General features: G+C 44.2%; 91 protein-coding genes (2 of these 91 running past the window's edge). 19 read left to right on the top strand and 72 right to left on the bottom strand.

All coding sequences use genetic code 11. The features are described 5' to 3' along the window. The 6 genes from QVE09_RS22460 to QVE09_RS22435 form a co-directional block, all read right to left on the bottom strand. A protein-coding gene (locus tag QVE09_RS22460) for a non-ribosomal peptide synthetase (protein ID WP_315938583.1) crosses the window boundary here: on the bottom strand, positions 1 to 3,159 show its beginning. It extends 11,874 nt beyond the left edge of the window; only the first 3,159 of its 15,033 coding nucleotides appear in the window; its start codon is at positions 3,157 to 3,159; its stop codon lies off the left edge, out of view. A gap of 17 nt (positions 3,160 to 3,176) precedes the next feature. Beyond that, on the bottom strand, positions 3,177 to 4,367 hold the full coding sequence (gene fabD, locus QVE09_RS22455; protein WP_315938582.1) for an ACP S-malonyltransferase: 1,191 nt from the start codon (positions 4,365 to 4,367) through the stop codon (positions 3,177 to 3,179). Beyond that, the gene (locus tag QVE09_RS22450; RefSeq protein ID WP_315938581.1) at positions 4,364 to 5,089 is read right to left on the bottom strand and encodes a thioesterase II family protein; all 726 of its coding nucleotides are present in this window, start codon (positions 5,087 to 5,089) and stop codon (positions 4,364 to 4,366) included. Before QVE09_RS22450 ends, fabD begins: the two co-directional genes overlap by 4 nt. A 158-nt stretch (positions 5,090 to 5,247) precedes the next feature. Then, positions 5,248 to 5,802, bottom strand: coding sequence for an antiterminator LoaP (gene loaP, locus QVE09_RS22445; protein WP_315938580.1), 555 nt, complete (start codon positions 5,800 to 5,802; stop codon positions 5,248 to 5,250). A gap of 25 nt (positions 5,803 to 5,827) precedes the next feature. Further along, positions 5,828 to 6,814, bottom strand: a complete 987-nt coding sequence (locus QVE09_RS22440) for a TauD/TfdA family dioxygenase (protein WP_090955135.1) — start codon at positions 6,812 to 6,814, stop codon at positions 5,828 to 5,830. Between the two features lie 39 nt (positions 6,815 to 6,853). Beyond that, positions 6,854 to 7,402: a histidine phosphatase family protein gene (locus tag QVE09_RS22435; protein ID WP_090955133.1), complete on the bottom strand. Its 549-nt coding sequence runs from the start codon at positions 7,400 to 7,402 to the stop codon at positions 6,854 to 6,856. Between the two features lie 476 nt (positions 7,403 to 7,878). Here QVE09_RS22435 and QVE09_RS22430 point away from each other — a divergent pair, with 476 nt between their 5' ends. From QVE09_RS22430 to QVE09_RS22400, 7 genes are all read left to right on the top strand, one after another. Then, the gene (locus QVE09_RS22430) at positions 7,879 to 9,888 is read left to right on the top strand and encodes a DUF5693 family protein (RefSeq protein ID WP_315938579.1); all 2,010 of its coding nucleotides are present in this window, start codon (positions 7,879 to 7,881) and stop codon (positions 9,886 to 9,888) included. A 1,116-nt stretch (positions 9,889 to 11,004) separates the two neighbouring features. Beyond that, complete coding sequence (locus QVE09_RS22425) at positions 11,005 to 12,684, top strand: PucR family transcriptional regulator (RefSeq protein WP_315938578.1); 1,680 nt, start codon at positions 11,005 to 11,007, stop codon at positions 12,682 to 12,684. Between the two features lie 230 nt (positions 12,685 to 12,914). Next, the gene (locus QVE09_RS22420) at positions 12,915 to 13,709 is read left to right on the top strand and encodes an ABC transporter ATP-binding protein (RefSeq protein ID WP_315938577.1); all 795 of its coding nucleotides are present in this window, start codon (positions 12,915 to 12,917) and stop codon (positions 13,707 to 13,709) included. Continuing rightward, positions 13,690 to 14,562 carry an ABC transporter permease gene (locus tag QVE09_RS22415; RefSeq protein ID WP_315938576.1) on the top strand — a complete coding sequence of 291 codons (873 nt, stop codon included), beginning with the start codon at positions 13,690 to 13,692 and terminating at the stop codon, positions 14,560 to 14,562. Before QVE09_RS22420 ends, QVE09_RS22415 begins: the two co-directional genes overlap by 20 nt. Before the next feature lie 34 nt (positions 14,563 to 14,596). Continuing rightward, positions 14,597 to 15,628, top strand: coding sequence for an ABC transporter substrate-binding protein (locus tag QVE09_RS22410; RefSeq protein WP_315938575.1), 1,032 nt, complete (start codon positions 14,597 to 14,599; stop codon positions 15,626 to 15,628). Positions 15,629 to 15,821: 193 nt separating this feature from the next. Beyond that, complete coding sequence (locus tag QVE09_RS22405) at positions 15,822 to 17,198, top strand: amidase (RefSeq protein WP_315938574.1); 1,377 nt, start codon at positions 15,822 to 15,824, stop codon at positions 17,196 to 17,198. Between the two features lie 19 nt (positions 17,199 to 17,217). Continuing rightward, positions 17,218 to 17,604 (top strand): RidA family protein, encoded by a 387-nt coding sequence (locus QVE09_RS22400; RefSeq protein WP_315938573.1) that lies wholly within the window; start codon positions 17,218 to 17,220, stop codon positions 17,602 to 17,604. A 100-nt stretch (positions 17,605 to 17,704) separates the two neighbouring features. Here the strand turns inward: QVE09_RS22400 and QVE09_RS22395 are convergent, their stop codons facing one another. Then, complete coding sequence (locus QVE09_RS22395) at positions 17,705 to 19,762, bottom strand: methyl-accepting chemotaxis protein (RefSeq protein WP_315938572.1); 2,058 nt, start codon at positions 19,760 to 19,762, stop codon at positions 17,705 to 17,707. 276 nt (positions 19,763 to 20,038) lie between these two features. Between QVE09_RS22395 and QVE09_RS22390 the strand changes: the two genes are divergently transcribed. After that, complete coding sequence (locus QVE09_RS22390) at positions 20,039 to 20,464, top strand: hypothetical protein (RefSeq protein WP_315938571.1); 426 nt, start codon at positions 20,039 to 20,041, stop codon at positions 20,462 to 20,464. A 153-nt stretch (positions 20,465 to 20,617) separates the two neighbouring features. On the opposite strand, the gene QVE09_RS22385 is transcribed toward QVE09_RS22390, so the two are convergent. Further along, complete coding sequence (locus tag QVE09_RS22385) at positions 20,618 to 21,781, bottom strand: iron-containing alcohol dehydrogenase (RefSeq protein ID WP_315938570.1); 1,164 nt, start codon at positions 21,779 to 21,781, stop codon at positions 20,618 to 20,620. Between the two features lie 103 nt (positions 21,782 to 21,884). Here QVE09_RS22385 and QVE09_RS22380 point away from each other — a divergent pair, with 103 nt between their 5' ends. Then, the gene (locus QVE09_RS22380; protein ID WP_315938569.1) at positions 21,885 to 22,835 is read left to right on the top strand and encodes a phosphotransferase; all 951 of its coding nucleotides are present in this window, start codon (positions 21,885 to 21,887) and stop codon (positions 22,833 to 22,835) included. Positions 22,836 to 23,004: 169 nt separating this feature from the next. Here the strand turns inward: QVE09_RS22380 and QVE09_RS22375 are convergent, their stop codons facing one another. The 5 genes from QVE09_RS22375 to QVE09_RS22355 form a co-directional block, all read right to left on the bottom strand. Continuing rightward, positions 23,005 to 23,883, bottom strand: a complete 879-nt coding sequence (locus QVE09_RS22375) for an amidohydrolase family protein (RefSeq protein ID WP_315938568.1) — start codon at positions 23,881 to 23,883, stop codon at positions 23,005 to 23,007. Further along, complete coding sequence (locus tag QVE09_RS22370) at positions 23,870 to 27,037, bottom strand: GNAT family N-acetyltransferase (RefSeq protein ID WP_315938567.1); 3,168 nt, start codon at positions 27,035 to 27,037, stop codon at positions 23,870 to 23,872. The genes QVE09_RS22375 and QVE09_RS22370 overlap by 14 nt, the downstream gene beginning before the upstream one ends. Before the next feature lie 238 nt (positions 27,038 to 27,275). After that, positions 27,276 to 27,611, bottom strand: coding sequence for a type II toxin-antitoxin system PemK/MazF family toxin (locus QVE09_RS22365; protein ID WP_315938566.1), 336 nt, complete (start codon positions 27,609 to 27,611; stop codon positions 27,276 to 27,278). Beyond that, positions 27,608 to 27,910, bottom strand: a complete 303-nt coding sequence (locus QVE09_RS22360; protein WP_017687001.1) for an AbrB/MazE/SpoVT family DNA-binding domain-containing protein — start codon at positions 27,908 to 27,910, stop codon at positions 27,608 to 27,610. The genes QVE09_RS22365 and QVE09_RS22360 overlap by 4 nt, the downstream gene beginning before the upstream one ends. Positions 27,911 to 28,163: 253 nt before the next feature. Beyond that, positions 28,164 to 28,487 (bottom strand): hypothetical protein, encoded by a 324-nt coding sequence (locus tag QVE09_RS22355; RefSeq protein ID WP_315938565.1) that lies wholly within the window; start codon positions 28,485 to 28,487, stop codon positions 28,164 to 28,166. 325 nt (positions 28,488 to 28,812) lie between these two features. Between QVE09_RS22355 and QVE09_RS22350 the strand changes: the two genes are divergently transcribed. The 3 genes from QVE09_RS22350 to QVE09_RS22340 all read left to right on the top strand — a co-directional run bounded on the left by QVE09_RS22350 (position 28,813) and on the right by QVE09_RS22340 (position 31,270). Continuing rightward, positions 28,813 to 29,418, top strand: a complete 606-nt coding sequence (locus tag QVE09_RS22350; protein ID WP_315938564.1) for a DedA family protein — start codon at positions 28,813 to 28,815, stop codon at positions 29,416 to 29,418. Positions 29,419 to 29,955: 537 nt separating this feature from the next. Further along, positions 29,956 to 30,963: a hypothetical protein gene (locus QVE09_RS22345; protein ID WP_315938563.1), complete on the top strand. Its 1,008-nt coding sequence runs from the start codon at positions 29,956 to 29,958 to the stop codon at positions 30,961 to 30,963. Positions 30,964 to 31,069: 106 nt separating this feature from the next. Further along, a complete protein-coding gene (locus QVE09_RS22340) occupies positions 31,070 to 31,270 on the top strand; it encodes a DUF6199 family natural product biosynthesis protein (protein WP_315938562.1) in 201 nt (66 codons plus the stop codon). Between the two features lie 104 nt (positions 31,271 to 31,374). On the opposite strand, the gene QVE09_RS22335 is transcribed toward QVE09_RS22340, so the two are convergent. The 3 genes from QVE09_RS22335 to QVE09_RS22325 form a co-directional block, all read right to left on the bottom strand. Beyond that, positions 31,375 to 32,574 carry an MFS transporter gene (locus QVE09_RS22335; RefSeq protein WP_315938593.1) on the bottom strand — a complete coding sequence of 400 codons (1,200 nt, stop codon included), beginning with the start codon at positions 32,572 to 32,574 and terminating at the stop codon, positions 31,375 to 31,377. A 336-nt stretch (positions 32,575 to 32,910) separates the two neighbouring features. Beyond that, on the bottom strand, positions 32,911 to 33,948 hold the full coding sequence (locus tag QVE09_RS22330) for an ROK family protein (protein ID WP_315938561.1): 1,038 nt from the start codon (positions 33,946 to 33,948) through the stop codon (positions 32,911 to 32,913). Positions 33,949 to 34,147: 199 nt separating this feature from the next. Next, complete coding sequence (locus tag QVE09_RS22325) at positions 34,148 to 34,417, bottom strand: hypothetical protein (RefSeq protein ID WP_315938560.1); 270 nt, start codon at positions 34,415 to 34,417, stop codon at positions 34,148 to 34,150. A 109-nt stretch (positions 34,418 to 34,526) separates the two neighbouring features. Here QVE09_RS22325 and QVE09_RS22320 point away from each other — a divergent pair, with 109 nt between their 5' ends. Further along, the gene (locus tag QVE09_RS22320; RefSeq protein ID WP_074096084.1) at positions 34,527 to 34,742 is read left to right on the top strand and encodes a helix-turn-helix domain-containing protein; all 216 of its coding nucleotides are present in this window, start codon (positions 34,527 to 34,529) and stop codon (positions 34,740 to 34,742) included. Between the two features lie 27 nt (positions 34,743 to 34,769). Here the strand turns inward: QVE09_RS22320 and QVE09_RS22315 are convergent, their stop codons facing one another. From QVE09_RS22315 to QVE09_RS22305, 3 genes are all read right to left on the bottom strand, one after another. Beyond that, positions 34,770 to 35,672: a DUF6615 family protein gene (locus QVE09_RS22315; protein WP_315938559.1), complete on the bottom strand. Its 903-nt coding sequence runs from the start codon at positions 35,670 to 35,672 to the stop codon at positions 34,770 to 34,772. A 28-nt stretch (positions 35,673 to 35,700) separates the two neighbouring features. Next, on the bottom strand, positions 35,701 to 36,708 hold the full coding sequence (locus QVE09_RS22310; RefSeq protein WP_315938558.1) for a M48 family metallopeptidase: 1,008 nt from the start codon (positions 36,706 to 36,708) through the stop codon (positions 35,701 to 35,703). A gap of 338 nt (positions 36,709 to 37,046) precedes the next feature. Further along, entirely contained in the window at positions 37,047 to 37,931 is an 885-nt protein-coding gene (locus QVE09_RS22305) for a hypothetical protein (protein ID WP_315938557.1), read from the bottom strand. Positions 37,932 to 38,109: 178 nt separating this feature from the next. Between QVE09_RS22305 and QVE09_RS22300 the strand changes: the two genes are divergently transcribed. After that, positions 38,110 to 38,721: a TetR/AcrR family transcriptional regulator gene (locus QVE09_RS22300; RefSeq protein ID WP_315938556.1), complete on the top strand. Its 612-nt coding sequence runs from the start codon at positions 38,110 to 38,112 to the stop codon at positions 38,719 to 38,721. Between the two features lie 106 nt (positions 38,722 to 38,827). Here the strand turns inward: QVE09_RS22300 and QVE09_RS22295 are convergent, their stop codons facing one another. The 13 genes from QVE09_RS22295 to QVE09_RS22235 all read right to left on the bottom strand — a co-directional run bounded on the left by QVE09_RS22295 (position 38,828) and on the right by QVE09_RS22235 (position 53,423). Then, entirely contained in the window at positions 38,828 to 41,125 is a 2,298-nt protein-coding gene (locus tag QVE09_RS22295) for a glycoside hydrolase family 66 protein (RefSeq protein WP_315938555.1), read from the bottom strand. Positions 41,126 to 41,233: 108 nt separating this feature from the next. Beyond that, positions 41,234 to 42,112 (bottom strand): carbohydrate ABC transporter permease, encoded by an 879-nt coding sequence (locus QVE09_RS22290; RefSeq protein WP_017686990.1) that lies wholly within the window; start codon positions 42,110 to 42,112, stop codon positions 41,234 to 41,236. Positions 42,113 to 42,127: 15 nt separating this feature from the next. Further along, the gene (locus tag QVE09_RS22285; RefSeq protein ID WP_090996769.1) at positions 42,128 to 43,027 is read right to left on the bottom strand and encodes an ABC transporter permease; all 900 of its coding nucleotides are present in this window, start codon (positions 43,025 to 43,027) and stop codon (positions 42,128 to 42,130) included. 73 nt (positions 43,028 to 43,100) lie between these two features. Continuing rightward, positions 43,101 to 44,747: a type 2 periplasmic-binding domain-containing protein gene (locus QVE09_RS22280; protein WP_315938554.1), complete on the bottom strand. Its 1,647-nt coding sequence runs from the start codon at positions 44,745 to 44,747 to the stop codon at positions 43,101 to 43,103. A gap of 53 nt (positions 44,748 to 44,800) precedes the next feature. Beyond that, on the bottom strand, positions 44,801 to 46,423 hold the full coding sequence (locus QVE09_RS22275; protein ID WP_315938553.1) for a glycoside hydrolase family 13 protein: 1,623 nt from the start codon (positions 46,421 to 46,423) through the stop codon (positions 44,801 to 44,803). A 283-nt stretch (positions 46,424 to 46,706) separates the two neighbouring features. After that, entirely contained in the window at positions 46,707 to 47,939 is a 1,233-nt protein-coding gene (locus tag QVE09_RS22270) for a LacI family DNA-binding transcriptional regulator (RefSeq protein ID WP_315938552.1), read from the bottom strand. Positions 47,940 to 48,068: 129 nt separating this feature from the next. After that, positions 48,069 to 48,311 (bottom strand): ATP-binding cassette domain-containing protein, encoded by a 243-nt coding sequence (locus QVE09_RS22265; RefSeq protein WP_315938551.1) that lies wholly within the window; start codon positions 48,309 to 48,311, stop codon positions 48,069 to 48,071. A 188-nt stretch (positions 48,312 to 48,499) separates the two neighbouring features. After that, a complete protein-coding gene (locus tag QVE09_RS22260; RefSeq protein ID WP_315938550.1) occupies positions 48,500 to 49,093 on the bottom strand; it encodes a YdeI/OmpD-associated family protein in 594 nt (197 codons plus the stop codon). A gap of 496 nt (positions 49,094 to 49,589) precedes the next feature. Continuing rightward, positions 49,590 to 50,330 carry a hypothetical protein gene (locus QVE09_RS22255; protein WP_315938549.1) on the bottom strand — a complete coding sequence of 247 codons (741 nt, stop codon included), beginning with the start codon at positions 50,328 to 50,330 and terminating at the stop codon, positions 49,590 to 49,592. A gap of 388 nt (positions 50,331 to 50,718) precedes the next feature. Beyond that, the gene (locus QVE09_RS22250; protein WP_315938548.1) at positions 50,719 to 50,991 is read right to left on the bottom strand and encodes an SH3 domain-containing protein; all 273 of its coding nucleotides are present in this window, start codon (positions 50,989 to 50,991) and stop codon (positions 50,719 to 50,721) included. Between the two features lie 392 nt (positions 50,992 to 51,383). Beyond that, positions 51,384 to 51,845, bottom strand: a complete 462-nt coding sequence (locus tag QVE09_RS22245; protein ID WP_315938547.1) for an EVE domain-containing protein — start codon at positions 51,843 to 51,845, stop codon at positions 51,384 to 51,386. A 26-nt stretch (positions 51,846 to 51,871) separates the two neighbouring features. Beyond that, complete coding sequence (locus tag QVE09_RS22240; RefSeq protein ID WP_315938546.1) at positions 51,872 to 52,408, bottom strand: DinB family protein; 537 nt, start codon at positions 52,406 to 52,408, stop codon at positions 51,872 to 51,874. Between the two features lie 67 nt (positions 52,409 to 52,475). Beyond that, entirely contained in the window at positions 52,476 to 53,423 is a 948-nt protein-coding gene (locus QVE09_RS22235) for a helix-turn-helix transcriptional regulator (protein WP_315938545.1), read from the bottom strand. Between the two features lie 218 nt (positions 53,424 to 53,641). On the opposite strand from QVE09_RS22235, the gene QVE09_RS22230 reads away from it, so the two are divergent. Continuing rightward, positions 53,642 to 58,978, top strand: coding sequence for a DUF7507 domain-containing protein (locus tag QVE09_RS22230; protein ID WP_315938544.1), 5,337 nt, complete (start codon positions 53,642 to 53,644; stop codon positions 58,976 to 58,978). 98 nt (positions 58,979 to 59,076) lie between these two features. On the opposite strand, the gene QVE09_RS22225 is transcribed toward QVE09_RS22230, so the two are convergent. The 20 genes from QVE09_RS22225 to QVE09_RS22130 form a co-directional block, all read right to left on the bottom strand. Further along, positions 59,077 to 62,616, bottom strand: a complete 3,540-nt coding sequence (locus QVE09_RS22225) for an S-layer homology domain-containing protein (RefSeq protein WP_315938543.1) — start codon at positions 62,614 to 62,616, stop codon at positions 59,077 to 59,079. A 597-nt stretch (positions 62,617 to 63,213) separates the two neighbouring features. Then, a complete protein-coding gene (locus QVE09_RS22220) occupies positions 63,214 to 64,869 on the bottom strand; it encodes a leucine-rich repeat domain-containing protein (protein WP_315938542.1) in 1,656 nt (551 codons plus the stop codon). Positions 64,870 to 65,027: 158 nt separating this feature from the next. Continuing rightward, positions 65,028 to 65,783, bottom strand: coding sequence for a phosphate ABC transporter ATP-binding protein PstB (gene pstB, locus QVE09_RS22215; protein ID WP_315938541.1), 756 nt, complete (start codon positions 65,781 to 65,783; stop codon positions 65,028 to 65,030). 96 nt (positions 65,784 to 65,879) lie between these two features. Beyond that, positions 65,880 to 66,791, bottom strand: a complete 912-nt coding sequence (gene pstA, locus QVE09_RS22210) for a phosphate ABC transporter permease PstA (protein WP_315938540.1) — start codon at positions 66,789 to 66,791, stop codon at positions 65,880 to 65,882. Further along, the gene (pstC, locus tag QVE09_RS22205; RefSeq protein ID WP_315938539.1) at positions 66,788 to 67,756 is read right to left on the bottom strand and encodes a phosphate ABC transporter permease subunit PstC; all 969 of its coding nucleotides are present in this window, start codon (positions 67,754 to 67,756) and stop codon (positions 66,788 to 66,790) included. Before pstC ends, pstA begins: the two co-directional genes overlap by 4 nt. A 105-nt stretch (positions 67,757 to 67,861) precedes the next feature. After that, positions 67,862 to 68,725 (bottom strand): phosphate ABC transporter substrate-binding protein, encoded by an 864-nt coding sequence (locus QVE09_RS22200; RefSeq protein ID WP_315938538.1) that lies wholly within the window; start codon positions 68,723 to 68,725, stop codon positions 67,862 to 67,864. A 55-nt stretch (positions 68,726 to 68,780) separates the two neighbouring features. Continuing rightward, complete coding sequence (locus tag QVE09_RS22195; RefSeq protein WP_315938537.1) at positions 68,781 to 70,181, bottom strand: stalk domain-containing protein; 1,401 nt, start codon at positions 70,179 to 70,181, stop codon at positions 68,781 to 68,783. A gap of 320 nt (positions 70,182 to 70,501) precedes the next feature. Next, on the bottom strand, positions 70,502 to 71,656 hold the full coding sequence (locus QVE09_RS22190) for a response regulator (protein WP_315938536.1): 1,155 nt from the start codon (positions 71,654 to 71,656) through the stop codon (positions 70,502 to 70,504). A 20-nt stretch (positions 71,657 to 71,676) separates the two neighbouring features. Beyond that, entirely contained in the window at positions 71,677 to 74,709 is a 3,033-nt protein-coding gene (locus QVE09_RS22185; RefSeq protein WP_315938535.1) for a histidine kinase, read from the bottom strand. A gap of 192 nt (positions 74,710 to 74,901) precedes the next feature. Next, positions 74,902 to 75,177 carry an S-layer homology domain-containing protein gene (locus tag QVE09_RS22180; RefSeq protein ID WP_315938534.1) on the bottom strand — a complete coding sequence of 92 codons (276 nt, stop codon included), beginning with the start codon at positions 75,175 to 75,177 and terminating at the stop codon, positions 74,902 to 74,904. A 5-nt stretch (positions 75,178 to 75,182) separates the two neighbouring features. Continuing rightward, the gene (locus QVE09_RS22175) at positions 75,183 to 75,611 is read right to left on the bottom strand and encodes a hypothetical protein (protein WP_315938533.1); all 429 of its coding nucleotides are present in this window, start codon (positions 75,609 to 75,611) and stop codon (positions 75,183 to 75,185) included. Between the two features lie 417 nt (positions 75,612 to 76,028). After that, positions 76,029 to 76,898 carry an aldo/keto reductase gene (locus QVE09_RS22170; protein ID WP_315938532.1) on the bottom strand — a complete coding sequence of 290 codons (870 nt, stop codon included), beginning with the start codon at positions 76,896 to 76,898 and terminating at the stop codon, positions 76,029 to 76,031. Between the two features lie 72 nt (positions 76,899 to 76,970). After that, the gene (locus tag QVE09_RS22165; RefSeq protein ID WP_315938531.1) at positions 76,971 to 77,402 is read right to left on the bottom strand and encodes an RrF2 family transcriptional regulator; all 432 of its coding nucleotides are present in this window, start codon (positions 77,400 to 77,402) and stop codon (positions 76,971 to 76,973) included. Between the two features lie 369 nt (positions 77,403 to 77,771). Continuing rightward, complete coding sequence (locus QVE09_RS22160; protein ID WP_315938530.1) at positions 77,772 to 78,599, bottom strand: sugar phosphate isomerase/epimerase family protein; 828 nt, start codon at positions 78,597 to 78,599, stop codon at positions 77,772 to 77,774. Between the two features lie 613 nt (positions 78,600 to 79,212). Then, positions 79,213 to 81,870 (bottom strand): endo-beta-N-acetylglucosaminidase, encoded by a 2,658-nt coding sequence (locus QVE09_RS22155; RefSeq protein WP_315938529.1) that lies wholly within the window; start codon positions 81,868 to 81,870, stop codon positions 79,213 to 79,215. A 96-nt stretch (positions 81,871 to 81,966) separates the two neighbouring features. After that, positions 81,967 to 83,466, bottom strand: a complete 1,500-nt coding sequence (locus tag QVE09_RS22150; protein ID WP_315938528.1) for an ABC transporter substrate-binding protein — start codon at positions 83,464 to 83,466, stop codon at positions 81,967 to 81,969. Between the two features lie 58 nt (positions 83,467 to 83,524). After that, entirely contained in the window at positions 83,525 to 84,481 is a 957-nt protein-coding gene (locus tag QVE09_RS22145) for a carbohydrate ABC transporter permease (RefSeq protein WP_315938527.1), read from the bottom strand. Positions 84,482 to 84,505: 24 nt separating this feature from the next. Continuing rightward, complete coding sequence (locus QVE09_RS22140; protein ID WP_205524889.1) at positions 84,506 to 85,411, bottom strand: ABC transporter permease; 906 nt, start codon at positions 85,409 to 85,411, stop codon at positions 84,506 to 84,508. A 285-nt stretch (positions 85,412 to 85,696) separates the two neighbouring features. Continuing rightward, positions 85,697 to 87,256, bottom strand: coding sequence for a response regulator transcription factor (locus QVE09_RS22135; RefSeq protein ID WP_315938525.1), 1,560 nt, complete (start codon positions 87,254 to 87,256; stop codon positions 85,697 to 85,699). Next, positions 87,253 to 89,085: a cache domain-containing sensor histidine kinase gene (locus tag QVE09_RS22130; RefSeq protein ID WP_315938524.1), complete on the bottom strand. Its 1,833-nt coding sequence runs from the start codon at positions 89,083 to 89,085 to the stop codon at positions 87,253 to 87,255. The genes QVE09_RS22135 and QVE09_RS22130 overlap by 4 nt, the downstream gene beginning before the upstream one ends. Positions 89,086 to 89,316: 231 nt before the next feature. Here QVE09_RS22130 and QVE09_RS22125 point away from each other — a divergent pair, with 231 nt between their 5' ends. Then, positions 89,317 to 92,466, top strand: coding sequence for an alpha-mannosidase (locus QVE09_RS22125; RefSeq protein ID WP_315938523.1), 3,150 nt, complete (start codon positions 89,317 to 89,319; stop codon positions 92,464 to 92,466). Between the two features lie 161 nt (positions 92,467 to 92,627). Here QVE09_RS22125 and QVE09_RS22120 read toward each other — a convergent pair whose 3' ends face one another. Beyond that, on the bottom strand, positions 92,628 to 93,950 hold the full coding sequence (locus tag QVE09_RS22120; RefSeq protein ID WP_315938522.1) for an LLM class flavin-dependent oxidoreductase: 1,323 nt from the start codon (positions 93,948 to 93,950) through the stop codon (positions 92,628 to 92,630). After that, the gene (locus tag QVE09_RS22115; RefSeq protein WP_315938521.1) at positions 93,932 to 95,128 is read right to left on the bottom strand and encodes an MFS transporter; all 1,197 of its coding nucleotides are present in this window, start codon (positions 95,126 to 95,128) and stop codon (positions 93,932 to 93,934) included. The genes QVE09_RS22120 and QVE09_RS22115 overlap by 19 nt, the downstream gene beginning before the upstream one ends. Before the next feature lie 356 nt (positions 95,129 to 95,484). Between QVE09_RS22115 and QVE09_RS22110 the strand changes: the two genes are divergently transcribed. Then, positions 95,485 to 96,390: an ArsR/SmtB family transcription factor gene (locus QVE09_RS22110; RefSeq protein ID WP_315938520.1), complete on the top strand. Its 906-nt coding sequence runs from the start codon at positions 95,485 to 95,487 to the stop codon at positions 96,388 to 96,390. Between the two features lie 56 nt (positions 96,391 to 96,446). After that, positions 96,447 to 97,697, top strand: a complete 1,251-nt coding sequence (locus tag QVE09_RS22105; protein WP_315938519.1) for an MFS transporter — start codon at positions 96,447 to 96,449, stop codon at positions 97,695 to 97,697. 239 nt (positions 97,698 to 97,936) lie between these two features. On the opposite strand, the gene QVE09_RS22100 is transcribed toward QVE09_RS22105, so the two are convergent. The 6 genes from QVE09_RS22100 to QVE09_RS22075 form a co-directional block, all read right to left on the bottom strand. After that, positions 97,937 to 98,380: a GNAT family N-acetyltransferase gene (locus QVE09_RS22100; protein ID WP_315938518.1), complete on the bottom strand. Its 444-nt coding sequence runs from the start codon at positions 98,378 to 98,380 to the stop codon at positions 97,937 to 97,939. Between the two features lie 247 nt (positions 98,381 to 98,627). After that, a complete protein-coding gene (locus QVE09_RS22095) occupies positions 98,628 to 99,527 on the bottom strand; it encodes an ROK family protein (RefSeq protein ID WP_315938517.1) in 900 nt (299 codons plus the stop codon). A 28-nt stretch (positions 99,528 to 99,555) separates the two neighbouring features. After that, complete coding sequence (locus QVE09_RS22090) at positions 99,556 to 101,028, bottom strand: glycoside hydrolase family 32 protein (protein ID WP_315938516.1); 1,473 nt, start codon at positions 101,026 to 101,028, stop codon at positions 99,556 to 99,558. A gap of 25 nt (positions 101,029 to 101,053) precedes the next feature. After that, positions 101,054 to 102,661, bottom strand: coding sequence for an ABC transporter substrate-binding protein (locus QVE09_RS22085; protein ID WP_315938515.1), 1,608 nt, complete (start codon positions 102,659 to 102,661; stop codon positions 101,054 to 101,056). 55 nt (positions 102,662 to 102,716) lie between these two features. After that, positions 102,717 to 103,598, bottom strand: coding sequence for a carbohydrate ABC transporter permease (locus QVE09_RS22080; RefSeq protein ID WP_036617174.1), 882 nt, complete (start codon positions 103,596 to 103,598; stop codon positions 102,717 to 102,719). Positions 103,599 to 103,614: 16 nt separating this feature from the next. Next, entirely contained in the window at positions 103,615 to 104,475 is an 861-nt protein-coding gene (locus tag QVE09_RS22075) for an ABC transporter permease (protein WP_223200008.1), read from the bottom strand. 541 nt (positions 104,476 to 105,016) lie between these two features. On the opposite strand from QVE09_RS22075, the gene QVE09_RS22070 reads away from it, so the two are divergent. Continuing rightward, on the top strand, positions 105,017 to 106,093 hold the full coding sequence (locus QVE09_RS22070) for a LacI family DNA-binding transcriptional regulator (protein WP_315938514.1): 1,077 nt from the start codon (positions 105,017 to 105,019) through the stop codon (positions 106,091 to 106,093). A gap of 117 nt (positions 106,094 to 106,210) precedes the next feature. On the opposite strand, the gene QVE09_RS22065 is transcribed toward QVE09_RS22070, so the two are convergent. The 12 genes from QVE09_RS22065 to QVE09_RS22010 form a co-directional block, all read right to left on the bottom strand. Next, a complete protein-coding gene (locus QVE09_RS22065; protein WP_036617166.1) occupies positions 106,211 to 107,029 on the bottom strand; it encodes a purine-nucleoside phosphorylase in 819 nt (272 codons plus the stop codon). 166 nt (positions 107,030 to 107,195) lie between these two features. Beyond that, the gene (locus tag QVE09_RS22060; RefSeq protein ID WP_315938513.1) at positions 107,196 to 107,366 is read right to left on the bottom strand and encodes a hypothetical protein; all 171 of its coding nucleotides are present in this window, start codon (positions 107,364 to 107,366) and stop codon (positions 107,196 to 107,198) included. A 202-nt stretch (positions 107,367 to 107,568) separates the two neighbouring features. Next, positions 107,569 to 108,570 carry an endo-1,4-beta-xylanase gene (locus QVE09_RS22055; RefSeq protein WP_315938512.1) on the bottom strand — a complete coding sequence of 334 codons (1,002 nt, stop codon included), beginning with the start codon at positions 108,568 to 108,570 and terminating at the stop codon, positions 107,569 to 107,571. A gap of 239 nt (positions 108,571 to 108,809) precedes the next feature. Further along, positions 108,810 to 109,157, bottom strand: a complete 348-nt coding sequence (locus QVE09_RS22050) for a hypothetical protein (RefSeq protein ID WP_315938511.1) — start codon at positions 109,155 to 109,157, stop codon at positions 108,810 to 108,812. Positions 109,158 to 109,292: 135 nt separating this feature from the next. After that, positions 109,293 to 110,165, bottom strand: coding sequence for an aminoglycoside phosphotransferase family protein (locus QVE09_RS22045; RefSeq protein WP_315938510.1), 873 nt, complete (start codon positions 110,163 to 110,165; stop codon positions 109,293 to 109,295). A 37-nt stretch (positions 110,166 to 110,202) separates the two neighbouring features. Continuing rightward, positions 110,203 to 110,682, bottom strand: a complete 480-nt coding sequence (locus tag QVE09_RS22040; RefSeq protein ID WP_315938509.1) for a DinB family protein — start codon at positions 110,680 to 110,682, stop codon at positions 110,203 to 110,205. Between the two features lie 27 nt (positions 110,683 to 110,709). Beyond that, entirely contained in the window at positions 110,710 to 111,246 is a 537-nt protein-coding gene (locus tag QVE09_RS22035) for a GNAT family N-acetyltransferase (RefSeq protein WP_315938508.1), read from the bottom strand. Positions 111,247 to 111,744: 498 nt separating this feature from the next. Further along, complete coding sequence (locus QVE09_RS22030; RefSeq protein WP_315938507.1) at positions 111,745 to 112,179, bottom strand: hypothetical protein; 435 nt, start codon at positions 112,177 to 112,179, stop codon at positions 111,745 to 111,747. A gap of 47 nt (positions 112,180 to 112,226) precedes the next feature. Continuing rightward, positions 112,227 to 112,748 (bottom strand): cysteine hydrolase family protein, encoded by a 522-nt coding sequence (locus tag QVE09_RS22025; protein ID WP_315938506.1) that lies wholly within the window; start codon positions 112,746 to 112,748, stop codon positions 112,227 to 112,229. A 30-nt stretch (positions 112,749 to 112,778) separates the two neighbouring features. Then, positions 112,779 to 113,180, bottom strand: a complete 402-nt coding sequence (locus QVE09_RS22020) for a hypothetical protein (RefSeq protein WP_315938505.1) — start codon at positions 113,178 to 113,180, stop codon at positions 112,779 to 112,781. A gap of 62 nt (positions 113,181 to 113,242) precedes the next feature. Next, positions 113,243 to 113,788, bottom strand: a complete 546-nt coding sequence (locus QVE09_RS22015; RefSeq protein WP_315938504.1) for a GrpB family protein — start codon at positions 113,786 to 113,788, stop codon at positions 113,243 to 113,245. 282 nt (positions 113,789 to 114,070) lie between these two features. Next, positions 114,071 to 115,343 carry the 3' portion of a glycoside hydrolase family 43 protein gene (locus QVE09_RS22010; protein WP_315938503.1) on the bottom strand. 218 nt of this gene lie beyond the right edge of the window, so only the last 1,273 of its 1,491 coding nucleotides appear in the window; the start codon falls outside the window, past its right edge — the gene reads right to left on this strand; it ends in the stop codon at positions 114,071 to 114,073.

Genomic DNA, 115,343 nt, shown 5'->3' with positions numbered 1-115,343 from the left:
AGAAGACTCTAATTTTAAATGCGGATTAGGGCTTTCAAAATGTACAAGGGGAGGCACCTTCTTGTTTTTCAACATTAATACTGATTTAATGAAACTCACTATACCAGCCGCCTCAAATAAATGACCGATATTGCTCTTAACAGATCCTAAAGCACAAAATTGTTTTTGATCCGTAAATTGGTTAAACGCATTGCATAATGCTTTAAATTCTACGGGATCACCTAATTTGGTGCCTGTACCGTGTGCTTCAATAAAATCAATTTTTTCAGGGTCTATCCCAGCCTGATTCCATGCACTTACAATAACTTCGGTTTGAGATAACGGATTGGGCGCCGTAATTCCAATCGTTTTACCATCCTGGTTGACTGCACTTCCTTTTAATACCGCATAAATATGATCTCCATCCTTAACCGCTTGGTCATAAGGCTTTAAAAGAACTGCCCCAACCCCTTCACTTATTCCGGTACCATCAGACTGAGCATCAAAAGTTTTAGTTAATCCATCAGCGGATTCAATATCTAATCCAGTCGCAACAGGTAATAAACTAATTCGAACTCCACCTGCAATTGCCATTTCACAATCGCCATTCATAATTGCTTGGCTAGCCAGATGCACCGCTACTAGTGAAGAAGAACAAGCGGTATCGATAGTAACTGCTGGTCCTTTTAAATCCAGAAAATATGCTATTCTACTAGCTAAAACGGATGGTAAGTTTCCTACAATTCCCGCTGAGAGTTCATTATAGTCATTCAAAGTAATTAGCCGTTCATAATCAAATCCTACTTTAGAATATCCAACATAAATACCAGTTTTCCCTGCTTTAATCTTGTTACCTGCATACCCAGCATTTTCAAGAGTATGCCACACAGTCTGGAGAAATAACCTCTGACTTGGATCCATCAATCGAGCTGTGTTTGGAGTAATTCCGAAAAATCCATAATCAAACTTATCAATTGAATGTAGATACCCTCCTCTTTTTAATGGAGTCTCTTCTAGATTAAGATCAATCAAATTGGCACAGTACCTAGCATCCTCAATTCGATTACTCGGAAAGTCAGTTAATTGGTGTTCTCCTTTTTGAATCATTTCCCAAAATACATCTAAATCTGTTGCACCCGGTACATTCAAAGCCATACCTATTATTGCAATATCCTTTTTATCTTTTGCCTCTGCATTGCTGTGTCCTTCTATCGAATCCTCTTGCTTACTCTCATAGATATGTTGAGCAAGTTTCGTTATTGAGGGGTATGAGAAAAGTTCCGAAATCTCCAAACTCGTTTTAAACTCATTTTCGATAATCTCTAGGATTTGAACGAGTTTTAGGGAATTTACACCTAAATCAAAAAAGCTTTCTTCCATATTCACGGATTTTCTCCCTGAAACCTCAATTAACAGCTTTGATAATTTCTCTTTAATATGATGAAGAGAAGAATTTGATTTTAGTATTTCATTACTTACCTGTAGCTCATTCAATTTTTGAATATATGCTAGAAACTCACCTGCTGAATATCGTTCTGATAATTGATATCTTTGAATTTTTCCACTCGTTGTTTTAGGCAATTTTCGAATTGGAACTACCTCGACATTCCATCCACCTTTTTGAAATAGATGCCTCTTTAACGTTTTTGACAAGGATAAGAATTCATCGGTCTTTCTTTTGAAAACAACAAATACAATTATTTCTTCCGAACATTCTGTTTTATTATAAACACCAACAGCAGCTATCCTACCAAGCTCTATACCTTCTAGCTCAACAGCAACTCGCTCAATATCCTGAGGGTATATATTTTTTCCATTAATGAATATAATGTCTTTCGATCTGCCAGTTACCACAAGATTACCCTCATTTATAAAACCTAAATCTCCTGTGTTTAGCCAACCATCTCTGGTTATAATATCGTTATAAGCTTCTGGATGATTATAATAGCCACTAGTCACATTTAACCCTGTAATTTGAATATTACCAATCATCTTCTCAGCTATTTCCTCGTTGTCATTGCCACAAACTCTATATTCGCAATAATCAATGGCTTTGCCTACTTCAACAAAAGAAACTGCACGAGCATCTGTTACTTCCACTTCTTTTACAAAATCGCCTGTATTTAAATGGTTTCTGTCTACATATATCGTTTTTATCGGTTTTGACAATTCCGGAAAAGAAACCGCTACGGAAGCTTCAGCCATCCCATACACTGTAAACATGCTTTCTCTTTTTAAGCCATATACGGATAATGTCTTTAAAAATTGACCGCATACTTCAGTTGAGATAGGTTCAGCACCATTATATATAATCCTCACACATGATAGATCCCATTTATAGTCTTTTTCTGGGTTATAGAATTTAAGAAAATATCCGTAACCGAAATTTGGAGATGAAATCATGGTTGCTCGATGTTCATCCACTTTTTTTAGCCAGAGGATTGGCTTTCGGATAAATACTTCTGTAGGGATAATGTATTGATTAATTCCTACTACCAGAGGAACTAAATGAAAGCCAATCAGACCCATATCATGTGTTAGAGGCATCCATGAAAGAAAAGAATCTTTCTCATTAATTTGGGTGTGATTGACAACCCCACTGATATTATAAATTAAGTTTTTATGTGTTAATGTTACCCCTTTCGGGACCCCAGTTGATCCTGATGAAAATTGTATAAAGGCTATATCGTCTTGAGAAGGAGTGTTAAGAGTATATAAGCCATCGGGATAAGATGTATCGTTGATAGAACTCGTACGTTCCAACATCTCATCAATATTTAAAGAAGAATGCTTTTGCACAAATTTTTTAACACTGTTTAAGGCTTTCTCAGTAGTAATCAAATGAGGACGGCTCATGATATCCCAAATTTTAAACAGTTTTAATTTATGTTCATCATCTTCTCCAATGCTTATTGGAACGGGGATCATTCCCCCTAATAAACATGCCCAGAAAGCAATAACGAATAATTTATTATTTTGAATTTGAAAAATGACTTCTTGGCCTGGTTGAAGGCCTTCTTTTTGCAAATAAGCGAGATATCTGCATGATTCAATGTATAATTGTCGATATGGTAAAAAACTCTCTGATTTATCACTATCAATAAAGAGAATTCCTTCATCTGCTGAGTTACTCCGGTCTTGAATTACTTCAATCAGTGTATTGAATTTTTTGGTGAACATGACTACCTCCCGCGATTCTACAAATGTTCCATTATTTCTTTCGCTTCCTGGTTTGTAGTGTATTTTAGTTTCAATATTTCTTGTAAAAGCTTTTTAGCGTTTTCCTCTGAATTAAATAAAGGCTCTGTAGGTGTATTCTCTACTAACCCCTTTAACTCACTTAACAATGAATTTAGCTTTGTTAAATAAGTGGATTCCATATTCCGATTTCTACTAATTAATGCCGCTGTTAAGTAGTTCTTAAGCTTGGCCAACTCTCTCCCTTTGGGTAATTCAGAGTAGAGTTGCTTAACTCTCATTAAATCTGTGGAATCACTAATAGATAATGATCTAGAAGTATTTGGTATCGATTTCATGAAATCGGTTAAAACTTTTCGAGGACCTAGTTCAATAAAAGTAGTAACACCTTGCGTTATCATATAGTTGATGGACTCTAACCATCTAACGGGTAGTACGAATTGTTGTTTGAGCTTTTCTTTATAGGAATCGTTTTCCAAGTATGCTTGACCACTAACATTAGAAATAAGCGAACATTTAGGTGTATTGAATGTACATTTTTGCAGCTCTGAATAGAATAAGTCAGAAGCAGTAGTCATTAATGGACTATGAAATGGAGCACTGACATTCAAAAGCGTATATGTGCCTCTTTCTTTTTCAACGCTTTTTAAAACGCTCTCTATTGCAATATAATGGCCTGATATTACAATTTGTTTATTTGAATTCACACAAGCTATGGTCACGGGGTAGTCTTCATTCGCCGTTTCTCTACAAATGCCACTTAAGAGTTCCGCACTTATGCCAGAAATAGCAGCCATTCTTCCGACTCTCGCAGGATCAGCTTCTTGCATAAGAATGCCTCTTTTTCTAACTAACTGAATTGCATCTGAGAACGACAATACGCCACTACATACCATAGCTGTATATTCACCAAGACTATGCCCAGCCATAAAAGAAGGTTTAAAGTCCAACTCTTCTTTAAACGCATGATAAATACTCACACATACGGTTAGGATGGTAGGTTGAGCGTTCATCGTTTGAGCAAGTACTTTGCCTTCACCTTCGAAACATAGTTTTTTAATATCCATTTGTATTGCATCGCTTGCTTCTTCGAAAATTCGTTGGCTTCCTTCATACCTATTCCAAATTTCTCGGCCCATTCCAACATATTGTGAACCTTGTCCAGGGAATAATAGGGCTACTTTATTCATACATATTCTCCTGTGTATACATTCATCAGAGTGTTATTTATCATTGCTATCAAATTTTGCTTTTGACTGTTCAAGTAAAAATGACCGCCAGGAAAGGTATGTAGGGATGTCTCTCCTTGTGTGTACCTTTCCCATTCACGGATCTCTTCGCTTAAAATGCTTTCATCCTCACCCATTAAAACCGTTATATTGCAACCCAATAATGGCTTCTCTTCCCCCCCATTATTCGACTCTAAATTGGTTATATCTGATTTCAAAATGGGTAAGAAATAGGATAAGAAACTTTCGTCAGAAACTAAAATTTCGCTTATACCACCTAACTTTTGAAGTGCATTCAAAAACTGATCGTCAGGCAAGGTATGAAGCAAGGCGTCTCTAGTATGATGCGGTGGTCGTCTTGAAGAAATGAACAGATGTACAGGTGGCTTGTATCCTTCTTGTATTAATTTGTGAGTTAATTCAAATATGATACTCGCTCCCATACTATGGCCAAATAGTGCGTAAGGTTCTCCTTGATTTTCGAGATATGGTTGGATACGTTCAAACATATCATTGATCAGCTCATCAAAAGAGCTATAAAGAGATTCATTTGTACGATAACCACGTCCAGCGAGTTCCATAGAAACTATACTTATATGGGGTAGTAAGTGTGATTTCCAATCAGAATACATGCTAGACATTCCACCAGCACATGGAAAACAGAATAAATTTAGATTCTCCAATTTCACATGCCTCCATTAAAAAGAGCCACCCGCTCATGTGAGCAAATGACTCTTTTAGTTAAATTTGTAAAAAAAATATTTATACCTTCGGCACTTCATCCAAAATCATTTTGCATTCTTCTGTAATCATATGTCCCTCTGATATGAGAGTAATGTGCCTAAGCATCTATTACTTCAACCAAAGTTGCTGATCGAATCACATTAATAGGTACGTAAATGGTTCGTTCTAAATAGGATAGATTCAATTTTATTTTCGCTTTGCTGTTTCGTATGTCTATTTTTTGGATATTATCTTTATAGTTTAACAGTGGCCCTGAAATCACTTCCATTTTCCCGTCCGTTATTCTGATATCTGAATAATCTACGGTGTCTTCTTGATTGAGGAGCTTTAATATAAAAGTCATTTCCTCTTCACTGATTGATTTCAGGTAAGAATTACGATCCATATTCATATCCTTTGATGAATTTTTTAAGATGTAGTACGTATTTGGGATTTTCAATAAGTCATTGTGATCCATTAACTTCATATCTGCCTGTATGAACAGATAGCTTGGAAATAACGGGATGATTCTTTCATAGAACCATCCACTTTTTTTCTCCCTTACCCGTTTCAAAGGTAGAAGACACTTTACTTTGTCTGAAAAATGCTCTCGAATCATTTCACGAACAAAAGCCTCTTTCCCTGTTTCGACAAATAAAACATACCAATACATACAACCACCCTATTGCGCAATATTTTCAAATTCCGTAGTTAGAAGTTAAGTCTCCCATGGTTACGACTATTTTCCGTGCGCCTTTATATGGTCTTCTTCCATGCGCCATCAACATATTGTCTAACATAAGTACATCTCCCTTTTCCCATGGGAACGCGAGAGAATGTTCATCGTACACATTTCTTATTTCTTGCAGATCTTCATCACTTATGGTATCTCCGTCTCCGTAGTATGTATTTCTTGGTAGGTTACTTTCACCTACTGTTTGAACTAAATACTCACGAATTGCAGGGGATAGATTAGTTACGTGAAATAGATGTGCCTGGTTAAACCAAACCATTTCCTCTGTTTGAGGATGTTTTGCTACTGCAGGCCGAATGGCTTTTGTTCTTAATCTGCCGTCCGAAAACCACTCAATATTTATCCCCGCATTTGAACAATATTCTTCAACTTCTTGCTTAGAATTCGTTTGGAATACTTCCTCCCAAGGTAAATCTAAGTTTCCACCAATATTTCTTTGGTATAATACCTGCTTTGTAGCAAATTTATCCTTAAGGTCTGGATTCAGTTGGTTCAAGATTGCCCGACTGTCAGCTATTGGTGTTTCACCACCAACCTCAGAAGGCTGCACACAATGGAAAAATATTTTTTGTGCCCATACGTGAGCATATGAATTTTCATTATGCATCGCAATATGTTGATCCTCTGGATACTCCGTAGAAGTATAGACGTTCCCTTTCACTTCACTTCTTGGGGTAGAACGTTCTTTATACTTCTCTAATTCAGGGGTAAAGATAGTCGAGAATTTTTCAAAGAGGTCGATGGAGCTGACATTAAAATTTCTAAATAGAACGCCACCATATTGTAAAACCAGCTTCTCAATTTCACTTTTGTTATGTAACGCCCAACCGTAAAAATCGTCTACATTTCCTTTACTATCCAGTACAGTAATTTTTGTTTCACCTTTTTGTAGATAATCCATTGTTATGTTTTCCATTGTTACGTTCATCATATTTGCGTTTACCCCCTGTTTTATGAAGTATATACTCAACTATTTTTCGTACACATAGATCTTCCCATTGATTGGATAAGGTTTAAAGCCCGGGCCTTTATATCCTCGTCTAAGTATTTCTTTCCTTAGTCTCATCATAAAAGTTGCATGGCTTACAATGAGGATATCTACACCAGCAGCCGCTGCCTCAATATCATTCATGACTAAAACGGCTCTATTATCCGTTTCTTTTGTACTTTCCACAACCGACTTATGTTTAGAATTAAGGATAAACTTCGTGATAATTCCCCATATGATGATTGGTAACTTCCCCTTCCAAACTTGAGCGTACCGAGGTAGAGGTATTTTTTTGAGTTTCTCATTGATAATGAGATCCCCATTATATATTTCATTAGCAGTCTCAATAGCTCGTTCCATATCACTGCAAAAACATTTTTGCCACTTGGTAGTTCCCATATCCACTTCGCTAATTTCAATTTCAGCTTGGTCATATTGCTCAAGCCACTCTGTCAGCTCTGCACCTGTTAACATGTAACTCGAAGGTTTTTCTTTTGCTACCTTAAAATGTCTTATCAATCCAATTTTCATAGTGCACTCCTTAATTAAGTTTGAGTTTCATCTTTTTTTCCTTTATAGTAATTAAAAGATTATGACATAACTTTTTCCATTTTCCGTTGGATAGCTACAATATACAACTAATTTCTTCTTTCATCAACAAAATTCTAATTTTGCATGATATTATTTTTAAATACATATTTTATCTATATTTCAAAATAACGATTGATCTATCTCAGAAGATCATATCTAATCAGAAAAAAATGAGTACGTTTTCTTCGACGCGTACGTCAAAGAATATATACTTTCTTTCCAATCTTCTTTCATCAATACCTGCCATTCACAATATTATGTACAGCTAGTACATACTTCACCTTTTAATTAAATAGTCTCGTGATCTTCCAAGAGCTCTCTGAAAAATAACCAATTGCTCTAGAATTACAATCACGATTGATATATATTTTTGATGTATTGTTATTTTTTGTCTAAATGGAGGCGGAAGTTTTTCTATGGATAATCGATTTAGTAATTTGAACGAACGATTCAAATTGGTATTATATGTATTAGTTGTAATCAGTTTAGTGGCTACTATACCGTATCTTGCAAACCGTACAAAACTTGAATCTTCTGCAAAACAAGTAGAATTTATATTTGATTACAGGGGTTTAACCGAAATTGCAAACTATCAAAGCAAACCAGAAAAATATTTAGATGAGCAGTTAGCTACATTAAAAACAGCCGGTGTTAAGTCAATGGCGATATATGAAAGCACATTGAAAGATTTACAGCTTTTAAAACGGATCAACTATTACAGCACAGAAGAGCTTGAAAAAGCACAAAAACTTGATTCTACTTCTTCTGAAAATTTCACATATATCATTTATTCAGATGATGATGCCAGAATTGAGATGGATCCATTTATACGCGAAGCTTTCTCCAATGTTTCCATAAGAGAATGGACTTTCAATGGAAAGCAGGGGATTGTAATAGAGGCTGCTTTAGCAGAGGCTATTATGAAACCGATTGGTTTTGATCCTATTACGCTTAATAAATTGAGCTCTGATGGATTTGAAATTATTCCCCGTTTTTCAGACAGATCCCTCCCATATGATCATGAGAAAGTTAAGCAACAAATGGAAGTTTTTGAACAACTGGGAGTAACACATATTCTATTTGATGGTGATAGTGTAAAAGGATTTACAGACCAAGAAGATCTAAAAAGTCTTGACTTGTTTGGAAACTTGTTGAATCAACATCATATAGGTATTATTTCAATTGAAAACCTATTGCCACAGTCCCAATATGGGTTTAATTACTTGGCAAAAATCACAAATTTTAATGTTGTACGATTATATTCCTTATCAGGTATAGATGCGACCCGACTAACGGCAGATACAATAGTGGATCGTTTTTTACTTGCAGCAAAAGATCGAAATATCAGAATGTTTTATCTGAATGCAGCTATCTTTAACAACCCAGGAAAAGCTGGCCTTGTAAGTTCTTTAGATAATTTATTCATCGCTTTTGATGATCAAGTGGGGATTATTCCAACTCTTGAAAAACAAGGATTCCCTACCGAGGAAGCTGAAGCTTTTCAAGTTAACAAAAACTCATGGGAGAATCCCTTAAAAGTTCTGATAATTCTAGGAGCATTATCACTTATAACCCTATGTATATCAAGTTTTTTCATGTTATTGACTATACCTTCTTTCATAATTGGAATTATAAGCAGCATCGGGTTATTCTTCTATAACAGTGACATCCTTATGCAGGCTTTAGCTTTAGGAGTAGGTGTTAGTACACCAACTTTAGCTATAATAACCGTTTTAAAAATGATCCTAAGGAAACAAACTACTCCTGTTAATCATAAAAAAAACTTATTAACTGCCCTTAAACTACTCGTAATCACTACTGTAATCACTTTAACTAGTGTTCCTTTTATAGTAAGTCTTTTGAATAATGTAAGTTACATGCTTTCCATTAATCAATTTCGTGGGGTTAGCGTCTTACATTTGGCACCTATCGCATTAGTCACACTATATATACTTTTGTTTATTGACAAATCTCCAATAAAGCGTTTACGATACATCCTGATTCAATCCATTAAAGTTTGGTGGGTTATAGCTGTTGTTGTGATAGGAATCGTTGGTTTTTATTATATATCTCGAACTGGCAATTCTGGGGAAGCCCCTGCAATTGAGATATTCATTAGAAAAATATTGGAAAACTCGATTGGAGTTAGGCCTAGGTTTAAAGAGTTTATGTTCGCTCACCCCTTATACCTTTTTGGATTATTTTTAGTTTTACGTTATCGCCTAGCTATTCCTTTTCTAATTATTGGTTCGGTAGGTCAGCTTTCTTTAGTAGATACTTTTGCTCATATTCATACTCCACTTTATATCTCAACTATCCGTATATTTTTAGGACTTGGACTTGGTGTTCTAATAGGTCTTATTTTAATATTAGTATATGTATTCATTGAAAATCTGTTTAGAAAATATATTATGAATAGAGTTTAGTTTTTCTACAAAGAAAATTAACAAATAGAGTATTCTTGGAGCAGCTTCGCTACCATGAATACTCTATTTGTTATCTTGGTTATAAAGTGTTACTTGTAGGTGTGTATAAGACTCGTGAGTACAGTAGTTTTTTCAACCCACATACTATATGTGAGCATAATTCGTCTCCACCTTGTCTAGGCCTATCAGCTAACGTATATACAGACATATTTCTGAAATAAAGTTGGTGAGCCCATATTCTTTTCTTTAGTTTAATTGAACAAAATCAAATTGAAGCAATTCGTTTCTAAACTTAAAAATTGCAAGACGAGAACAGAGAATAAATAATGAGGAAAAAACATTTAAAGCACATGAAGTAGAACACCATATGTAAATTCTGCATCGACCAAGGAAATTACGTATATGTACGAGTTCAAACAACTCTTTATTGCATCGATAAAACAAGGTAAGCAACTTTGAGGCTTGTGGATTTGACGATCAGACCATCGGTATGACCCGGATTAAAGCCGCAGCGGACCGATGAAGAGCAAGTTATAAAGAGTATGGAGAGACACGCTTACAGGATGGACGAGGCAAATATTCAGGAGACCCTTTAAAACGAGAACTTACCTTGGAAGAGAAGAACGCGAGACTCAAAGCGCAAATTCACTTGCTCCAAGCAGAGAATGCACAAAGAATCATATTGCCGAACGGGGGTGAAAATACAAGTAGAACTAGCGCCTATTCTTCGATACAGATTGATCCGAACAAAGATTGAGTAATACCAACTTCAGCGAATAGGGAGTGCTTTGTGTGAGACCACAAGGTCTCCAATATGGGATAGTACCGACACTGGAGTGCCTCTGCCATTCACAGACGCAAGCAGAAGGAACAGGTATATCAGGAAACAGGAGTACATATTCTTCAGACCTTGCAATTTAAAAACGTAACAAATGCGCTCGTTACATAAAAATGACGCTAAAAGGTCAATTTCATATCGTTTTGAATCTCAAACGAAACCGAAGAATTATGAAAAATACGATATCTTTCAGCCTCTTTATCCAAACTCTTCTTTACGCCCACCTCACTTAATGTTAGATTTTATAACATATCATTATGAAAGCGAGTGGGTTGAAGATGGATCTGCAACAGTTATTGACTATCCCCATTCTCTCCAAAGCAAAGGTTATTGCCGGGCATCGTGGCCTTGATCGCTTGGTGCAATCGATTAATATTATGGACGCGCCAGATATTGTACAATTCCTGAAGCCGGGAGATATGCTGCTGACGAACGGTTATATCCTGAAAGACCGCCCAGATGCTCATCTTGGATTCATTACAGACATGCATACGATTGGTTGTGCGGCGCTTGCTGTCAAGACACAGCGTTTCTCTCTTGAATTATCCCCGCAACTGCTTGAAACAGCCGACATGCTGGGCTTCCCGATCATCGAGCTGTCTGAGATAGACAATACACTCGGTGAATTATTTCAACATTCGATCAGTGCCATCCTTCAGAATAAAACCCATGAGCTACATTATGCCTTGTCTATTCACAAGCAATTTTCCACGATGGTGATGCAGGGAAAAGGCATACCATCCATCGTAGATACGTTGTCTCAACTGCTATCCTCACCTGTACTACTGCTTGGTTCGAAGAAGCAGATTACGGCAAGCTCCCATTATGCACAACAGATGGATGACCAGTCTCTCGCCGCGCCATTACTGACATTTATTGATGAGCACCCTTCCTTTCATACCGCAATCTCGATCTGCCTGCTTACTGCTGATAAATACCGACATTCCGAGCTTCATCCCATCTTCACAGATCGGCACGAGGGTTATTTGATCGCACTATATGACAGTTCCGCAAGCTCTAGGCTCTCCACTCTGGCACTGGAACAAGCCGTCAATGTGATCGGCCTGGAGTTAACCAAGAAGCAAGCCGTCAAAGAGCGTTCCCGCCGTTACAAAAATGAATATTTCTCCGATCTCATTCAGGGCTTCATTCGTTCGGAACAAGAAGCGCTGCATCGCGGCAAGAAATATGGGCTACAAGCCAAAGGAAGTTCCGTTCTGATCATTGCCAAAACGGATGAATCCTTAGCGGGCATACCTAAGCAGAACTCTACTCCCTCTGGGGAAGAGCGATTCATCTCGGAACGAGACGCTAATTATGAGCTGATTAAACAGGAATTCGCCAGAATGGATCTCTCCTTTGTCATGTTCACTAAGAACGACCAGTTTGGCATACTCGTCTTTTTGGCCGAATCGTTTTGGGACGAACACACCGTTGTTCAGCAGCTTGAACGGATGGCGAGCAATCTGTATACAGAGTCGCAGCTCAGCCTATCCTTCGGAATAGGTAATCCCTATACGAATGTATTGGATATTGGGCTCTCCTATAAAGAAGCAGTCAAGGCGCTTCAATCCGGCTATCAGATGCGTAAGACACGCTTCGCTCATTCCTATCAAACCATGGATATAAGCCGTCTGCTGCGCATGATCCCCCACGATGAGATGCTGCAGTTCCATCACGAAACCTTTAAGCCCTTCAACGACCGAGATCCAAACGAGCGTAACGAGCTTATGAAAACTTTGTCCTCCTTCTATGAGAATCATTGCCAGATCGTCGATACAGCGAAAGAGTTATTCGTACATCGCAATACAGTGATCTACAGATTGGAGAAATGCGAGAAGCTAACCGGCAGGAACATCAAGGATCCGAGTGAAAGTCTTCGCTTCCGAGTTGCCTTCGCACTTGAGTCCCTTTTGAATGTTAATCCAGCCCCTAGTGAAGCTAATCATACGTCTTAAATAGAGAACGTGTCATGTATAATGACACGTTCTTTTCATATTCAATTCATGTTCAATCTTCATTTGTGCATTTTAACTGATTTAATTCTATTTTTATGTTCATAGTAACTAATGACAATTATGCAAACAGTCTATATGATTAGGAATATATTCATTAATGTCATGTTAATTAACATCGATTCACATCAAGGAATGAACACCATCAGGCTGTAGGAAAGGGGCTACCTATCATGGCTATACAGATACAAGGCGTATCCAAATCATTTGTCAGTGCAACCGGAGAAGATATTCAGGTCCTGGCTGAGGTTTCGATGCAAATCAAGAAGCAGGAGTTCTTCAGTATCGTGGGACCGAGCGGTTGTGGCAAAAGTACGATTTTCAATATTATCGCAGGTCTGCTTAAGCCAACAAATGGCAAGGTTATCGTCTGTGGCGAAGAGATCGATCAGACCACCGGGCATGTCGGTTATATGATGCAGAAGGACCTGTTACTTCCTTGGAGAAGCATCCTGGACAATGTCACGCTAGGCTTGGAAGTGAAGGGCATGTCCAAAAAGGATCGCGGCGATATTGCCATGGATTATCTGGATCGTTATGGCCTGGCTTCATTCGCAGGAGCCTATCCCTCCACACTATCAGGCGGTATGCGCCAACGTGTAGCCCTCATTCGTACCCTCGTTACCCAGCCCGATATTATATTACTGGACGAACCCTTCTCCGCACTTGATTATCAGACCAGACTCATTCTGGAAGATGAAATCTTATCCATTCTCAAATCCGAGGGCAAGACAGGCGTCCTGATCACGCATGACATCGAGGAAGCGATCGCCATCTCCGACCGTATTGCCGTTATGAGTAAAAGACCAACAACCGTGAAGCAGGTGTATGACATTGGTCTCGCCTCGCAATACGGTTCAGCACTGAAAGCCCGCTCCGACCAGAAGTTCAAGCAGTATTTTGAATCGATCTGGTCAGAGCTTGATATCCAAATGGGAGGATCAGCTAATGAAAAGCACATCACCTGAAGTTACCCTTGCCCGAAAGCCTGCTGGAGTTACGAAGAGCAAGAGCAAACGTAGACAGTCCACCTTCTCCAAAGAATGGCTGGTAACAATGCTGTGGCGGTTCATTATTGTAGCGGTCATCCTGGTGATCTGGGAATCTGCCGTTCGTTTGAAGCTGGTTAATGGATTCCTCATGGGATCACCAAGCGCCATTCTTGATGCCGCCATCATGATGGCCAGCTCAGGGCAAATGCTTACAGACGCATTTGCAACGGTGAATGCCACCGTTATCGGATTCGTAGCCGGAAGCTTAATCGGATCATTGGCAGGACTGCTCATGTGGTATTCCAAGTCCGTTGCCCGTGTGCTCGATCCATTCATTGTAGCGATGAACGGTATTCCGAAGATCGCACTTGCTCCCATGATTATCATCTGGTTTGGTTCAGGCATCTTCTCCAAGATTGCTCTGGCCTCCGTAGCAACGTTTATCGTAGCACTGTTATCCGCCTACCAAGCGACGCATCAAATCGACGAATCCCAGATTAATCTGATGAAATCCTTCGGTGCGAAGAAATCACAAATTTTCCGCAAAATTATCGTTCCTTCCTCTCTGCCATGGATCATCTCGGCCTTCCGGATCAATATCGGTTTGGCATTGGTGTCTGTCGTAGGTGGAGAATTCATCTCTTCTGACAAAGGACTTGGACATATGGTATTCGTCGAAGGTAACCTGTTCAACCTTCCGGCCGTATGGGTTGGCGTGTTCATGCTTATGCTGGTCGCCATACTCCTCTACACCTGTGTCGGTTATATCGAATCCCGTCTCCTTCCATGGAATGACAACAAGACCAGCAGCAAATCCACATCTGTATAGCTGACCTACAATGATTAAAGGGGACTGATGACTAATGCGTACATTCAAAAAGATAGCAATTCTAACAGCGATGACGGTTATTTTGACTACACTGCTCAGTGCATGCGGAAGCAATGCCACAACACCCGCGAGTGGTGCAGGTGCATCTAATAGCGGGGGGCAAGCAAATACGCAGGTGGACAAAATTATGGTGTCCGAGGTGTATCACAACCTGCTCTACCTTCCCTTGTATGTAGCGAACAACCAAGGTTTTCTAAAGGAGAATCGCATTGAGCTATCTTCCATCCGTGCTGCCGGAAGCGGTCCAACAGCATTGTCTTCGGTGATTTCAGGCGAGTCGGCGTTCTCCTTCCACGGTCCTGAGCATGTCGCATTTGCTAATGCAAAGGGCGGAGATGCTCGCTCACTGGTCCTTCTATCCGGCAGTGCTCCAGTATGGGCAGTTGCGCGAGAAGGAGTAACCGTGAACTCGACAGCGGATTTCAAAGGTAAAACCATCGTTGTGGGCTTGGCACCTACAAGCTCGAACAGCTTACTGCGGAAACTATTCGCTGACAACAACATTGATATCGACAAAGATGTGACGATCACCGAGGTTCAGAATGGCTCCGAGCTTGGTGCTGTATTAGCCGGCAAAGCCGACATTGCTATCGTTTACGAACCGCAACTGGATCAAGGCATTGCAGAGGGACTTCATATTGTCCATGATTTCACCAAGGATTACCCTGACTTTGCCTTTGCAACGATGAATACAACTGCAAGCTTCATTGAGAAAAATCCTGATCTCACCCAGCGCTTCGTCACCTCTATTGAGCAAGCCCTGGAGTATATTCAATCGAACCCTGAAGGCGCGAAAGCAGTTGCCGTGAAGGAATTCCCGAATCTGGACAAAAACGTCGTGGAGCAAGCGGTACAACGCATGATCGACAGCAAAGTATATCCTGCGGAGGGACTCATCAATGAATCAGCTTTTAACACCGCAATCGATATGCAGCGCTTCATCGGCAATCTGAAGGAAGACCTCGCTTACGAGGACATTATCGATTCAAGCTTCACCACCAAATAGAGAGAGAAAGGGTGATTACTCTGAACCAGGACGACTATCTCACACACCGCCGTACAGAAAGCGCCAAATATGAGGACGGATTTATTACGAGCGAGGAACTTGCCCTATTTACAGCAGACTTGGAGCTGATTCGAAGCTTCAAGTTGCCAGAAGAAGTAGGGCCCAATCCCCCGCATAGGAGCGTGCCTCTTCGATGATTACCAAACCACTTAACGAGCTGACGATTGCTGAAGCCGCAACACTGATTAAAAACAAGTTGATATCTCCTGTAGAGCTTACGAGATCCTATTTGAACCGCATTGAGAAAGTAGAGCCTTCTGTGCAAGCCTTCGTTACGGTCACCGCCGAACAGGCTTTGCAGGCCGCAAGAGTATCTGAACAGAAACTGATGAATGGCGAATATCTCGGTCCTCTGCACGGCATTCCCTATGGAGCCAAAGACATTGTCCATACCGCTGGCATACGCACCTCGGCCGGATCAAGTACCTTTCCAGACTTCGTACCCGGAACGAATGCAACTGTGATTAATAAGTTGCAAGCTGCAGGCGCTATCCTGCTCGGCAAGACAACAACGACGGAATACGCCTTTCAGGGAGGAGAACCGCCAACCCGCAACCCATGGAATTTAGAACATACCCCGGGCGGTTCCAGCTCCGGCTCTGCCGCTGCAGTAGCGGCTGGCATGGCTTCCTTTACACTCGGAACGCAGACCTTTGGATCTCTGCTCAGACCCGCAGCTTATAACGGATTAACCTGCATGAAGCCGACTTACGGCAGAGTTAGCCGTAATGGTGTCATCACAGCCAGTTGGAGCCTGGATCATATTGGCGCCTTCACTCGATCTGCACAAGATAACGCAATCGTTCTGGAAGCGATGGCCGGGCAAGATGAGCTGGACTCCTTCACGCTTCCTTATGGCAAGCCAGACTTAACAAATGCTCTTGAGCGTCCTATATCAGGAATGATGGTCGGGCTGCCGAGCAGCTTCTTCCAGACTGATGAACCGGCGATCTTGTTAGCGGTAGAGTCGGCAATCGCTGTGCTTGAGAAGCTGGGCATGCAATGGAAGAAAGTTGACCTGCCTTCTTATATGGAAGAGACAATTGCTGCTCATCGTACGGTTATGCGGGCAGAAGCTGCCGCCTTCCATCAGGAACGCTTTGCGGAAGCCTCTGATCGTTACGGCCACACGATGCGGGAGCAGCTTGAACTCGGTTACCAGACGAGTGCCGTTGATTATTTGCAGGCACAACGCATCCGAACGATATTTCGGAGCGAGATGATGTTGTTGTTCGATGAAGTGGATGTGTTATTGACCCCATCAACACCCTATGTGGCCCCACATGGCTACAAGACAGGTAGCCCGATTTTCAACGGACCGTTCACCAATACAGGACTACCGTCCATCACCGTACCCATCGGGTTTGATACCACCTTAGGGAAGCCATTACCTATCGGCATGCAACTTGCCGGTCCACTCATGAGAGAAGACCGCTTGTTGTCCATCGCTCATCATTATCAGCAGACTACGAACTGGCATCAGTTAACACCAAATATACACACTCATTAGGAAAGGAATGACAGCTACAATGTCTACCATCATACATGCAAGTGCAGCACCCAAGTTCCCGCTTCCTTTCTCCCATGCTGTACGCGCAGGAGATTTGGTCTACGTCGCAGGTCAAGTAGGTGTCGATCCAGAGACGCTTGAGCCTATCGGCGGCATCAAGGAGCAGACTGAGCAGTGCATTCGTAATATTGAGGTGATCCTTCAAGAAGCCGGACTTACACTTGATCATATTGTGAAGGTAACCACTCATCTGGCCCGAGTCGAGGATCAGCCCGAATACAACGAAGTGTATGCGCGAATGATTAAACAACCCTATCCCGCCCGTATTACCGTATTCAGCGGGTTAGGTCCTTATTTAATTGAAATGGAAGTGCTGGCGTATGCGCCTTCCATTCGAAGAGAGTAACACATCACCAAAGAGCACCTGTAGCCATAGATGGGTACAGGTGCTCTTTTTGTTCTAGAAACCCGGTTCTCTTTTGAAAAACGGGTTTCTTTTCGTATTCCTATTTTGTTTTAAAGCGAGATGCTTCTTCGGCAAGTTGTTTGGTCAGTTCATCGATTCTCTGCACCATATCTGTCAAATGTTCCGTCATGCCGGACTGCTCCTGCATTGTTGCTGTGACTTCCTCAACAGAAGCCGACACCTCTTCACCGGAAGCGGACAGATTCTGTGCAGCTCCAATGACGTCATCCTTATCTCGTTCAATGGATTCGATCTCAGTGGCAATAGCCTGAACCTGGCTCATCATCTCATTCATATTCTCAGTGACAAAATTGAATGTCTCCTTCGTCTGGCTAACGCTGCTCTTATGCTGTTCCGCAATCGCTTCAATAGCCTGAACACTTCGGTTATTCTGCTCCACGTGATCAATGGTCTGCATCACGATTCGGTTGATATCCTCCGATTGAGCTGTCGTCTGCTCTGCCAGCTTGCGGATCTCAGAAGCAACGACTGCGAAGCCACGCCCTTGATCACCTGCTCTTGCGGCCTCAATCGAAGCATTCAACGCAAGTAATTTCGTCTGATTTGCGATTTCAGCAATCGTACCTGTAATCTGGTGAATGCCCGAGGAGCTTTCGGCGAGTTGCACTGTAATTTTGGAGATATTGCCCACTTCAATCTCATTCTGCCCGTTCACCGCAATGAGTGCATCAATGACTACATGATTATTTTTGAATGCATCCGTAATTTCATCTGCCTTGAACTTCACTGCCTGCGACATTCCATTCACGTTTGCAATCTTGTTACCAACATTCATGAATTTGTCCACAATGGCTCCCGTATCGTTCGCCTGGGACTCCATCGCTCGTGAAATCTCAAATGCTGTTGTCGTTGTTTCGGCAATCGTGGTTGAAGTTTGCTGTGTGGACTGTTCCAGCTCGGATGTACTTGTTTTCAGGATGCCGATGGAATGGTTCATGCTGGAGATCAGCTGTTTATTGCCTGCTGCCATGGTATTGAAGCTGTCCACCAATTGTTTGAATTCTCCGCTATATTTACCTTGAGCCTGCACCGTCAAGTCGCCGCCCGCAAGCTGTCTGAACAACACAGTTAGTCTTGTAATTGGTCTGGTTACCAGCAAAGAGATCAGAATACCCGATACGACGGAAACCGCAATAGCACTAAACAGAACAATATACATCTGTTTTGCCATCGCACGCAAAGGCTTCTGCACATCGCTCAGTTTATCTTCAACAACGACGGTCCAGTCGGATTTTGGGATTTTGGAGTAATACGCCACTTTCTCATCTGTGCTAATATCCCCTTGTTGTAGTTCAGCGCCAGGAGCAAGATCTATCAATGATTGGTATTCGCCGGACTCCATCTTCTGGCCTGCCAACTTCTCATCCGCTGAATCGTAGATGACCGTACCTACACGGTCCAGAATGATCACTTTTCCCTCATCATTAATATTGATATTTTGTAGCTGATTAACGAAGAACGAGGTGGATGCTGCAGATACAAGCACTCCCTGTACTTCTTGATTCTCATTGTAGATTGGCATGGCAAAAGCCGTACCCAATTGTCCTGAGGACTTGGCTACAATCCCTTCACTAATCACGTTTTTACCCTGAATCGCTTCTTGGAAATATGCCCGATCTCCGCGTTCTACCTTGATAACTGCCGGATCATTCGCTGCAATAATAATGCCATTCCGATCCAACAAAATCAGACTGTTGTTGCCTTCCATACCTGCCAGACTGTCCGCGAGAATACCACTCGCCTTATCCAGCAGCTCATTGTTTTCCGAGAAAAAGTTCTCACCTTCCTGCCCATTCGTATTCCGAATCTCCAGCAGATCCTGGAAGGTCCGATGTGTTGTGATCAAAAAGGTGGATTGTTCCTCCAAACTTAGTGAAGCATACAAACCTGCCCCCACCCGGTCCGAGGTTGCTTTAATCTCATCTTTGCTTTTGTCGAGTGTGATGACAGCCGCTACAGTGTAGGATACTACTGCAGTTACCGCCAGTACGATACACACCAGCAGACTGATCATAAGTGGCAGTTTCACTCTGAACGACATGTTGCGCATGCGTTCTCTTGCCTTGCTAAATACCATGATTACATTCACCATCCATTTTCATTTTCGTCATTATGAAGCCCAAATTCTATGTATCTACTTTATATCGGTCGATATCAAATAATCTGTAAGCTGTTTCGCCAGTTATACTAGGTCAAAGGCCACTGCAAACGATCGGAAAATGAAGACTTTGGGTTAATACAAAATATGACATCAACATCGTATAATATATGAAATACATATCGTGCAGGAAGAGGGACAACGCATTGAATCCGAAAATGCCCACTTTATTAAATGTCGAATAGGAGAAGTGATATGGCAAAAACAGCATTACCTACGCTATTAAATGTCGTGCGCATTTTATTGAGTGTGAAACTGATCTACGTGATTGTGTCCTTCATCGTGTTCCTCATTGACTTCAACCAGAACATGGAGGCCTATCTGGGTTTCTTACGCAAAGGAGATGATCTGGCTTACGCCTCTGGCGTAATCTTAGCCAGAATGTTGTTTATCATCGGTCCCAGCCTGCTCGCTGTTATATTCATCACGAAGAGAAAGTTCAAGCTCACTGTGACGTTTCTGAGTCTGGCACTATTCGTTGCCATTCCGAATGAGAGTAACCTGTTCACCCTGATTCATCTCTTTGCCCTGCTCATCGTACTCTTGCATCGTCCAAGCAAGATGTATCTGAAACGAAAGGATACCCCTGTCAATGAAGCCGTAGTTGAACCGAAAGATTAGTTCCAAAAGGGGATCACATGACATTGAAGTCCAGAAAAAACGATGGAGCGCACAAGATATGATGTCATAATAAAAAAAAGAACGTTCCTAAGTAATACAGGAAGGTCCTTGTTTAATGAGAATCACTATACAAAGTGATTGTGAGATTTACAATTACAGTGCAGCTTGATAAATTTGTACTACATCTTCACGCTGCAAGTTTTTGAAGAATCCGAACGGACCGAATCGCATCGCTTTATCAGCCATCACATCAATCTGACTGTCGTCGATGTCATAGTCAGCCAGACGGCTAGGAGCACCAATTGAAGTCCAGAAGTTGCGCAGCGCTTCAATGCCTTCTTCAGCCACTTGTTTGTCCGACTTTCCAGTAGGATTGATATCAAATACATTAACGGCCATACGTTTGAATCGATCTACATCCACATCCAGATTATGCTTCATCCAGTGTGGGAAGAGGATCGCAAGGCCTCCCCCATGAGGAATGTCATACACGGCCGAAACGGCATGTTCAATATTGTGAGAAGCCCAATCTCCGGCAAGACCCATATTCAGGACATCGTTAAGCGCCATTGTTCCACAGTAGAGAATGGTTTCGCGCAGTTCATAATTTTCCGGATCTTTGATCAGACGAGGGGCCGTATCAATAACGGTACGAAGAATCGTCTCACAGAATCCAAGCTGAACCGGTGTATTGGTATCCAGATGAAAATAATGTTCAAACACATGAGACATCATGTCCACCATGCCGTATACCGTCTGATCCAGAGGTACCGTGTATGTGTTCACCGGATCAAGAATGGAGAACGCTGGGAAAGAATACTCGCTGAACCATGCCCATTTCTCCTGTGTGTCCTGATTGGTAATCACTGAACCGTTGTTCATCTCGGAGCCTGTCGCTGCCATCGTTAGAATTGTACCCAGTGGAAGTCCGCCTTCCGGGGTTGCTTCACGCACAACAACATCCCACATGTCTCCATCGTATTTGGCTCCTACCGCGATGGCTTTCCCGCAGTCAAGTACACTGCCGCCGCCAACCGCAAGAACCAGATCAATGTTATGTGTTCTGCATAGTTCTACACCCTTATGAACCGTAGACAGACGAGGGTTCGGTTCCACACCAGCCAGTTCCGTAACCTCTGCTCCGATTTCATTCAACTGGCTGATTACCTGATCGTACAGCTCGCTGCGTTTGATGCTTCCACCACCATATACAAGCAAAATACGTTTTCCGTATTTTGGAACTTCGGTTTGTAGTGCTTGAAGTTGCCCTTTGCCAAAAATCAGCCGGGTCGGATTGTAAAACTGAAAAGATCTCATAACGTATGTTCCTCCAAAGAAGTCTGAAATTTTGTGCATCCATCATTATAGTTCTCTTTATTCGTAAAAACAAATACAGGCAAGAAGGAGGTAAGAGATCAGTATGGAGTCTGTCACATTACAACATTTAATAAAACAAACCATTAATCAATATGTATCCTCGGATATTCACATTCTAAGTATCAAAAGTAACCCTATCGGTGCGGGATCTCAAGCCGTTGAATTGCTTCGACATCATATTGAATTCCTTATAAATGGAGTAAAAAGGGATATTTCTTTCGTAACAAAGAAGGCCACGTTCATTGAACGCTCTGCCTTGTCCAAATTATTTTTACAGGGAGCCAATGTACCTTATAGTCTATCAAATGAAGTTCATACTCAAGATCGCAGTCTGATCTGCATTCAGGATGTGGACTACCAAACCAATTATAGTCATCTGGATATGGATCTGCTTCAGAATAAAGAATTACGAGCACTGGCTTACATACATGGAACGAATATGGGGGTGAAAAAAGAACTGCCATGGATACCTATCGTGGATCGATCTCATATCATCGAAATGATGGAAAAACGCTGGAGGCCTTTGTGGAACACCGCCATAAAAAGTCCATCATTCCTTGAGGAATTTGGATCACCGCTCATTTCGGAAATTGAAGCTGTAGCAAGTAGTATTGTAGATGATCTTGAAATTCTCATCGAGGATGAACATACACATACGATGATTCATAATGATCTGAATCCTGGCAATGTATTGGTACACAACAATGAGGATGTTTATTTTATCGATTGGGAGGAAGCAAGGTATGGCTCCCTTTTCTTCGATATCCCTCTGCGCCGTACACATCTGAAACAAGTTGAGATCTATCGGGAGTCCCTAAGTTCTCACGGATTCGATATTCCACAACATCAATTCGAAAAGTACTTCTCTCTGGCATCCCGATATCTCGGGATCCGTTATATGAGTTGGAACCTTGGGGTTTGGGAACAATACCCACATGCAAAAGACGACTTAAAAAAGTATATGAAAATGGTGACTCAACCTTTGTTCTCCTGATCCCTCAATTCCACATTAGTAAAACGAATTCACTTTTTTCCTGAACCAAAAAGCTCCTGCCAGCAAAGTGGCAGGAGCTTACATCACAGGGATTCAATATAACCATCCATGCTTCCATAACATGCATAGTCTACATCCCCTCAGATATTAAGAATTCGGTACTTAGGTTCTAACCCAGATCGGCAATCCGCTGTCCAATACGTGGAAACAGCCCAAAGGCATTCTCGTAGAAGACTTTATCATGATGCTGCTCCGGTACAAGTCGGCTGACAAATTCGGCATACAGATCGATGGGCGCAAGCGGCCAGTCGGTGCCAAACAGCATTTTCTCGTAATGATCCGAATAGACCAAGGCCCGGCGGAAATGATCCATGAATAAAGGTTCGTTCATGAACCGTTCAAAATGGGGCCGATCCCCCACCACAAGACCAGACAAATCCGCATACACGTTAGGATTCTTCGCCACTACTTCAGCTGCATCCATCACCCAGGGATCACCCAGATGACAGATCATGAAGTTCACACCGCGCTGCTGCAAGGCTAATTCATCCACCGTCAGTGGATGCGAATACTTGAGCAATCCATTCATGGAGTACGTGTCTCCTGTATGAATCACCACAGGCAAGTTGTACTTGGCTGCGAGTTCATAGACCGGGGTATAGATTTTGTCATACACATAATGATGATAGTATCCGGCATAGAGTTTGATTCCGGCTACCTCCGGGGATTGCAGTCTAGCTTCAATTCGGTCCAGCTCGTCCTGCGCGCTTTTACCGTCTAGCGCATTGGGATTGATGCCCACGCATTCCATGAGGAATGACGGAACCTTCTCTTCCAAATCAAGCCCCATCGGGTTAGGGGAACTGGAATCCGGGAACGCACCCTTCGTCTGCTCCGTAACCCCCATTCCGATACCCAGAATGACGTCGTTCTTATCGAACTCCGCTTTAAGACCAGCGGCAGAGTAATCCACTTTGGACAGATCAATCGCTGTTCGGTGAAAGCTGTCGATGTCCGACAGATGAATGTGAATATCAATGATCGGCATGTGAAGCCTCCTTTTCATCGGTAAAAGTTGCAAAATTCAGTTTGAGAAGGTCATGCACATCCGCTGAACTCAGCGGAATCTGTCCCAGAACCAGATATGTCGGCTCCGTCCAGACCGTTTCCCCTTGATGGATTGTCAGATGATGATTCACTTGCAGACCCGTCACCTGATTATTGGCCACACCCCATGCACTCTGATTCGGGTAACGATGGACTGCATGCAGCATGTTCTCACGCGAAACTGATCCAACTCGCAAAAGGTCTTCAAGTGGCAGGCTCACATCCACCTTGCCTAGCGGGAATCGATCTTTACCCGGTTGCTCTATCCAACCTTCCGCAAATACAGATGAAAGCTGGAGGAAACGTTCCTCCGCAAGCGAGTAATCCGTCAGCGTCAGGCCGCTCTCGTTTGTCACGGCAAGCAGCGTGCATAGCACAGGAACACCCGGGAGCATCAGATAATGCTGGTTGATCGTGATTCCACGATTCGCTTCATGCTTTTCGATCCAGGTGGTCAGCTTTATACCCTTCCAGACGTTTCCGAATTGGTCCTTGTGCTCTGTCCAGGAAGCGGCTCTCTGTTCCAACTGGCGGCTGAAACCATTCATGCCCGGAATCCCCACACCCAACCCGCCGTACCACGGATTCCACCAGGAGCGTGGAGCCGGTTCAGGGTACGAGCTGTCCAGCCATTCTTCTCCTGCATATTTCAGGGAGTGTACTACACTCCCGAATTCAGGAGCAACAGCGATCGACAATACGCCATTGTCTACAGTGTACAAAGGTCCAGCAGAACCTTCTTCAATCTTCTGCTTCACCTCTGTTCCGCTCTGCGGGAACCAAAGGGCAGTTCGCTCCTGAATCCGATCTTCACCCCGATATAGCCCACGAACTTTCCAACCACTCACGTGTTGGTCTCGGTCCGCTTCGTCTGGTGAAAATGTCAGCTTGGCGGAGTTTAGGTTCTGCTCCGGACTGAATTCCTTCGCATTTGCCATAACCTCCGGTTCGCCACCTTGCTGTACATACAGCTCCAGCTTGCCCGCAAGCGAAACCAGTTTGTGTTCAGTCAACGTTGCTTGTAGCACGTCCGGGGCAAATGGATTCCCCTCACTCAGTGTCAGATCCAGATGACTGTGCAGCAACGGAATGATCGGGTTACGCTGTTTCCGGGCAAACGCACGGAAATCGTGCCACTTGGCAAACGTGTTCAAAGCATATACGGTTGCCTTGGTCCGCATAACGGTCCCTGCGGGAATACGGCCAAGCTCATGCTGAAACCCCAGCGTGTATTCCGGGCGAAGCAACTTCAGAGAAGGGTCCCAATAGATACCGCTGGCACCATACTCCTCCTTACAGAACAGCCAGTTCTCCGTGATTTGGGCGCTGTCCCAATGGCTCGGATCGCCAGCGTAAGAATCTCCCATATCCACAAAACGATCTTGGTACGGGAGAATTAACCTGCTACCATAGAACCCAAAGTTATTCATCAGAAACAGGTCTTCTTCCCAGGCGGTATCTCGTGTATTTTCAACCTCCTGGTGGAATTCGGCGATTCCATTCGCAGACAGCTTGACCACGGACTTGATCTGCAAGCCAGGGAAATCCTCCGAGTCATACAGCGCTTCAAGAACCTGACGTTCCCCTTCGGGATAAATATTCACTTCTTTTGCTTGTTTCTTGGATAACTCTTCGGCAAACGGCTTACCCAACTTCGGATAAGTCCACCAGAATGAATGACGGGAACCGGGATATTCAATCCACATGACATTATCATGCTTGTTCATATGGAGCGAGAATGCGCCATTCACAGCCACCCATTGATCCTCAATCTGCCCGCCATATTTCCCTTCGATTCCCTTCATCAGTACAGAAATTTTGCTTGTAAAAGAGATCACATGGTTCCCCGTTGGGACTGCCGTCACTTCTACTTCCTGGGAATAGAGACCATACGAACGCAAGGTGAAAGGTACTGGCACAGACACTTTGCCTTTGGCAGGCACCGTAAAGCGCAGCGAACGCTCCGCCCATTCCAGGAATTCATCCTCAGGCAGGTTCAAGCTGAACTCCGTTTCGGCATCCACATTATTTTCCACGTTCAGAACCAACTCAGCCGGGATACCTGGATAGAGTTCCTTCACAGGCAAGATGGTCTTGATCTTGGCCGGGAATTTCGGGGCAATACCTAACCTGAACTCCGCTTTCTTACCGCCGATCAACCATGTGCTGGCAACCACGGGATGAGTCTTATTGTTATTCTGTTCCTCTGTAATTGGATCAAGGTGAAACTCACCTTCCACGATGATGGTTTCTCCCGGAGCGACTGCTCGTGCAACGTCCAGCGCAAATCGAATGTTTTTGTTATCCTCACCATTGATCTCAACTGCCAATTCGGACGCAGAAGTGTTCTTAATGCGATAGCGAACCTTATAGCTGGAACCGAATACCAGATCATGATCATCGACCTCTGTTGAGATTTCGTAATCCGGTGTTTCGAGGGCAGTCAGCCCGCGACCCGACTTTTCAAACTCAGCCCGCAGGGAGACATTTCCCTTTTTCCACGTGTAGTCAAAGAAATCAAAACCACGCTCCCGTCGGCCATCCGGCTCGACCACGAGTTCACGCGTGCTGTCTGCATACCAATCCAACTTCTCAAAATAAGGAGCAAGTGCTTCGGTCTGCAAGATGGTGGGGATGAAATTCATCAGATGCACATTATCATCTTTTTTCTCCCAGAAGAATCCACATTTCTTGTACATCGGTACAGCCTTTGTATTCCCTGCCCATGTGAACAGATCCAGGCGGGGCCATTCGGCCTCCACGGTCTTGAGCACAGCATTCAAGATCAGATTACGTCCAACCTTATAACCGTGATAGTCAGGGCGTACGTTAAGCAGCGGTACATATAACGCTCTCTCGTCATAGCGGTAATGAGCAAAACTGCAGAAGCCAACAACCTCTTTCTCATGAACAGCTAGAAAAGCATAAAGATTGGATGAACTCTCCATCTCCCGGCGAACTGTTTCCTCTGTTCTAAGATTGGTACCACCTCCCCAGCTTTCGTTACTGCGGTTCCACATATCCGCGAGAGCGGCAGCGTAAGAGGGATCGTATTCAATAATATGGATCTGATCGATAATCGAAGTTACGGTCATGTTCTGATCTCCTTCTCTTTATGTACAGGATGGTGAAGAAGCTAGTGATAGTCTTATCATACTATAAATGGAAGCATTTTCAGAGAATTAAAAATCTTTCTTTCCAACTTATATATGCCTTTCGGAAGCTCTTATTCGAAGCGTCAAGGATGGACGAATCTATTTAGGTATGAAAGAAAAAATCCACGTCTTTTAGTTAGACGTGGATTTAGGAATATGATCAGCTACTAATTTTCAATTATGCCAATATAGAACGGACATTGCGTAGAACTGATTTCATAAATTCAGAGGTTGGTTCGGCATGCCCCGCAATTTGGATACGTCGTTGCCGCACATCAAGACTCTTCAACTGATCCGTCAAAACAACACCTGAAAATGGCAGGTCTTCTGGTAGTGTAACTTCAAAAGGATAATCCTTGGCTTGGCTCGTTATGGGACATACAACGGCATAACCCGTTATTTCATTGAATTCAAGTTCCGATAGAACAATAGCCGGTCGTCTCCCGGCTTGCTCATGACCCGCTTGAGGATCAAAGTCAAGCCATATCAGATCGCCTCGCTTGGGAATAATCAAAGTAACTCGTTCCCTTCAGTGCCAAAGTCTATTTCTTCATGTCTTGTATCCTGTTTCACTTTAGAGAGCAAAGTCTTTAGATGGTTACGTAGTTCCTCATTGGACTCTACAGGCTTGGTTTTTGGACGCAACAACAATTCATTATCTTCTGTCACCAAAATCTCAATTTCCGAGCCTTCTTCCAGATTAAGACGCTTAAGCAATTGGTTAGGAATGCGAATTGCACTGCTATTTCCCCATTTGCTAAGTGTGGCTGTAGTCATGGCAATCCCACGCCTTTCGTTTGATTGATGCTCCAATTATACCTCACCTCCCTACAGTTGTATATCTATATGATATACATGAAACAATAAAAGGATACATTGTATTCAACCATAAAATAATGATTGTACAGCCTATGATTATGAATAGATATACCATTGGTATGAAGCAAAATAAGCATATAAAAACCCTCGTTTGGTCGAAACGAGGGTTCCCAGTCAGATCATCCCCAACAATGAAAAACAGCTGTAAGCCTTAGACGAAAAAGATGAAGTCCAGACTGCCCCTGTTTTATGGAGCTATAGTCCCTCGGTAGCTTACCCTTGTATAATGTGCCTTGATCTCGACTGCCAGTTCGGACGCAGAAGTGTTCTTAATGCGATAGCGAACCTTATAGCTGGAACCGAAAACCAGATCATGATCATCGACCTCTGTAGAGATTTCGTAATCCGGTGTTTCGAGGGCAGTCAGCCCGCGACCCGACTTTTCAAATTCAGCCCGCAGGGAGACATCTCCCTTTTTCCACGTGTAGTCAAAGAAATCAAAACCACACTCCCGTCGGCCATCCGGCCTCCACGGTCTTGCGCACAGCAGCGTAAGAGGGGTCGTATTCAATAATATGGATCTGGTCGATAATCGAAGTTTCGGTCATGTTCTGATCTCCTTCTCTTTATGTGCAGGATGGTGAAGAAGCTAGTGATAGTTTTATCACACTATATTTGGAAGCATTTTCAGAGGATTATATCATTGCTTCGGTATTCAGTTCTATATGAAGTGTCAATGAATCCATATCTACCTTATGTACGGGTAAACATATTGCCGCAGTGTGACCTGAAAAGGCCTTTCCTCTGAACTTTGACAAGCTCTATTCGCTATTGTTACTCTTTGTACAGGAGTGTTTCTTTTATATATAAAAAAGATAGATTCATGGAGGGAAAGCATGACAGAATGGATCACGCAATTTATACTCTTTTTTAAAGATTTGTCATACGCAGGTCTCGTTATTGCCTTGTCGTTTGAATTCGTACCGGCTGAACTCGTACTGCCCATGGCGGGATATTGGGTGTATCTTGGGGATATGAAGCTTTGGCTGGCTATACTCGCTGGTACCGTAGGCGGAACGTTTGGACCTCTGACGTTGTATGCCCTGGGACGATATGGCGGCAGGCCGATGGTCGAAAAATACGGCAAGTATTTCTTGATTCGCCCCCACCATCTGGACGCTTCCGATAAGTTCTTCGAGAAATATGGCAGCGGGGTAGCATTCTATGGACGTTTTGTACCCGGTATTCGGACCGTGATCTCGATCCCATGTGGAATGGCGAAGATGAATGTGTTTAAATTCAGTATCTTTACATTCTTGGCCATGCTTCCGATCACCTCATTGTACATCTACTTAGGCTTCAAATTAGGCTCTCAATGGGAGCACGTGGACGAGATTGTTAAACCTTATATCGTTCCGGCAGCGGTGGTTTTCTTAGGTGCTTTTGGATTGTACGTGCTGTTGAAACGTTGGAAAAGAAGAGCGGCTTTAAACAAGTCATAGGAGCGAGTTGAAGTACGGATATAATAAAGATGGATAGTTTGAAACTACGTTTGTTAATCATAAACTTGTGAGCATAGATGTAAAGCCCCGCCGATCGTAAGGATCAATGGGGCTTTACAACGATTACTGTTTGAATTTGAAATAATCAAATAAAATTTAACAAAGTTCGTTTCAAGATTTTAGATTCCCATATACTTTTTATTATTGACATTATTTCACAAATATTATAATATCCCCTTGTAAGATGTGAAATAATTGATTCTACATGGAATCTACATTCAATTAACTACCAGAGCATTTTATTGTTCGTAAAACAACATGTTGATGCACGTTTAATCCAGTTAATAGTTACAAAGTGCATGATGGTTTACTCTGAAATAATTGAATGTATGATATTTCCAGGAGGGAGCGTGCTATCAAGAAAGTTTAGTTACATATACGTAAAAAAATTAAGAAGATTTCTAAATCTTCAAAAACTGAAACCAATTTATGCAAGTAAATTAATCTGATTCATACAACGGGAGGACTGAATTAAATATGAAAAAAAGAATTGCAAGCGTTCTACTAAGTTTGATTCTAACGGTTTCCTTTTCATCCGTCTCATTTGCTGCTGAGAATACATCGCTTACTGATGAACAGAACAATGCACAAGTTGAATTAACAAAACAAAAAATCATTGAAATAATGGGAAAATTAAATGAGCATCGTGCCAATAAACTTTTAAATGAAGCTGAAGGACAACAAACTGAAAATGTATTAAATAGTTTTAATCTAATTGGTTCTCAAGATCCAATCGAGTTGAAACTTGAGCGGGAACTTAGAGATCTAGGAGTAAGCACCTTAACCAATGAAGAAGTTAACCAACGCTTTAGTGACCCAAATTCGGTTTCACCACAAGTGTCTGTACCACCTACAACAAGCGCTATCAAGTGGTATGAAATTAATTATTCAATCACACGAAGTGGAACAACCTACAGCCTACAAGATCTTTATGCACAGGGTCTTAACGGTAACAGTAACCTAGCTGTAGGAGCAAATGGAAGCACACTATATACAAACAAACAAATTTTAGTAAAAAATATTAGCAATATTGCTTCTATGTATGCTCAAAAAGCAGTCGGTGCTATCCCCATAGTTCAGTGGCTACCATATGAACTTCTGTTTAGTAGCAATGACAATGTTACAAATAATAGCTATGTTGTCACTCACAGAAGCTTGTCTACCGTATGTTTTACTTATGTAAAAAAATCAGGTCAAAGTGATTCATATCAAAGCTTAGGGTGGATCAGTAATATGTTTACCGTTGCATCCAGTCACACGCTTGCTGGTTATAACAATGGTACTCCTTATTCAAAAACAACTGACAAGACCAATACAACTTATGCAGACAGTTACGCAAGTGGCTCAAAAGCAGTTGATTTCCTAACTGGTGTAAGTTCACAAACAAGATCTTTTGTTTCTTCATATACCTTCTATAATCACGACAAATCTGCAAAATTGACATACTATGTTGTGAACCCAAGTTTCCCAGCTCATATTCAATAACAGGCTAAAGAAAGAGGGTATTCCCTCTTCCTTTTTTTGTGTGGTACAATAAAAAGTGTATATCCACTCATTTATTGTTATCAAGAACGACGAGAGGAGTTTGCAAATGATTGTAACCATTGCCATTATTTTCGGTCTTGTTGGCTTACTGATGTTGAGTGCACCATCTATTTTGTGGATGATAACTGAGAAGTGGAAATCCTCGGATACATCCGAACCCTCTGCACTATACAAACTTTCTGTTCGCGTTGGTGGAGTGGCTTGTCTTGGAATTGCAGTATACGCAACTTATGGATTATTTTTATAAATTTCAAACTGCGCTGTTAGCAAAAAAAAAAATGGTGATTCATCCAAAGTCAAGAAATAGGTATGGATCACCAGTATAATAATATGAAATTGAGAAAGAAAAATCTAAATCAGTTCCTGCCTTCTTTTCAAATAAACATACAACACTACGCCAGATGCCGCACAGATCACCGCACATAGACCGATGAATCCATATCCCGCTTGAAGCCCGCGCAACAGCCCCAACTGAGTCGTTGAACCGTACAGATTCTTCACGCCCTCAATCACCCAGCCAATCACATAGTTACCAATGACACTACCAACCCCCATCAAGGTAACCGTGAATGTAATCGCGGTGTCACTGCCGTTTGGATATCTGCGTGCGATAAACGCCATAACGGTCGGATAGATCATCGCTATTCCCGCGCCAGATATTGCAAAGAAAACCGCAAGACGCTCTCCCCCTGCAAGCGCCACGAACGTACATACTCCCGAGAAAGCCGAGAATAGAATCAGTGACAATACAAATCCGATCCGGTCCGTCAATGGTCCAAGCAGCAGGCGTCCCAGCGAGAACGTGAGGAAGAACGCAGATAATAACCCGGAGGCTTTGACCGTGTCCCACGTATAGGCTTTTTCCAGGAAATTAACCAGCCAACCCCCAACCGCCAGCTCCGATACCACGCCAAAAGAAAGAATGAGCACCATCAGCCAAAGAGCAGGATCACGTGTTAACGTCTTCAGTGAAGTCCGATCTTCATGTGGAAGATCGTCCCCCGGGAATTTGCTGCGCAGCGCCGCAATGATTGGCAGCAGACAGAGCGACAACATCACCAGGTACATGCCGCGCCAATCCAGTACGTGTCCGAACACGCTCAACGACATCACCCCTGTCGCCAGCAAAGGCGCCACCGTGGAACTTAACCCATAAAAGAAATGGGACAGGTTCATCATCGTCCCTGTGTTTTTCACAAAGATCCGCGCACCCAGAATCGCCAAGGCAATCTCCAGCATGCCATTACCGATGTACATGAAGAAGTACGATGAAGCAAAGAGCGGATAGTTATGAGACATGTAAATGAACACACCTGACAGAATCATCGAGGCAAACGAAATAATGCTAACCGCCTTGATGCCCCATTTGCGAACCAGAATAGCCGTAAAGGAGCAGGCGATCAGGTACCCCAGTGCGTTCAGGGACAATAAAGTCCCGAGCTGTTTCTCATCCAGATTGAAGTCGAATTGAATGCGCGGGATGGCTGGTCCCTTAATATTTTCCGAGATGCCAAATACGATAAATCCCAGAAAGATCGTTGCCAGTTGCATGGCGTACAGCTTGTTGAACTTTCGTTTGTTGCCTTGCGTGCCTGCTTGCTGATTCAAAATAAGTTCCTCCATTGTGTCTATATAAGTTGAAACAAGGGTCATAAACTGGACACTCCAATGACAGAATAACCTTCCAATCGCTGTTATCCCCAGATTTTTTTGAATTCCCTTCTCCAAAGGGAAAATCCGGTGATAAAGGCGACCGCTTCGCTTTTTCAGGTTTTTTCTGTCCTCTCCGTTACCTGTTTAATGAAATAGTTCATCTTATATAAAAGGATTACTACAATTTTATTCGATCAGATGAAAGATCATCCTTCTGATCAACGTTCAGTTCCTTTACCATTGCTTCTCAACCACCTGAATGCGGTAGATCAGGCTCTCCAGCGTCACCGCGACCAGCCCCGTGACATATTCGCGACGAGTGTCTCTTTGGATGATCAACTCCGGCATGTGCTCCAGTGGAATCATACGATCCAGACAACCTTGCGTCAGGCCATCCCGCATAGCCGGGTCCATCGTATCCCCTGTAACCACAATCGTAGCCGGGTTAATGATCGCGATGATGGATACAAGCGTCTGTACGACCAGTTCCTGCAACCCTTCCACCGTTTTCAACATTCCCAACTGCTCTTCCCGTGACACGCCAAAGGGTAAAAAGGACACCTCGCCCCCAAATTGCGTATTCCCGGTCAGCGGACGACCATCAATGATAAATCCTGCACCCGGAAAATGGTTTTCCGGAAACGTCACCACAGCGAAGTTCTTCTCTTCCTCAAACTGCTGCTGGTTGTAAAGTCCGTAGACCGTCAGGTTCATGTCGTTGCCAATGACCACTTCCACATCTTCATATTGTTCCTTAAGCCTTGGCCCAAGCGGCTGATACATCAGCTCCGGTACATCGCAAATCCCTATAACACCGTTGTGTGCCACACCAGGTATCCCGATACCAATCGCCTGCACATTGTGGTGTTGTTCGATCAGATTTGCAATCAGATCCTCTACCACCGTGACATTAATCTCATCCAAAAAGAGTGTCTGTTCGTCCGCCATCTCGCCGTTCAAATTGGCATATGTATGTGTGATCGAGTGAATGCCGCCCTCTGTTCGAATAATCAGGCACAGTACACTTGCGTAGTCCGCATTAAACTGATACCGACTCGCCGGTCTTCCACCGCTCGATTCATCCACACCAAGATCGATAATCTCACCAGTTTGGAGTAATTCGTTAAGGATCGTGCCGCATGTCGCCACACTGAGTTTAGTCAGGTTCGCGATGGAAGCCTTCGTACCTACGCCCATGGATCGAAGCGTGTTCTTCACCAATTCAACGTTAATGCGCTTCACCTGTTGGGTATTGTGTGATGTAGGTAGCATAGTTAGTTGTATGCCTCCTTTCGTTCATTTCGAACCATTCAATGAATGTTTTTAAAAGTATTTTAATAATTGAAGTGTAGGGGGAATTGCAGGGAAAGTCAATGCTTAATTGGAAGGGGAAAACGTTTGGACGGGAAGGCAAAAAGACAGTTCAAGATCATCTTGTGTGATCCTGTACTGTCCTTTAATTAAGGTGATTTTATGTAGACTGGCTCATTTGATTTGCCAAGATGCTCTTCTCCAGTCGGACTTTAAATAACTTTCGATTCAGATCCTGCTCCATGGCATGTAAGTGATATGCTGCCTGTTTCACCGTGTCCATATGCAGCACCCCTGCTCGCTTGGCGATAATGTCCATGGCGTCCAATATGAGTTTGTTGCATGTAACGAGTTGATCAACGTAATCGTCTTCCTGTTGGACCAGTTGTGTGTACTGCGAAGCAAGATCTTCGCTGTTGGTACTTGTCATGTCACCACTCCTAAAATTGGTACGCATAAGAGTACCAGATATACAAAAAGTATATGGTACGCTCATGCGTAACGTCAAGACCATATGGAATATTTAGGAGTGATTTAGCATGGCAAAGAAAGTCGTTGTTAATATTCATAAACTCACAGAAAAACATAATATCTCACTGCGCGAACTGGCAAGATTGTCTGATATCCGACACGCTGCGTTAAGTGAGTTGCAGTCTGGGAAACGTGAAAATATCAACTTTGCTCATATTGAGCGGATTGCAGAAGCGTTGGATATTGATGATATACGTGAGATTATTGAGATCAGGGATATTTGAAACTGTATTTAAGAAAAAACAATTCATTTAGTCAATCTCAGTATAAACTAACAAATTTACATTTGGGGAAAGATTATAAGGAAATTCAACTACTTTTACTGTGTTTCTACTATAATAATTTTTGTTTAGATAAGATAAGGTTTTAGATTTAATTTCCTTTGCTCTTTCTGTTAATCTCTTAATAAAAGAATCATCATTGTTTATAGTATAAGAGGGTACGCCGACTTGCCCTTTTCGCAATTTGAATTTTTTCATTAAATTTAAATCCCTGGAATTAATCATAGTTTCAATATAAGGAGGTAGGGACGTTTTATATACATCGTTGATATCTAAGTTGGGATTCACATTTATATAACCTTTAACAACACTGTCAACTGGATTATAATCTTTAGAAAATAAGGCTCTCATAGGACTAAGATAATCTTTTATTACCGCTCTTTTAGTAATTTTCTTTAAACCTTCTGCCTCCTTCACTTCAAATATATTATGAGCAAAAGCATACTCCCAGCCATTATTCTGTTGAATCTCATCACTATCTATATAATTATAAAAACAATACAACGGAACTACTTTATCTAATTCTGAAGATTTTAGTAATAAATCAATTTGAGGAATATTGTTAACTTTATGATCTAAACAAGGGTAAGACTTTCCTTTTGTATCAATTTTCTTTGCCTGGATTCTTAGGGCTATCCCTCGTTTCATAGAATTATCCCATATCCACCATTCTAAATCTGCTCCAGTTTTATCTTCCCCTTTATCTGTACGTTGAGCTGCAATAGAGTTCTCAATATTTTTAAGTAATTTTTCCCATATAAAATCTGTGATTGATGTTTCATTTCTTGGTTGTTTAGTTTTGTATCCATCATGAAGTTTTTTCCATATATCACAAGATATTTCATCAACTAATTTAATCAATTTTTTATTCATTAGCCTTCAACAACTCCTATAATGTCTTTCACATACCATTCCAACCTTTTCCCGTAAAGAACCACTTGGTTATAATCCATAGATGACTTATATAATCTTTTAAACCCCATTTTTGACGTTTTTCAACTAAATGAATTCTTCTGTCAACACAAGGATGATCTGTTAAGATAAAGTACCTATAATACATTTTTTCTGACCAGTAATATTCATCAAACTTCTTCTGTTCTTGTTTTTTTAATTTTCTTAATAAACTTAAAACAGAATCCCTCTTAACATTCTCAATTTCGCAAGAGAATCTGTCAGCGTACAACTCATCAATCTGATACCAAAAACGTCTATTATCAATATTAACAAATATAAACAATGAAACTCCATAAAATAGAATTAACGGGATAATTAGAAGTAAGTATACACTTATAGAAGGAAAATATTTATATAAAATTTCGTATATTAGAAGGATCATCAAAAATACCAATACCATTATTATATTCAAGGTTATTCTTCTAAATTTCGCTTTTTGTGTTGCATCCCTTCTCTTTATATGAATGAATTCATGTGCAACTAATGCTCTGAACTCTTCATTATCTAATTCTAGACTTCCCATAGTGAAAGTGATTGAATGAGACCCACCTTCTGAAGATACCCACGCATTAATATCTTTTTCCTTTTCGTCTACTAAATAAATAATTTCCTCATTTTCAATTAAACAGACTTCTTTTATTATGTTTTTCTTCTGACTATCAATAAATTTGTTAGAATCGAATGGAAGTGATTCCTTAACAAAATTTGACCTTCGACCTGTCACTAATGAATTCAAACGCCATGAAAAATCAGTCAGTTTTAAATTCACACCTATAACAATAATACTTACCCATATTAATTTCACTAAATTAGTATTACCTTCCAATGGATAAATACTCAAAACGAGTGTAGGAGCAAATATAGGGATTAACAACTGAATAAAAATCATAGGAACTTCGTAAAATCTTTTTTCCGTAATTAAAAATTTAATTGAATGCTTAATGTTAGAAATCATAATTAAAGAGCTCAATATGGATATAATCAACAAAAAAGTCATAGTCAAATATTATCACTACCTCTATATAAGATTTCTCTTAGGAATTGAACTACTTTGGAATAGGGGGATTTCCACTTGTCAAAGTAGTTGTCTAGGGAGGCTACCTACTTTTTCTTTTTCATAATGGTACACGGATCTGAAGCCTTTACAACTCTCTGCTCGATCCGTCACACGTACTTGATAGGCGATATTCGGAGTTAAATGTAACAAGTAAGGTGTTTGGTAACTAGAGCTTGAACTAAATCTTTTGTAAAATGATTCACAAGGAAAACCTCTCTCTCACTTCTCCATAAACCCTAAAAATAGTCATCAATATTACTCAAGCTATAATATTCTTTTGTTAACCTTGATCTTATTGTTGAGGCTGGTAAATTATTTTGTATGATTTCCCTTTCAAAGGATTCAAGCCACCCTATTTTCATTCTCTTTGAGAATATTACGAATAAAAATTGAATCATAAAAGTAATCAACACTAAAATAAATCCATACAAATTCAGCTTAAGATCAAGATCTGTAAGATTATCCGTTAAGAACCTGTACATAAAAGGAACTATTGCTAAAATCAATAATAGAATTTTTTTTAAATTTTCTTTTGTTTTGACTTTTACTGATTGTGAATTTTCACGATCGACTCTCATAAGTTCTGCTTCTTCCTCTGTAATAGAAGCTTTCTCACGAAAATATTTTACCAACCTATTTATAGCTTTAGGCAACCATTCATATGAAGTGTACATTATCCCGAATAAATTCCAAAAATATCTATGTATAAATGGTATTATTACAAATAAATAAATTGGATACCAAAATAAAACAACAAAATTTAATACGAAACTAATTACTACTAAAATAAGCTCAAAATCTCTGAGAATTATTTGGCTATTGACTATAGTTCTTTTTTCAGACAACTTCCTATAAACCCCAATCTTATTTTGTCTAAACCGACCATTGAAAATATCGAATATAGCAACAGCTAAATTCAAGAAAAGAACATAACTAAGTATAGTATACGAAAGATTCGCCCTTATTAAATTAATTCCAGGAAACAAAAAATAACCAAGAGTTCCGATTGTTACAAAAAGCACCCAATTGCTTAATCCCATTGAAGTTATTTTTTGCCTTTCTCTGTCTTGAAGTTTACCTACATGGTCCAACATATCCTTTTGGGTAAAGTTCTCTTTCATTCTTTTCACCTCCAATAAATTGAGTAGGAAAACCTTATCACGCCATATCATAACATATGCTCGGCATAGAGAACGCTCTAAATAGTGCACTTAATATTCCTCTCCCCCTTTGACAAATCCCCAAAACAAATCCACCCTAATAACGAATCATTCATTCACTATTAAGGAGTCGTTTCCGATGGTGCAAGCCAAGAAAGACGAAGTCAGGAAAGAGATTGAATACGCGGCACTCAAGGTCTTTTTTGATAAGGGCTATGTGGATGCCAAAATGAGCGATATCGCGGATGAGATCAATATTTCTGTGGGCAATATCTATACTTATTTCAAGAACAAGAAAGAACTATTCTACGCCGTCGTGCCGCCGGATCTGGTGGATTATTTAAAGAATGTGTTGGTGGAGACGATTCACTTTGATAACCAGACCTTGTTAGAGGAAAAGGATAACGAGCGAAAGTCGGCGTTGTTGCAGGAACAGGTGGACGTATTACGTAAATACCGGAATCAGATCGTCATTATCTTCGAAAAAAATAAAGGCACCATCTACACCAACGCCAAGAATGAGCTTGTTGAGCTGATGATCGAAACCAAGAAGGCCTATCTCAAGAACCAATATAAACGGTATGAGATTGGTACCGAGGAGAATTTAATCTTACTGAACATTCTCGCGCACAATGTGATCGATATGAATTTGGATCTATTGAAGCGGGATATGAGTGAGGACAGCCGGAAGAAAATATTCGAAGCGTTGTATGTATACAGACTGTACGGTATGAAGAGTCTCAACGAATAACACTCCATCTCATCATTTATATAATAAAAAGTTGGGCGGATGAACGTAATGTTCTCCTCCCAACTTTAAGTATTTGTTTGTCTGCAATCTCTTCGTTCAAAGAATACTATTGGTCTTTCAATTCTACTACCACGCTGTCAATTTGCAAATTTGTATCCCCTGACGCTGTTTGGGAGAATGTAATCTTCAGGCTGCCATTCGTCACTTTTACGGTTTTAGAAATGGTTGTATATTCCTCTCCATGAGGGATAGATACATAAACTGGCTTTCCCCCATAACCCGTTAATTGCATGCGACTGCTTGAGGGGTTACCGGTATTCTGCTTTACCTTGGCGCTAACGGTGTAGGTGCCCGGGTTCAGACCAGAGACCGTTTGCAATACGCTGGCAGTATACGGCTCAGAACCATAAATCCAATACTTACTTCCTTCATAGGCATCATTAGAATCTACGCCATGATCAGCTGTTCCAGTATATGTCCATCCCTGTTGTCCATTCTCAAAATTACCGTTAACCACGTACTCCTTCATTGACGGATCTGTCTCACAGCCCGAATCTTCAACACTCATATAAATCATATTCCAATACTCCAAGGAAGGGACAGTAACTTTTAAATATTTTCCATTTCTATCTTTCCCCTTCGTAAAGGCCAACGGTTTCGATCGTCCATCATTGGCATCCGGCGAAGCCAGCCATACGCTGTTTACTTCATTCGAGTAGTAATACTTCATTTCGAAGTTGGAGATGTGCTGCGGTGTTTCCTTTTGTCCGTCATTGGCTCTCCAATCCTTCTTGCTTACTCCGAGCAAATTGATCATTTGAACGATCTCATATTGGCTATCTTTCTTGCCATAAGCCCAAATTTTGTTGGCATCTCCATAAGCACTGCTGGCATATGCCGGAAACTCAATGCGATTCGTTGTCTCTGTTTGACCATCGCGAAGCAGGTTTTCGTAAGCTACAATGAAGTCATACAACTTGCTTATGCGATGCTGCAATTCTTCTGTCATGTACAAGTTCTGATCGGGAAAATATTCGTTGCTTAGCATATTGCCGTTATCACCAAGCTCCATCCGTGCACCGCCAGCAGCATACACACTGGCACCTGTCAACATGACGGCCGCTGTATTAAACGGACTGCCTGGGTTCTGCTCACCGTAGTCGTAGCTCATATAAGCGGGAACAACAAGTGATTTCCCTCCACTCTCTCTACGAGACTGTTCAATTTCTTTTTTTAGAGAGTAATAGGTGTCATACAGCATGCCGTCACTATCTCGGTCCCATGGCCAAATCTCAGCATAAAGTGCATCCACATTGGATTTGTTAACGTTTTCAATTCCTTGTGCGCCGACCGGGTTAAAGACAAGTTTCTTGTCACCTATCGCTTGTTTGGCATTGTTTAAAAATTCCGTGTACGTGTCTTTTACATATAGGGTCTGGTTGTCAGCGGTTCTCATTTTCCCCCATTCACCCACAGTATCACCATGCCATCCGTCAAAATCAAAGGTCTGAAACACCTTATTCATTTCGCCAAAAATATAGTTCTGCCACCCTGGATCTCTCGGATTAAAAAAATAGAGATCTGTTATACCCGTCGATGTGGAATCCGACATTTTAAAACTGAAATTCCCCTTCCCATTCGGGTTATCATCTGCATAATAGAGGGCCCAATCCCGCTCAACTCCATCTAGGTCATAACCAGATGTCGCAGCATAGATCATATTGTAAGCCATATTCGACATCCCCATTGCTTTTGCCTGCGAGATGTAACTTCTAACTGTATCTCCGTAAATCACCCGACCTGACCAGTCGTCCCACTGAACCATGTTCGGTGAAACAGGCTTGTGATGTCGGTACTTCCAATCATAATATTGTAAAACATTGATATGATAGTTTTTAAGCTTGTCGATTCTTTCCGTGGTATTGGTATTTGGATTGAAGTCCCAAACATACCCGTAACGAGGGAATTTAGTCCACGTAGAAGATACGTCAACGCCGACCGTGTCCGAGTCAACAATCACTCCGGCAGCGTCTTTCACGTGCACTTCAATCAGATATCCTTTAAAATCGGACTCCGGGGCAATCCAGTTGGCCATCATCATCAGATCTGTATTGTTATTCAAATTTAATGCCTTCGTTATGGTTTCACCGACCTGCTCCTGTAAATACTTTGCTTTAATCTCTACCGAACCTCCAACAATATTCCGTCCTAATTTGTTTTTCAGATCAATGCGGAGCTCGACCTTCGATCCAGGATCATACATTGCCTTATCTGTCGTTACATCATACAACAGCTTCCCCGTACTTGCTGCTTCACTTACATTCGGATGTAAAGCAATCTGGCTAAAAAGTATAACTCCTATTAATAAAATCATTCGAGGGACTTTAAGTCGATTTTTTCTCAAGAAAATCATCCTTCCTGAATTCGTATGTCAAAAAAATGGAAGCGCATTCATAATTTCATAATTAGAAGAAGGAGGCCGATTAAACCTGCCCTCTTCGGATTTCGTTCCTTATTCTTTCACTGATCCGATAACCAATCCAGAAACAAAGTATCTCTGCAAGAATGGATAGATTAACAACACAGGGATAATGGAAACTACAATTTTAGCTGCATTCAGCGTTTTATTCGAAACGGACGCTAGCGATTTTAATTGTGAAGGGTCCGTAACCTTCGTCACATCAACAGTCAATTGCTGAATATAGGTTTGAAGTGGATAGTTAGACGAGCTATTCATATACAGCAAACCGCTAAAGTAATCATTCCAATGACCAACCATTGAGAATAAACCGATCGTGGCCAATGCAGGCAATGAAATGGGAAGGAATATACCAAACAAAATTCTGAGTTTGGATGCACCGTCCATAACGGCAGCTTCTTCAAGTGCATCCGGAATACTTTTGAAAAAATTCATCAATAAGATGACGTTAAAGATCGGTACCGCCCCCGGCAATATAAGCGCCCATATCGAATCGATTAGTCCTAAACTTTTAATAACCATGAAGATTGGAATCATTCCGCCAGAAAAAAGCATGGCAAATATCATACTATTCATATACATATTACGTGCATGAAAACTATGCTTATTTTTGGACAATGGATAGGCCATCAGGACAGATAACAATAAATTCAAAGCAGTACCAAGGACTACCCTCTCCACAGAAATAACAAACGAACGCCAAAACTGTGTATCATCGAGTAAAAGCTTATAGGCATTCAGATTAAAATTAACAGGCCATAGACCAACCAGATTGGCTTGGGCAGCTGATTTATCACTGAAGGAGATCGACACCATATTAAGCAGAGGTAAAAAGCATAGTGCGGTCAATAATAATAAAACAATCCATATACACGCATCCGCAAAGCGGCTTCCGAATGTTTTTGATCTCATTGGGCTCTCCCTTCCTTAAAAAATCCGCATTTTCACAAGTTTAATGGATAATTGATTTGCGGCTATAAGCAAGGTAAAAGACACCACTGATTTAAGCAAACCAACTGCAGTTGCAAAGCTATATTGTTGTCCAAGCAGACCAACACGATAGACATAGGTATCAATAACATCCCCGGTTTCATAGACAATCGGATTATACAGGGCAAAAATTTGATCAAAACCGGCGTTAAGGATATTTCCTAAGTTTAAAGCTGAAATAAGCATGATCGTAGGCAAGATTCCTGGAAGTGTAATGTGGAGCAGTTGTTTGAATCTGCTGGCCCCATCAATTGACGAAGCTTCATAAAGCCCCGGATCAATGCCCGTTAGAGCGGCGAGATACACAATAGCCCCATATCCGAATCCTTTCCATACATCCGTACCAATGATAATTTCTCTAAACCAATCATTGCTTGCCAAGAAAAGAACAGGGTCTAATCCGAATAATTGTACGATTTGATTGACGGGTCCGTTGTAGTCGAATACGTTAATGACAACAGCAGCCACAACCGCCCAGGATAGAAAGTTAGGTAGATACACGATGGTTTGCATCGTTTTTTTCGCCCATTTTAGTCGGATCTCGTTTAATAATAAGGCAAACACGATAGGTACAATGGTTCCAAAAATGATTTTCCCAAGAGCGATTACCACTGTGTTTCTTAGAATCTTCATGCTATCGGGAATCTCGAACATATATTTGAAATTTTCCAAGCCCACCCAAGCTGATCTGAAAAGCCCTTTCGCCGGAGTATAATCTTGAAACGCCATCAGGATGCCAAACATCGGGACAAAGCTAAAGATGATCAAAAAGATAAAACCTGGCGCCATCATCAAATGATACCCAAGCTGTCCCACCACTTTTTTCCCTTTTCTCATACTTTCCCATAACCTTCTTTCAAAAATGTTAGAAGTGGGCACAAAGCTTGACTTGTCCCCACTTCAACCCTATTTATTTATTCATGATGGCCTGTGTAACTTCGTTGGTTATGTCACTTCCCCCGGTTCTGTTCCAAGTATCGACGAAAGTATCAAAATAACTCAATGGCTCCTCCCCCATCACAATCTTAAGAAAGGCTTCATCCTCCAATTTAACCAGGTTCGTCCATTTCAGCTTCATGCTCTTGGTTTGACCAAAGAATACAGGGTGTACATCATTCACCTTTGTTTCCGCCATTAATTTAGCTCCTACCATTCTGGACATGTATCCACTCCATTGATTGGCATCGGCTTTCTCCGGGTCTTTCATGTAACCTACGATTTTATCGTACGATGTTCGGTCATCCAGCGTTAACGTTTCATATTCTTTCTCCCCATCAACGGTCGCCTTCAAATCCTTGTACATTTGTGCGGTTGCATCGTTATAGTTCACCATAATTCCCAGCGGTTTGCCGCCATCGAATCCACCTTTAATAAATTCGACAACCGGTTCATAGTTCAGATCTTCATTTACCAGCTTGTCATTCAGTGCGCTGGTGAGTTTCGGAAGCAGTTCTGGATGCTCGAACCCTTTTCTGACCACATAAAATTCAGCGGCTGGATTTTGGGTGTATGCCGTTACTTCTCCGCTGCCATCTTTAGAAATAATATAGGGTCTCCAATCCGCATCATTATTTTGGCGTTTGGCATCATTTAGTGGATAATCTGCCGACCACCAAGGACCGAAGAAAGCGCCTGCTTCGCCGCTGATGATTACGGATTCAATGCTATCGCGCACAGCCATTTGCCGATCAATCAAGCCTTTTTTGTACCAGTCGGCAAGCAATCCTAAGCTCTGTTTGGTTTCCTCCGTAGTAGACCCGTATACAACTTCCCCATCTTTATCCAGCCATTGGCGAGGGAAGGATTGATAGGTGGCAAAAATATTATCAGCCTGGAATAGTGAGCCGTATAAACCACCGATAGATTTTGCAAGCACTAATCCTACGGTTTTCCCTTTTCCGTTGCCGCCAGGATCTTGTTGTACAAACTCGGTGAGGATCTTCTCCATATCTCCAACCGTCTTAGGTTCGGACAAACCCAGCTTATCAAGCCAATCTTTTCTTACCCATAACATCGTCGGAATATTGGCATTAGAGGTTGATGGCATAGCCATCAGCTTCCCATCAAACGTGGCTGCTTCCAGTACTCTTCCCCCATAGGAAGCATATTTCTCTTTCACGATATCCGAAGTGCTCGACTCATATACTTCTGTTAGGTCAGCGATCATATCATTATCAACCAATTGGCGTAATGTTTGCTCGTCTACTGCCATGATGTCGGGTAAATCGTCTGAGGCTACAGCCATTGCTACTTTCTGATCATAGTTATCTCCGGACTGAGCCTCGAATTTATTTTCATTTTGAATATTCAGCGTTTCTTTCAAATACTGTGTAAAGGCATTGTCTTCGTAGCTTTGGCCTGCAGGCAGCTTAGGAATGCCTGGTGTAGATTTTCCGACGGTATAGGTAACGGTTTCAGCATATTTCCCATATGGCGTTAGTTCTTCGGCTGTCGCTGTTGAATTTGCGCCTTCAGGACTGGAACTTGTTGAACACCCCGCCATAAGAACGCTTACAGACATGAACAGTGCAGTCGCTGATATCAATATTTTTCTCATTCCATACAACCCCCAACCCTAAGATGTATTACAACAAGGTTCTAATCATTAATTTACACTTCAACAGCAAAAGCTTCGTAAGGATGTAATAACAAATTGGCAAAATCAACGGATTCCCGATCATAGTTGCTGATGATTATGTTCTGGCTTTGACCAAAATTCGGCATATTTAAAGTCGCCTTTTCTGTACCGAAATTCGCAACTACGGCCCATGTTTGGTCTTGATCATGTCTTAGATACATGAATACTTGCGCTGGTGTATCTACCAATTCATAATCTCCCCATACGAGAATAGGATTAGCTTTCCTTAACTGAATTAGTTGTTTATAACAATAAAAGATCGAATTCGGGTCTGCCAGACTGGCTGTCACATTCACTTCCCGATGATTAGGGTTGACGTGCAACCACGGTATTCCTGATGTGAAACCGGCCTGTTCAGAATCATCCCATTGCATCGGAGTTCTGGAGTTATCCCGCCCCTTAGCATTGATAGATTCAATAATTTCTTCATGTTTGTATCCGCTTTCGAATCGTTCATGATACATGTTAATGCTCTCAATATCCTGAACCTCGTTAATATCCGTTACAGGGTAGTTGGTCATTCCGATCTCTTCCCCCTGATAAATGTAAGGCGTCCCTTTCATGAGATGAAGCAGGATGGCAAACATTTTTGCACTTTCGACCCGATATGCGGAATCGTTCCCCCAGCGCGACACAATCCGTGGACAGTCATGATTGTTCCAAAACAGGCTATTCCAACCTTCGTTCCCTAAGGAAACCTGCCACTTACTAAGAACCTGTTTTAATTCGTTCACATCCAGTGGCTTAAGATCCCACTTTTCCTTCCCTTCTTGTTGATCCAAACCAATATGTTCAAATTGGAAGACCATGGACAACTCGTTGCGCTTGGGGTCCGAGTACAGCTTGGCGATTTCAGGTGTAGCCCCCCAGGTTTCTCCAACGGTTAAGACATCGTATTTTCCAAAGGTTTCTCGGTTCATTTCCTGCAAATAATCGTGCAGCTTAGGCCCATTGCCGGTTACTCCCAGATCGGGGATTTTCCCCACCAAATCGATAACATCCATTCGGAAACCGCCGACCCCTTTTTCCAGCCAGAAGTTCATCATGTCCCATACTTCTTGTCTGACTTTCTCGTTCTCCCAGTTAAGATCCGGCTGTTTTTTACTGAAGAGATGAAGATAATATTGATTGCTCTCCGCATCGTACTCCCATGCACTTCCACTAAAAGTTGAACGAAGGGAGTTGGGGACGTCGTTGTTTACCGGATCTCTCCAAATGTAATAATCACGGTATGGATTATCCTTGCTCTTCCGAGATTCAATAAACCACTTATGTTCATCTGAGGTATGATTGACAACTAAATCCATAATAATTTTGATATCGCGCTGACCTGCTTGCTCAATTAACTCATCCATATCTTCCATTGTGCCAAACTCTGGCATAATAGCTTGGTAGTCGCTGATATCATATCCGTTATCATCATTAGGAGACTGATAAACAGGACTTAGCCATATAGCCGTAATCCCCAATTCCTGCAAATAATCCAATCGGTTGATAATGCCTCTCAAATCTCCAATGCCATCGCCATTGCTATCCTGAAAACTTCGAGGATAAATCTGATATATGACCGCAGTCTGCCACCATTTTTGTTTCAAAACTTCCACTCCTTACTGTCCATCGTTTTGTGATAATTACTTAAACGTTTAAGTTGACTTAATCTCTCTAAATGTGCTTAAAATACCTTGATTCAACATAATTCCCCTACCGAATGAATCCTTTTAAAACTTAAAATAATGTAAATCACTTGGATTTTACGTAAACGTTTACTCTATATTGTAAAAAAAAGATTCTCACCTCCATAGCAGAATTACCTCCGATATTATAGAGCGGTTATCTACATACCGGAGCGTAACCATTTGCCTTATTACACAGTTAAAGTTATGTCTTAGATTTTACGGTTTGTCTTTCCACAATGGAATGGCTGACGATACTGCTAGGAACCTCTCCCTGCTCTTCAATTAATGTTATTAATTTTTCAACAGCAATACGTCCCATTTCAGCCAATGGTTGATGAATCGTTGTCAAAGGCGGGTAAATGATTTTTGCTAAATTTAAGTCGTCGTAACCGATGATCGAAAGCTCTTCTGGAACCTTTATCCCTTTTTCAAAAGCCATTCCCATAGCTCCAATCGCCATTTCATCACTAGCTGCGAAAAGGGCTGTGAAAGGTGGTGCTTCCTCCAATAGCTTCGCCATAGCTGATCTTCCACTTTCCATATGGAAATTCCCGTAAGCTATTTTAGTTTCTTCAAAAGGAATCCCGTGATCTGCAAGAGCTTGTCGGTAACCCTCAACGCGAGGAATACCTGCTACAGTGTCCCAAGGAGTTCCACCGATCATCGCAATGTCAGTATGTCCTTTTTCAATTAAGTAGGCAGTTGCTTGATAAGAAGCTTGCCGATCATCGACCTTCACATACGGGATTGAGTATTTGGCAGAATGTGTGTTAACCAATACAACAGGCATCTTCATATTTTTCAACTGATGATAGTATTCATCTTTCAATAGCTCACTTGTGAATACAACACCATCCACCTGTTTTTCCCGAAGAACCTGTAAATATTTCATGGTCCTTTTTCCATCTGCTGCTGTATTACATACGATTACACTGTAATCCTTTTCATTGGCAGCTTCCTCAATACCATAAAGAATCTCGGACGTGAACCCACTGGACACATTGGGAAACAAAACGCCAATGGTTTGTGTCCTTTTATTGATGAGTCCCCGAGCAATAGCGTTAGGGTGGTATCCAAGTTCTTCAACAGCTTCAAGGACTTTAACCTTTGTTTTATGAGAATAGCCATTTAAATTATGGAGCACTCTCGAAACTGTGGCTACGGATACGTTTGCCGCTTTGGCTACATCCTTAATCGTTGGAGTAATAGTCTCACCCCATTTCTTAAATATACGTCTTACGTAAACGTTTAACTGAAGTATAATTACAACCCTTTCATTTGTCAACGACTCTTGTAAATGGGACAATAAAATCGCATTCACACCAATCAATCCATTGAACCCCTGAAGTACATTGGATATCGGCACACAGATCAAGGAAGTAGATGAGGTACTTAACTCTGTATGGTGAGTCAAGACTGGGATTGGCACGCTCATTATTGCAACATCCCCTCAGTCAACAAAAAAAACATGACCACCCGCCAGATGGGTGGTCATGTTCAGTTCATATTTTCTATTGTTCCATTAATCAAGTTCAAGATAGATTAATGACTATGTTCTTGTATCTCAACTTTTTTTCTTGATCCGTATCAATGCACTGCGTGTTATTCTAGCATCGTGGTACACAGCGAAGGCTTCGCTGAAATAGTTCAAGTAATCGGACTCGTGGGATTTGGGGGATAGAATAATCATTTTGCGTGCCAATTCGTCACGGTATAGTTCAAATACTTTGGCTTTCCTGCTCTCGTCCAAGGCACTGTCGAATTCATCCAGCATAATGTAGCCCGGATTCGCGTCAATGGTTTTCATAAGTGCCAGCGCAAACAGCAAAGAGCTGAAAAAGGTGCAAGAAGAACAAAAAAGCCAGGTATTAGTTGAAGATTGGTGCTTTCGGTTGGATATAAAAAAAGGCTATTCCCAGACGTCATACGGATGACAGGGAGAAGCCTCTTGGAATTTGTATAATTCTAACGAATTTAGGAGTGTTTAATTACTTATCAATCATTCAATCCTTTGCCCTCCAGGATCGGCTGCATGTACTTCTCGATTCTTGACACTTTTGTTTTGGATTGCTTCGGTTGTGAGAAATAATAGAGATATGCCCGCTGACGTCCAGGTGTCAGTGCCTCAAATGCATCTCGGAAAGCAGGATTATCATCGAACTGCTGTTGAAGTTCCTCAGGAACGCTATATTCGGCAGTCTTTTTCATTTCTACTTGCAGTCCGGCTTGTTCCACTTCAATCGCTTGCTGGATATAGGCTTTGATCATAGCCTCCTGCTCCTCAATCTGCTCCAGACTAGTGAAGCGAAGTTGGCGTTCTGCCTGTACATTCTCCGTTTGCTGGACCAAAATGCCGTGTGTATCCTTCAGCAGAGCACCTTTGAAGAACAGGATCGCCACGTACTCTTTGAATCCATGGATTAAAACGATGTTTTTCCCATCCAGCATGTAACAAGGATGCATCCACTTCATATCCTCTGTCAGTTCAAAATCCCGAATAATCTCTCTCAGCTTTGTGGACTCTTCCTTCCACGTTTTGAGTTTCTTTAGATAGCCGTCAACTTTGCGATTCCCACTTGTATCTGTCATGGAGAAATACCTCTCTTTATCTCATGGTTTTATAGGTTCAATTGTACTGGTTTTCAGTGGATTGTACAGCATTGCTTACAGAGCTTTTATTGACTTTTCCAAATGAATTTAAACCTTAATAGCAACAAAGACCATCTTGTTAGATGGCCTATAATTAAAGAAAGTGATTTAAGAAGACGTATTAATTGGTTTGAATTATTTGGGATTACTTATTTATGGAGAGCAACGGACCTGATTCTAAAACCCTTTTCCCCAACTAAACAACTATCCTTTTCAATGTTTATAATGACTCATCAAAAAGGAACTATGTGCAAACTAACTGATGATCAACTTCAATTCTTTAAAAAGACGGACCCACAACTGTTTGATAAGCTCATAGAATAGTCTGAAATCCAGTCAAATTAATTCCGGCTACGGATAAGAAATAAGACAGCCAGCTCTCAAGTACGGGGCTGGCTGTCTTATTTAATTGTACTTGTTGATGGAACAGAAAGTCTTATGAACCTTCAAGCACCTTATCTTCAATTACAGGCGCCGGTATTTCTTTAATTTTTACGGATTCTTCCGGAGCAAAGTTCTGGATCTTCATCGGCATGGAATCCAGGTACTTGTACTCTTCTGTCTTGGTTGAGCTAGTTACAATTTCACCGTTTTTGTCTTTCTGATAAATCACACGTTTTGTCGGTAAACCCGTATTTACATCAATGGTTACAACTTCCTTGTGGAGGTTATCCTCCGAAACAGCTTTTTGCTCGTTACTCTGTGTAGCAGAACGGGATTGTGTGACCGCTGCTTCCAGTACTGTCCAATCCTGACTCCGTAATTCTTCTTTAGCATTCTCCAAGAGCGAGATCTGTAGCAACTTCTCATTTTCAGCAGCTATGTTGTCCGGCATGGTCCAGGTATTCCCGACCAATTTCCCTGTCTCGAAATCTCGACCATACGAAGTGATTTTCTTACCACCATCTTCAACAATCAATTTATTATGAAGCTGGTTATCACGGTATTCCTCAGTGATTTCTGTCAAATTCACACGGTCCCGGTAGCGAACGATGTATGACCCGTCTTCAAAAGATTCTTTAATGTAATCGACCTTACCCTGAGTCGCCTTCAGTGCTGCGCTTTCAACATCGCTTTGAGCACTAACTACAGATGGTTCATTCAAGTACATGTAGCCACTCACAGATGCAGCTACCAGTGGTATGGTGAGGATTGAAACCAATGTTTTTTTCTTCACAGGTAGACCCTCCTCTTATTTAGTCAGTATATATTCCTAACGCTTTATTCTGCTTTTAAGGTCCAGCCATTTACATATCCACTATCAAAATATCCTGTTGAGTTAGATCCTGCTTGGCGATCCTGCAACCTCCACGCATTTGGATACATGTAGAAGCCTTCAATTCAGCATCAAAAGATTGCATATAATAGTCAAACTGCAGCCTTTCATTACACCAGACTAATTATTACAAGAGCTAGAATACATTGGAGTCGCTCTACTTGTTTTAAGCAACCGATGTGTAATAATAATTAAAAGATCTAGGCCCCGTAGTATTGTAGAAGGCAGCCCATCCTAACGCTGCATTAGTATAATATCCAATACTGGAATCAGGATAATAATTCCAAATTCATTGATAATCGCCACCTGTCGTGGAACTGCAAGCCCCAGAAGTACAATATTCCACGAGATCTGTTCCTCCACTCACCTGAGCAATGACTGGATATGCTGTACCAGCACCACTCCGGATGTTCAATCCAGAAGTTTTTACATCCCAAACGCTGGTCTTTTGCTCATATGTACTCAGAGCAGCATCAATTTTTCCTGTCGGGATATAGAATGATACGATCGCAAATACGAATAATACAAAATACTTACTACTTACACTACTCAATTTTACCACAAATATAATTCCCCTCCATATTTTGCTCAAAACTATGCTACCATATCCAACCAATAAAATTGTTGCATTTTGTAATAATATATTAAATAATATGTTCTTATGTAGATAATTCCCATAAGAAGCCCGATATGGTTTTAGTTTCATCTTCAGAGTTATGGTTCTTCAAATTAAAAATCAAAAAAAGCCGCATAATTAGTGGCTCGTCATGCATTCTTAAGTTATCCTACGCTCACTATTGGTCTGTTGACCGACTATTTATAACATGTACACGACGGTTACTCATTGAAGTCTCACACATCCGTAATGATCGTCAGAGCTTTTTATGATTATCCATAAAGCACAAAGGTCCATAGACAATCTATGGGCCTTTTGGTTTGGTTAACATGTCTGGTTTAACGAGTATCCAGCAGTGACTGTGCCTCATTTTCCAACATGGAGGAAGCTATCATCATGAAGTCTTCAGCCCCAATTTCAAATTGACCTTTACGAAAAGGAAACCCCCAATTGCGATTTCCCCGTGTAAAACTGAGTTGGTCTAACAACGTTGCGATCTTTACTTCTCGACACGGAAGATAACGGAGATCTCGGCGAAAGGGTACAAAGGATTCCGACATCTGATATTGGTATATCCTGTCGTCGATAATCTGACCAATAGCGGTAAACGCCTGAAGTGGCTTGCCAGTTGATATGTCTGTACGTGGAGAGTAGTAAATCATCCAATCACCCGGGGACATCTGTCGCAACATTACTGACTTCCCATGGCACAGCTGCGCAAACCCTCCCTCTACGGCTACATTTACATGAGAAGCAGATACAACGCCAATCCAATATCTGCTGTCCTGATTTGGTTTCATGGATACATCCCATTCCCTTCTCTCATTTACATTTCCAGATTCGATTTCAATCGGTCTAATTGCAAAAAATGATGTCTGTAGTGCATCTCTATCAACAAAAACCACTCCTGAGCGTTTAGAGCACCCAGCCTTGGATGATGTATTTTGTTGTTTACCGATGCTTGGTGTAAAACAGATGCCGTGCTTCTCATCCGGTCCACTACCTCGTGAAGCCCATCGATCAAGGACTCCATGCTCTCGGGTGGTTGCGGGGTGTACTGCGGGGAAGCGGGTACTTTAACGGGAACGGGAGGGAATTGTCCTAATTCAAATACTTGCCTACCCAGTTCTGTTTTTTCCTCCCCCGAGTTTAATGTTGAATCCCCGCTGCTCAAACACTGCTCAATATTATGCAGATGCATGAAAAACGCTGATTGGATCAAATGTACATACATCTGTCCAATGGACCATTCCTCTTCACTTTGTTTTTTAAGTAAGCTAGACTGATCCAAATTTTTCAGTTCTGCCAAATATCGTTCTACTGCCGTTTCAAATGATTTCAATACTTCCGTTGTACTTCTCATCCTTCAACCCACTCCTCTTGATCTGTGATATATCAAAGTATAAAAAAACACTACTGACAGGTGTATGTCAGTAGTGTTTTAAGATGTTTTTGGCTACTTCCTGCATTCGGAAGCGTAAAGACTCCGGCTCCAAGACCTCGATATCCCCACCCCAGCCAAGTAAATAATGCAATATTTCCTCTGGGTAGCGGACAAGAAAATGAAAAACAACACCTTCCTCTTGCTCCTCAAATGCATCTATATAAAAATGAACTGCCTCCATAACTTTGTCAGCAATCTCAGGTTTAGCCCTGATTAATACTTGTTCGTTACGGTCGTCAGGAGGTCGATAACTGTTTAGATCAAAATCCGGCGGCAAAAGGAATTGATCCTCCAGCACGGAAAGTTCAGTCATCCGTGACAAACGAAAATGACGAATGTCTTGTCGCATATCACAACGTGCAATTAACATCCAATTCTCCTGAACAAGTGAGAGGCCATAGGGTGAAACCTCACGCATGTTATACCGATTTCCATCCGTTCCTGGCATTTTTTTCAGGTACATAAAACTGATTTTACGTTGCTCCAAAATGGCATTACGTATCTGGTTAAGATATGTTTTCACCCGCGCTCGGGTTAAAGGTTCAACCGTATGAAGCAGTCGCATCGTTTCCCGTACACGTGTTGATTCGTTACGAACGGATTCAGGTAAAATCGCTTCAATTTTGCGTTGAGCCGACTTAGCCTCCATCGCGTATTCTGTATCCATTCTCTGTTCGATAAAATCAGCTCCCATGAGCAGAGATACGGCTTCTTCTGCGGTGAAGCTTACCGGGGGCAGAAAATATCCTTCCATGAGGGAATACCCCTGACCCGGAGCTCCCATGATCGGAACACCAGCCTCACTTAATGCCTGAATATCTCGATATATCGTACGAACACTTGTCTCAAATTGAGCTGCCAAATCTTCTGCTCTTAACATCTTTCTTCGCTGCAATTCAAGCGTAATCGCAAGCTGCCGCTCCGTTTTGTTCATTTTCTAAGCCCCCACCGTTTCATCATCCAAACCTAACTCATTCTATCATAATAACTTGTTCTCGCGGCTTCTGCTGAGAACTGGCGGAACTAAAGATAGCAAAAATACAAAATTGCAAAATAGCGTTCCTGCTCAACATTAAGCCTGTACTTCAACATAAATTTTTTTCGTCCAAATATATTGATTAAAGTGAATTTGTGATGAAGGGTGTGAGAAAAGTGGCTTTTATTGAAAGGTATGTGATCAATGATACTGGAGCCGTAACGTTCACAGGTAACACTTTGGGTCTGAGCCGATCCAATACGGTGGGTGTTCCAGGTACGGTGGACAGTATTGGAGGCTACATCATCACGGATACGAGTGTGCAGTTCGGCTCCTATCCGCCGGGAACCACCAACGTATTTCAGAACAACAGCTCAGCTGCCGTTCTCAATCTGCCTGCGGGCAGCACCGTTCTCTATGCCGAGTTAATCTGGGGCGGAACATTCATTGATAACAAGGAGAACAATTCGGTGTTTATTAACAAAGACGTCATTCTGACCACGCCTGTCGGTGTAACAACGGTTTCACCCGATCCAGCTACAGCCAGAGAAGTGATCCTGTCCACGACATCTGGATTTCCCACAACTTATGCATATGTACGATCGTCTGATGTGACGGATCTCATTCGGTCTGGAGGAGCGGGTACATATGTTACAGGCGGGGTTGTGGGAACGTTGTCCATTCCCGATCCCAATTCCAATAACGCAGGCTGGACGCTAGGAGTCGTTTATCGCAATCCGGGCTTACCCCTGCGAAATCTATCCATTCGGGTAGGCGCGGATGTGATCCTTTCCACATCGGGTCCGGTCACAACACCGATCGAGGGCTTTGCGACGCCATTTACTGGTCCCTTATCAGGACGCGCATTGCTCGGCGCGCAAGAGGGAGACGCTAACATAACGGGCGATCAGGCTCTGTTTGGTCCAACCGTCTCGAATCTCAGGGCGTTATCCGGCCCCAACAACTTTGCAACGAATTTCTTTGCCTCCCAGATTAACGGCGATACCGGCGCACTGGATACCACAGGCACCTTCGGCAACCGGAATCAGATCAATGGTACACCGGGAACCAATATTGTTGGCGGACGACAAGGATGGGATATCACGAACGTGGATGTCAGCAGTACACTTGTAAACACGCAAACGTCCGCTTTTCTACGTTTGACAACATCTGGAGACGGTTATTTGGTTAATTCCTTCGCCCTTCAGATTAATATTAATACACCTGTCATTACAGCAACCAAGACGGCAAGTGAAGAGGACGCCATTGTTGGGGACACGATTACCTATTCCGTACTTGTACAAAATACATCCATATCGAACGCAACCGATGTAGTTGTATTTGACAATATTCCAGCCGGCAGTGCTTTTGTAGCGAATAGCGTTACGATTGATGGTGTGTCACAACCAGGAGCGGACCCCATAACCGGAATTTTGGTAGGTTCCCTCCCGGCCGGTGCATCTGTTGTCGTTACATTCCAAGTACAGGTAACCACCTTACCAACACCTCCACGTCTATTCGATCAGGCCAAGGTCGGTTATACGGCACCTACGGTACCGGGTGGACCCATTATTTCCAATGAGGTTCCCTCCAATGCTGTGACGATCCCGGTCTTTCAACCGGATCTTGCGATTGTCAAAAGTGCGGATACTGCCAATGCCCTGGTTGGTAGTACAGTTACATACACCTTGGTCGTAACCAATATCGGAAATATCGATACAATCACAACGGTCACAGACCCCATTCCGGACGGTTCAAACTTTGTACCAGGAAGCGTGACCGTCAACGGTGTTGTTCAGCCCGCATATAATCCGGCCAGCGGAATACCCGTCGGGAACATTCCGATTGGGAGTTCTACTACGATCACGTTTCAGATTGTAGTGACTGGCTTGCCTACCGATTTCGGTCTGAATAATCAGGGTACCGCTGACTACACATCGCAGCTGCCTGACGGGCGAATCCTTACAGATTCCTCCCTTTCCAACATTGTGACGGTGACTGTATCGACTCCTATGGTCAGTGTCAGCAAAACAGCCAGTGCCATTGATGCTGTTGTTGGAGATACACTGACGTATACCGTTGTCATCACGAATACAGACTCCACTCCGATTAATAACGTTGTTTTTGCAGATGCCATTCCATCCGGTTCGGCATTTATTCCCGGCAGTGTAACCGTTGACGGCGTCGTTCAGCCCACAGCTGACCCAGTCACAGGGGTTATTCTTGGAACCATTGGTCCCGGTGTAGCCGTCACCGTTACATTCAGCACTACCGTTGTATTCGTACCTGATCCGCCAGAACTGGCTGATCAGGCACAGCTTACCTTTACAAGTGGTACGTTTGAAGGAGCGTCCTTCTCTGATCCTCTGTTCATACCCGTATATCAGCCTGTGATCACAACAACAAAAAGCTCGGACCCCACCTTTGCAACCGTTGGTCAAACGATAACGTACCAGCTGAATGTGACGAATACCGGCAATATTGCCGCAACGCTGACCCTTACGGACGTGATTCCGTCAGATGCCGCTTTTGCACCGGGAACCGTGATAGCCAATGGCATCCCTTTACCTGCGGCTGATCCCAATGCAGGCATTCCCTTAGGAACGCTGGCTCCGGGCGATTTCGTGTTCGTTACATTTCAGATCATCGTGAATACATTGCCCGCCAATCAGCAGTTAACGAATCAGGCAACGACTGATTATACATTTAGCCCACCCGATGGACGTGTCATTTCGGGAAGTTCCCCTTCCAATGAAATCATCATACCGATATCCGCACCAGACCCAATTCTGACCAAAAGCGCTGATGTCATCGATGCTGTAGACGGAGATGTGATTACCTATACGATCGTGATTGCAAATATTGAAAGCTTCCCTGTCAATAATGTGATTTTTTCTGATCAGATCCCCGCAGGCTCCGTTCTTGTTCCGGATAGTGTAACCTTGAACGGGACGGTCATCCCGGGAGCCGAGCCTTCCACTGGCGTTAATATTGGAACCATTGCTGGCAATAGTCAGGTTGTCGTGACCTTTCAGGTGAGTGTGACCAATCTGCCTGTCCCCCTGCCCATCCCGTTTAATTTGACAGATCAAGCGAGCATCAATTTTATCGTCGGAACAACGCCTATCGTGAATTTGTCCAATATTGTGACGATCCCTGTGTATGCGCCACTTATCGATATAGTCAAATCCGCCTCCGAGTTCAATGCTATTGTGGGAGATACCATTACCTACACCCTGATCGTGAGCAATACAGGGAATTTGAATGCGGATGTCATTTTATTTGACCCGTTGCCACCAGGAGAGACGTTTGTACAAAACAGTGTATTCATTAACGGGAATCGCTGGAGTGGTACGAGTCCTGTGAAAGGAGTTATTCTTGGCACCGTATCACCTGGCTTTCCGGTCGTTGTCACTTTCCAGGCTGCAGTCACATCTTTACCTGATCCGCCTGTATTGAACAATCAAACGAGAGCCGATTATGTTGCCCTTGTACCCGATGGTCGAATTCTTAGTGACAGCGTATTATCCAATATTGTCTCTATACCGGTAACGGCTACGGATATTGTTTCCGTCATCAAATCAACTCCTGTAGTGGATGTTCAGATTGGGGAGACGATCACCTATACCCTTCTGATCAAAAATAATGTATCAACACCCATTACCGATATTGTGCTTACAGACCCGATTCCGGCTGGTACCACATTTGTCCCAGGAAGTGTTACCGTCGATGGCACTGTTATTCCCGATGCTAATCCGGCTGCAGGCATTACAATCAGCTCCATCATGCAAAACGGATCAGCAACCGTCACTTTTCAAGTTGTCGTCGATGATCGCGTTATTAACGAACCTGTGCCCGTCCTGGTAACCAATCAGGCCAATGTTCAATTCACCACAGGAAATTTCACAGATACCGTGCAATCCAATGCCGTAACAACCCCTGTAGATATCCCGGTCATTTCCATCGTCAAATCAGCCTCCAGCACCAATGTGCAGATAGGAGATGTTGTTCAGTATCTGTTTACCGTGAGCAACACGGGGAATATTGCAGCCAATGTGACTTTGCTGGATTCATTGTCTTCCAGTACAACCTTTGTACCGGGAAGTGTCGTATCCAATGGTAGCAGCTTGCCCGCAGCAAACCCGGCTACTGGCATTGCTTTGGGTGAGATCACTCCGGGGCAGATTATTCAGGTTTCATTCTCGGTGGGCATCAACGCCATACCAACAAATTTCGAGATCATCAACCAAGCGATTGCCAGCTTCTCGTTCCTTACCGCAGACGGGAGAACACTTACTGACAGCTCACAGTCCGATCCAATCACTCTTCTTGTAGGCCATCCCAATGTGTCCATTAACAAAACAGCCAACAGACCGGATGCCTTGCCTGATGATGTCATTACCTATACCATCCTTATACGCAATAATAATCGATCGCCTATAAGTTCGGTTGTATTGACCGATCCTGTTCCCCCAGGAACATCATTTGTAACGGGCAGTGTCGTCGTTAACGGAGTAGCGGCATCGTCGGGTATCCCTGCGAACGGAATCAACCTAGGCATTATTCCGCCAGGAGGTACCGCAACGGTCACATTCCAGGTGAGCGTAAACGCGGGCGTTACACTTTCTTCAATTACGAATCAGGCGAACCTTCAATATACGTTGGGACAGACGGTCTTTACTATCCAATCCAATGCCGCCAACGTACTCGTGACTTCCACTTCGCCAACACAGATTACCCTTCAAAAAACAGCGGATAAAACTTCAGTTGTTGTGGGCGACACCATCACATACCAGATCGTCGTTACCAATGCGGGAAATACAATCGTTCAGGTTACAATTACCGACCCAATCCCGACTGGAACCCGATTCGTTGAGGGTAGTGTAAGATTGGACGGACAACTGGTTGCTGGAGCTCATCCAGCCGCGGGCATTTTCATTGCATCCCTTCAGCCGGCGCATAGCGCAAGTATTACGTTTGAGGTTATCGTCATTAACCAGCCCATGAACGGAAGTATCCTTAATCAGTTTACAGCCAAATTTCAAGCTCAGGGCCAAGCAACAGTTGGGTCACTCCAATCTGAAACAGTGGTTATTCCGAGCCGTTTGCCACAGCTCACCATTGTCAAAAGTGCTAACAAATATGAGGTTGAAGTCCATTCCCATCTCCGTTACAAAATTTTGATTCATAACGCAAGCTCATTGCCAGCGATAGATGTCATTCTGAAAGATGTACTCCAAGCGGAGTCTACCTTTATTGCTGGCAGCGTGGTGGTTAACGGACAGCTCCTACCCGATGGAGACGTTGTAAAGGGACTTTCACTGGGTACAATCGCCTCAGGAGAGACGGTAGACGTTCAATTTAATGTGCTGGTTCACAACATACCTGAACATTGCAGGTTGCTTAATCAGGCTTTATTACATTTTAACGTTGCACTGCCTGATGGCACCCAGTTACCTTCTTTTCTAGCCTCTAATAAAACCGATGTTGAAATTATAGAACAAGAGGAATAGGCTGCGCTGAGAGCAGACTTTTCATAAACTTGTTACACGCAAAATAAACAAAGGCCATCCCTCTCAGGATGGTCCTTGCTTCATTCATTTTATTGAGATTACACGTACATGGCCAGCAACAAGTTATAGATCATCGTCGCAGCTTCCGCTCGGGTCGTTTCACTTCCCGCACGAACGGTATGGTCTGTATATCCGCTCACAATCTTGGCCTGCACCGCTGTATCCAGTGCTTCTTGTGCCCAAGATGGCGTCTGCGATGCATCGGTGAAACTTGGTTTAACGGATGTATTACCAGACATTCCGGCTTGTGCATCTGAACTTACTTTCAGCGCATTCGCCATCATGACAGCCATCTCGGCACGGGTAATGGTCCGATCAGGCTTAAATGTGTTATCACCATAGCCGTTCACGATTCCGGCTTGCACGGCTGCGGCAATATCACCTTTTGCCCAGTCTGGCAGACTACCTTGATCTGCAAATGTCAGATCCGACTCTACGGACTTCAATGCCAGCGCCTTACTGAGCAACGTAACAAACTCTACCCGTGTGATCTTCTTCGATGGTTGGAACGTACCATCTGTGTAACCTTGAATCACGTTCATGCCCAACAAACGATCTGCGTAGTCGGAAGCCCAGTGTCCATTAAGGTCAGACAGATTCACCGGTGTGTAACTGGACACAACAAATGTACCCAGATGATTAACATTGGCCGTTATGCTTCCTGCTGCATTCATCTTGCCACCGATAAATATCCAGCTCTGACGAGCTTCATTATAATAGTAGATTGCAGGTTGAGTGCCTTTCGGCAGATCTGCCGAATCCACTTTCAGGCTCAATGCCGCCTGAACATTCAACGTTCTTCCGCCACTGCGGCTGATCTGTACAGCTTGTCCAAGTACATTCAGGGAAGCTGTATTCTGCAACTTGTCCTTGGCAACCACAGACACTTGCAGCGTATCCTTGGAACCAATGGCTCCCGATGGAACATTGAATTGCACGATGTCTTTCAAACCCGTTTGGATCGGCTGATTCGCTTCTACCTCTACCTTCACTTCAGTGGATGAATCTGACCCCGTTTCCGGATTGGTTGGTGTGGTTGGAACGGTAGGCGTTGTTGGCACACTTGGTGTGTTTCCTCCAGAATTTCCACCAGAGTTGCCTCCATTACCTCCACCTGAACCCCCGCCACCATTACCTGAGCGGGCTTGTACAGTCACGGTACGGATAACTTCCTGTGCCGCATTACCAGCGATATCCTTCACGTTATACTGAAGGGTGTAGATCCCTGCCGCTTGTGTATTCACCGTGCCATCCACCTGCACGGAACCACGGATGCCGACACTATCAGAAGCCTGTGCTCCAGGCTCGTTGTACGTATCTCCCACGTTCAGCGTCATCTGGCTGCTACCTTGCAGGGTGATGACGGGAATCTCACGGTCTATTTTAATGACCAGAGGTAAAGTATACGTTTGTTCCAGATCATCTGTTGCTCGGAATAAAAGGTTGTGCTCTCCCGGCTCCGTTATCTCCAAAGGCGCATTCTCTGTATATGGTTCGTATGTCAGCCCTCCATCACGGGACAACTCGATGATCGCGGAAGTAGCAGGTGCGTATACTGCGCTGGTTACACTAACCGTTACGGACTGGTTCGTCCATGTATCCGTGTGATACGGCTGGCTGTCAGCGGTTGTCATGTTGCTTTTTAATACCAACACCTGATTATTCGTGCCTTCCACAATGACAGTGAACGTTTTGGGTTGAGACTCCGTGCCACGTTGCACGGTTGCCGTCAGTTCCAGTCGCTCATTATTGTCCGGTTGCGTTAGCAGCTTGCCCTCGTTATTCATTAGTTCCGGGTTGGAGCTGGACCAGCTAATGGTTGCACCATGCTTCCCTTCAACAGGAAGGGCGAGATCGGAATGGACCGCGTTCAGATCGCCCAGATCAATTGCTTGAAGCGTATCGGTTACCGCCTGTGCGTCACTGTAAGGTGTGGCAATCATGAAGATTGGGTTGGAGTAGAACCACAGATCGCGATAGTTGCTATCGTTAATTTGATTAAAACGGGTCGTTGCATCAGCTGTCGTATTTTTCGGATCAAGCTGTGGTTCACCATTTACAGTCTCACCTGTCACGTTCATGCCCAGATTGGTACCGCGAAGGCGGAAATACTTGTCCTGGTCTGTGGCTTTGATCTTGTACGTGATGACATTATAGCCTTCGGCATCTGTCATCCAATCCTTGGATGTGAAGGTAGCCAGTACTGTGGTAGAGTCGTTGGTGTCTTTGTTATATGCGGCTGTGCCCTTCTGGGCCTTGGCTGTCACATCCCCAGCGATGAGATCGATGTGATCCACCACGGGTACTTGTCCAGCGGACGTGCCGCTGTTGATTGGATTTTCATAGTTGTTGCTCGTCGTTGGACTCTTGAAGCGGATCTTCAGCTCTACTTCATCGCCTTGAGTCACATTAAGGTCTCCGCCCATCTCAACCTGAGCACCCGCTCCGGAAGCTGTGAAATCCAGTGCGTTGATCAGGTCGCCGAATACGGAAAATGATTTCCCCGAACGCAGTCCATCCAGAACAGCCTGCATGCCTGTACCCTCAACCCACGAATAGGTCTTAGCATATTCGCCAGGAAAATAACCACTGGAATTCGTACCAATCGTCTTGAAGTGGTAATCCGAATTGCCATAGTTCCAGAAGTGACGTCCCTCTCCAAGCAATGCATCCCATAGTCCGCCAACCTTGGCGACCATATAGTCTACACCGCCGTATGTACGGTATTTGTATCCATCATCTGCGGTCGGATTAGCTACATTGTAGCTTGTGTTGTACCCTCCACGATCCGGTTCCATCTGGTTACCCAACATGCCTTCGATACCAAATACCACTTGTGGAGCCAGATCGTTGAACTCACGGAAGTCCGCAACGGTATATTTGTTTTTGCCGCGTGAAGGGTGGTTGATCATCGCATAACTTGTCATTGGATAGTTCGTTGCGAGCCAGTTGATAGCGGTTAGCGCATCCTGATGTGTCGTGTACGCACGCGCTCCGTTCTGATCCCATTTTGTTACGTCGGCCGCATTAAACAGGTTCGCTGCGCGATTCGTGAAACGATATTCGAATTCCTTGGCAGCGTTCAGCGCTTCGGTTGAGTTCGGCTCATCCGTAAGAATCCCCACCCCAACGTGTTCATGTGTAGGCATGTCCCATTCAAAACCGGAGAAGATTGTTTTACCTGCGTATTTGCCTGCATCCTGAAGTGCCTTGATCTGTGGTACCTGATATTCATTCATTCCTTGGGACATGGGTATTGACCCACCCGAAATGTCGTTCCCGTTGTGATCTCGCTTGGATAACCGCAAATGATCCGTAAGCGCGATCCAGTCCAGCCTATATTTTGTTAAACCCGCATCGAGCACGTTCTCCAGTGAAACCTGTGCATCATCGGACTCAAACGTATGTACATGCAAATCTCCCGTTTGCCAAGAACCTGTTGCCGAGCTGTTGATCGATCTGTTATCTCCTGCATCTGCATACGTTATCGCAGTAGGTAAAGCCCCCATGACCATCCCTGTAGCCAAGGGTATAAGTGTAAGCATAGCGAGCACTTTCTTACCTTTATTAATGAACAAAATCATCCCACCACCCGTTCTGAGTTGTTGTGTCGGGAGTAAATATAAGAGACTTTTGGGGTAAGGGTCAACGGCCTGGAAGCATGTATTTAAAATTTTACATATACCTGCATTCTTTCATATTCCGTTAAAGGTTTCTCAAGCTTTTGCTAACAGAGTCATGCTCTTCGCTGCTCCATATTGGGGTAGTGAATCTAGGGATAACGCTGAAAATAGGAGGTATACAAAATTCAGAGATTGTTCACGATTCAGGAAAGTTCCACCACTGCTGTGGATCATTAGGAGGAGAACTAGCGTAGGCGAAATGTTGAAACGGAGAACATAGTGGATTTTGTAAAAAGATCAGGGTTACGTATACGCTGAGTATAGAAAAAAGTACCCACGAATCATAGGCATAATATGCCATGAATCCGCATGTACTTTGGGTTGAGCGGGAGTTCGCTTCAGCCTTTACATCTTTACTTTTGTGAAATGGGGGTGTGTTATTTGTGAAATGTAGGGTATAAGGACATGCTAGCTTGCTCTTATTCGATTGAATCATTTTATATTTTGTTTTTTCTAACTCACAACTGCATAAGAGCACTTGCTATCTAATTCTTATCGTCTTAACTTGTTATATGTCCTGCTGCCTCCGTCGGCCAGAGTCCAATCCACCTCAAATCGTTTGCTTTTGATAACTGCTCTCATACTCTTGCGTGAAGCATCCGACATTCCGCTCTCAGAGATCCTTACGTTCTCCAGTTTTGGGAACTGTGTCAGCAGAAAGCTCCAATCCTCTGTATGTACCCCTTCGACTATTAAATTGCGAAGCTCCGGCAGCTCCAACAACTGAATATTCCTAATTGGGTTACAGTTCAATATAAGCGTCCTCAACTCCCTGAGTTGATTAAGAGGAAGAATGTCTTCGATCTGGTTATGATTTGCCCAGATCCACTGTATCTGTTGGAAGTTTATTAACGGAGATAAATCAACCAGTTTGTTATTTTCTATGTGAATGGAATCCAATTTTGTTAAATGATTTAGTCCATTTAATTTTGCAATGCTAGTCAATCCATTATCGTTGATACATAATGTTTCTACATTCTCTGGAAGGTACTTCAGTTCGTCTAGATCAAAATCCGGAGTATCACGAATGCTAAAGCTTTTCAGATTTTTGGCATACTGGATTCCGTTAAGATAGTAAACGTTTCCTTTTTCATGATAACGAAATATATTCCTTAATTGAAGAAGATTAATATCCGTCAGATCCTCCTTGAAAATTTGAAGCTCTGCCCGAATACTGCGTTCCAGAATTTCATCCTCGAAGAGAACTTTCGTTCCTTTTGGCCCGTTTTCTTTGTGGGATACCTCTGCGAAATACTCTTGTCTAGCAATCTCACGTTCGGAATACTCATACATGTACCATTGCCATTCAAAATATATGGGTGGGATATAAATCGGCCTTATCCATTGAATAGTCTCGTTATCAAGTATTTTCCCAATCAGAAATTGGTCATCTTCCTGAAGTAATATGTGATCATCATGACGAAATACATTTCCTAATTCGACCATGCTTCTTGCTCTTTCATATGGAACCTGCTGTCTGTCCACAAGGGCAGCATAGTATTGATCATATGCTTTCAGACGTTCTTTTCTCATCTCCTCGGTGTTTTCCGTATCCCATACCTCAATGAATTGAAAGGTCTTCAACTTATGCTCTTCCACTACTTTTTTAAATGTGTCTGTCGCAAAAAATCTTAGATGGTGGTGTTGGGGTAAACAGAACAAATGCGCATCCACTTCAATTCTCTCTGGTAGGATGTGTATGTATTCCGAGAAAAAACCATAACCCATTCTTCGTTCAACTGGATTGATCATATCGATGAAATCCTGTATCCGATTCACCTTTACGGCGAACATGTCGTGCTCCTCATGAATCAGAGGCAGGAACTCGACGTCCTTTCCGATCAAAGGAGTCAACACTTCTTTTGCTTTTTTCGAAAACACTAAAAAAGTAATAGTATATTTAATACAATCACTCTTGTTACCTTTTCGTTTAGTCACGAATACCGGTGGCTCCCAATGTTCGCTATTTCCCTTAAAATAAGCATCCATTCGTTCATCATCTCGCTCAAACGACTCCAGTTCAATACGCATAGATTTTTCTGCTGGAACAAGCATCCAAATTTTAATAATCATCCACCCCGAAAGTATATTGTAGTATTCCCATCCTCTTATATCGGTCACCTTTCGTTTAATACGTAGCTTTAACACTTTACACTTTACTCACCTTCCAATCCATTAAACTGCCTGAGCATGGCGATGAAACGTTCCAGTTCCTTTTCGTCCCATCTGGAAATACGGTCATAAAAAGATGAAAAGCCTTTCAGATTATATCTGAAAGACTTCCACATTCCTCAACAAAAAAACAATCAACCAAATCTACCACTAATATAATCCTGCGTACGCACATCGACTGGCTCGGCGAACATGCTTTGGGTAGCTGAATACTCCACGACTTCGCCGTTCAGGAAGAAAACAGTCTGCTGGGATACACGAGCGGCTTGCTGCATGTTATGAGTCACCATCACAATGGTATAGTGCTCCTTCAGTTCATGCGTCAGCTCCTCAATCTTGAAGGTAGACACGGGATCAAGCGAAGCCGTCGCTTCATCCATCAGCAGAATATCTGGCTCCACTGCCAGCGCACGTGCGATGCAGAGGCGTTGCTGCTGACCTCCGGACAGGCTTAGCGCAGAGCGCTTCAGGTTGTCTTTTACCTCATCCCACAAGACTGCGGAACGCAGGCTCTGCTCGACGATTTCATCCAGCTTTTTCTTGCCATGGATACCGTGCTGTTTGGGACCGAAGGCCACATTATCGTAGATGGATTTTGGAAAAGGGTTCGGTTGCTGAAAGACCATGCCAATCTTCTTGCGAAGGGTCTCCACATGAACTTCGCCACTGTAGATATCGGTTCCCCCTACGGCCACTTTACCTTCAATCCGTGTACCGGGTATCCGGTCATTCATGCGGTTTAAGGTACGCAGCAGGGTTGATTTCCCACAACCCGATGGTCCGATAAACGCAGTGATTGCCCGCTCAGGAATTTCAATGGACACATCCTTCAGCGCTTGAAACGGACCATAATACAAATTTAATTTATTGATCTCAATAATAGGTTGCACAAGATGCCCTCCCGGGTTGAAATGGAATGATTTGCGGATTCAGCATAAACAGTTGGAGTTGTTCCAGAGGATACCGAGTAGCGGCCCCCTCTTTCATCAGGCTTGATTTTTACGTGCTTTCAACCACAAGGGTACACGGAACAGCACATTAATGAGCAACGCTACAAAGATCAGCACCGCTGTGGTTTTCTGCGCAATTTCCTCGGCATCCGGCACAATCGCTTCCGATTGAACGTACCAGAGATGTACCGCAAGAGTGCCACCCGGCGATAACAAATTAAAGTCCCACATCTCCCCGGAGGTAGACACCCCAGCGGTCAGAATAATGACAGCACTCTCGCCAAATGCCCGGCCTGCGGTCAGGCATATGCCTGTCATGATCCCGTTAATAGCTACCGGCAACAACACTTGGCGGATCGTCTGAAGGTGCGTTGAGCCCAGCGCAAACGATCCATTTCGAAGCTCCACCGGAACTGCCCTGACGGATTCCTCCGTCACTCTGGTAAGCACAGGCAGGTTCAGGAAAGCAAGACTTACGGCTGCGCCGAGAATGGTAAGACCAATTTCGAAAAACTCCACAAACAGAGCAATACCGAACAATCCAAAGATGATCGATGGCACAGATGACAATCCCTCCACGCAAATACGAACGGTCTCGATCAGCTTATTGTTTGGTGCAAACTCTGCCAGATATATGCCTGCCGCCATACCAATCGGGATGGAGATGAGCAGGGACAGAATTAACACATAGAACGAGTTGAACAGCGCCGGTCCAATCCCTCCTCCTTCTTCGATCTCACTAGGAACACCGTAGAGGAAATCCCAGCTGAGCAGGGGCAATCCTTTGTTCAGCAGCAAAAATAACAGTCCAACAATAAACAAAATGACGACAATGCCAACGCCCCATACCATGCCTGTAAAGAGCCGATCCATCACCATCGATGAACTTCTCCGTTTGCCAAAAGAATAAGACGGGACGATAGCGTTCGCCTGCTTCTTCATACTCATACGTTGCGTTCCCCTCTCTTCTGAAGAAGTCTTACGATAACAATCATCAGGATCGAAATCACAAGCAGGATAAAGCCCATCATGTACAGACCATGATTCCAGGTGGAGTCGAATTCGACGCTAGAGATTTGCATGACGATATTACTGGTCAGCACAGCTGTTGGCGTGAACAGACTGTTGGCAAGCTGTGCTGTATTACCGATGACCATCACCACCGCCATCGTCTCACCGATCGCACGAGTCATCCCGAGAATGACCGCATACATGATCCCGCCTTTGGCGGCAGGTAAGACAACACGAGTTACGGTCTGGAATCGGTTCGTACCGAGCGCATAGGCTGCATCACGGTATTTGTTCGGTACGGCAGATATGGCATCATCACTGATCCGGCTAATTGTAGGAAGTACCATAATGGTCAGCACAATGGACGCAGCGAGTAATCCATCAGCCAGATCACGTCCACTTATATCCCTTAGCCAGGGGATGAGGATCGTCAGTCCCAGGAAACCGTACACCACAGAAGGAATACCCACCAGCAGATCCAATACAGGTCGTAGGATATGGCGAAGCCATTTGGGTGTCATTTCGGCCAAAAATACGGCAATGATGACGGAAAGTGGAATAGCAAACAACATGGTGAGACCGGTAAGAGCCAGTGTTCCGAGGATAAAGGTCAGTGCACCATAATGTTCATTTTCCGGGTCCCAGTTGGTGGAGAAAAAGAATTCACGCAGTGACACATCTGCAAAGGTGAGAACGCCCGTACGAAGCATGAGGATTAAGATACATAAGAGAACCAGACATACAAAGATCGTACTGCCGATACATACCATGCGAAACAGGTTATTGGACCACCTTAAACGTGCCTTACGGTTAAACCGCGTGCCCGATTCAGCGGTCTTACCAAGGCTCGTGCCAAGCTCACTGGGGGTGGGGCTGTTCGTGGATGAATTCAAATCGATCATGAAGTGCTCTTCCTTTCACATAGAGAAGCCAGCTTGCGACCGTGCGCAGAAGCTGGCTATCCCTTTTCTTATGAAATGTGAGAATGACGAACGTTTGAAACGTCGTTATTTTACAGCCGCAAGCGGAATGAATTTCAGCTTTTTCAGGGAACCGTTCTGGAACTTGCTGCTTTGGATGTAATCAATGAACGCTTTGGTTGCACCGGTAGGTTGACCTTTGGTCATGTAATATCCGAGACCCCATACTTTGTAGGTTTTGTTCAGAACGTTTTTCTCTGTTGGTGCCACGCCATTGATGGATACAGCCTTCATTTTGCTAGTTACATAAGGAAGGTCAATATAACCAATCGCATTAGGTGTCGTTTCAATAGTTGTTTTCATATCACCGCTGGAGCCAACTTCTTTGTAGTTATCGCCTTTGCTCATGAAATCCTTGCCGTCGAGCGCTTTTTGTTGGAAGTTGACCCGTGTGCCGGAACCGAACTTACGGTTAACAACAACGATGTTGGCGTTCGCACCACCAACGTCTTTCCAGTTGGTCACTTTGCCAGAGAAGATATCCTGCAATTGTTTCGTGGTCAGACTGCTTACACCCACATTGGTGTTAACAACAGCCGTAAATACCGTTACCGCTACCGGATTGGCTACCATTCCATCAAATTTCTTGAAGCCAGGTACATCCTTGGATGCGTCCCAGTCCACAGCACCAATGTCGGCAATTCCTTTACGTACGGATTGAGGGCCTGTTATTGAACCTGCGGCGGAGGCCGAGATTTTAACTTTTGGATTATCTTTCTTGAATTCACTTGCAGCCTGAAGAGTCAATGGAAGCAATGCCGAGGAACCGTTGATGACAATTTTACCTTTCTCTGTGCTCTTGGCAGCGGATGCCGTCGTTGCGCCTCCAAGTCCACCAATTAGAGATACCGCCATAAGCATTGCCGTGAAGGGTTTGATCCATTTTTTCATGTTCATTTAAACTCCTCTCGAATTATAAAAAGTGTGTGTTCCAAAATTCAAAATCTCACTTCGTAACAGCTCTCCAGCTACCACCCGCTTGAACCAGAACCCGGTCGTTTTCAATCACGGCGATTTGTGATCCAGCAACGGTAATGGAGGATACATCGGAAGATACGGTATATAACTTGGTTTGTTTTCCTGTCATCGTGTCGATGGAAAGTATGACGCTATTGCTGTCATCCTGCGCAGCCAGTACATACAGGACGCCACCCGACAAAATCACTTGCTCTACATCGTGAGTACCATACACCGTTGTTGCTTTCTGGGATGCATCCACAGATTGCAGAGAAGCATTGCCGTCCTCGGATGGTACACTTACGTAGTAGGCTTTCTGCCCATCAACGGACCATACAAACACTTTGTCATCGGTTGAAGTTGTTAACTGCGCCGTTTCAGGTTTTGACATCACGTTGTTATACGAAAATATTTGCTGTTGGTTGGCTGAAAAGTCGATAGACACGTTGTCTTCATCTACATTGGTTGCATCGGAGGTTACCTTGCCAAGTGTCGTCACCGTGTAGATGAATCTTTTGCCGTCCGCAGACACATTCAGGTTTTCTTTGTAATCTACCTTGTCTTCAACCAATTTTTTAATCGTGCCATCAGCCAGATTCAGACTTGCAATCACCGACCCTTTATCTCCTTGCAGGAAATAAATAGCGCTTCCGTCCGCAGACCATACCAATTCCGGTTTGATGCTTGTGTCACTTGTGATCAATTTCGAAGCCTTTGTCTTCAGCTCGATAACGTAGACGGCTCCTTCCGCATTGGTATAAGCCGCTTGATCACCACTCGGGGAAACAACCAGATCTGATCCACCATCTGTCGTTAACAACAGCTCGTATTTACCACTCGTCGTATTCACGAGATAATCGGTTCGGCCATTGTCATCACTCTTGGAAACGATCAGCTTGTCCGCTCCGGCAAAACGGGGATTCTCCGCGCCTTCGAGCAACGCTATCGTGCTAACTTCAAGCTGTCCGCTTCTCTTAACGATTGTACCGCCAACGCTGGATACCAACTGTCGGAGCGCAACGTAGCTTGTACCTCCAATAATCGTAACCGGTTGATTCAAATTCACTTTGTTGCCATCAACCAGGAGTTGTTTTGCATTATTCTGAAGTGTCACCGTGTGACCATTTAGCTTGATCACCGTTGTTCCACGTTGTACTTCCGCTTGCGCGCCGATGGCCTTAACCACATCACGAAGTGATACAAGGGTCTCGCCATTCTTCACGATGGAGCGAACGATGACACTGTTTCCGTTTATTGTAAGCGTGGAGTTTTGTACCTGAGCTGTACTAGCTGCAGGTTTCACTGCAGGAGCAGCTGATACTGCACTAACCACAGAAGTTGTTAACACTGTGGCTACCATGGACACTACTAACACCTTTTTCATAGACATTGGCTTCTGTCACCCTTCTTTTCTCCATATAATTTGCCCTGTTTTGTCGTGCCATGTTGTCTGGTATGCTGCATGTATCATCAATATGAGAGCTTGTCTGTCTCATCCCCCCAACTTCCACGTTCATAGTAAAAATGACCTATTACGTTTGTAATTATAGGAGCGAATTGTAAACGGGAAATCCTGGAATTGTTAGCGTATTGTCAATGTTTTCATATAAACCAAAACGTGTCGCTGGCAGGCATTCTCCAGGACACGTTTTATTGGAATTTTTATATCGTCACCCATGCGTTGAATCATTGCAGGTACTTCTTCACCGTTCAGACTTTAATCTGTTCATACAAACGTGTGGTCACAGCAGAAGGTCGAATATGAAGCTCACTTAATCGTGTCTCTAGATCGCGATAGATGCGCAAGACATGATCATGGTTGCCCATGGACATATACGCTTGCATGGCACAACGATACGCTTCTTCTTCATAAGGGGAATGCCACATGGCACGTTCCGCTGCCTCTGCTGCCTTCTTACCGTTATGCAGCTCCAGATACTTCTCGGAAAGCTTCAGCATCAGCTCCAACGCACCTCGCTCCATCTTCTGGCTCAGTTCAGACATCCAGAAATAATCTTCCTGCGGAAGCAGTTCATCCTGATACATATGCAAAGTCCGCTCCATTTGAGCCAGCGGAACCTCCTCCCCACGTTGCATTCGAACCACGAGTTCCAGCACATCATATACGTCAGCCCGGATTCGCTTTTTGTCCAGCATGTAATGTTCATTCTTGTAGCTGACCATCTGCTCCATGCCCATTTTCTTCAGGTTTTTTCTTAGCAGACTGACACATGTATGCATATAGATTTTGGCCTTTTCGTAACGCTCATCAGGCCACAGATGGTCAATAATGCGATCCCGGTGAACAATACCGGTGGCCGGGTCATGCAACAGCAAATATGCAAACAGTTCCTTCTCCTTCGCTGTACGCCACATGACGATTTCACCGTTCGTAGGCGTGACACGAAACTTTCCAAGCATTTGTACAAATAATTGATTCGGCTCATCACTGTTCACCAGAGATTGCCGATCCGGTTGCTCGGTAGATGACTTGACCGCGTTCCCCTTATCCTTCAGTAATCTGTCAATGGTTCTGGACAATCGGCCCATCTCAATCGGTTTGAGCAGATAATCCAGAGCCTCATGTTCAAAAGCAGAGACAGCATACTGATCATAAGCCGTTGTAAATACAATCACCGCATCCGGTTCGACCTCATGGATGTTCGCTGCAAGCTCCAATCCGCTCATGCCCGGCATCTCAATATCGAGGAACCAGATATCCGGTCGTGTATGCTGAAGTGCCTCCAGTGCTTCGAATCCATTCACCGAACGACCAGCAATCTGGACCTCTCCCGTTCGAGTCAGAAACATCTCGAGCATATTCAGAGCATGAGGCTCATCGTCCACCAAATAGGCCTGCAACACGGTCTCTCCCCCTCTTTTTGTTATTGATACGGAAATTTAATGGTCACCTTGGTTCCTTGACCATGTTCACTCTCAATCACAGGTGCTTGTCCGTTCATAAGTTTCAATCGTCTCTGTACATTTTGGAGACCAATGCCTTGTTCTGTATGACTTCTGTTCAGAAGAAAGGCAACCTGCTCTCCAGACATGCCCACACCATCGTCATCAACCACCACTTGAACGCTATCTTCACATCTTCGAATGAACAAACGAACGGTTCCCCCATCAATCTTCTTGGATACGCCATGTCGTATGGCATTCTCCACCAGCGGTTCAATCAGGAGCGGCATGACTTTACAAGAATATAACGAGCTGTCCACGTCCAATTGAACCTGAAGTCGTGAACCAAATCGCTCCTGCTCAATCTCCACATAAGCCTGAATTAACTCCATCTCCTTACTGAGTGGAATCAATTCCTCGGAGTTATCCAGATGAAAGAGAATACGCAGATAACGACTGAAACTGCCCAGCAGTTCCCCAGCTCTCGGCCCATCCGTAAAACATAACGACATGATGGTTCCCAAGGCATTATATAAAAAATGAGGTTTGATCTGTGAACGCAGAAAGGCCATCTCGTTATTGGCTGCTTCTTTTACGAGTCGTTTCATGCCAAGTAATGTATGTATTCGGACAAGAATTTCGCCAGCATCCAGTGGACGGGTAATAAAATCATTGCCGCCAGCCTGAATACACGCCTCAATATCCGCAGGTGTACTGCGCATGTTGATAAACAGGATCGGGAGATCCACTTGGCTGAACTCCATCCGAATCTGCTTGCACAGCTCATAACCGGTCACCTCAGGCAGCATGGCGTCGACAATCATAAGATCGGGCAACCTTCCGCCAGCCAGTGCAGTCCGAACCTTGACATCAGAGTCTGCGAAGCTCAGATGAAAGCCTTCCGTAGCAAGTAATGTGTTCAGTTGTTCCATGTCTACGAGATCAGACGTCGCAATTAAAACGTGGGCTGAAATCACGCTTCCCACCTTTTTCTCCTCCCTCACATCGGTCTCCTGCGTTGCGGCTATCTCCGCCAAATCTTCCATGTCGACACTAGCAGCGCAAGGAAGCTCAATCATGATGGACGCAGCTTCATCGTTCACCACGAGTTTCCCTCTCATTGCGCTAACCATTTCCGCTGCAACAGACACCCCCGCTGCAATTCGATCCGCTTGCTGTGAGCCGGAGTCCACTTCCTGACGTTGCCGAGTACTCCGATCTGGATCAGCTTCCAGACAAAGGATAATCTGCACGTTATCCTGATGCCTCTCGCACGCCAGCACCAGCTTCCCGTTATGATGTTGTCCCATCATGTGGTAGACCAGGTTGTACAGCACTTGCAGCAGCCGACTCTCATCCGCCATGACATAGCGTGCTTCAGGCTCCAGTCTGCGAATCATAACAATTCCTTTGCCAGAAGCCAAAAATCCCAGCACCTCCGTGACCAGCGAAAGGCAGGATACCAGATCAACGCTCCCCACGGCTAGCTTTATGCTGCCATCCCTGAACCTTGACATATCAATCAGATCATTGACCAGATTGGACATCCGGTACGCCGTATTGCGGATAAGCTGAAGCTTGGCCCGAATCTCCTGTTCATTAGCGCGCCTCAGTGAGGTTGTCAGCACAGAACGGGACAGATGAATAATGCTGTGGAGCGGAGAGTTTAACTCATGCGAAGTTAATAGCAAAAACTCATCCTTGGCCTTGTCCGACAATTGAAGCTGATGGGTAAGTTGCTGCATCGAGGCATACGCCTGTGTATATTGATAGATCAGCAACATGGCAAAGGCACACAAAATCACAAGCGTTGTACAGTTCAGCAACACCTGACTGATTGGATACCACGTAACAATGATTCCAAGAACATAATTCACTAACATAAGCCAGATGCAGATGATCAGCAATTGAGCTTGGGATCGACTCTTGTTTCCGTACCTTGCTTGAATATACTGATGAATAATAACAATGAAAGCCAAGGCGTAGGCACATAGATTAACGGCATACATGCTCTCTTGGATCAACGAATAGATACGAAATGGAGATATCACGATCAATACCACGTATAAAGCCAGCAATATGCTTGGTACCCGAAGCCATTTTTTCAACAGGGGTCCCAGATCAGGAGTAAGTCTCCAGGTAATCATGCTTGTAATAATAGACACACCATATACCGATATATATTTCAATTTGTACGCCAGTTCAAAGGAAATGTCCGGCATCAGCTGTAACAGCAGACGCTCCCCGTTGGTCACCACCGTCAATGCAAAACCAATAAAGAACAACGCATACAGCAGCTGGATTCCATCACGGTGCAAACGCACATACAGATAGAAAAACAATAATCCAAAGATCACCACAATGCCCATAATCAAAAGCTCAAGTCCCGATTGAATAATCGCTCTCGCTTCCATATGACTGCCCTGTCCCAGATCAATCGAGTTATAGATGCCACCACTGCGAAAATCAAAATTGGCTACCTGTAGCACAACTTCAATCTCTGTACCTTCAGGGTGAAAATAGATCGTATATGGCTCATTACGGGGAACGTAAGATGCGGCAGATGTACCCGGTTGCCCGGAACGGCTCATCAATTTCCCATCAACATACATCACATCCGAGAAGCGTACATAACGTTTGGCAATCGCCAGTAGTTCACCTTGCGGCACATTGCGTACAATCAAGCGATAGGTTCCGTAACTTTTACCATTCATGGGGTATCCCTGACTAATGCTTTTGTCGTCCCAATTACCCGGCACTTGTATCATGACAGGCTGGCTATGGTTGAGCTTAATCTGCTGTGGTGAGAGCAACTGCTCCGGATAGAACTCCCATTCTCCATCCAACGGTATGACAGATTGCTTCGTCCACTCCACACCTGCCATGTCCAGAATCCCTTGCTTAGCCACAGGCTTCTCGTGTCCATCTGTGATCTGCCACGCAACCACCAGCGCAAGCAGCAGAGTCATGCATCCGATCCCTAATAAAAATCGATCCGTTCTGATGACCGTCATCTCTCTTTCTCAAGTAAACGTCTATCTTGCAATATAGCGTTATTCTCCCACTCCCACCAGATGCTGTCCATCCTTTTTGAAAACCGCAATATAACGATGAAAAAAAGGCATCCGCAGATGCCTCCTGGATTTCATCTGATCATGCTCGCCCCCAGCTGAAGATAGGAACAAGCAGCATCAGCACTCACCATTTTAATTCTGGGATGCAGCCTGGATTGCGCCATAAGCCCAGTGGCCTTCAGATACATCCTTCCATCTGGAAGTACCGGACAGATCAGGTTGGATCTTAACAAGACGATTCAGCAAAGTAACGGCCTTCGCTCGTGTCACAACATCGTTTGGACGGAATGCTCCGTCTGGAGACACACTCATGACTCCCGTTGCCAATACACGCTGAACCGCCTGATTTGGTCTGAACGTGCCATCCGCATAACCTTGAATGTAGGCGGATGAATGGGTGCTGTTCATGAGAATTATGGAAAATGTGCTGAACTTGGTAACTTCAAACTCAATTTCCGGTTGATCAGTTCCATTAAATTTACGATTTTACCCTTAACGAGTTCCTTCGTTCCATCGCTATGTTCAATAAATACTTGCAGCTTGTCCAGTTCCTTCTGCGTCAGGTTTGTCTCTCGGATTGGCAGTACTACTGTCACCGGACGACTGCTCATATTAGTCTCAATGGTCATTGGACGACCTACCAAACGGAAGTCCGCGGTATTTGATGATGATTTGACGATTAATGGATCGTTCTGGATACGCTGCTCCACCACTTCACCCCCTACGGTATCCTTGATCGGCACAAGATGGAAGAATATATCCGAGCTTAGTCCCTGTAAAGAATTCGTCGGCAGTTGCAGGGAAGCATTATCCGTTTCAATATACATAACAGCTCTTAACAATCACTGAACACCTCAGAACCTATAGATAATAGAGGGGATCTTTTTTCTCATAAAACAAACGATGGGGCTGTCTCAAAAAGGAATTGCTGCTCCCTCCAAGCGCTAACGAACCTACCGCATCTTAAAAGGCAGATCATCAACGGTTGTAAGATTTGACGAACCTCAGTCACGCTATTTCGTCATAAAACGGTGTCAAAACCTAAAAATCGACCGAATCGACGAAATAACGTCTCTGTGATTCGTTAAACTTCAGTTCTGGGCAAATGGGAGCGAATAGCGTGTCTCAGATTCATTCGAACAAAATAACGCTAACAAGGGGTGCCCCTGTCATATTCATGACGTATGGGACATCCCTTAGCGGTAATGGTTTATTTGTATAAAATCAGATATGCCAATGACGCAACGGATCGCTTCGTTCTACCTAATAAAAAGTTTCATCAAGGTATTAAAAATCGGATTCACAATATAACCTGTCGGATGAATTGAATACCTTTTACCCGAGTTCAGACCGCTGATCTTTTCCATTTCCTCAGCGGATAGCTCAAAATCAAAGATTTCACTATTTTCTCTGATCCGCTTTGGATTGGATGATTTGGGAATCAAGATGACGCCCCGTTCCAGGTGCCATCGCAAAATCACTTGAGCCACCGTCTTACGATGATGATCCGCAATTTCCTTCAATACCGGATGCTGCAATAATACTTTATTACCCTGCCCCAATGGACCCCAAGCCTCATGTAAAATCTGATGTTTGTCCATATACGCACGCAGTTCGTTCTGTGGAAATTCCGGGTGCGTCTCGATCTGATTGATCATCGGCAAGATTTTTGCGTGCTTCCTTAATTCTTCCAGATGCTGAATCTCAAAGTTCGCGACCCCAATGACTCTGATCTTACCTTCCTCATATAGTTCCTCCATGGCTTTCCACGTTTCGATATACTTTGGCGAGGCAAAATGGATTAAATACATGTCGAGGTAATCAACACCCAGCTTGTTTATCGTTTCCTGGTAAGCTTTCTTGGTCGCTTCATAGCCATGATCTGTATTCCAGACTTTCGACGTGATAAAGAATTGCTCGCGCGGAATCTGACTATGCCGGATCTCTGCTCCCAGCGCTTTCTCATTCCCATAGATTCGGGCAGTATCAAAATGTCGGTACCCGACCTGTATAGCCTCGCGAGTCGCTGTTGTAAATTCTGCTTCTTTCGTTATTTTGTAAACTCCAAAACCCAGTTGGGGAATGGGAACTCCATTTCTGGCTTCAATCACTGTTGTATGCAAATTCATTTTGACTGCTCCTCTCAAAAAAACGAAATATACTTGATATATATTATATCTAGTTAAAGCCAAAAAAAGAGGTTAACCCTTTCTTTCTTTATGAAACAGATCGGTTAACCGTATATCTTTTAAATAATTCTGCATGGCGATCTCCGCGCCTTCAAGATGATGAATGACCTTTTGTTTCACGTCGTCCACGTCTTGTCCCCGGAGTGTTACATCAGTATGAACTTTAAACAAGTCTTTGCCGGGTTCAACCGCCAGGAATACATCCAACATCGTGATTTCCGATAAAGGCTGAGCAAGCAATATGCCGCCCTTGGCCCCTTCTTTGGCCATTGTCAGTTTGGCGTTATTCAGGTTGCGAATGACTTTTACCGTCGTAGGCACCGGAATATTTAATTGCTCCGATATCAACTTGGTGGATAAATAATTCGAACAGTTCTCCTCGGATAAAGCGTGAATATAGAGCAGAATCGAGATTCCCTGTGATAAGGCTGTAGAGTATGCCATTTGATTCATCCTAACTATTTCTTTTCTAAATATACTATATATCTTTTATATTTAGTTATCAACTATCAGCCTATTCCCACTCTACCCTCGATTTCATCGCTGCGTATTTACTGGGACTGCTCTATTCGGATATGTGTCACATATTTGTGAAGGGTTATTCCCAGCTTGCTTTTGAACAAATGCGATAAATGGTTCGTCGATACACCGACATGTCTACTGATAGCAGCATTATTTAATTGAGGGTCGGCGTAACATTCATGATTATAACGAATCGATTTTTCAATGAATGCCCACCCCCGAATGGCGAAATGTTATTCATCCATGGCTCATACACATGTATTCCTCCCAACTGCCTTCCCACTGATTCGGTTATATTGTCGCAAACACTTTATCGAAGGCTGCTTTGGACTTGGCAAACAATTCACTTGAATCGACGATTGGCGTTGGTGCAAGCACCTCTTGAGATACGACGCCAGTATATCCAATCGCTTTTAGGTTCTTCAAGAATCCCTGCAGATCAATTACTCCTTCGCCAGGGTATAACCGCTCATGATCCAGCAATTCTTCAATGGGCAGATCATAAGCATCATTGATATGAACATGGACAATCTGTTCCTTCTTAAGATCCAACACCTCTTCGATCTTTAATCCATTTGTATGCCAATGATAGGAATCCACCAATAAACCTACATTCGGAGCATGGATTGTCTCGATCCAGTCAAGTGTATCCTCCACACTCCAAATAAATGGATTCTTCCATTGAGTGCGCAGATGATGGCAACCCACAAACTCCAGGCCTAGTCGAATTCCATAGGCGTCCAGAATATCTGCACACAATCTCAATCGTTTGGTAGCTGCCGCCATAAATGATGCTGCTGGCTGATCCGTGGAAGGTAAAATATAGGTGCAACAGCTGTAACAGTTCAACGCAGCGGAGGCTTCTGCCATTTGAACCAGCGATTGAAGTCCTTCACGAAACTGTTCATCTGTGGTTCTCCAGTCCACGGTCAGACCGGATGAACCGATGATCACCTGATTGCTTTCCAACAAGTGGATAGCCTGTTCCTTGTCAACTTCTTCAATGAATGAGAGCGGATTCAAATCTACAGACTGAAATCCGTATTTTGCAGCATTCGTAATATATTGTTCATTGGACTCGATGTTCCCTAAGCCTGCACTTGTTAACCCTCTAATCATCCCAATCTCCTCCTAGGACCAGTCAAACAGTACACCGTTATACTGGTCTTTATTCAATCTCAGGCCCTCGTAAGCAAGCTTCTTGCGCTTGATCCGGCTTCATCACATGACTGATCAATGGTTCGATATGCAGCTTGTTCTTTAACATTAGTTCAAATACAATGTTTGAATTTCTCACCAGGGAATGCTTCACGAATTCGTTCGGCTCAACCGGGAAGCGCCATTCACTACACCTGCTCCATTCGTTATGGCATCTATCTTTTCTTTTACTTTATCTTCTCCGCCATGAAGCGTATAGTCAACCCCACACTACTTAACTACAATATAAGACTTTTCATTCGCATTGTATTTGATTTCAAAACCGATTTTTTATCTAAAACAACGATTTTAAAACCTTTGTAAACGAATCCAGCATCAACGTAAAAAGACTCACAAGATCCACTGATCTGTGAGCCTCAAGTTCAATCCTATTCAGTCGTCGTCTGATACAATGCGGTACACCCGTTAGACGACGGGCTACTTCAGGGATAACCAGCCGTCATTGAAACCGGATTGGCCGCATGGTTCCTATTTGCCAATTTCACAGCTACACTTGTCACTTCTCAACCGCCAACTACGGCTGCAACCCATGAACCTCAAACTCATAGATTCGGGCTGCCGTATCGCCGCTCTGCGTCGGTTTTAGCACATTCAGCTTCACATAACGAGCCTTGACCAGTGCAATCGCATCCGAGGTTTCGGCTGTGGTATTCCCCTGCACATGAACTACATCTGACCAATTCACGCTATCAGAACTGACCTGGATCGAATAATCGCTCGTATTAAAACCAGACCACTCCCCACCACTCTCCGCATGTTTGATGACAAAACCACTGATCTGATGTTCTTTGCCAAGATCAACTTGCAGCCAATGCGGCTGGTTACCCAGTGCGCACCACTTGCTGTTGCCAGTCACCTTGCCGTCGATCGCCTTCTCTGCACCTTCCGCGGATCCACAGGCGTGGTCAGCTGTCGCTTTTTTGCCCAGAGCGACATTTTGGATTCCAGAAGCAGCCTTGCTGACGGTAATTAGCGACTCCTTCGTCACCGTATCCTGCCCTGAGCTGTTGGTAGCTGTAAGCGTCACACTGTACGTGCCTTCCTTGTCATACATTACCACTGGATTTTGCTCCGTGCTGACAGCCGGACTGCCATTCTCAAAAGTCCATGACCAGCCTTCCGTCACCTCGGAAGAGAGATCAGTGAAATGCACTTCCTGACCCGGTGTGATCAGCGTTGCATCGGCCTTGAATCCTGCTTCCGGCTTCGGATACGCCGGCCAGTGGATAGTCACGCTGGCAGCTTGGCCGCGCTCATATTTTGCATTCACTGCCACGACTTTCAGTACAGTCGCCTGCTCCGCGTCGATTCTCTTCATCTCAGGCACATAGAACACGTTATTGGCTGTCGCGCCAACCCAAGTCTCTTTGCCGTCGGGCAGTACACGGTAAATCTCATATTGTTGAACTTCCTCGTCCAACGCGGTCCATTGCAACCTTGCATCACCATAAATACCGCCGCGGAAATCGGATTGGGTGACGTTCAATGCTTGAACGGCCTCAGGAGGGTTCACTGGATTAGCATTGTTCTGAATGGATATCTGACCAATATGGATGTCATAATCCGATATGATTTCCTTGCTGTCAAAATACAAAGACAATGCTGCAATCTTCTTTCCTTGGTAAGGCGTCAGATTGATCGTGTCCGTTGTCCAGTCGGTTGCCTTCTCGTTCTTTACATCCAGAAAGACGAACTGGTCAGGACGGTCTGCAAAAACCAGGCCAACCTTCATGCTTGGCTTGTTCTGCGTTTTGTACGTGATCGACAGCTTGGCAGCTGGCTCAATCTTCAGATCGGTTTGATACAGCTTCAGATGGGTGGCATTTGCCGAACTTAGCGTACCCGCTACCTTAAGGGAACTGCCCCCATAGTAGGCATCCGACCAATCCAGGGACGGCGTAAGTGCTTTACCCTTACTCTCTGTCAGCCAGCGCCATGTTGGAAGCACATCCTGCAAACTGCGATTATTCCACCCAGTCTCCCGCACTTGCATGCCATCCACATAGAATTTCTCGCCACTGCCCGTGTTGAAGTTGGTCGTGAATGGCAGTTGGTCCACCGGCGATGATTCAACCACATTGTTCGCAATCCCTTTCCAGGCCTGGCTTGTCGCCGTATTGGCCGGGTTACCGTTCTGCCCTACCCAGAATTTATTTTCACGGGCAAAGAAATCGGTCATGCTCTCCGCGCTGTTGAACGACCAATCCGGCCGGTAAATGCCGAGGGAAGTCACAGCCGGTTTCCCCTCAGGAAATAGCAAATTCCATTTCAGACTGGTATCGTATCCTTTAGCTTCCACATCGATGCCCGCGAACAGTTCAAATGGCGATCTGCCCAGACTTCTGGCTTTGGCCGCAGAACTGCCAAGATCATTCCACCAGAAATTCAGGAACATGCTGTCTGATACCTTGCTCCCGTTATCCTGCAGGAACATCGCATTCCGGTCCGTCAGCGCATTTTGCCATGAAATATTGCCTTCCTTTGTCATGGAATCATACCAGATGATCTCCATACCCGCGGGCTTATGATCCTGAAGATAACGGAGGAATGCCTTCATTAACTGTGCGTCAGTGGCTGTTCCACCTTCAGTCTCCTGATTGATAAACCAGCCGTCAAAACCGTAGTACTCCGCTACCTCAATCAGTTTATCCGCAGCCGGGAAGGAGCCGTCGCTATTCCGCTGAAGCATTTGCTTCACCCACTCATATTTGCCACCGTATACGGATGGCGGAAAGAACACTGTGCCCATGATGGGCACTCCGTTCCGGTGTGCCGCATCAATCGTGTCGGCGCTTGGTGGCACAATAATACCTTCTCCCGCCGAGCCACCCCAGTATACGAGCTTGTCGACATACTGCCAGTAAGAGAACGTATTTGCAGAAAATGTATCCGAGCCCTGTGATGGAACACCGCTGGTTCCCTTATTCAACGCAGACAAGGCCATGACTTTGGGATCTTTCGTTGCGTTCGGGTTAACTGTCTCTCCCGTGAATCGGCTCTGGAGCGGAATGGTGCTCCGGTTGAAGGCCGCATCCGGGTCGGAAGCTGGATTCCAGTTAAGCAATTGTTCAGGCAGCCAATAGGATGAATAAGGTTGTTTTGCCAAGGCCGCCGAGGAAAGAACAGCGCATACCAATATTACAAATAGGAGACTCGCACCAAGCTTTTTCATGCCATACCCTCCAATCCAATTTTGGCAATCCAATCAGGGTAAAAAGAAACGCCCGCCAAGCCGGACAGACGTTTCCCTGTCTTCTTTATTTCAGGTTTATTTTGGATTTGCAGCTTTCCATTCATCGTATTGCTTTTGCGCTTCTGCAATCACTTTATCCAGACCTGCCGCTTTCAACTTCTCGATCGCTTTCGGCAGATGCTCATCCGGGTCAACAGCTCCCGTCATGATGGATGGGTAGAATTCCTTCACGATGGCCGAGATGGAAGCCACTTCCGTCTTCACCGGATCAGGATTGAAGTTGAAGCCAAAGCTCGGAGCAACCTTCGCCGAATTGTTGAATTCCTTGAACGCTTCCCACTTATCTGCTGGATCTTCCTTGTGCATGTAGGTCAGGAACAGGTTACCCAGGGCAAAGCCAGGCATCTGGAATCCGTCCTTCATCGCTGGCAGATCCTCAATGACATTATCTGAAATCTTTTTGTAATGTGTACCCTCAATGCCGTAGTTGATCAGGTTACGCAGATATGGATCGGTATTGAGCAAGTTCAGGAACATCATGGCCCGTTCCGGGTTCTTGGAGTTCGCCGAGATTGCATGCATAGCGCCTGTTGCCGAACCAGTGAAAATAACCGGATCCTGCATCGGTGTAGTCACGATATCATAGCCCGCACTTCTGGACCATCCCAGTTCGGCGTAAGGCTGTGTCTGTTCACGGTCAACAAACCATTTGCCTGTTTTGATGTTATCGATGCCTTCCAGTGTCGCTACATCCTTGCGCAGATAACCAGCCTGATAGTATTTACGGATGGTTTTCAACGAGCTTTTCAGCTCTTCGGATTCCAGCATATTAACGTATTTATCGGTGTCACCATTCATGTTGATGCCAACCGGGAATTCGTCACCCAACAGGAAGTCGAACGCCAGATAAGGCTTAAAGCCCTTCGGAACAGCCAGCGGAGTAATATCGGCTGGTTCATTGTCCTTGATTTGCTGCAGGTAAGGCTCCAGATCCTCTAATGTGCGAATCTTGGTGATGTCCATGTTGTATTTATCAACGTACTGCTTGTTGAAACGCCATACCCATTGCGAAGCCAACTCTTTGTTAACTGGCACGGCATAGTTTTGGCCATCGATCTGCGATCCTGTGAGGAATCGTGGATCAAGCTGCTCTTTGATGCCCTGACCATACTTATCCAACAGATCATTGATTGGCAAGAATGCTCCTCTGGTCGCATTTGGCAGATAGTCATAAGCCCAGGAAGAGGTGAAAGCGATATCATAATTTTCGCCCGAAGCGGTAATGACTGGCATACGTTTGGAATAATCACCCCAGTCAATCATCGTGATGTCGACGGTTGTATTTATTTTCTCCATTAAGTATTTGTTCATTTCCTCCTGCACCATTGGCAGATCGCGCTGTGGACCACCAATCAGATATACTTTGAGCTTCACTGTGTCCTTATCGCCGGATTCTCCCCCGGATGCCGCATTCCCGCTTGTATCATTGGTATTACTGCCACTGCAGCCTGCTAGAACAGTAGAAAAAGCAAGCAGTAGAGTAACCATGAGCAGAGCGATTTTTCTTGTCTTCATGTGTATCCCCCTTATCAAAGTTATTGTTACTGCCCTTGGAGGGCAGGCACAACCAAACTTATTCTTTGACCGAACCAATGGTCAGGCCTTGTATAAAATACTTTTGGAAAAACGGATACGCCAGCGCAACCGGCAGTGTAGCCAAGACAACCATCGCCATGCGGACGGTCTCCGTTGGCAGTGTCGAGGCAATGTCATAGGACACGACCCGGCTGCTATTTTGCACAACAAAATCCATATTGTTCTGTATTCGAATCAGCAATGTCTGGAGTGGAATCAAATTCGCATTGTCGATATAAAGCAGCGCATTGAACCAATCATTCCAGAATCCTAACGTACTGAACAATCCAATAGTCGCAATGCCCGGCAACGAAATCGGCAGTACGATGCGCGTATAGATACCGAATTCAGTAGCTCCGTCGATTTTGGCCGACTCAATAACCGCATCCGGCACGGTGGTCGTGAAAAATGTACGCATAACGATAATGTAAAAAGCGTTCATGATCGACGGCAGGATCAGCGCCCATATCGAATCCCGCAAGTGCAGCACCTGCGTAACCACAATGTAACTGGGAACGAGACCGCCGGAAAATAGCATGGTGAAGAAGGCCAAAAAGCTGAAAAACCGACGCTGTGCAAAATTTTTGCGCGAGATGGCATACGCATACGTGGTGACCAAATACAGTGTCAGCGCGGTTCCGACAACCGTCACCGTTAAGGTAACCCCAAAGGACTGGGCCATCTGCTGCCCGGATTCCATAAGGAATCGGTAGGCATCCAGCGTCCAGACTTCAGGGAATAACTTAAAGCCATTGATGGCCAGCGTCTTCTCATCGGTAAATGAGATGATAACGATGAACAGAAACGGAAAGATACAAGATAAGGCAAACAGACAGATGGCTATATTAAAAATCACATTGGATAATGGCGAAATGGCATTCAGATCTCTCGATTTCTTTCCGTTTCTCTTCGCATGGGCAAATGCCCGCTTTACCGGTTGGCTTAAATTACTCATGGACAGCACCCCCTTGCCGCAAGCCTAGAATACGGCATAATCCTTTTCAATTTTACGCACAGCATAGTTTGCCAGCAGGACAAGAATCAAACCAACAACCGATTGATACAATCCTGTAGCTGTACTCATTCCTGTATCACCCATAATGGTCAAGCCGCGGTATACAAACGTGTCGATGACATTGGTGACCGGATACAGCGCACCAGAGTCCCGCGGAACCTGATAGAACAGTCCAAAGTCGGAACGGAAGATCCCGCCGATCGCCAGAATGGTCAGGATGATCATTAGTGGTCTGAGCAGTGGCAGCGTAATGTACCGGATCTGTTTCCACTTCGTAGCGCCGTCGATCATCGCTGCCTCATAATAAGAACGGTCGATACCTGCGATTGCCGCCAGATACACTACACTGCCATAACCTGCACCTTTCCACAGGCCGAGCAGAATGAGAAAATACGGCCAATACCCTGTCTCACTGTACCAACTAACCGGATCTCCACCAAAATAGGTAATGATCTGGTTGAACACACCCTTTTCCACACTCAGAAACGAGAAGACGAAATAACTGATAATAACCCAGGACAGGAAATAAGGCATAAACATTGCGGTCTGGTAAATCTTCGCCAGCCGTTTGTTCAACAGTTCGTTCATGATGATCGCAAGCGTCACCGCGAGCACCAACCCGAGAAAGATCAGACCCAGGTTATACAGAATGGTATTACGTGTGATGATATAGGCGTCACTGGTGGAGAACAGAAACTCAAAGTTTTTGAACCCGACCCATTCGCTTTTTAGAACGCTCTCAAGAAATCCGCCCGGATGAATCCGGAAGTCCTTAAAAGCAATAATCGTTCCGAACATTGGCAAATAGGCAAAAATGATAAACCAAGCTGCTCCCGGCAGTACCAGCAGAAGAAACGCCTTGTTCTTCATCAGACTTTTGAAGATGTCCTGCACGGCTGTCCCTCCTTATGATCTCGTTCATTATCGCTTTTAGCTGCATCCAGCATTAATCCCCTATAATCAACACTGGAGCTAAGCTCTTTTGTTGCTTTGGATTTCCTCGTTCACTCCTACTTTCATTATGCAAGCGCTACCAATTTTGAGATAGTTGAAAAAACCAATAAATTGATGGATTAATCAAAGATCGTGCATTCATTGCATAACAAAAAGACACCCCCACATACGGGGTGTCTTCATTCAGCCGGAGTCCCCGGCTTACTTTTTCAAGTAGATCGAGCGCAGCTCCGTAGGAGAAACGCCAGCATATTTCTTAAACTGTCTGTAAAAATAAGTGGAGTCCCAATAACCCACCTCGCCCGCTATTTCTGCCGTCTTTTTGTCCGAATATAACAGCAAATGAGTGGCACGCTCAATCCGGTACTGGTTCACATAATCAGAAAAAGTGGTACCGACCTCTTGCTGGAACAATTGGCCGAGGTAGTTCGGATGAAGCTCCAGCCTCTGACTGAGCGTCTTAAGTGACAATTCATCCTGATAGTGATTTTTCACCACCTCCAGCACAGCCATGATATGCGGGCTGTACGTTTTCTCAGCGGTATGATATGTATCCAACGTGCGATGAACAACCTTTCTGACCAATTGTTTCAGTTTGCTGAGTGTATGAATTCTGGACAGAGGTCCGAAGATATCCCCGTAGTCAGGCGTTTTCTCCAGTTCCTTGGCGGCCAGCATAAGCTGGATGGCAGAATTGAAGAACGGTGTTCTCGGGAGGCAGGGTTCATTACCCTCAACAATGAAGAATTCGTCGATGAACCGGTCCACCTCTGTACCTTCCCCATCCCGCAGCAACTTGTGGAACTGCTCCATCACTGGCCCAGGCTTCTCTTGATGCTGATTCGTAGCTTCTTCGTTCTCTACTTGCATGATGAAGGTATTACAATCCATAAACAAATGATTCTGAAGCCACAGCTTTACGGACTTGCAGCTCTTCGGAAAACCCAGATACGTCGACTCGGATTGACCGATAATTCCCCATACACGTGCATCTGTGTCCTCGGTAACCGCTTGCTTCATCCTGGTGAGTGCCTGAAGCTGCCATTCATCACTACCTTCCGTTCCGGATGAAACGAACAGCAACATGATGTCTCCGTCCTGATCGGGAAAACAGATGATTCCACAGCCATCCGGGAGGTCTTTGTTCCCGATCTGCTCACACTGCTCAGCAATTCCAGGCAGATACATCTGGGGATCATCCCCCTTGTCATCGCCTACAATCCGTAGAGAAGCCGCACAATATGTGGACTTGTTCATGGGAATCTCAAGCAGCTGCGCACGCTCACGGAATTCTTTGGCGTCAATGGTTTCGTTTGCCCACCGCTGCAAAATATTGTTGCGAAGAATCCTCCAGCTCTGATCCATTTGAATCTGGCGCATCTCTTCGTGCTCCCAATCCCGCTGCATATGCTTGATGGTCGCTTCCAGTTCCTCCATATTGACTGGTTTGAGCAGGTAGTTCTCGACCCCCAGCGAGATGCCCTCCCGCACATATTGGAATTCTTCGTAACCGCTCAAAATAATGAATTTGGTATATGGATTGCGCGCTTTAGTCTCCCGGATCAGTTCAAGTCCGGTCATTTGCGGCATCATGATATCCGTAATAATCAGATCGACAGGACCCTCGCCCATCATTGTTAGCGCTTCCAACCCATTGCAAGCCGTTCCGACAATCTGCATATTATTCTGATCCCAATCAATGATGGCTTGCATTCCTTTCACAATAAGCGGCTCATCATCGACCAACATTACACTTCTCATCCCATTTCCTCCCTTGTAACTGGAATGCTGAGGGTCACCTCACATCCTTCGCCCTCCACACTGTTCAGGTGCAGACCATAATCACTACCATAATTCAGACGTATGCGGTCGTGGACGTTCTTAAGACCCAAAGATCGGTCGGATGTCTCAGCAGCTTCATCGCCTTTATGCAACCCTTGTTGCAGTTCAAGCAATCTCTCCGCGGAAATCCCCTTTCCGTTATCCTTTACACGGATACGAATTACGCCGTTCTCTTCTTCGGCTGTGATGGAGATCCGGTTATCATCATCATACGTACGAAAACCATGCACAATGTAATTCTCAATAATCGGTTGGACCAGCAACTTGACGACCATGCTTCCCGCCGCTGCATTCTCGATATGGGTCTCCACGTGCAGCTTGTCCTCATACCGATATTGGACCAAAGCCAGGTACATACCGCACAGCTCTATTTCCTCTGCCAAGGTTACATGGGTCTGCTTTTTGATCAAATGACGGAACATCGTGGCGAGAATATAAATCATCTGCCCAACATCCCTGGCTCCCAAACTGATGGCTTTCATGCGGATGCTTTCGAGTGTATTGTACAGAAAATGGGGATTGATCTGAGCTTGCAAAGCAACAAGCTGCGCGTTCTTTTGTTTGATTTCCGACACGTACACCGTTTCTATGTAAGACTCCAGCCGATCACACATATGATTAAATCTCTGCGAAATCTGCTGCAGCTCATCTTCCCCCTCCATCTCGATACGTTTACTCAGATCACCCTCCTGCCAGCGCCGCATGTAAAGCACGAGTCTGTGAATTTTTTTGGAATAACGGCGGATGATAGTGAACGTCACTGCAATGCTAACCATGATGCACAGAATCACAATCCCAATGAGGCTGAAACGAATCGCCTGAAGGCTCTGTTTGATGTGCGACTCCGGAATAATAGAAGCCACGACCATTCCTGTATTCCCGATATTCAGCAACTGCACCTTGGAGCGCTCCTCCAGATCCACCCAATCCTCCGGCAAATTCATCTGCCCCCAGTACGGGTAGACGGTGTTGTCAACCTTGCCCTGCGAATCGAAGATCACCTCACCTTCCCCTGTCATCAGCATGATCCGACTGTTCTTGCGGCCCGGTCTGTCTCGAAGAAGCCCTTTGATACGGTCTGTATTCAGCTCAAACATAATTGCACCGTACTGCTTCAATGTGACGGAGTCCTTGAGCACATTCGCGTAGCTATACGGGGTAGGCTCATCAGCCATTTTCCCTTCGAAAAGCGGTTCGCTGCCCATGTACTGCCAAGGTGCCCTCCTTAGCCGTTGGAACCAATCCTGATGCCCTGTAGTCAACTTGGGGTGATCGTAAAAGTGCTGGGTCTCCCGATTAAGAACATAGAAGAAATCCTGATCCGTGCTGTATAACACGACATTTGAAATCGAGGCCTCATCCTTTAACAGCAGACGTAATTGATAATCGAAGTTTCCTCGCTCCGTACGGTAGCTGTTGGCATATTGATTCAGGCGCCAATTGAGAAAATCCTCGTATTCATGAGTCAAAAAATACTTCAGATCATCGCCGATCATGGCGTCGGTATAAATCTGCTGCACAGCATTATACAGCCGTTCGTACTGCTGATTCAGGTTGATACTGACAATATCCAGTTCCTGCAAACTCGCATCCATTTGTTCCTGTACCACTCGCTGTTCATAGTAGCGGTAGGCCAACACCGAGATACTGATGAACAATAGGACCATAACCATGGAATAAAACAGTAAGATTTTGTTGAACATTTTTTTCTTCAAGTAGTTCTTATACATCGTTTGTATCCTGGACATTCGCGCCTGAACACCTCCTCCAGACCCATTTCCAACTCAGTGTATCACCGTTTGGTTAAATTCGACAATCACCCTCGCACTGGATCAGCAATCCATATTTTGATTTGTCAAAAATGAATGGAAGCGCTATAATGGGCGCATTCCCCTATAATGTTATGTCATACATACTCGCTTTGGATGCTCTCAATATATGAATCACTCCCCAATAAAATGAACTGGGGGTTTTTAACGATGTTTCTTACTGAAAACAAACTGCACGCACGTATTCATGAATTATCCGAGCTCCGTTACCGGGATCGTTTGCCTTTAAATCATTTTCTTGCCTACGAAGACCGCAGGGAAGAGATCAACCCGGTCCTGCCGGGAGACGATAGCCATTGGAAGCCTATGCATACAGGAGAAAGTTGGTCCGGTCGAGATCTTTATTTGTGGCTGCGAACAAAAGCCGATTTCCCTTCCTCCTGGGAAGATAAACGGATTGTCGGACGGTTTGATTTTGGCGATACCGGGGGTGGTAATAATTCCGGCTTTGAATCCCTGTTTTACTGGGACGGCAAGCCGTATCAAGGCGTGGATTCCAATCACAAGGAAGTGTTCTTTCCAGCCTCTGCCGCAGGCAGCACCAACGAGTTGGTCTTCCGCTTATGGTCCGGTCTGGAAGGTGGCGGTCAGCCCCGCAATCAGACGCATACGTTCAGACAAGCAGAACTGTGTTGGCTGGATGAAGCTGTTGATGATCTTGTATTTACAGGGACAGCGATTCTGGAAACGGTTAACATTCTGGATGCCCATGCACCGGAACGCACAAAGCTGCTTCATGCGCTTCAACAGTCGTTCCGCCTGATTGACTGGTCGCAGCCTAAGTCCGATGTCTTCTATTCCTCTGTGCATGACGCAAGGGATGACCTAAGCTCCCGATTGAGTACGATGGACAAGGCCTCTGATGTAACCGTTACTTGTATCGGCCATACTCATATTGACGTTGCCTGGCTGTGGCGGTTGAAGCATACGCGTGAGAAATGCGCCCGCTCCTTCTCTACGGTCATGCGCCTGATGGAGATGTTCCCGGAGTATGTTTTCCTTCAGACACAACCCCAATTGTACGAATATGTGAAAGAGGACTACCCGGAACTGTATGAATCCATCAAGGAACGTGTCGCTGAAGGTCGCTGGGAAGCGGGCGGCGGCATGTGGCTGGAGGCTGACTGCAACCTGACCTCGGGCGAATCGTTGGTCCGACAATTGCTGATTGGCACTCGTTTTCTCAAAGCAGAATTCGGGACGGATTGCCGATATCTCTGGTTGCCCGATGTGTTCGGCTACAGCTGGTCACTACCGCAAATTCTGAAAAAATCCGGCATTCATACGTTCATGACGACCAAAATCAGCTGGAACCAATACAACCGCATGCCATTTGATACATTCCACTGGCGTGGAATTGACGGCTCAGAGGTGCTGACCCACTTCATTACTACACCCGAGCCTTGGTCCGAGCCGGGGTCATGGTTCTATACCTATAACGGAAAAATCATTCCGAAAACGGTCAAGGGCATATGGGATGCCTACCGCGATAAGGAGATGAACCAGGATCTCCTGCTGTCGTACGGATACGGAGACGGCGGAGGCGGAGTTAACCGCGAAATGCTGGAGATGAGACGGCGGCTGGATCAACTGCCCGGATTGCCCAAGGTCAAGACAGGACGCGCAGATGATTATTTTGAAAAGCTGCAGGAGACGGTGGAGAAAACCGATTCGTACATCCATACATGGGATGGCGAACTGTATCTGGAGTATCACCGCGGAACGTATACCAGTCAGGCGTACAACAAACGGATGAACCGCAAGCTTGAGCTGGCTTACCGCGAAGCGGAATGGCTGAATGCATTGCAAAGTATTGTGCATAATGACTGGAATCTGTATCAAGCGAAGTCCCTGACTGCGGGTTGGAAAATCATTTTGCGCAACCAGTTCCATGACATCATTCCCGGTTCCTCCATCACAGAGGTGTATGAGGATAGTCGAATTGAATATGCAGAAGCCGAGCAGATTGGCAGTCACGTAGACACACAGGCGCGGATGGCTATCACTGGCAGCGGAGAATCTCCATATACGTACACCATTTGGAATTCCTCCCCATGGGTCGTTACAGAAATCGTTAGCATTTCTGCGGCTTCAGACGAATTGGAAACGGGAACTTGGCTGAGCGATTCTGGTGAGATCCTAAACGCTCAATACCAGGATGCACGTTGGGCCGTCGAGGTAAAGGATATTCCTTCGCTGGGGTATACCACAATTCACTTCCAGAGCAGTACAGTAAACGATATTCCTGAGCAATCGCCATTCATCCACACAGCCAATGGGATCGAGACACCGTTTTATCTGCTCGAGTGGAATGAGCATGGGCAATTGACTCGCCTTTACGATAAAGAGTCACACCGTGAGGTGCTTGCCAAAGGCGCAAGAGGCAACGCGCTTCAAGTGTTCGAGGACAAACCACTTGCCCACGAGGCCTGGGATATTGATATCTTCTATCAGGAGGATATGCGAGAGATTACGAAATGCACCAGCATTGAAGTCGTAGAGACGGGGCCACTTCAGGCCGTGATTCGCTTCGCTTGGGAATACCTTGGCTCCACAATTACGCAGAACATGACTGTATATACCAGGCATCGACGAATCGATTACGCCACAGAAGTGGAATGGCATGAACAGCAGCAACTGCTGAAAGTTGCCTTCCCAGTCGGCATCCGCTCTACGGAAGCCACCTATGATATTCAGTTCGGTAACGTTAAACGGCCGACGCACTGGAACACTAGTTGGGACTGGGCGCGTTTCGAATCTGTCGGCCATCAATGGGCTGATCTGTCCGACAGAGGTTATGGCGTCAGTTTGCTGAATGATTCCAAATACGGTTATGACATTAAAGATAACGTCATGCGACTGACCCTGATCAAGAGTGCTACGCACCCTGATCCACATGCCGATCAGGGACTGCACAGCTTCACCTATGCTCTTCTTCCGCATCAGGGAGATTGGCTCGTTGGCCGAACCGTGCAGCAGGCCTGGCTTCTGAATGCTCCAGCGCGATATACACAGGGACAATCAGAGGAGCCAAGTCGCTCCATGTTCAGCTTGTCCGGCAGCACAGCCATGATCTCGGCAGTCAAGAAGGCGGAGGATTCCGAGCGTGTCATTGTACGCATTCATGATTATTCCGGCAGCATGAATACGCTTGAACTGACAAGCGATCTACGGATTCACGCGTGGAGAGAATGCAATCTTATGGAAGTGCCGGAGGGCGAACTCCTGTATGATGCACCGATAACCTTTGCTCTTGAACCTTATGAAATCAAGACGTTTGAAATTGATCTGAGAGTATAACCCTATAACCGCAGCAGATCAACCAAAAAACCAGCAAGTCCCCAGATAATGGCGACTTGCTGGTTTCTTCATGTCGATCGTTAGGATAGGAGCTTTCTGGATCGCTTTTATAGCATTCTGAAATGGAAACAAGTTCTCATATAACATCATTGTGATTTTATTTATTTTACTGTCTCCAATGTATATCGATTGCGTGGAATCTCAAGACCCAGATTACCGCGCAGCGTCTCATGTTCATACTCGGTACGGAACAAGCCGCGCTCTTGTAAGACAGGTACGACCAGATCTACGAAGTCCGCGAGTCCGTTCGGCACAACTGTACGAATGTTGAAACCATCCGCAGCTCCCCCTTCAAACCATTCCTGAATCTGATCAGCGATCTGATCCGGTGTACCAATGAACGATGTCCGCGGCGTTGATGCAAGCAATGCCACTTGGCGGAGGGTCAGTCCCTGTTCTCGTACCTGCTGCTTGATCTTGTCTGTTGTACTGCGGAAGCTGTTGCTGCCGATCTCCCCAATCTCGGGAAAAGGCTCGTCCAGCGGGTACTGGGAGAAGTCATAATGATCGAAGTACCGCCCCAGATAGTTCAGCGCCTGATCAATACTCACCAGTTCGGCAATTTCCTGGTACTTCTGCTCCGCCTCTTCCTCTGTTCTGCCCACAATGGGACCGATGCCAGGGAAGATCAGGATATCTTCTGCCTTACGTCCATAAGCCACCGCTCTTGCTTTCACATCGCGGTAGAACTCCCTTGCTTCCTCCAACGTCTCATGTCCTGTGTAGACAGCATCCGCCGATCGGGCTGCCAGATCTTTACCAGATTCAGATGAGCCCGCCTGAAAAATGACCGGATGACCCTGCTTCGAACGCCCTACATTAAGCGGACCCTGTACCGAGAAATACGCTCCCTTGTGATTCAGCGTATGTAGTTTGGCAGGATCGAAAAATACGCCCTGTTCTTTATCCCCGATAAACGCGTCATCCTCCCAGGAATCCCACAGGCCTTTAACCACATTCAGATGTTCTTCCGCAATTTCGTAGCGCAGCGCATGGTTTGGATGTTCGCCTTTGCCAAAGTTAAGTGCCGATCCTTCCAGAGGTGAAGTGACTACATTCCATCCGGCTCTACCACCGCTTAATTGATCCAACGAGGCAAATTGCCGCGCAACCGTGAAGGGTTCACTATAGGAAGTAGACAATGTAGCAACCAGGCCGATATGGGAAGTTGCCCCGGCGAGTGCGGACAGAAGCGTCAATGGTTCGAAGCGATTGAGAAAATGCGGATTGGACTTCTCGTTGATGAAGAGGCCATCTGCAATAAAGAGCAGATCAAACTTGCCTTTTTCCGCGATAAGCACCTGCTTCTTGTAGAATTCCAGACTAACGCTCGCGTTAATGGGAATATCCGGGTGACGCCAAAAGGAAATGCTGTTACCCACTCCGTTCAGATTGGCTCCCAATTTCAATTGTCGTTGTGACATATATATTCCTCCCTATGTTGTGGTGATGACACTGCCCAAGCCGCTCCCAGCAATACAATCCCAGTGAATAGAAAAATAAACGGAATGCCGATCCATCCACCGAGCAAACCACCGATTAACGGTCCGAGTACAATACCGAACTGACTCGCCGTCTGACTCAGACTGACTGCCCTCCCACGAAAGTCGTGATCAGCATACTTGATGATCAGCGCATTAAGCGCCGGATAAACCGCGGCAAAGAACAGACCATAGACAAATCGCAGGCTGCCAAAATAAATCAGATTAGTTGCGGTCATTTGCAGCAGACTGCCAATTCCGCCACCAACCAGACCGATAAATAATGTTTTCTCGTATCCGATCCTTCCCCCAATCTTCCCCCATCGCGGCCCCATAATGACCGTTGCCACACCAATCGTCGAGAAGACAATCCCTGCACTAAGTGTTGCACTCCCAACATCTCCGCCAATCTGGACCACATAGAGTGTCAGCACCGGTTCGATGATGAGCACGGAGGTTGAGACTAAGAGAATCAAACCGTAGATTCGCATCAAACCCGGCGTGGAAGCTGCTCTTTTCAAATCCCCTATGATCTTTGTTGGTACTATTGTACGAGCTTGTCGTGACTCCTTAACACCCAGGACCATCAGAGCCGCGAGTAATGTAATGACAGCCGATGCTATGAAACATCCCCGCAGTCCGATCCAGTGACTCAACACACCACCGGCAAGAGGACCAAGAATCCCGCCCGCAGCGCTGGCCGTGGAGATTACTCCAAGTGCATAACCCACCTGTTTCTCCGGCGTATTGGTACCGATCAGTGTAATCGAAGCGGGATGAAAACCAGCCATGAGTCCCTGAAAGATCCTCACCGCGATAAACGTATATGGATCGTAAACAAAGAAGTTAGCCAGATGCGCAATACCTAGCCCCACTCCTGAACGGACGAGCATCAGTTTGCTGCCATATTTATCAGCCAGTGATCCCCAGAAGGGTGCGCATAATCCACTGATCAGAAAGCTGATCGAGATCGAAATACCAGACCAAGCTTCCAGACCGCTCTGGATACCAAGATCATTTTGCAGGAATATAGGAAAGAACGGAACGGACAGCGAGTACGCCATATGATTGAAAAACAGGCCGAACCACAGAATATACAGATTTCGCTTCCATTGTGGCATCTTGGCATTCTCCATACTATATAATTCCTATATAAAAAGTAGGTTATTATCCATATTAGGGTAACGTCATCGGAAAGTATAATAGAAAAGTTCAATAGACCCATTCAAGAATTAAATGAATGGGTCTATTCCTTTGTTTCGTATGGGTTTTCGATTTGATTGGTGCATAGACAAAAATCCTCTTGTTAAGTGGTACGTTTTTCACTTTCCTTCTGGTAAAACGTTTTTTTGTGGAATGAGGGTGGTTGGTACGAACATGGAAAATTTATGTTGAAACAACAATTTAGTTCGTATAATATAAAATAAATAACTAGTTCTATAAATATAGAACTTATTCAGAAAGGAACTATGCTCTTATGAACTACACAGTAGAAGTTGATTTTGCTCCGATTTATGAATGTGTAAGCACCCTGAGCGCATTTATGAGTAAACAAAATCATACTAACCTGGATGCCGGGAAACGGTGGGTTCGTGATGTACAGGATCGATTCTCACCTGCCAAACTTCAACAAATGCGAGATACGATGAAAGCCACAGACAATTTCAGCCTTGCGCCATATATATGGAGCTGTTCAGGGGAACGTTCGGTGATTGGCTTTTTGAATTGGCTTGAAGATTTGTCCTCAGGCCAATTGTATGACATCGCCGCTCGCTTTAAGTTATCTGTGCCCTCCAATCTGCCTGAATTGCGCAGTCGGACATCCGAAGTGCTACGAGAATGGGATGCACAGTATTTTGGGCAGATTGATCCGGCAATTATTGAGGGACTGTTTTTGGAAGCTGAATCGAGACGTTCCAGTCTGAACGGGACGAATGACCAAGAAGTCTACGAACAAGCTACACAGGGCATGAGGATATATCCCAACCATACGCTAAAACAAATAATCCTCATCCCTCAATATCATGCACGTCCATTTGTCACCTCAGTGATCTTTGACGAGATGATCTTTACTAATTATTCTTGCGATATTCTTCCAACAGAACCGGGACGACCAGACCCTGGGTTACTGCGTCTAACGAGGGCACTATCCGATGAAACCAGACTGTTCATCTTACGACTACTGGCTGGTAAACAGCTGACCTTCACTGAAATTGTCCGTGAGGTTGGACTTTCCAAGAGCACGGTGCATTACCATCTTATAGCCTTGCGAGCAGCCGGGCTGATTATCGTGCATTATGATTACAAAAACACCGAATATAGCCTGCGCTTGGAAGCTCTGAACAACCTTCCACGGCAGATTGGGGCTTATATTGAAGGTTGAATTCATGCATTTCCTTCTCCACAAATTGCACTATTCTATCATACGGAGGAACCTTAATGCTGAAGCGAAGTTACTACGGTTTATTGGCTACTGTTACTCTTAGTTCTCTCGGTGATGTGTTTGGTCTTTTGGCCATGGAATGGCTTGTTTATGAATTAACTGCCTCTAAGTTAGCCATGGGTGCTATGGCACTAAGCTTCAGCATTCCCGAAGTAGCCTTCCGGCTACTTGGATCACCGCTGTCCGACCGACTGCATCGCGGACGGTTCATGGCCGGACTGGCTACAGTACGACTGTTCGCTCTTTTGTTGCCACTAAGTATGGGTATCGCGGGCCAATTACAACTTTGGCACCTATTTCTCGCTGCAGCACTCAGCGGAGCCTGCTCCGCCCTCTTCATGCCAACGGCCATGGCTGTTGTACCGGGCGTAGCTGGCAAACACAAACTGCTGCGGGCATTCGCAGTGATTGATGGTTGTCGAAATGCCGCTGCTTTGCTGGGACCAGCCTTTGCCGGTGCTCTAACGGCTGCAGCTGGAGCGTTACCAACACTAGGCATCAACGCTATTTGCTACATTGCAGCCATCACCGCACTACTCTATCTGTCCACAATGCAGAAACCAGCAGCCCAAGCATCTTTTTCTCTTAAAGCTTATATCCGAGATATTGGAGAGGGTTTCTCTTTTTATCGACGATTCCCAGCCATGCTCTCGATTATGGTAATGGTTTCGATCAGCAATATGTCCTCTGTAGCCATCTGGACCATGATGATTCCTTTTGTCCGCGAAGTGCTGCACCGGGATGCCACCGCCATGGGCACTCTGACCTCCGCTTCGGCATTTGGCACACTAGCAGGACTAGCTATTATCTCGTGGATGGGTGAAATCAAGAGACGACGCACGGTCATGCTGTGCAGCTTAGCTGCGATTGGGCTTTTTAACGCATTATTGGGACTATTTCCGAGTTACCCCTTTGCACTTATTGCCTTATGTGCCGCAGGAGCAGCCGGGCCTTTCTTCGGTTCTCTAAGCTCTTCGTTACATGGTACGCTTGTGCCCAGTTCTCTACAAGGCCGGGTTAATTCAATCCGATTCCTGATTGGTGGAGGATTACAGCCCGTAGGCGCTTTTGCAGGTGCAGCGGTTGCAGAAATCTATGGCCTCCCGTTCCTCTTTCTGTCTTTAGGTCTTCTTCCTTTCATATGTTCGATCGCTGCTTCATTTCTGCCAAACCTGAAAGATTTGAATGGTGATCTCGATACTCTACTACATAAGCCATCCAATAAAGTTCGTATTACAAGGAATTAATAATACTAAAAGCGCCGTCCCTTTTTATAGGAACGACGCTTTTGACATGTGACTACGACAGTGGTTACCCCAATCATGCTAGAATACAACACTTGTCCCACACTTCCCAAAGATACGGGATCGGTATCCTGACATAGTAATCCGGAGATAAAAGCCAACTCTTCGCTTCTAAAGATTTTTTCTATACTCTCCATTATCGTGTAATATGAAGTTAACTTTCAATACGTATGGTAATCATACTATTCAGGCACTTGAACGGACATAAACACATCGACCTCATCTTCACTGTCCAAGATAAATCCAAATCGTTCATATAATCGCCGAGCAGGACTTCCCTGCAAAACATTTAAAATAACCCGTTTCCCCTGAACTTCCTCCTGTTCCAGCAGCATGTTCAGTACCTGAGTTCCTATTCTCTGGCCTTGATAATCGGGATGTATGTAGAAATGTTCCAATAGATATGCCTCAGACTTGGGCTTCAATGCTACACAACCAACCACGGAACCCCCCACTTCAATAATCTGTGTCTGGGCAGGTTCGAATGTATTGCGGAAACGTTCACGTACTTTCACATCATCGTACCTTCCAAGTCTGGTTAGATCATCGTATAATACCAAGGCTCGCAAATCAGCGAGTTGTTCTTGGTCTGCCTGTACAGCTTGACGCATTGTTATTGGGTTCATTCGTTGGATTCCTTTCATTTGGAGACACGTTAATTTTTGAATGTCTTCTCGCAACTATAGGGATAGACACTAAAAATCATACCTTTGGCAGCTCACATGAGCAACATCGGATTTTAGAACGTAATATATTTTCCAATGATATTTATCTCCGCAATATAAAAAAGCCCAAAAAGGACAGTGCAGTCTTGCTTATACAAATAAGCGAATCCGCAACCGTCCCTTCTGGGATGTAGATTATTTAAGAAAACTACGAAGCATGTGACGCTTGTGCTGCATGTTGTAATGCTTCCAGACCCAATGCGAGCGCACCACATAGGCCTGCATGCTGGCCCAATCCGGGCTGCACAATATATTGGTCGATATGTTGCGTGATTGGGGCAGCATTTACATAACCATTGAGATTCCGCACTACCTGCTCCCGGATCATAGGGAACAGATGATCTTGCTGCATCACACCACCGCCCAGGATGATCTTCTGCGGCGAATGAAGCAAGATGGCCGTAGTAATCGACTCCGCAATGTAAAAGGATTCGATCTCCCACGCCGGATGATCTGCCGGCAGTTCACTGCCAGGGATCTGCCAACGAGCTTCAATGGCTGGTCCTGCAGCCATCCCCTCCAGGCAATCGCCATGATACGGGCATAATCCGGCAAAGTGATCGTCTGGATGGCGTCTTGTGCGAATATGTCCACCCTCGGGATGTAACAATCCGTGTACTCGTTGGCCCCCTGCCACAAGTCCGACACCAACTCCTGTGCCAATCGTGTAATATACACAGTTATCCAGCCCTTGCGCCGCTCCCCACGTCACTTCACCGAGCGCGGCAGCATTCACATCCGTATCCCATCCAAAAGGAACCGGAAATTCATGCTTCAAGGTTCCAATCACATTACAGTTTCCCCACCCAGGCTTAGGTGTGGTCGTAATATAACCATAGGTGGGACTATCCGGTTGCAGATCAATCGGACCAAAGGAGCCGATCCCTATGGCTTCCACATCTTTATCCCTGAAATAGTCGATCACCTTGGCAAGAGTGGTCTCCGGATGTTCTGTTGGAAAGCTGATCCGATCTTCAATCTGTCCACGCTCATTACCTACACCACATACAAACTTCGTTCCGCCCGCTTCTATAGCTCCAATACGCATCGTTCTGGGCTCCTTTCCTTCATTACAATTAACCTGTAGCCTTGGTTGGTGATATCTCATAGATATGAAGTGAAGAGAAGACCAGATCAGTATTTTCGGAATGAGCAGAGATGCCCTTGGAATCCCCATCCGGATAGATCAGATCCGTAATAACCGCCTGACCATCATTTGCAAATACCTCCACAGATGAATGATCTACAAAGATACGCAAACTTTGATTCCCATTTACATCTTTTAACTCAGCTGTATGGCGGCTCAGGAAATGTTCATGAAAATCGCCGATACCCGATCCACTACGATCGATATACACTTCCCCTCGGTTGGCGTCTACGCCAACGAGCGTTTCGTTGTCAACTCCGCTTCTTAAGGCAAAATGGAACGACTGATCCTGAGCCCACTCTGCATGGATCTCATAGTTCACTAGTTGCAAAGCGTTCAACTGCTCACTCACTTGCTGAATCGAAGCATCCTGTAGGGACAATACTGGCGTACGTGCTTGCTCAAGTTCACGTGCAGGACGTTGAATCAGTATTACTTCTCCGGATCTTGTCTCCAGTGACAGCTCCCGGGCAATGGTCATGGCTCCACGGTAATCATTGGTTGGCGTCTGGTTGGCATACATCCAGTTGCTCATCCAACCCATAAACAAGCGTCTGCCATCTTCAGCCGGAATGTCGGACCAACTAACTCCTGCGTAGTTATCCCGACCATGGTCAATCCAGCGAATCGTGTGGGAGGCCTCATCTGGGACAAATGTACTTCCATCAAAATTCCCGGTGAAATATTGCGTTCTGGAGCCTTCTATACAAGCAGGATCTGCACCGATGCTAACGAGCATTACCCATTTCTCCTGCCCTGATTCTCCATCCACTGCAAGTGGGAACAGGTCCGGACATTCCCACACACCAGCGTGTGAACCGATCCCTTCGCCGAATTCACTTCCAAGTTTCCAATCCTTCAGATTGGGAGAACGATACAGACATACCGTTTGACCACAAGCGATAATCATAATCCATTCCTTGGTCTGCTCATGCCAGAACACTTTGGGATCACGGAAATCGACAAAGGACTCATGCGTTAATACCGGATTCCCCTCATATTTGGTCCAGGTTCTGCCGTTGTCTTTGCTATACGCCAGACTCTGACGCTGTACAGGATGATCATTTGGTACTTCCAGATGATGTGTAAAAATGGCTACCAACCCCGGCTCATCTTTGAAAAATCCAGAAGTATTGTTCCAGTCCACCACCGCACTGCCGGAGAAGATCATGCCATGTTCATCCGGTGCCAGAGCTACAGGAAGTTCCTCCCAAGTGACAAGATCTCGGGTTACCGCGTGACCCCAATGCATCGGTCCCCATGTAGTACCAAACGGATGATACTGATAGAACAAGTGATACTCCCCATTGAAAAACACCATGCCGTTCGGGTCGTTCATCCACTTCTCTTTCGGTGAAAAATGGTATTCATTTCTGTAATCTTGTTTAAGAATTGTCGACATTATGGTTTCTCCTCCGTACTTTTCTTTATTTGTTATTACGGTCATATCCCGCTTGTTTAATCTGGAGCCATTCTTGCAATCCAAGGCGATCCAGCTCTTTCAGATAAGCATCCCATTCCTGATCAACTTTCCCGTTTTGATACCATTCTGTACGCAGACGCAGCACATAGGCGAACAGATCAGTCTCAATGGTGGAAAGGCGGTCGAGTTCATCGATTGAGAAGAACACGCTTGGATAGACGTTATCTGCTTTCATGTGTGGAACCATATATTTATCTAGCAGTTCCATACGCCATGCAGCATCTTCCGGTTTGGTTGTGTATTTGTCATAATAACTGTCGAGGATGGCCAATGGTCCCGCGATACTGGTCTTTTGTCTGAGTTCCACAGGTGCTGAGCCTTCTAGCGGAAGATGTTTCAGCATCCCCTTGGCTTCATCAAATTCAAAAATATTTTGCTGACTCTCATCTCCATACGTACCCCAGTTGTTTTGCACGGATTGGAGCGGATCGTACAATTGGTCTACCCACTTCGCTGTGGATTCCAAATTTTTATTGCTGCTGGTGATAACCATGCGACCACGATCAAGACCAATGCCATTCGTTCTTGTGACATTAACCTCTCCGTTAGGCCCGGCAACCGGAGGCAGAACATCATACGTATCATTCATGCCTGTAATGTTGGCCTTATCCCAAGTGAAGTACATGCCGTACTTGTTGTCCTTGCCTTTCGCCAGGTACGTGTTCCAATCCTGCTGATACGATTCCACATCCACGAGACCTTCCTGAACCAATTCATGAATGTATTTAACCGCTTCCTTATAGCCTTCATCAGCTGCCGTGAAGACCACTTTCCCATCATTGGTTACCACGGTATGATCCCAGTTCTCTCCGAGTCCAAATGCCGCAAAGAGAAATGTCAGATCTTCTCCGCCCGGCTTGTTAATGAAAGATAACGGAATTTCGTCGGCCTTACCGTTGCCGTTTGGATCTTGGGTTTTGAACGCAATCAATACTTCTTTCAGTTCTTCGGTTGTCGTTGGCATCTTCAGTCCAAGCTTGTTCAGCCATTCCACATTAATCCAGGGCAAGTTATCCACTGCCTGAATCCGTTGTTTGCCACTTCCGAGTTCTTCAATCCATGGGAATGAATAGATATGTCCGTCTGGAGCCGTGATCATGCTCTTGTATTCGGGAGCTTCCTCCAGCACCTTTTTCAGATTGGGCATGTGTTGTTCAATCATGTCCTCAAGTGGAATGATCGCCCCGTCCTTCGCCAGTTTCAGGAGATCATAATCCCCGTAACCTGCATCAAAAATGGCATCCGGCAAATCACCGCTGGCGACCGCTAGATTTCTTTTTTCTGCAAACACATCACTCGTATAGTTCTTCCAGTTGATATGCACATTGGTTTTCTCTTCGAGTCGCTTGTTAATCAGCTTGTCGTTTGGATCAGCGGGAGCCAGCGGAGAGCTCTGTGTTATAAAATTCAATGTCACCTTGCCATCAGGTGATTGCGCCTCACTTGCCGCGCCGCCTCCACCCCCGCCGCAGGCGGTTAGAAAGAGCATTGCAGATAACATGGAAATGGATGCCGTTGTAACGGCTTTTCTGGAACTGTTCACTTTTTTCATAATAATGACCTCCATGAGTTGGATTGGATCAACTTACTGTATCGCAGGCTGTTCACTATTTGAGGGAACCGACCATGACACCTTTTTCGAAATACTTCTGGAAGAACGGGTACATGATGATGAGTGGCAGGCTCGAAATGACAATCGCTGAGTATTTAATCATCTCGGAGAGCCGTTTCAGTTCTGCCATCGCCAGCTGATCACTGATCATGCCCGGTGCAGCCTGATTCTGAATCAGAATGGAACGCAGAACGAGCTGTAACGGATGCAGGTTCGGATTATCGAGATAGATCATTGCATCAAAATAGGAATTCCATTGCCCAACGAATGCATAGAGTGCGAGTACAAAAATGATCGGTTTCGACAACGGAATGACGATCTGGAAGAAAATCTTCATCTCGGAGGCGCCATCCACGTTTGCAGCTTCTTTCAGTTCTCGAGGGACTCCTTTGAAAAAGGTTCTGGAGAGAATGATGTTCCAGACGTTAACGGCTCCAGGGATGATGATTGCCCACACCGTATCGAGCATGCCGAGATTACGTATGAGTAGATAAGTCGGGATTAATCCCCCGCCGAAGAACATTGTAATGATAAAGATAATCATGAAAAATCCACGTCCCGCGAGCCTATCATCCGACAATGCATAACCTGCAAATATGGATACGGTCACGGTGATCAGTGCAAAAGAAACCGAGTACAATACCGCATTTGCAAACCCCCGGATCATGGCTGGATTGGACAAAATCATCTGATATCCGTCCAGACTCCAGTCGGATACATTAAAGGACAGTCCACGATTCAATAGCACCGTAGGGTCCATGAATGAGGCGATAACGATGTAAATCAGGGGAACAACCACAACCAGTACAGCACAGGTGAGAAAAATGGCATTGAGTGTGAGGATCAATCGATCCATTCCCGTGTGTTTAACAACCATGGATAATACTCCTTTCCTAATAGAGGCCTTCGCCTTCATTCAATTTCTTCACAATCAGATTCACCGTCACCAGCAGAATCACATTGATAACCGAGTTAAATAATCCAACTGCCGCAGAATAAGCGTAATCTCCAGACTGCAAACCCACCTTGTAGACATACGTGGCAATAATCTCCGAGGAAGGCAGGTTCATGGACGTCTGCATCAGATAGGCCTTCTCAAATCCAATGGACATAATGCCACCAGCTGCAAGGATAAAGACGATGGCCATAATTGGACGTATTGTTGGAAGGTCAATGTGGCGAATACGCTGAAGGAGATTGGCTCCATCCAGATTAGCCGCATTGTGAAGCTCCGGATCAACATTGGCCAAAGCCGCGACGTATATGATGGAAGCCCAGCCGGCTCCGGTCCAGATATCGGACAAAATGTAGATCCAGCGGAAATATTCCGGTTCAGACATGAACATAATCGGCTGACCTGTAATCCATGTGGCTAATTGATTAATCGGCCCTGTCGGTGAGAGGAAGATGAACAGCATACCCACAACAACAACAACCGAGATGAAATTGGGTGCGTACAGAAACAATTGAATATTTTTCTTGATGCCAGCTTTGCGTACCTGATTCAGCATGAGTGCCAGTAAAATGGGCACCGGGAAACTGAATATCAATCCCAAAAAGCTGAGTTTAAGCGTATTCATTAAAATGATATCGAAGTTGGGTGAAGCTATAAATTTCTCAAAATGCTTCAGTCCTACCCAATCACTGCCCATGATGCCTTTGATCGGACTGAAATCCTTAAACGCAATGATGGCTCCGTACATCGGAATATACTTGAAGATAAGAGTCAAAATTAAGGCTGGTGCAAGCAACATATATAAAAAGTAATTTTTTTTGAGCTGCTGCAACCTATGACCGCTTGTCGTCCTCACTTTCAGTACCCTTCCTCCGCCCTTTTTGCTGTCGGCTATGTTATCCAACACGATACCCCCGTTCCATTCTAGAAGTTGACAATTGTTTTCAGTAAGGGCTTTCAATATTTACAATTGCCTATTTAATAATTTACAATTTATCAGGTTTAAACGAATTTAGTCAATACATTTTGTAAAAAAATATTTGTGCATTTGATCATTTTATCTTTGCATTAATGTAACTAAAGAGGATTAAATTTGCATATATATAGCACTGAATCGTTAATACTAGCATAGATATTTCTACATCATTACTGTAATAGATCATCATTGTTACACTAGTTAACGAAACTTCTGGAACAATGATGAAAATAGAATTCGCCTATCTAAATGTAAATACAATTGTGCATTTGTAAAACGGAGATTGCTATTTGTCCCGTTCTATTATACATTTGACTTAGAGAAGAATATGGATGACTATTGATGATTAGAGGTGAAGCATTAGATGGCTAAGGAAAAAGTCACGATACAAGACATCGCTGATGCTTTGGGGATCTCCAGGAATACGGCTTCCAAAGCATTAAACGATAGCGGTAACATCCCGGATGAGACCAGAAATCGTGTAATTAAAAAAGCAATTGAACTTAAATATAAACAGTTTGCCTATATGGACAATGAGCATGCTCTAACCAAGGCTCCGGGCAATATCGCCCTGTTAACTGAAAACCTGCCTAATACATCTCACTTTGGTTCATTGTTAATCAGCGGTTTGGAGAAAAGAATCAGTGCGGAGGGATACAATCTCTCGATTCATATCGTGCGTGAAGACGATCAAGATACGCTTACACTTCCCAACAATTTTGATATTGGCAAAGTAGACGGCATCATCTGCATTGAATTATTTGATCTGGAATACACTCAGCTGATTACGGATCTGGGCATCCCCACCATTTTTATCGATTGCGCTTCCAACATATGTTATCCCGAATTCCAAGCAGATTTGCTACTCATGGAGAATGAACATAGCATCTATCAGTTAACCAAAAAATTAATTGAGAGCGGCTACACAAGTATTGGATTCGTCGGGGATTACAATCACTGCAAGAGCTTTAATGAACGATGGGTTGGGTATCACCGTGCTATGCTGGAAGCGGGGTTGCAGGTCGACCTGTCCCATTGCATCCTAGACAATGATCGCCTGTATTTCTCCAAGCCAGGATGGTTAAACCAGCGAGTGGCAGAACTGGCATCCCTACCTTCCGCTTACGTATGCGCTAATGACTTTATAGCAGTCGATCTGATCAGGGCGTTAAAAGACAGAAATGTCGCTGTGCCACAGGATATTGCGATATGCGGATTCGATAATGCACCCCAATCTAGAATTATTGAGCCAGCATTAACGACGGTTCATATTTACAGCAATGAGATGGGCATTAAGGCCGCGGAGATGCTGTTATCCCGGATTAATAGCCCGACACAACCTTATCAGGTCTCCCACATTGTGACCAAACCCATCATTAGGGAGTCCACGCCAGCAATCATGGCCGATTATTCTCAGATGGTTCATAGTTCTGCAAAATAAAAAAACGTATGTCTCACGAGTAACAGCTCGTGAAGCACACGTTTTTTTGTGTTTTCGATTTGGTTGGATGAAAACTCTATCCTATCCATCGCTGCCTAGATAGAAATCATCTCGCGATTAGATCTCTTTCAAGATGCCTTTTACCAAACCAATAAAGGTTGTTTTCACTTGCGCAGCCACTTCAATGACCTCATCATGACTTAACGGCTGATCCAGAATGCCACAGGCCATGTTGGTCAGACAGGAAATGCCCAGTACCTTCATACCGCCATGAATGGCAACAATGGCTTCAGGTACCGTGGACATCCCCACTGCATCCGCACCCATCGTACGAATCATGCGAATCTCCGCTGGTGTCTCATATGCCGGGCCACTCCACCATGCATAGACACCTTGCTGAAGGCCAACATTCTGCTCTTCTGCAACCTTAAGGGCGATGCTACGCAGTTCGCGATTGTATACCTGTGATACGTCTGGGAAACGCACACCCAGCTCGGCATTATTTGGTCCCATCAACGGGTTATTGCCTACCAGGTTAATATGATCTGTAATGAGCATCAGTTGACCCGGTTCGAAGCTTGTGTTGATGGCTCCGCAGGCATTGGTGATAAGCAATTGCTCGACACCCAGCGCCTTCATGATCCGAACGGGGAAAGTCACTTCGTCCAATGTAAAACCTTCATAATAATGAAGGCGGCCTTTCATCGCTACAACCGTTTTGCCCATCAGTTCACCAATAACCAATTCATTGGCATGACCGATGGCCTCCGATTGGGCGAAATAAGGAATATCTGTATACGGGATAACGGTCGCATTTTCAATCTCGTCCGCGAGCGCTCCAAGTCCCGAACCCAGAATCATGCCTACGGCAGGTTTGGTATGGATTCGGTTTAATATGTAATCTCTTGCTTCCTGAATATGTGCGGATTGATGCATAATGATATCCTCCTGATGATCTGAATTGAGTTCACGAAAACTGAGTTATTGAAGTGCTACTAATCAAGTGTAATGAACAATGGTCTTGATGTAAATGGAAGCTGTTCTATATACAATAAAAAAAACGACCCTATGCTCCAGAATCGTTTAAAAACATGGACATGTCCTAATCCAATGTATATTTGTTTCTACTTTTCATGTAATCGATTGTCATGATCAGCAACAGCATGAATGTAGCAAACATCAGCGGTTTGGCAAAAGTACCTTCTTCAAAAATATAATAGGCAGCTACCAAGTTTCCTGTAAATATCAACAGGTAATTGCGGGTGCGATCCATCTTCTCAACTCATTTCGGAAAAGAATATTGTTCGAGATAGCCTTTCTTTTACCCTATCACATACTTCCATAAAAAACCATATACTTACACACATACAAGCGTAGTGTTCAATCACGAACGAGATAGCCGCACTGTATAATCTATATTGAGTACAGCAAAAAATCGGCCACATCGTGACCGATTCTCTCCACTTATCTGATGTTCAGGACATAGAATTAATGATACGCCAAAATGATTCCTTTGGCTGCAACTGCTGATCAAATACAAAGGGCCAGTTTTTGCGTCCACGTACCGGAAAATGGTCCAGCCATGTATAATTGTCCGCTACTCCCCAGAAAGTCACAGAGGTAATGGATGATTTATACTCACGGAACAAATTAAAGATTTCTTCATATCGACGCTCCTGTAGCTCAGCCATCTCCGAAGTTGGCGCGGTGAGGTCCGTTCGACGATCCTCATAACGAAACACGGACATATCCAGCTCCGTAACATGCAACTGCACATCCAGTGAAGCATAACGCTCAATAGCCATTCGGATCTCCTCAATCGAAGGACCATGAATATTCCAATGCCCCTGCAACCCAATCCCGTGTACAGGCGCCCCCTTGTCCAGCAAAGACCGAACCAGATTGTAGATCTTCTCCCGTTTGACCGGATCCGTCTCATTGTAATCATTATAGAAAAGAAGCGCATTTGGATCAGCTTCATGAGCCATACTGAACGCTTGCAGCAAATAATCTTCCCCCACTAGCTCTAACCACTTCGTGTCCCGCATGAACAGATCGGTCTTATCTTCAACAGCTTCATTGACGACATCCCACGCATATATTTGCCCCTTATATCGACCTACTACCGTGTCAATATGTTGCTTCAAGCGAGATAATAGCAGCTCTCTGGAAGCGGGAGCACCTGAGGAATCCTCAAAGACCCATTTCGATGTTTGATTATGCCAGACCAAAGTATGTCCGCGAACCCCAATCCCTTGGGCAACAGCAAAATCAACAATTTTATCCGCCGCCTCAAATGTATAAAGATCCTCTTCCGGGTGAATTTCTTCAAATTTCATCTGATTTTCAGCCGTGATACTATTGAAGTGTTTGGCGATGAAATCCCCTTCGGACTGCAACATTCTGGTATGTACAGCAGCACCTATTTTGAACGTATTAGCGTACGCAGCATGTAGTGATGGAATTTCGGTTGGCATTTACAATTCCTCCCTGCCAGTTTTTATCCATCATATCGTTTGTTGAATACGCTTACAATGAACAAATTATACTTCTTCCCCCTCATATTTAACTATTTATGATCCTCGGCCCTGTTTGCACAACAAAAACACCTCCACGTATGTCCGACTGCTCATCTAAACAGAACATTTCTCGGAAGGTGTTTTGTGATCGGGCTGTTCAATTAAATTCAACTCATATACAAAGAGGATATGAAGCCTTACAGCTTGTCCACCTGTAACAAGGTCACCTGTTTCACTGTGCATGCCGGGTTAATTTGTTCCTCGGACAGAATGTTCAGCTTGATGAGGCTTTTCAGCTTATGGCTGTCTACCTTGGACAACAATCGCCAGATGTCCGGGTCTGGAAGAGAAGCATACAGCTTCTGATCATCGTATTCCTTCCTTTTCTGAAGCACTGTTTTCACGGTGTAACCACCAACCTGCGTCTCATACACCCCTTGTTCCGCACAATACGCGACAATCTCATCTCGTAGTACAGACAACTGCTGCTCAATATCTTTTTGCTGCTGTTTCAGTTCAAAGTAGGTTTGCACTTTCTGCTCCATATCGATCACGCTCCTCTACTATCATAGGTATGCGAGGATCGCTAGTTTAGGACTGGCTGTTTATTTTATTTGAAAAAAGTGGTCTTTCTATTACTTAATCGTATACTGTCGTCATTGTGTATCCCCGTATTACGATTACAGCAGATTTTCATTCAAATATGGATTATGGACAGCCATGCTGTGAACCCTTTCCATTACATCTGGCCCCATGGGTACATCCCCAACACGCTTTAACAGAATCCAGCGAAGACAAGCTACAGCTTCAAAAACCTGCTCCTCTTCCAGCGTGTACGTATAACTTGCAGAGCGTGCAAATTGAGCGTGATACATCTCGCCATAACTTTCCCCATTATAGATGGTGATCAGAAAAACAGACCATGCCATATCGTACCTTGGATCACCATACTGCCCATTAGTCCAATCGATGATGGTGTAATGGTCGTCCATCTCAAGAATGTTTCCCAGATTATAATCGCCATGAATCAAGCGCTCCTGCCTGATCTGGACCTGCTGGATCAAGTTTGCCAGAAGATCATTTATATCGTCATGTAACTCAATTTGAGGAAAAAAGTATTGAACAAAATCGTACCTGAATATGTATTCTTCATCTTCTCCAGTACCCACTTCATTCACCGGATAACGATGGACCTCCATTAATCGCTCAGCCAAATGTGTCAGTTTGGTTTGTGTTAATTGGGTAACCGGCTCTCCATCATAACTCGTTAACAGCACTTGATTCTCTTGCTCGTCTAACCCCCAACCGTAGGGTTTGGAAACACGAATTCCACTTTGATAAAGCTTGGACAATAATCGATATTGTTTGGCGATATCCGGTTTGGAATCCTTGTCCCAGACTTTCAATACGTACCGCCGATCTTCCATTTCAATTCTCATCACAGTTGCTTCCAGTCCAGGTGGCAAGGAAATGATCTGATAATCCTGTTCCATCACCTGCTGGATACGTTCGTCCAGTTCTATCCAATTCATCTGGATAAGTTGAATCGTCATCATTCTCCTCCTTCCATGTTATTACAGCCTCTCCCTGTTAGTCAGGTATAATCAGGCCTTTGCCAATAACATTGGCGGATACTGGCTGTTTGCCCAATTCTCTGGCCCATACTGACAGCTGTCCCATATGGTGAATCTCATGGGCGATCACATGTCGCATAACTTCTCCCCATGAATCTGTACTGGCCTTGCCAGCTGAGCGATGATCAATATAAGCTCTTTTTTCCATACTCGAATCCCATGCTGTAACAAATGCCTCCACATCAGGACGTAACTTGCGATCGAGTCGCCTTACCGCCTCAAGATTCTGGTAGTTTGCAAAATCTTCTGCATCATCCGGTTTGCCCTGAAGCAACTGAAGCCAGCTCCACTCTACATCAATGATATGAAATAACGTTTGTAATATGTTGCCTACTCCGCCCGTGCGAGGCCGAAGCAATTCTTCAAGCGGTACATCTTCACACCACACATACCATTGCTCACGCACCATCCAGTTATAACGAAAGAATATTTCCATTGGTATATTCCCCTTTATCGATGTTTTTCATAGAGATTTGATCAATTCTGTATTGGCAAAGGTATCCTCCGAATGTTCAAGATCACCATAAATACTACTAATTTGATTAAATCCGGAATTGATCCAGAAGCGTAATGCAGGCCAATTTTTGAGTGCCACGTTGATTCGAATTTCCTTGTAACCAAGTTCGGAAAAGTGAAGCGTCAACGCCTGAATTAATTCTTGTCCATATCCCTGCTTCTGGATCTCGCTCTGGATATATAAAAATTCGAGATAGATTGAATCCTCAGAGGGATACCCATGGTACACACTTAACAAACCAATATAGCGGTCATCCTCATTCGTGCGAATGGATTGAATTCGATAATTCTCCAGCCTGCCTCCCGGCGGAAGGTGGCCTTCTTCAAAACATTCTTTCACATAGTTCCGATCATGCTCTTGTCCATCCCATTGATGCAAGTACCGACTGGTTTCATATATGGACTCAAGTTCAGGAATATCGGATTCTTCCACATTCGAGATAATAAGTCGGTCTGACTTCCATTCTACTGGCAGTTGTTTCATCGTAATCACTCCACCTTTATATCTATATAAATTAAACTATTGAATATTTACACTTACCACTCCGATGACAGAACAACCTTCCAATCGCTGTTATCCCCAGATTTTTTTGATTCATTTTATAATGAGAAACTCCGGGGATAAAGGCGGACACTTCGCTTCTTCAGGTTTTTTCTGTCCTCTCCATTTCGTGTAAATATTTAGTTCAATTTATTTAGTTAATTTCTTTTTTATATATAAGATCACATGGATTCCTGCATAAATAAACAGGACATTGAACAAATATAGAAGTACATTTAAATAGATGCCAGATATAAACCAGATTGTTCCGTCAGAGTTAGCATAATGATAATCCGTAAAGAATCGGAGCGGGAAACCATACTCTGTTCGGAGCGGTCCATCTTCAGTATGTAAAGTTCCAGGTATACATAGGATGGCTAATACAGCAAGCCAGGCTGATAGATTCATTATTCTTTTGTTAATCGTCAATATATCTCCCCCTTATTCAACACTAACGCTATCTTCACCAAAATATGTCCCTTCCAACTTTTGATCCATAAAGTCTCTTAAGTCCTTTTGATCAACTATATATCTCGAACTTCTATTAAATCTGCTTTTTGTGGATACAATAATCTGTTTCCGATTGTATTGAATCGTAACTTTAGCGTTATGCTTTAATTTCAAAGCAATTCCTGCACTAATGCTTCCTGTGACATCATCTACTGGTATTTTGGCTGATTCCGGGGCTGCATTCAGCCAGCCGACTATACGGCTAATGTCTTCTTTACTTAACGTAACATTGTCAATGCTAACGTGTGCTCCACCGTCGCCTGTCCTGGTGTACACAACTATGCTCATCTCTGTGCTTATCACTTGATTTCTTGAAATCGGCTTATTTGGATCTGGATTACTCGTGATTAGAAAATACAGAAACATGATTGCCGCACCTATGAAAAACCAGAATCGCCTACGTTTTCCTAGCATTACAGCGCATTCTCCGTATCCACCACGTTGGCAAACAGTCTCAGTACCGTATTGTGATGTGCAATAATCTGCTCTGCTTGAAGTGTCTTTGAATTCCATGTGCTGTGCGCATCTTGAACCAGATTGACCGTGTATCCCAGACTGTATGCTCTGCGGCATGTCGTGTCTACACATACCTCGGTCTGCATTCCCGTAAGGACTAACTCCTTCACGCCATTATCTTGCAATTTCAGATGCAGATCGGTTTTGTGAAACGAATCCGGTGTCTCCTTTTCAATAACGAGGTCACCAGCTATAGGTGCAATGGATGGATGAATGGCCCACCCCGGAGTTCCTCGTTCCAGTGGACTGCCTGACCCTTCGCTGTGTTGGATATATATGATGGCATGCCCTGCTTCACGGGCCTTGGCAATTAATACCTGGATCTTCTGAAGCAATCGTTCCCCTTGATAAACGGGATCTGCTTCATCAAACATCGCTACCTGTACGTCAATGATTAGAAGTGCACAATGCGTTGTCATTTTCCTTTCCTCCTGACAAATCAATTTAATTCAACTCTTTCTTCTTTGCTTTTTTAACAAAACTTCCAATCCCATATCAATCAGTACAAATAGAATAGCAGCAAGAACGCCAAATAAGGTCAGAACTAACGTCTCTTTGAAATCCAAGATTGCTTCTCCTGCGCCCATGACCAGATAATAGATGTACATGCCCAAAACTCCAGCACATGCATAGCCTAATATCCTCGTACTTAGATACAACACATGATTAGGGAATTGTATTCGGCTGAGCAGATAGTCTAGCAATATCGATAAAGGTAGCCCGATCAACAGGATCAAGGGAGTCGCGTATAACAGATAAATTAGAATGTAAAAATCAAAACTGTACGATTCATTCATCGATATGAGACTTGCAGCCAAAGTAAAACAAATGATGGTTAGAAGCGTTGTCATTAGCTTTCTTCCCATGTTCATCTCATCACTCCAAGTAAGTTATCTCTATTCATTGGATGTGCTCATACATCAGATTTTGCCGGTTGCCATCCGATTTCTTGAGACCAACTATGTGCTCTCTGTAATATCCTCCACACCGTTGGCCCTTTTCCTTCAACATATTTGGGACGCTCATCTTTATACAGTGACATGAGTCTGTGCTTTTCTTCCGCATAGTTCAAACAATCTTCTGGGTGCTCCCTTAAATAGTCTCTGAACAGTAAGGTCATCTGCTCGGAGAAACTGCCTGCCTGTCTAACGTGTATATGTATCCTTCTGTTTCCGGGTTCTTCACGAAAGTAACGTTTAGTCTTATCTGGATTTTCTGCTCTAAATACAAATCCGACTGTTTCGATCTCACGTTTGTAGTCCAACAAATTTTCATACTGGGAAACAGATATTTGTATATCTATGATGGGTTTGGCATCTATACCAACAATTGAAGTGGACCCAACATGGTCAATCCGCACGGCCTTTTCTCCTAATGCCTCTCTTAATTTCGAACCCGTTTCAAGAAACAAATCACGCCATTTCGGATCATACTTTGCGATTCTCCATTGATCCTCCATACAACTCCTCCTTGGTTATTCACTCAAGCTATATAATTAAATAACACGTTCTCTTAACCTTTTGTTACATTAGATTATTAGTGATGCCATATAGAGATCATGCAAAATCATCATTGTTTATTCCCAGTTCTATTTGTTTTCGGGATTCAATCATGTATTCGTACAATAGTATCTATCCTCATCATTGTTAAAACTAATATAAAACCCCACATAATCCTGAAGGGTCGCATCATGTTGTTTGTGTAAAAAAGAGAAGGACCCTTAGGCCCGCCCCTTAACTTCTCATTGATAATCACACTTGAAATTTGTAAAATCAGCTGAAGCATCTTGCCCACTTGCGTATAAACCAATGAGCACGCCTGTAAAACCTCCTGCCACCTCCGAGGATAGGTATCTCGTCTGAGCCGTGCCCAGCAGAATCTCTTCACCATCTGCTTGAAACAGGAAACTGTAGCGTTCGTGGCTTGAGCGGATCACCAGCGTTGCATGCTGTTTATTTCCCAGATCCACTTCATGTTCTATCGATTTGATATCACCGATATTTAGACGCTCGATCACCTTATAACCGTCCTGCTGCCCACGAATAGCCACTTCATAATGATGATTCTCATCCATGTAGATCGTGATCCCGGCTTCTCCACTCGTCAGACTAACATCGACTGAAATTGTTGCATTAAAGTCTTTTTGACGTAGCCCGATGAACGTTGGGGATGCTGGAACGTCCAGCGTTACATCGGTTCCTGTTAGCGTAAGCTTATCTGATTCAAGCTGATAATGCTCTGTATTTGGATGACGAAGGTAACACCATTCGAGGTTCCAGTCTGTATTTTCAAACGTATAATGCTTCTTGTCCTGCTGAATCACCGTGTCGGGAATACGATTAGTCTCAAAACTCGTCAGCGCTGTGCCTGCATGCCCAGCTGTAAACCATCCGTCTTCATCAAACGTGATCGGAGTCAGAAATACTTCTCGGCCCAGATGATGGTACGTAGCCCATCGGCCAATCTGTCGGAATCCCAAGTGAAAGAGCCAGCAGTTCCCCAGATCATCCTGAACCAGATCACCATGCCCCACACCCTGGAGTTCATAACCGCCCAGATTGCGGTTAGTCAGAACTGGATTGTGTGCATAGGCTTCGAACGGACCTGAAGATGAAGTTCCCCGGGCATACGTTACCATGTGACCATACTCGGTGCCGCCTTCGGCTGCAAGCAGGTAATAGTAACCGTTCATTTTATACAGATGCGGGCTTTCCAGATATCTTCCACCTGTCCCATTCCATATCGAACGACTTGGGCTAAGTTTGCGGCCCGTTTCAATCTCAATCTCACACTGGACAATTCCGCCAACGCCTTCATCATCAACGCCATTACTCATAAACAAGGTCTTGCCATCTTCAAAATACAAATCGGGATCAATCCCGCCTTGATCCACATAAATAGGCTCAGACCATTCTCCGTAAATATCGTCCGTCCAGACATAGAAATTCTGATGAGTTGTATCGTTGGTTGTGACCATATAAAAACGTCCGTCATTATGCCTGATCGTTGGTGCA

The sequence above is a fragment of the Paenibacillus sp. ClWae2A genome, assembly GCF_032452295.1.
Taxonomy (GTDB): Bacteria; Bacillota; Bacilli; order Paenibacillales; family Paenibacillaceae; genus Paenibacillus.
Note: the sequence above shows the minus strand (reverse complement) of the source record. Positions and strands in the feature narration are given on the sequence as shown.

Excerpts from the sequence above, each read along its gene's own strand:
- fabD (WP_315938582.1), bottom strand. The coding sequence starts at position 4,367 with ATGAATAAAGTAGCCCTATTATTCCCTGGACAAGGTTCACAATATGTT.
- loaP (WP_315938580.1), bottom strand. The coding sequence starts at position 5,802 with ATGTATTGGTATGTTTTATTTGTCGAAACAGGGAAAGAGGCTTTTGTT.
- QVE09_RS22440 (WP_090955135.1), bottom strand. The coding sequence starts at position 6,814 with ATGATGAACGTAACAATGGAAAACATAACAATGGATTATCTACAAAAA.
- QVE09_RS22435 (WP_090955133.1), bottom strand. The coding sequence starts at position 7,402 with ATGAAAATTGGATTGATAAGACATTTTAAGGTAGCAAAAGAAAAACCT.
- QVE09_RS22430 (WP_315938579.1), top strand. The coding sequence starts at position 7,879 with ATGGATAATCGATTTAGTAATTTGAACGAACGATTCAAATTGGTATTA.
- QVE09_RS22425 (WP_315938578.1), top strand. The coding sequence starts at position 11,005 with ATGGATCTGCAACAGTTATTGACTATCCCCATTCTCTCCAAAGCAAAG.
- QVE09_RS22420 (WP_315938577.1), top strand. The coding sequence starts at position 12,915 with ATGGCTATACAGATACAAGGCGTATCCAAATCATTTGTCAGTGCAACC.
- QVE09_RS22415 (WP_315938576.1), top strand. The coding sequence starts at position 13,690 with ATGAAAAGCACATCACCTGAAGTTACCCTTGCCCGAAAGCCTGCTGGA.
- QVE09_RS22410 (WP_315938575.1), top strand. The coding sequence starts at position 14,597 with ATGCGTACATTCAAAAAGATAGCAATTCTAACAGCGATGACGGTTATT.
- QVE09_RS22405 (WP_315938574.1), top strand. The coding sequence starts at position 15,822 with ATGATTACCAAACCACTTAACGAGCTGACGATTGCTGAAGCCGCAACA.
- QVE09_RS22400 (WP_315938573.1), top strand. The coding sequence starts at position 17,218 with ATGTCTACCATCATACATGCAAGTGCAGCACCCAAGTTCCCGCTTCCT.
- QVE09_RS22395 (WP_315938572.1), bottom strand. The coding sequence starts at position 19,762 with ATGGTATTTAGCAAGGCAAGAGAACGCATGCGCAACATGTCGTTCAGA.
- QVE09_RS22390 (WP_315938571.1), top strand. The coding sequence starts at position 20,039 with ATGGCAAAAACAGCATTACCTACGCTATTAAATGTCGTGCGCATTTTA.
- QVE09_RS22385 (WP_315938570.1), bottom strand. The coding sequence starts at position 21,781 with ATGAGATCTTTTCAGTTTTACAATCCGACCCGGCTGATTTTTGGCAAA.
- QVE09_RS22380 (WP_315938569.1), top strand. The coding sequence starts at position 21,885 with ATGGAGTCTGTCACATTACAACATTTAATAAAACAAACCATTAATCAA.
- QVE09_RS22375 (WP_315938568.1), bottom strand. The coding sequence starts at position 23,883 with ATGCCGATCATTGATATTCACATTCATCTGTCGGACATCGACAGCTTT.
- QVE09_RS22370 (WP_315938567.1), bottom strand. The coding sequence starts at position 27,037 with ATGACCGTAACTTCGATTATCGATCAGATCCATATTATTGAATACGAT.
- QVE09_RS22350 (WP_315938564.1), top strand. The coding sequence starts at position 28,813 with ATGACAGAATGGATCACGCAATTTATACTCTTTTTTAAAGATTTGTCA.
- QVE09_RS22345 (WP_315938563.1), top strand. The coding sequence starts at position 29,956 with ATGAAAAAAAGAATTGCAAGCGTTCTACTAAGTTTGATTCTAACGGTT.
- QVE09_RS22340 (WP_315938562.1), top strand. The coding sequence starts at position 31,070 with ATGATTGTAACCATTGCCATTATTTTCGGTCTTGTTGGCTTACTGATG.
- QVE09_RS22335 (WP_315938593.1), bottom strand. The coding sequence starts at position 32,574 with ATGCAACTGGCAACGATCTTTCTGGGATTTATCGTATTTGGCATCTCG.
- QVE09_RS22330 (WP_315938561.1), bottom strand. The coding sequence starts at position 33,948 with ATGCTACCTACATCACACAATACCCAACAGGTGAAGCGCATTAACGTT.
- QVE09_RS22325 (WP_315938560.1), bottom strand. The coding sequence starts at position 34,417 with ATGACAAGTACCAACAGCGAAGATCTTGCTTCGCAGTACACACAACTG.
- QVE09_RS22320 (WP_074096084.1), top strand. The coding sequence starts at position 34,527 with ATGGCAAAGAAAGTCGTTGTTAATATTCATAAACTCACAGAAAAACAT.
- QVE09_RS22315 (WP_315938559.1), bottom strand. The coding sequence starts at position 35,672 with ATGAATAAAAAATTGATTAAATTAGTTGATGAAATATCTTGTGATATA.
- QVE09_RS22310 (WP_315938558.1), bottom strand. The coding sequence starts at position 36,708 with ATGATTTCTAACATTAAGCATTCAATTAAATTTTTAATTACGGAAAAA.
- QVE09_RS22305 (WP_315938557.1), bottom strand. The coding sequence starts at position 37,931 with ATGAAAGAGAACTTTACCCAAAAGGATATGTTGGACCATGTAGGTAAA.
- QVE09_RS22300 (WP_315938556.1), top strand. The coding sequence starts at position 38,110 with ATGGTGCAAGCCAAGAAAGACGAAGTCAGGAAAGAGATTGAATACGCG.
- QVE09_RS22290 (WP_017686990.1), bottom strand. The coding sequence starts at position 42,112 with ATGAGATCAAAAACATTCGGAAGCCGCTTTGCGGATGCGTGTATATGG.
- QVE09_RS22285 (WP_090996769.1), bottom strand. The coding sequence starts at position 43,027 with ATGAGAAAAGGGAAAAAAGTGGTGGGACAGCTTGGGTATCATTTGATG.
- QVE09_RS22280 (WP_315938554.1), bottom strand. The coding sequence starts at position 44,747 with ATGAGAAAAATATTGATATCAGCGACTGCACTGTTCATGTCTGTAAGC.
- QVE09_RS22270 (WP_315938552.1), bottom strand. The coding sequence starts at position 47,939 with ATGAGCGTGCCAATCCCAGTCTTGACTCACCATACAGAGTTAAGTACC.
- QVE09_RS22265 (WP_315938551.1), bottom strand. The coding sequence starts at position 48,311 with ATGAAAACCATTGACGCGAATCCGGGCTACATTATGCTGGATGAATTC.
- QVE09_RS22260 (WP_315938550.1), bottom strand. The coding sequence starts at position 49,093 with ATGACAGATACAAGTGGGAATCGCAAAGTTGACGGCTATCTAAAGAAA.
- QVE09_RS22245 (WP_315938547.1), bottom strand. The coding sequence starts at position 51,845 with ATGAAACCAAATCAGGACAGCAGATATTGGATTGGCGTTGTATCTGCT.
- QVE09_RS22240 (WP_315938546.1), bottom strand. The coding sequence starts at position 52,408 with ATGAGAAGTACAACGGAAGTATTGAAATCATTTGAAACGGCAGTAGAA.
- QVE09_RS22235 (WP_315938545.1), bottom strand. The coding sequence starts at position 53,423 with ATGAACAAAACGGAGCGGCAGCTTGCGATTACGCTTGAATTGCAGCGA.
- pstA (WP_315938540.1), bottom strand. The coding sequence starts at position 66,791 with ATGAGTATGAAGAAGCAGGCGAACGCTATCGTCCCGTCTTATTCTTTT.
- pstC (WP_315938539.1), bottom strand. The coding sequence starts at position 67,756 with ATGATCGATTTGAATTCATCCACGAACAGCCCCACCCCCAGTGAGCTT.
- QVE09_RS22200 (WP_315938538.1), bottom strand. The coding sequence starts at position 68,725 with ATGAAAAAATGGATCAAACCCTTCACGGCAATGCTTATGGCGGTATCT.
- QVE09_RS22195 (WP_315938537.1), bottom strand. The coding sequence starts at position 70,181 with ATGTCTATGAAAAAGGTGTTAGTAGTGTCCATGGTAGCCACAGTGTTA.
- QVE09_RS22185 (WP_315938535.1), bottom strand. The coding sequence starts at position 74,709 with ATGACGGTCATCAGAACGGATCGATTTTTATTAGGGATCGGATGCATG.
- QVE09_RS22180 (WP_315938534.1), bottom strand. The coding sequence starts at position 75,177 with ATGAACAGCACCCATTCATCCGCCTACATTCAAGGTTATGCGGATGGC.
- QVE09_RS22170 (WP_315938532.1), bottom strand. The coding sequence starts at position 76,898 with ATGAATTTGCATACAACAGTGATTGAAGCCAGAAATGGAGTTCCCATT.
- QVE09_RS22165 (WP_315938531.1), bottom strand. The coding sequence starts at position 77,402 with ATGGCATACTCTACAGCCTTATCACAGGGAATCTCGATTCTGCTCTAT.
- QVE09_RS22160 (WP_315938530.1), bottom strand. The coding sequence starts at position 78,599 with ATGATTAGAGGGTTAACAAGTGCAGGCTTAGGGAACATCGAGTCCAAT.
- QVE09_RS22155 (WP_315938529.1), bottom strand. The coding sequence starts at position 81,870 with ATGAAAAAGCTTGGTGCGAGTCTCCTATTTGTAATATTGGTATGCGCT.
- QVE09_RS22150 (WP_315938528.1), bottom strand. The coding sequence starts at position 83,466 with ATGAAGACAAGAAAAATCGCTCTGCTCATGGTTACTCTACTGCTTGCT.
- QVE09_RS22145 (WP_315938527.1), bottom strand. The coding sequence starts at position 84,481 with ATGAGTAATTTAAGCCAACCGGTAAAGCGGGCATTTGCCCATGCGAAG.
- QVE09_RS22140 (WP_205524889.1), bottom strand. The coding sequence starts at position 85,411 with ATGAAGAACAAGGCGTTTCTTCTGCTGGTACTGCCGGGAGCAGCTTGG.
- QVE09_RS22135 (WP_315938525.1), bottom strand. The coding sequence starts at position 87,256 with ATGAGAAGTGTAATGTTGGTCGATGATGAGCCGCTTATTGTGAAAGGA.
- QVE09_RS22130 (WP_315938524.1), bottom strand. The coding sequence starts at position 89,085 with ATGTCCAGGATACAAACGATGTATAAGAACTACTTGAAGAAAAAAATG.
- QVE09_RS22125 (WP_315938523.1), top strand. The coding sequence starts at position 89,317 with ATGTTTCTTACTGAAAACAAACTGCACGCACGTATTCATGAATTATCC.
- QVE09_RS22120 (WP_315938522.1), bottom strand. The coding sequence starts at position 93,950 with ATGTCACAACGACAATTGAAATTGGGAGCCAATCTGAACGGAGTGGGT.
- QVE09_RS22115 (WP_315938521.1), bottom strand. The coding sequence starts at position 95,128 with ATGCCACAATGGAAGCGAAATCTGTATATTCTGTGGTTCGGCCTGTTT.
- QVE09_RS22110 (WP_315938520.1), top strand. The coding sequence starts at position 95,485 with ATGAACTACACAGTAGAAGTTGATTTTGCTCCGATTTATGAATGTGTA.
- QVE09_RS22105 (WP_315938519.1), top strand. The coding sequence starts at position 96,447 with ATGCTGAAGCGAAGTTACTACGGTTTATTGGCTACTGTTACTCTTAGT.
- QVE09_RS22100 (WP_315938518.1), bottom strand. The coding sequence starts at position 98,380 with ATGAACCCAATAACAATGCGTCAAGCTGTACAGGCAGACCAAGAACAA.
- QVE09_RS22095 (WP_315938517.1), bottom strand. The coding sequence starts at position 99,527 with ATGCGTATTGGAGCTATAGAAGCGGGCGGAACGAAGTTTGTATGTGGT.
- QVE09_RS22090 (WP_315938516.1), bottom strand. The coding sequence starts at position 101,028 with ATGTCGACAATTCTTAAACAAGATTACAGAAATGAATACCATTTTTCA.
- QVE09_RS22085 (WP_315938515.1), bottom strand. The coding sequence starts at position 102,661 with ATGAAAAAAGTGAACAGTTCCAGAAAAGCCGTTACAACGGCATCCATT.
- QVE09_RS22080 (WP_036617174.1), bottom strand. The coding sequence starts at position 103,598 with ATGGTTGTTAAACACACGGGAATGGATCGATTGATCCTCACACTCAAT.
- QVE09_RS22075 (WP_223200008.1), bottom strand. The coding sequence starts at position 104,475 with ATGTTGCTTGCACCAGCCTTAATTTTGACTCTTATCTTCAAGTATATT.
- QVE09_RS22070 (WP_315938514.1), top strand. The coding sequence starts at position 105,017 with ATGGCTAAGGAAAAAGTCACGATACAAGACATCGCTGATGCTTTGGGG.
- QVE09_RS22065 (WP_036617166.1), bottom strand. The coding sequence starts at position 107,029 with ATGCATCAATCCGCACATATTCAGGAAGCAAGAGATTACATATTAAAC.
- QVE09_RS22060 (WP_315938513.1), bottom strand. The coding sequence starts at position 107,366 with ATGGATCGCACCCGCAATTACCTGTTGATATTTACAGGAAACTTGGTA.
- QVE09_RS22055 (WP_315938512.1), bottom strand. The coding sequence starts at position 108,570 with ATGCCAACCGAAATTCCATCACTACATGCTGCGTACGCTAATACGTTC.
- QVE09_RS22050 (WP_315938511.1), bottom strand. The coding sequence starts at position 109,157 with ATGGAGCAGAAAGTGCAAACCTACTTTGAACTGAAACAGCAGCAAAAA.
- QVE09_RS22045 (WP_315938510.1), bottom strand. The coding sequence starts at position 110,165 with ATGACGATTCAACTTATCCAGATGAATTGGATAGAACTGGACGAACGT.
- QVE09_RS22040 (WP_315938509.1), bottom strand. The coding sequence starts at position 110,682 with ATGGAAATATTCTTTCGTTATAACTGGATGGTGCGTGAGCAATGGTAT.
- QVE09_RS22035 (WP_315938508.1), bottom strand. The coding sequence starts at position 111,246 with ATGAAACAACTGCCAGTAGAATGGAAGTCAGACCGACTTATTATCTCG.
- QVE09_RS22030 (WP_315938507.1), bottom strand. The coding sequence starts at position 112,179 with ATGTTTCTGTATTTTCTAATCACGAGTAATCCAGATCCAAATAAGCCG.
- QVE09_RS22025 (WP_315938506.1), bottom strand. The coding sequence starts at position 112,748 with ATGACAACGCATTGTGCACTTCTAATCATTGACGTACAGGTAGCGATG.
- QVE09_RS22020 (WP_315938505.1), bottom strand. The coding sequence starts at position 113,180 with ATGACAACGCTTCTAACCATCATTTGTTTTACTTTGGCTGCAAGTCTC.
- QVE09_RS22015 (WP_315938504.1), bottom strand. The coding sequence starts at position 113,788 with ATGGAGGATCAATGGAGAATCGCAAAGTATGATCCGAAATGGCGTGAT.